The organism is Roseateles hydrophilus (assembly GCF_026712245.1).
In the GTDB taxonomy this organism is placed as follows: Bacteria; Pseudomonadota; Gammaproteobacteria; order Burkholderiales; family Burkholderiaceae_C; genus Pelomonas; species Pelomonas hydrophilus.
Window position 1 is genome coordinate 280457 of record NZ_JAPPUY010000002.1, and the last position, 113414, is coordinate 393870.

General features: G+C 70.3%; 97 protein-coding genes and 1 tRNA gene (2 of these 98 running past the window's edge). 47 read left to right on the forward strand and 51 right to left on the reverse strand.

Features of this window, described 5'->3' with window-relative positions:
* From NYO99_RS08470 to NYO99_RS08500, 7 genes are all read left to right on the forward strand, one after another.
* Positions 1-510, forward strand: partial view of a TorF family putative porin gene (locus tag NYO99_RS08470; protein WP_268166729.1) — the 3' portion only. It extends 210 nt beyond the left edge of the window; 510 of the gene's 720 nt are visible here — the last part of the coding sequence; its start codon lies beyond the left edge, outside the window; it ends in the stop codon at positions 508-510.
* 21 nt (positions 511-531) lie between these two features.
* Positions 532-870, forward strand: a complete 339-nt coding sequence (glnK, locus tag NYO99_RS08475; RefSeq protein WP_268166730.1) for a P-II family nitrogen regulator — start codon at positions 532-534, stop codon at positions 868-870.
* A gap of 35 nt (positions 871-905) precedes the next feature.
* Positions 906-2435 (forward strand): ammonium transporter, encoded by a 1530-nt coding sequence (locus tag NYO99_RS08480; RefSeq protein ID WP_268166731.1) that lies wholly within the window; start codon positions 906-908, stop codon positions 2433-2435.
* 102 nt (positions 2436-2537) lie between these two features.
* Entirely contained in the window at positions 2538-3662 is a 1125-nt protein-coding gene (locus NYO99_RS08485; protein ID WP_268166732.1) for a GGDEF domain-containing protein, read from the forward strand.
* Positions 3663-3715: 53 nt separating this feature from the next.
* Positions 3716-4981 (forward strand): glutamate--cysteine ligase, encoded by a 1266-nt coding sequence (gene gshA / locus NYO99_RS08490; RefSeq protein WP_268166733.1) that lies wholly within the window; start codon positions 3716-3718, stop codon positions 4979-4981.
* Positions 4982-5145: 164 nt separating this feature from the next.
* Positions 5146-8094 carry a TonB-dependent receptor domain-containing protein gene (locus NYO99_RS08495; protein ID WP_268166734.1) on the forward strand — a complete coding sequence of 983 codons (2949 nt, stop codon included), beginning with the start codon at positions 5146-5148 and terminating at the stop codon, positions 8092-8094.
* Between the two features lie 172 nt (positions 8095-8266).
* Positions 8267-10150, forward strand: coding sequence for a potassium transporter Kup (locus NYO99_RS08500; protein ID WP_268166735.1), 1884 nt, complete (start codon positions 8267-8269; stop codon positions 10148-10150).
* Positions 10151-10255: 105 nt separating this feature from the next.
* On the opposite strand, the gene NYO99_RS08505 is transcribed toward NYO99_RS08500, so the two are convergent.
* Positions 10256-10891 (reverse strand): NAD(P)H-dependent oxidoreductase, encoded by a 636-nt coding sequence (locus tag NYO99_RS08505; RefSeq protein WP_268166737.1) that lies wholly within the window; start codon positions 10889-10891, stop codon positions 10256-10258.
* A 101-nt stretch (positions 10892-10992) separates the two neighbouring features.
* Positions 10993-13374, reverse strand: coding sequence for a TonB-dependent receptor plug domain-containing protein (locus NYO99_RS08510; RefSeq protein WP_268166738.1), 2382 nt, complete (start codon positions 13372-13374; stop codon positions 10993-10995).
* Positions 13375-13505: 131 nt separating this feature from the next.
* Here NYO99_RS08510 and NYO99_RS08515 point away from each other — a divergent pair, with 131 nt between their 5' ends.
* The 4 genes from NYO99_RS08515 (at position 13506) to NYO99_RS08530 (ending at position 18740) form a co-directional block, all read left to right on the forward strand.
* On the forward strand, positions 13506-14843 hold the full coding sequence (locus NYO99_RS08515; protein WP_268166739.1) for an APC family permease: 1338 nt from the start codon (positions 13506-13508) through the stop codon (positions 14841-14843).
* A 10-nt stretch (positions 14844-14853) separates the two neighbouring features.
* Entirely contained in the window at positions 14854-16038 is a 1185-nt protein-coding gene (locus NYO99_RS08520; RefSeq protein ID WP_422395485.1) for a benzoate/H(+) symporter BenE family transporter, read from the forward strand.
* Positions 16039-16104: 66 nt separating this feature from the next.
* The gene (gene gshB / locus NYO99_RS08525) at positions 16105-17049 is read left to right on the forward strand and encodes a glutathione synthase (protein ID WP_268166740.1); all 945 of its coding nucleotides are present in this window, start codon (positions 16105-16107) and stop codon (positions 17047-17049) included.
* Positions 17046-18740: a DUF885 domain-containing protein gene (locus NYO99_RS08530; RefSeq protein ID WP_268166741.1), complete on the forward strand. Its 1695-nt coding sequence runs from the start codon at positions 17046-17048 to the stop codon at positions 18738-18740. The genes gshB and NYO99_RS08530 overlap by 4 nt, the downstream gene beginning before the upstream one ends.
* Here NYO99_RS08530 and NYO99_RS08535 read toward each other — a convergent pair whose 3' ends face one another.
* The gene (locus tag NYO99_RS08535; RefSeq protein WP_268166743.1) at positions 18741-19955 is read right to left on the reverse strand and encodes a flavin-dependent oxidoreductase; all 1215 of its coding nucleotides are present in this window, start codon (positions 19953-19955) and stop codon (positions 18741-18743) included. It lies immediately after the preceding gene.
* Positions 19956-20009: 54 nt separating this feature from the next.
* Here NYO99_RS08535 and NYO99_RS08540 point away from each other — a divergent pair, with 54 nt between their 5' ends.
* Both NYO99_RS08540 and NYO99_RS08545 read left to right on the forward strand, forming a co-directional pair.
* Positions 20010-20543 (forward strand): MarR family winged helix-turn-helix transcriptional regulator, encoded by a 534-nt coding sequence (locus NYO99_RS08540; protein WP_268166744.1) that lies wholly within the window; start codon positions 20010-20012, stop codon positions 20541-20543.
* Positions 20543-21502 (forward strand): Bug family tripartite tricarboxylate transporter substrate binding protein, encoded by a 960-nt coding sequence (locus NYO99_RS08545; protein WP_268166745.1) that lies wholly within the window; start codon positions 20543-20545, stop codon positions 21500-21502. The genes NYO99_RS08540 and NYO99_RS08545 overlap by 1 nt, the downstream gene beginning before the upstream one ends.
* 43 nt (positions 21503-21545) lie before the next feature.
* Here the strand turns inward: NYO99_RS08545 and NYO99_RS08550 are convergent, their stop codons facing one another.
* Complete coding sequence (locus tag NYO99_RS08550) at positions 21546-22331, reverse strand: CPBP family intramembrane glutamic endopeptidase (RefSeq protein ID WP_268166746.1); 786 nt, start codon at positions 22329-22331, stop codon at positions 21546-21548.
* A gap of 121 nt (positions 22332-22452) precedes the next feature.
* Here NYO99_RS08550 and NYO99_RS08555 point away from each other — a divergent pair, with 121 nt between their 5' ends.
* The 8 genes from NYO99_RS08555 to NYO99_RS08590 all read left to right on the forward strand — a co-directional run bounded on the left by NYO99_RS08555 (position 22453) and on the right by NYO99_RS08590 (position 33970).
* Positions 22453-24864, forward strand: a complete 2412-nt coding sequence (locus tag NYO99_RS08555; protein WP_268166747.1) for a tetratricopeptide repeat protein — start codon at positions 22453-22455, stop codon at positions 24862-24864.
* The gene (locus NYO99_RS08560) at positions 24861-26969 is read left to right on the forward strand and encodes an FUSC family protein (protein WP_268166748.1); all 2109 of its coding nucleotides are present in this window, start codon (positions 24861-24863) and stop codon (positions 26967-26969) included. The genes NYO99_RS08555 and NYO99_RS08560 overlap by 4 nt, the downstream gene beginning before the upstream one ends.
* An 86-nt stretch (positions 26970-27055) precedes the next feature.
* The gene (locus tag NYO99_RS08565; RefSeq protein WP_268167367.1) at positions 27056-28156 is read left to right on the forward strand and encodes an S-(hydroxymethyl)glutathione dehydrogenase/class III alcohol dehydrogenase; all 1101 of its coding nucleotides are present in this window, start codon (positions 27056-27058) and stop codon (positions 28154-28156) included.
* Position 28157: 1 nt separating this feature from the next.
* Entirely contained in the window at positions 28158-29282 is a 1125-nt protein-coding gene (locus NYO99_RS08570) for a lactonase family protein (protein WP_268166749.1), read from the forward strand.
* A 164-nt stretch (positions 29283-29446) separates the two neighbouring features.
* The gene (locus NYO99_RS08575; protein ID WP_268166750.1) at positions 29447-30781 is read left to right on the forward strand and encodes a dicarboxylate/amino acid:cation symporter; all 1335 of its coding nucleotides are present in this window, start codon (positions 29447-29449) and stop codon (positions 30779-30781) included.
* A 13-nt stretch (positions 30782-30794) separates the two neighbouring features.
* Positions 30795-31619 (forward strand): S-formylglutathione hydrolase, encoded by an 825-nt coding sequence (gene fghA / locus NYO99_RS08580; protein ID WP_268166751.1) that lies wholly within the window; start codon positions 30795-30797, stop codon positions 31617-31619.
* A gap of 102 nt (positions 31620-31721) precedes the next feature.
* On the forward strand, positions 31722-33593 hold the full coding sequence (locus NYO99_RS08585) for an ATP-binding cassette domain-containing protein (RefSeq protein ID WP_268166752.1): 1872 nt from the start codon (positions 31722-31724) through the stop codon (positions 33591-33593).
* Positions 33590-33970, forward strand: coding sequence for a hypothetical protein (locus NYO99_RS08590; protein ID WP_268166753.1), 381 nt, complete (start codon positions 33590-33592; stop codon positions 33968-33970). Before NYO99_RS08585 ends, NYO99_RS08590 begins: the two co-directional genes overlap by 4 nt.
* Here NYO99_RS08590 and NYO99_RS08595 read toward each other — a convergent pair.
* The 9 genes from NYO99_RS08595 to NYO99_RS08635 are packed head-to-tail and all read right to left on the reverse strand — an operon-like array spanning position 33967 to position 43665.
* Positions 33967-36351 (reverse strand): putative bifunctional diguanylate cyclase/phosphodiesterase, encoded by a 2385-nt coding sequence (locus tag NYO99_RS08595; protein ID WP_268166754.1) that lies wholly within the window; start codon positions 36349-36351, stop codon positions 33967-33969. The two genes, NYO99_RS08590 and NYO99_RS08595, sit on opposite strands and share 4 nt — an antisense overlap.
* A 3-nt stretch (positions 36352-36354) precedes the next feature.
* Positions 36355-36942 (reverse strand): methylamine utilization protein, encoded by a 588-nt coding sequence (locus tag NYO99_RS08600; RefSeq protein ID WP_268166755.1) that lies wholly within the window; start codon positions 36940-36942, stop codon positions 36355-36357.
* A gap of 39 nt (positions 36943-36981) precedes the next feature.
* The gene (holA, locus tag NYO99_RS08605; protein ID WP_268166756.1) at positions 36982-38052 is read right to left on the reverse strand and encodes a DNA polymerase III subunit delta; all 1071 of its coding nucleotides are present in this window, start codon (positions 38050-38052) and stop codon (positions 36982-36984) included.
* The gene (locus NYO99_RS08610) at positions 38052-38612 is read right to left on the reverse strand and encodes an LPS-assembly lipoprotein LptE (protein WP_268166757.1); all 561 of its coding nucleotides are present in this window, start codon (positions 38610-38612) and stop codon (positions 38052-38054) included. Before NYO99_RS08610 ends, holA begins: the two co-directional genes overlap by 1 nt.
* Positions 38613-38616: 4 nt before the next feature.
* Positions 38617-41247 carry a leucine--tRNA ligase gene (gene leuS, locus NYO99_RS08615; protein WP_268166758.1) on the reverse strand — a complete coding sequence of 877 codons (2631 nt, stop codon included), beginning with the start codon at positions 41245-41247 and terminating at the stop codon, positions 38617-38619.
* 40 nt (positions 41248-41287) lie between these two features.
* Positions 41288-41713, reverse strand: a complete 426-nt coding sequence (locus NYO99_RS08620; protein ID WP_268166759.1) for an ExbD/TolR family protein — start codon at positions 41711-41713, stop codon at positions 41288-41290.
* A 2-nt stretch (positions 41714-41715) separates the two neighbouring features.
* The gene (locus NYO99_RS08625) at positions 41716-42357 is read right to left on the reverse strand and encodes a MotA/TolQ/ExbB proton channel family protein (protein ID WP_268166760.1); all 642 of its coding nucleotides are present in this window, start codon (positions 42355-42357) and stop codon (positions 41716-41718) included.
* Between the two features lies 1 nt (position 42358).
* Positions 42359-43099: a 4-hydroxy-tetrahydrodipicolinate reductase gene (gene dapB, locus NYO99_RS08630; RefSeq protein ID WP_268166761.1), complete on the reverse strand. Its 741-nt coding sequence runs from the start codon at positions 43097-43099 to the stop codon at positions 42359-42361.
* Positions 43096-43665: an outer membrane protein assembly factor BamE gene (locus NYO99_RS08635; protein ID WP_268166762.1), complete on the reverse strand. Its 570-nt coding sequence runs from the start codon at positions 43663-43665 to the stop codon at positions 43096-43098. Before NYO99_RS08635 ends, dapB begins: the two co-directional genes overlap by 4 nt.
* 100 nt (positions 43666-43765) lie before the next feature.
* Between NYO99_RS08635 and fur the strand changes: the two genes are divergently transcribed.
* On the forward strand, positions 43766-44206 hold the full coding sequence (gene fur / locus NYO99_RS08640; protein ID WP_268166763.1) for a ferric iron uptake transcriptional regulator: 441 nt from the start codon (positions 43766-43768) through the stop codon (positions 44204-44206).
* A 16-nt stretch (positions 44207-44222) separates the two neighbouring features.
* On the opposite strand, the gene hprK is transcribed toward fur, so the two are convergent.
* The 3 genes from hprK to hpf all read right to left on the reverse strand — a co-directional run bounded on the left by hprK (position 44223) and on the right by hpf (position 46319).
* Positions 44223-45179 carry an HPr(Ser) kinase/phosphatase gene (hprK, locus tag NYO99_RS08645; RefSeq protein WP_268166765.1) on the reverse strand — a complete coding sequence of 319 codons (957 nt, stop codon included), beginning with the start codon at positions 45177-45179 and terminating at the stop codon, positions 44223-44225.
* Between the two features lie 73 nt (positions 45180-45252).
* Positions 45253-45723 carry a PTS IIA-like nitrogen regulatory protein PtsN gene (gene ptsN / locus NYO99_RS08650; RefSeq protein WP_268166767.1) on the reverse strand — a complete coding sequence of 157 codons (471 nt, stop codon included), beginning with the start codon at positions 45721-45723 and terminating at the stop codon, positions 45253-45255.
* Positions 45724-45977: 254 nt separating this feature from the next.
* Positions 45978-46319: a ribosome hibernation-promoting factor, HPF/YfiA family gene (gene hpf / locus NYO99_RS08655; protein WP_268166768.1), complete on the reverse strand. Its 342-nt coding sequence runs from the start codon at positions 46317-46319 to the stop codon at positions 45978-45980.
* A gap of 403 nt (positions 46320-46722) precedes the next feature.
* Between hpf and corA the strand changes: the two genes are divergently transcribed.
* Together corA and NYO99_RS08665 are read left to right on the forward strand one after the other, a co-directional pair.
* Positions 46723-47715, forward strand: a complete 993-nt coding sequence (corA, locus tag NYO99_RS08660; RefSeq protein WP_268166769.1) for a magnesium/cobalt transporter CorA — start codon at positions 46723-46725, stop codon at positions 47713-47715.
* Between the two features lie 414 nt (positions 47716-48129).
* A complete protein-coding gene (locus tag NYO99_RS08665) occupies positions 48130-49002 on the forward strand; it encodes a ferritin family protein (RefSeq protein ID WP_268166770.1) in 873 nt (290 codons plus the stop codon).
* Between the two features lie 70 nt (positions 49003-49072).
* On the opposite strand, the gene NYO99_RS08670 is transcribed toward NYO99_RS08665, so the two are convergent.
* The 8 genes from NYO99_RS08670 to rsmB form a co-directional block, all read right to left on the reverse strand.
* On the reverse strand, positions 49073-49951 hold the full coding sequence (locus tag NYO99_RS08670; RefSeq protein ID WP_268166771.1) for a hypothetical protein: 879 nt from the start codon (positions 49949-49951) through the stop codon (positions 49073-49075).
* A 17-nt stretch (positions 49952-49968) separates the two neighbouring features.
* Positions 49969-50838 (reverse strand): ABC transporter ATP-binding protein, encoded by an 870-nt coding sequence (locus tag NYO99_RS08675; protein ID WP_268166772.1) that lies wholly within the window; start codon positions 50836-50838, stop codon positions 49969-49971.
* Positions 50835-51188 (reverse strand): GntR family transcriptional regulator, encoded by a 354-nt coding sequence (locus NYO99_RS08680; RefSeq protein ID WP_268166774.1) that lies wholly within the window; start codon positions 51186-51188, stop codon positions 50835-50837. Before NYO99_RS08680 ends, NYO99_RS08675 begins: the two co-directional genes overlap by 4 nt.
* 239 nt (positions 51189-51427) lie before the next feature.
* A tRNA-Phe gene (locus NYO99_RS08685) sits at positions 51428-51503 on the reverse strand.
* Between the two features lie 70 nt (positions 51504-51573).
* On the reverse strand, positions 51574-52305 hold the full coding sequence (locus NYO99_RS08690) for a response regulator (protein ID WP_268166775.1): 732 nt from the start codon (positions 52303-52305) through the stop codon (positions 51574-51576).
* 6 nt (positions 52306-52311) lie between these two features.
* Positions 52312-54600: a sensor histidine kinase gene (locus NYO99_RS08695; protein WP_268166776.1), complete on the reverse strand. Its 2289-nt coding sequence runs from the start codon at positions 54598-54600 to the stop codon at positions 52312-52314.
* A gap of 43 nt (positions 54601-54643) precedes the next feature.
* The gene (locus NYO99_RS08700; protein ID WP_268166777.1) at positions 54644-55204 is read right to left on the reverse strand and encodes a DUF4390 domain-containing protein; all 561 of its coding nucleotides are present in this window, start codon (positions 55202-55204) and stop codon (positions 54644-54646) included.
* A 1-nt stretch (position 55205) separates the two neighbouring features.
* On the reverse strand, positions 55206-56558 hold the full coding sequence (gene rsmB, locus NYO99_RS08705) for a 16S rRNA (cytosine(967)-C(5))-methyltransferase RsmB (RefSeq protein WP_268166778.1): 1353 nt from the start codon (positions 56556-56558) through the stop codon (positions 55206-55208).
* Between the two features lie 42 nt (positions 56559-56600).
* Between rsmB and folE the strand changes: the two genes are divergently transcribed.
* Entirely contained in the window at positions 56601-57293 is a 693-nt protein-coding gene (gene folE / locus NYO99_RS08710) for a GTP cyclohydrolase I (protein ID WP_268166779.1), read from the forward strand.
* 3 nt (positions 57294-57296) lie between these two features.
* Positions 57297-57719 carry a BLUF domain-containing protein gene (locus tag NYO99_RS08715; RefSeq protein WP_268166780.1) on the forward strand — a complete coding sequence of 141 codons (423 nt, stop codon included), beginning with the start codon at positions 57297-57299 and terminating at the stop codon, positions 57717-57719.
* A 21-nt stretch (positions 57720-57740) separates the two neighbouring features.
* On the opposite strand, the gene NYO99_RS08720 is transcribed toward NYO99_RS08715, so the two are convergent.
* A complete protein-coding gene (locus NYO99_RS08720; RefSeq protein WP_268166781.1) occupies positions 57741-58286 on the reverse strand; it encodes a LemA family protein in 546 nt (181 codons plus the stop codon).
* Positions 58283-58987 carry a 7-cyano-7-deazaguanine synthase QueC gene (queC, locus tag NYO99_RS08725; protein ID WP_268166782.1) on the reverse strand — a complete coding sequence of 235 codons (705 nt, stop codon included), beginning with the start codon at positions 58985-58987 and terminating at the stop codon, positions 58283-58285. The genes NYO99_RS08720 and queC overlap by 4 nt, the downstream gene beginning before the upstream one ends.
* A 47-nt stretch (positions 58988-59034) precedes the next feature.
* On the opposite strand from queC, the gene NYO99_RS08730 reads away from it, so the two are divergent.
* A complete protein-coding gene (locus NYO99_RS08730; protein WP_268166783.1) occupies positions 59035-60609 on the forward strand; it encodes a DUF4139 domain-containing protein in 1575 nt (524 codons plus the stop codon).
* 1163 nt (positions 60610-61772) lie between these two features.
* On the opposite strand, the gene NYO99_RS08735 is transcribed toward NYO99_RS08730, so the two are convergent.
* The 3 genes from NYO99_RS08735 to NYO99_RS08745 all read right to left on the reverse strand — a co-directional run bounded on the left by NYO99_RS08735 (position 61773) and on the right by NYO99_RS08745 (position 65179).
* Positions 61773-63023, reverse strand: a complete 1251-nt coding sequence (locus tag NYO99_RS08735; protein WP_268166784.1) for a glutamate-5-semialdehyde dehydrogenase — start codon at positions 63021-63023, stop codon at positions 61773-61775.
* A gap of 79 nt (positions 63024-63102) precedes the next feature.
* The gene (locus NYO99_RS08740) at positions 63103-63930 is read right to left on the reverse strand and encodes a type 2 periplasmic-binding domain-containing protein (protein WP_268166785.1); all 828 of its coding nucleotides are present in this window, start codon (positions 63928-63930) and stop codon (positions 63103-63105) included.
* Between the two features lie 55 nt (positions 63931-63985).
* Positions 63986-65179 carry an FAD-dependent monooxygenase gene (locus tag NYO99_RS08745; RefSeq protein ID WP_268166786.1) on the reverse strand — a complete coding sequence of 398 codons (1194 nt, stop codon included), beginning with the start codon at positions 65177-65179 and terminating at the stop codon, positions 63986-63988.
* A gap of 185 nt (positions 65180-65364) precedes the next feature.
* On the opposite strand from NYO99_RS08745, the gene NYO99_RS08750 reads away from it, so the two are divergent.
* From NYO99_RS08750 to NYO99_RS08760, 3 genes are all read left to right on the forward strand, one after another.
* The gene (locus NYO99_RS08750) at positions 65365-67578 is read left to right on the forward strand and encodes a PhoX family protein (protein ID WP_268166787.1); all 2214 of its coding nucleotides are present in this window, start codon (positions 65365-65367) and stop codon (positions 67576-67578) included.
* Positions 67579-67605: 27 nt separating this feature from the next.
* Positions 67606-68292 carry a PEP-CTERM sorting domain-containing protein gene (locus NYO99_RS08755; RefSeq protein WP_268166788.1) on the forward strand — a complete coding sequence of 229 codons (687 nt, stop codon included), beginning with the start codon at positions 67606-67608 and terminating at the stop codon, positions 68290-68292.
* Positions 68293-68369: 77 nt separating this feature from the next.
* Positions 68370-69353: a potassium channel beta subunit family protein gene (locus tag NYO99_RS08760; RefSeq protein ID WP_268166789.1), complete on the forward strand. Its 984-nt coding sequence runs from the start codon at positions 68370-68372 to the stop codon at positions 69351-69353.
* 3 nt (positions 69354-69356) lie between these two features.
* On the opposite strand, the gene NYO99_RS08765 is transcribed toward NYO99_RS08760, so the two are convergent.
* From NYO99_RS08765 to nosR, 3 genes are read right to left on the reverse strand one after another with little or no spacing between them, the layout of a single operon-like run.
* Entirely contained in the window at positions 69357-71486 is a 2130-nt protein-coding gene (locus NYO99_RS08765; protein ID WP_268166790.1) for an ATP-binding protein, read from the reverse strand.
* A 2-nt stretch (positions 71487-71488) separates the two neighbouring features.
* The gene (locus tag NYO99_RS08770) at positions 71489-72073 is read right to left on the reverse strand and encodes a response regulator (protein ID WP_268166791.1); all 585 of its coding nucleotides are present in this window, start codon (positions 72071-72073) and stop codon (positions 71489-71491) included.
* Positions 72074-72092: 19 nt separating this feature from the next.
* Positions 72093-73427: a response regulator c-di-GMP phosphodiesterase, NosR family gene (gene nosR, locus NYO99_RS08775; RefSeq protein ID WP_268166792.1), complete on the reverse strand. Its 1335-nt coding sequence runs from the start codon at positions 73425-73427 to the stop codon at positions 72093-72095.
* 242 nt (positions 73428-73669) lie between these two features.
* On the opposite strand from nosR, the gene NYO99_RS08780 reads away from it, so the two are divergent.
* Positions 73670-76762: a ligand-binding sensor domain-containing diguanylate cyclase gene (locus tag NYO99_RS08780; RefSeq protein WP_268166793.1), complete on the forward strand. Its 3093-nt coding sequence runs from the start codon at positions 73670-73672 to the stop codon at positions 76760-76762.
* A gap of 30 nt (positions 76763-76792) precedes the next feature.
* On the opposite strand, the gene NYO99_RS08785 is transcribed toward NYO99_RS08780, so the two are convergent.
* The gene (locus NYO99_RS08785; protein WP_268166794.1) at positions 76793-77401 is read right to left on the reverse strand and encodes a hemerythrin domain-containing protein; all 609 of its coding nucleotides are present in this window, start codon (positions 77399-77401) and stop codon (positions 76793-76795) included.
* Between the two features lie 145 nt (positions 77402-77546).
* On the opposite strand from NYO99_RS08785, the gene tkt reads away from it, so the two are divergent.
* On the forward strand, positions 77547-79532 hold the full coding sequence (gene tkt / locus NYO99_RS08790) for a transketolase (RefSeq protein WP_268166795.1): 1986 nt from the start codon (positions 77547-77549) through the stop codon (positions 79530-79532).
* A gap of 143 nt (positions 79533-79675) precedes the next feature.
* Positions 79676-80674: a type I glyceraldehyde-3-phosphate dehydrogenase gene (gap, locus tag NYO99_RS08795; protein WP_268166796.1), complete on the forward strand. Its 999-nt coding sequence runs from the start codon at positions 79676-79678 to the stop codon at positions 80672-80674.
* A 249-nt stretch (positions 80675-80923) separates the two neighbouring features.
* Here gap and NYO99_RS08800 read toward each other — a convergent pair whose 3' ends face one another.
* Positions 80924-82297: a cation:proton antiporter gene (locus NYO99_RS08800; RefSeq protein ID WP_268166797.1), complete on the reverse strand. Its 1374-nt coding sequence runs from the start codon at positions 82295-82297 to the stop codon at positions 80924-80926.
* Between the two features lie 172 nt (positions 82298-82469).
* Here NYO99_RS08800 and NYO99_RS08805 point away from each other — a divergent pair, with 172 nt between their 5' ends.
* The 5 genes from NYO99_RS08805 to NYO99_RS08825 all read left to right on the forward strand — a co-directional run bounded on the left by NYO99_RS08805 (position 82470) and on the right by NYO99_RS08825 (position 86642).
* Entirely contained in the window at positions 82470-82733 is a 264-nt protein-coding gene (locus tag NYO99_RS08805) for a type II toxin-antitoxin system Phd/YefM family antitoxin (RefSeq protein WP_268166798.1), read from the forward strand.
* Positions 82733-83230 carry a PIN domain-containing protein gene (locus tag NYO99_RS08810; RefSeq protein ID WP_268166799.1) on the forward strand — a complete coding sequence of 166 codons (498 nt, stop codon included), beginning with the start codon at positions 82733-82735 and terminating at the stop codon, positions 83228-83230. Before NYO99_RS08805 ends, NYO99_RS08810 begins: the two co-directional genes overlap by 1 nt.
* A 135-nt stretch (positions 83231-83365) precedes the next feature.
* On the forward strand, positions 83366-84901 hold the full coding sequence (locus tag NYO99_RS08815; protein ID WP_268166800.1) for a tryptophan halogenase family protein: 1536 nt from the start codon (positions 83366-83368) through the stop codon (positions 84899-84901).
* Positions 84902-84918: 17 nt separating this feature from the next.
* Positions 84919-85860 (forward strand): diacylglycerol/lipid kinase family protein, encoded by a 942-nt coding sequence (locus tag NYO99_RS08820; protein ID WP_268166801.1) that lies wholly within the window; start codon positions 84919-84921, stop codon positions 85858-85860.
* Positions 85857-86642, forward strand: coding sequence for a metallophosphoesterase family protein (locus NYO99_RS08825; protein ID WP_268166802.1), 786 nt, complete (start codon positions 85857-85859; stop codon positions 86640-86642). The genes NYO99_RS08820 and NYO99_RS08825 overlap by 4 nt, the downstream gene beginning before the upstream one ends.
* A 7-nt stretch (positions 86643-86649) precedes the next feature.
* On the opposite strand, the gene epsC is transcribed toward NYO99_RS08825, so the two are convergent.
* Complete coding sequence (gene epsC / locus NYO99_RS08830; RefSeq protein WP_268166803.1) at positions 86650-87570, reverse strand: serine O-acetyltransferase EpsC; 921 nt, start codon at positions 87568-87570, stop codon at positions 86650-86652.
* Positions 87571-87665: 95 nt separating this feature from the next.
* Here epsC and NYO99_RS08835 point away from each other — a divergent pair, with 95 nt between their 5' ends.
* A complete protein-coding gene (locus tag NYO99_RS08835) occupies positions 87666-88607 on the forward strand; it encodes a PEP-CTERM sorting domain-containing protein (RefSeq protein WP_268166804.1) in 942 nt (313 codons plus the stop codon).
* Here NYO99_RS08835 and NYO99_RS08840 read toward each other — a convergent pair.
* From NYO99_RS08840 to NYO99_RS08880, 9 genes are all read right to left on the reverse strand, one after another.
* Positions 88567-89709, reverse strand: a complete 1143-nt coding sequence (locus NYO99_RS08840) for an MFS transporter (RefSeq protein ID WP_268166806.1) — start codon at positions 89707-89709, stop codon at positions 88567-88569. The two genes, NYO99_RS08835 and NYO99_RS08840, sit on opposite strands and share 41 nt — an antisense overlap.
* A 166-nt stretch (positions 89710-89875) precedes the next feature.
* Positions 89876-90838, reverse strand: coding sequence for an extracellular catalytic domain type 1 short-chain-length polyhydroxyalkanoate depolymerase (locus tag NYO99_RS08845; protein ID WP_268166807.1), 963 nt, complete (start codon positions 90836-90838; stop codon positions 89876-89878).
* Positions 90839-90850: 12 nt separating this feature from the next.
* Positions 90851-92086 (reverse strand): multifunctional CCA addition/repair protein, encoded by a 1236-nt coding sequence (locus NYO99_RS08850; RefSeq protein ID WP_268166808.1) that lies wholly within the window; start codon positions 92084-92086, stop codon positions 90851-90853.
* Positions 92087-92109: 23 nt separating this feature from the next.
* Complete coding sequence (locus tag NYO99_RS08855) at positions 92110-92685, reverse strand: hypothetical protein (protein ID WP_268166809.1); 576 nt, start codon at positions 92683-92685, stop codon at positions 92110-92112.
* Positions 92686-92695: 10 nt separating this feature from the next.
* Positions 92696-93256 (reverse strand): glutathione S-transferase family protein, encoded by a 561-nt coding sequence (locus NYO99_RS08860; RefSeq protein WP_326494826.1) that lies wholly within the window; start codon positions 93254-93256, stop codon positions 92696-92698.
* Between the two features lie 95 nt (positions 93257-93351).
* Complete coding sequence (locus tag NYO99_RS08865) at positions 93352-93660, reverse strand: DUF1272 domain-containing protein (protein ID WP_268166810.1); 309 nt, start codon at positions 93658-93660, stop codon at positions 93352-93354.
* A gap of 1 nt (position 93661) precedes the next feature.
* Positions 93662-94342, reverse strand: coding sequence for a glutathione S-transferase family protein (locus NYO99_RS08870; RefSeq protein WP_268166811.1), 681 nt, complete (start codon positions 94340-94342; stop codon positions 93662-93664).
* Between the two features lie 72 nt (positions 94343-94414).
* Positions 94415-95368, reverse strand: coding sequence for a complex I NDUFA9 subunit family protein (locus NYO99_RS08875; protein WP_268166813.1), 954 nt, complete (start codon positions 95366-95368; stop codon positions 94415-94417).
* Positions 95365-97305, reverse strand: coding sequence for a lytic transglycosylase domain-containing protein (locus NYO99_RS08880; RefSeq protein ID WP_268166814.1), 1941 nt, complete (start codon positions 97303-97305; stop codon positions 95365-95367). The genes NYO99_RS08875 and NYO99_RS08880 overlap by 4 nt, the downstream gene beginning before the upstream one ends.
* A gap of 73 nt (positions 97306-97378) precedes the next feature.
* Between NYO99_RS08880 and NYO99_RS08885 the strand changes: the two genes are divergently transcribed.
* Both NYO99_RS08885 and NYO99_RS08890 read left to right on the forward strand, forming a co-directional pair.
* Positions 97379-97927, forward strand: a complete 549-nt coding sequence (locus NYO99_RS08885) for a 5-formyltetrahydrofolate cyclo-ligase (protein WP_268166815.1) — start codon at positions 97379-97381, stop codon at positions 97925-97927.
* A 22-nt stretch (positions 97928-97949) separates the two neighbouring features.
* Positions 97950-99641 carry a cation:proton antiporter gene (locus NYO99_RS08890; protein ID WP_268166816.1) on the forward strand — a complete coding sequence of 564 codons (1692 nt, stop codon included), beginning with the start codon at positions 97950-97952 and terminating at the stop codon, positions 99639-99641.
* Positions 99642-99650: 9 nt separating this feature from the next.
* Here the strand turns inward: NYO99_RS08890 and NYO99_RS08895 are convergent, their stop codons facing one another.
* Positions 99651-100610, reverse strand: coding sequence for a LysR substrate-binding domain-containing protein (locus tag NYO99_RS08895; protein ID WP_268166817.1), 960 nt, complete (start codon positions 100608-100610; stop codon positions 99651-99653).
* A 90-nt stretch (positions 100611-100700) separates the two neighbouring features.
* Between NYO99_RS08895 and NYO99_RS08900 the strand changes: the two genes are divergently transcribed.
* Positions 100701-101000 (forward strand): DUF2917 domain-containing protein, encoded by a 300-nt coding sequence (locus NYO99_RS08900; RefSeq protein ID WP_268166818.1) that lies wholly within the window; start codon positions 100701-100703, stop codon positions 100998-101000.
* Here the strand turns inward: NYO99_RS08900 and NYO99_RS08905 are convergent.
* Complete coding sequence (locus tag NYO99_RS08905) at positions 100947-101342, reverse strand: TfoX/Sxy family protein (protein WP_268166819.1); 396 nt, start codon at positions 101340-101342, stop codon at positions 100947-100949. The genes NYO99_RS08900 and NYO99_RS08905 overlap by 54 nt on opposite strands.
* 25 nt (positions 101343-101367) lie before the next feature.
* Here NYO99_RS08905 and NYO99_RS08910 point away from each other — a divergent pair, with 25 nt between their 5' ends.
* The 4 genes from NYO99_RS08910 (at position 101368) to NYO99_RS08925 (ending at position 104705) form a co-directional block, all read left to right on the forward strand.
* Positions 101368-101937: a 5-formyltetrahydrofolate cyclo-ligase gene (locus NYO99_RS08910; protein ID WP_268166820.1), complete on the forward strand. Its 570-nt coding sequence runs from the start codon at positions 101368-101370 to the stop codon at positions 101935-101937.
* A gap of 78 nt (positions 101938-102015) precedes the next feature.
* Entirely contained in the window at positions 102016-102264 is a 249-nt protein-coding gene (locus NYO99_RS08915) for a DUF1161 domain-containing protein (RefSeq protein WP_268166821.1), read from the forward strand.
* Between the two features lie 10 nt (positions 102265-102274).
* On the forward strand, positions 102275-103597 hold the full coding sequence (gene pepQ, locus NYO99_RS08920) for a Xaa-Pro dipeptidase (protein WP_268166822.1): 1323 nt from the start codon (positions 102275-102277) through the stop codon (positions 103595-103597).
* 559 nt (positions 103598-104156) lie between these two features.
* Entirely contained in the window at positions 104157-104705 is a 549-nt protein-coding gene (locus NYO99_RS08925; RefSeq protein WP_268166823.1) for a GNAT family N-acetyltransferase, read from the forward strand.
* 239 nt (positions 104706-104944) lie between these two features.
* Here the strand turns inward: NYO99_RS08925 and NYO99_RS08930 are convergent, their stop codons facing one another.
* Positions 104945-107260 carry a WD40/YVTN/BNR-like repeat-containing protein gene (locus NYO99_RS08930; protein WP_268166824.1) on the reverse strand — a complete coding sequence of 772 codons (2316 nt, stop codon included), beginning with the start codon at positions 107258-107260 and terminating at the stop codon, positions 104945-104947.
* A gap of 211 nt (positions 107261-107471) precedes the next feature.
* Here NYO99_RS08930 and NYO99_RS08935 point away from each other — a divergent pair, with 211 nt between their 5' ends.
* Positions 107472-108986, forward strand: coding sequence for an MFS transporter (locus NYO99_RS08935; protein WP_268166825.1), 1515 nt, complete (start codon positions 107472-107474; stop codon positions 108984-108986).
* Between the two features lie 18 nt (positions 108987-109004).
* Here NYO99_RS08935 and NYO99_RS08940 read toward each other — a convergent pair whose 3' ends face one another.
* From NYO99_RS08940 to NYO99_RS08955, 4 genes are all read right to left on the reverse strand, one after another.
* Positions 109005-109475, reverse strand: a complete 471-nt coding sequence (locus NYO99_RS08940; protein ID WP_268166826.1) for a low molecular weight protein-tyrosine-phosphatase — start codon at positions 109473-109475, stop codon at positions 109005-109007.
* A gap of 8 nt (positions 109476-109483) precedes the next feature.
* Entirely contained in the window at positions 109484-110740 is a 1257-nt protein-coding gene (locus tag NYO99_RS08945; RefSeq protein WP_268166827.1) for a putative Na+/H+ antiporter, read from the reverse strand.
* A gap of 131 nt (positions 110741-110871) precedes the next feature.
* On the reverse strand, positions 110872-113193 hold the full coding sequence (locus NYO99_RS08950) for a TonB-dependent receptor plug domain-containing protein (RefSeq protein WP_268166828.1): 2322 nt from the start codon (positions 113191-113193) through the stop codon (positions 110872-110874).
* Positions 113194-113318: 125 nt separating this feature from the next.
* Positions 113319-113414 carry the end of an OmpW/AlkL family protein gene (locus NYO99_RS08955; RefSeq protein WP_268166829.1) on the reverse strand. Its footprint extends 519 nt past the window's final position, so only the last 96 of its 615 coding nucleotides appear in the window; its start codon lies beyond the right edge, outside the window; the stop codon is at positions 113319-113321.

The window sequence follows — 113414 nt, forward strand, 5'->3', positions numbered from 1 at the left end:
ATCAAGTGGATCAAGGACTTCGGTGGCAAGTCCGACGTCGAGATCGACGTCTACGGCGGCTGGAAGGGCGAGGTCGCCCCGGGCCTGACGCTGGACGTCGGCGGCCTGCAGTACTACTACCCCAGCAACAACCTGAACCCCAGCGCCAACACCTTCGAGCTGTATGGCGCGCTGAGCTACGGCCCGGTCACGGTGAAGTACTCGCACGCGCTGACCGACACCTTCGGCAACGCCGACAGCAAGGGCAGCGGCTACCTGGACGTGTCGGCCAGCTTTGAAGTGACGGACGGCTGGATGCTGGCGCCGCACGTCGGCCACCAGAAGATCAAGGGCCCGCTGAGCGGCGCCGCCACCTACACGGACTACTCGCTGACGCTGTCCAAGTCCTTCGGCGCCCTGACGCCCAGCATCGCCGTCGTCGGCACCGACGCGGACAAGGGCTTCTACACCGTCAAGGACAAGTTCCTGGGCAAGACCTCGGTCGTCGTCGGCCTGAAGTACGCCTTCTGATTTCCCGCGCTGGAGAACCGCATGAAACTGATCACTGCCGTCATCAAGCCGTTCAAGCTCGACGAGGTGCGTGAGGCCCTGAGCGCCATCGGCGTGCAGGGGCTGACGGTCACCGAGGTCAAGGGCTTCGGCCGCCAGAAGGGCCACACGGAGCTGTACCGCGGCGCCGAGTATGTCGTCGACTTCCTGCCCAAGGTCAAGATCGAAGCGGCCGTCAACGAGGACGTCGTCGAGCGCGTCATCGAGGCCATCGAGTCTGCTGCCCGCACCGGCAAGATCGGCGACGGCAAGATTTTCGTGTCGCCGCTGGACCAGGTCGTCCGCATCCGCACCGGCGAGACCGGCAACGACGCGCTCTGAGGCGCCGTCACTCACAACGTCTGGAGAAACCTCACATGAAGAAACTCCTCGCCGGCCTCGCGCTTGCCGCCGGCCTGCTCGCGCCGGCCGCCTGGGCCCAGGACGCCGCCTCGGCGCCTGCTGCCGTGGCCGCTTCGGCTGCTCCTGCCGCTGATGCGGCCTCCGCGGCCGCGCCGGCTGCACCCGCGGTCGCTGCGGAAGCCGCGTCCGCCGCAGCCGCGCCCGCCCCGGTGCCCAACAAGGGCGACACCGCCTGGATGATGGTCTCGACGCTGCTCGTCATCCTGATGACGCTGCCGGGCCTGGCCCTGTTCTACGGCGGCCTGGTGCGCAGCAAGAACATGCTGTCGGTGCTGATGCAGGTGATGGTCGGCTTCTCGCTGATCGTCGTGCTGTGGTTCCTGTACGGCTACAGCTTCGCGTTCACCGAGGGCAACAAGTTCATCGGGGGCACGGATCGCCTGTTCATGAAGGGCATCTGGGACAACGCTGCGGGCACCTTCGCGAACGCCGCCACCTTCTCCAAGGGTGTGGTGATTCCCGAGATCGTGTTCGCGGCCTTCCAGGCCACCTTCGCCGGCATCACCGCCTGCCTGATCATTGGCGCCTTTGCCGAGCGCATCAAGTTCGCCGCCGTGCTGGCCTTCCTGGTGCTGTGGTTCACGTTCAGCTACCTGCCCATCGCGCACATGGTCTGGTACTGGATGGGCCCGGATGCCTACACCTCGGCCGCTGTGGCTGAAGAGATGACCGCCAAGGCGGGTCTGATCTGGCAGTGGGGCGCGCTGGACTTCGCCGGCGGCACCGTGGTGCACATCAACGCCGCTGTGGCGGGCCTGGTGGGTGCCTACATGGTGGGCAAGCGCGTGGGCTACGGCCGTGAGGCGTTCACGCCGCACAGCCTGACGCTGACCATGGTGGGCGCTTCGCTGCTGTGGGTGGGCTGGTTCGGCTTCAACGCCGGCTCTGCGCTGGAAGCCAACGGCTTCGCCGCGCTGGCCTTCATCAACACCTTCGCTGCAACGGCCGCTGCCGTGCTGGCCTGGTGCGTGGGTGAGGCGCTGCTCAAGGGCAAGGCCTCCATGCTGGGTGCCGCCTCGGGTGCTGTCGCCGGCCTCGTGGCCATCACGCCGGCCGCCGGCAACGTCGGCATCGGCGGTGCGCTGGTCATCGGTGTGGTCGCGGGCTTCGCCTGCCTGTGGGGTGTGTCCGGCCTGAAGAAGCTGCTGGGCGCGGATGACTCGCTGGACGTCTTCGGCGTCCACGGCGTGGGCGGCATCGTCGGTGCCATCCTGACCGGCGTGTTCAACAGCCCCAGCCTGGGCGGCCCCAGCGCCGTCGGCGACTGGGTCACCGTTGCGATGATCGCGCCGGATGCCTACTCCATCGCCACCCAGGTCTGGACGCAGACCAAGGCCGTGCTGCTGACCCTGGTGTGGTCGGGCGTGGTCTCGGTCATCGCCTTCAAGCTGGTCGATCTGACCATCGGCCTGCGCGTGACCGAAGAGGAAGAGCGCGAAGGTCTGGACATCTCGTCCCACGGCGAGACCGCGTACCACAAGTGATGCGCCGGCCGGCCTCGCGCCGGCCTCCCGCTCGCGAGCAAGCCGCCCTTCACGGGCGGCTTTTTTCATGGGCGCACCCAGGGCGCCGGTATGCTGGGCCGCATGGATGTCATCACCCTGTTGGTGGCCGTGCTGGTCAATGCGCTGCTGATGAGCCTGGCGCTGGTGGTCTGTGTGGGCATGCGCGTGCGCAGCGGCTTGCAGGCCTGGCAGTTCATGCTGCTGGGGCAGGCCGTGGGCTTCGGGCTGCTCATCGTCTCGACGCGCGCGGCGCCCGGTCTGCTGTCCACGCTGGGCGTCATGGTGCTGAGTGCCTCGGCCTCGGCCATGGTGGTGGCGGTATGCCGCTTTCTGGGCACCACGGTGCCGCCGCTGTGGCTGCTGGTGCCACCGCTGGTACTGGGCGCGGTGCACGCATTTGTGTATGACAAGCAGGTGCTGGCGACCGGCGCCACCAATGTCGTCATCGGCCTGCAGATCCTGTGGGGCAGCGCGCTGCTGTTGCGCGGTGCGCGCCGCGTGCGCTGGCGCTGGCTGTGCGGCATGGCCGGCGTGGCCAACGGCGTGCTGACGCTCGCGCGGGCGCTGCTCGTGCTGGGCTGGCCCGAGGTGTACCCGCGCTTCATCGCGCCCCACCCGCTGAACTTCGCCTCGCTGATGGTGCTGAACGCCACGATGGTGCTGGGCACCATGGGCTTTCTGCTGGCGCACCGCGACGAGGCGGAGCAGGCGCTCGTGAAGCTGGCCTCGCTGGACATGCTGACCGGCCTGCTCAACCGCCGCGAATGGATGCAGCGCGCGGGCCGGGCGCTGGGGCAGGCCGACGGCAGCGCGGTGTTGCTGATGCTGGATCTGGATCATTTCAAGCGCATCAACGACGAGCGTGGGCACCCGGTGGGTGATGAGGTGCTGCGCCTGACTGGCGAGGTGCTGCGCGGCGAACTGCGCGCGCGTGACCTCGTGGGCCGCTACGGCGGCGAGGAGTTCTGCCTTCTGCTGCGGCATTGCGAGCCCGAGGCCTTCGGTCGGCTCGACGCCCGGTTGCACCAGGCGCTGAGGCGCCGCTGCGAGACCAGCCTGGGGTTCCCGGTCGACTTCAGCGGCGGCGCCGTGCGCGTGCTGCCGGGCGAGACGCTGGCCACCGCCATCCAGCGCGCCGACGACGAGCTCTACCGCGCCAAGGACGCCGGCCGAGGCTGCACGCTGTGCGCAGACGGCGTCTTGTGAATTGCGCTGGCGCCCACAGATGGTGCCGGCTGCGCATCTGAGATCATTCCGCCATGGTTCCCCATCTGATCACCGCCCTGAACGGCCCCATCAACGAGTTGGAGGCCCGCGTCCTGGAGTCCATGCCGGCCACCGAGCGATGGTTTCGGCTGGAATGGATGGAGCACACGCCCACCTTCTATGCGTCGGTGGACCTGCGCAATGCCGGCTTCAAGCTGGCGCCGGTGGACACCAACCTCTTCCCCAGCGGGTTCAATCACCTCACGCCGCAGATGCTGCCGCAGGCCGTGCAGGCGGCCATGGCAGCCATCGAGAAGATCTGCCCTGAAGCGCGCAACCTGCTGCTCATCCCCGAGCCTGGCGCGCGTTGCAGTTTCTACCTGGACCATCTCGCCACGCTGGTGCGCGTGTTCACGCAGGCTGGCCTGAACGTACGTCTGGGCGCGCTGGACCCGGCGCAGACCGCGCCCGAGGAACTGCCGCTGGCCAGCGGCGGCAGCCTCGTCATCGAGCCCGTGGTGCGCAAGCGCGGCCGGCTGATGATCAAGGGCTTCGACCCCTGCACCATCCTGCTCAACAGCGACCTGGCCGCCGGCACGCCGCCGCAGCTGATGGGCCTGCACGAGCAATACCTGCTGCCGCCGCTGCATGCCGGTTGGGGCGTGCGGCGCAAGAGCCGCCACTTCGAGGCCTACGACGAGGTGGCCAAGCGCTTCGGCAAGCTGTTGGGCATGGACCCCTGGCTCATCACGCCCATGTTCCAGAGCGTGGACATGCGCGGCAAGAAGGGCGTGGAGGCGCTGCAGACGGCCGCTGACGCACAACTCACCAAGGTGCGCCGCAAGTACAAGGAATACGGCATCAACGAGAAGCCCTTCGTCATCATCAAGAGCGACGTGGGCAGCAACGGCCGCAGCATCATGACCGTGCGCGACGCGCGCGACATCGAGGCCCTGGCCCAGGGCCTGCCCGACAGCCTGGGGGCCGAGGTCATCGTGCAGGAGGGGGTGCCCACGCACGAGCGCGTGCACCAGGCCGTGGCCGAGCCGGTGGTCTACATGATGGACCGCTACGTGGTGGGCGGCTTCTACCGCGTGCATGCCGACCGCGGCATCGACGAGAACCTCAACGCCCCCGGCGCCAGCTACGTGCCGCTGGCCTTTGCCGACTCACCGGTGCTGCCGCGCCTGGGCGAGAAGCCCGGCGCCAGCGCGCCCAACCGCTTCTACATGTACGGCGTCATCGCGCGCCTGGCCATGCTGGCGGCCAGCTACGAGCTGGAGGCCACCGACCCGCAGGCAGAAGTCGAGGCGGCCTGACGCCTGAACCCGCTCCCCTCGGAGCGGGAAATGTTGCTTTTTTGTTTCTGGACGCTCAGGGTAAACGCGGCTTTTGATGTCTGACCTTCGGCGGCCGGCGGGTGCGCCAGTAGGGTGGTGGCTTCGTTGTTTCTCAGCCTACCGGCTGTTCTCGGAGCTCCACCATGCCACGAATCCGCCCGATGCGACCGCATTGGTTTGCCGCCGCCTTCGCCCTGCTTGCCGCCCAGGCGCAGGCCCAGACCGCCACCGAGCCGGTCAACAAAATTGAGCGCGTTGAAGTCACCGGCTCGCTGATCAAGCGCATCGACCGCGCGACGCCGTCGGTGGTGCAGTCCATCACCCGCGAAGACATCCGCAGCTCCGGCTACGCGACCATCGACGAGATGCTGCGCGCCAACAGCGCGGTGGACGCCAGCTCCATCCAGGACGGCGCGGCCACCGGCTTCGTGGGCGGCCTGTCCACCATCTCGCTGCGCGGCTTCGGCTCACAAGGCACGCTGGTGCTGATCAACGGCCGGCGCATCGCCCCGGTCGGCGCCGTCGACATCAACTTCGGCCGCGGCTCGCTGATCAACACCAACACCATCCCCAAGGGCGCGATCGATCGCATCGACATCCTGAAGGACGGCGCGTCCGCGCTGTACGGCTCCGACGCCATGGCCGGCGTCGTCAACTACGTGCTGCGCAAGGACTTCCAGGGCGTGGAAGGCAATGTGGCCTACAGCGCCAACGACCAGGGCGTGGGCGTGCAGAAGACCGGCGGTCTGACCTTCGGCTTCGGCAACATCGACACGCAGCGCTTCAACGTCTTCGGCGGCATTGACGTCGCCAAGCGTGACTCGGTCATGCACTCGGAGCTGAAGGACCGCGGCGATCAGGCGGCCTATGACCGCTACCTCAACGCCACCGCGTCGGGCACCACCAACGGCCTGACCCGCTTCACGCCGGACTCGGTCGCCTCGATGTACAGCAGCTACTACCGCGTGCCGACCAGCACCGCGGGCAGCTCCACGGTCAACGGCGCCTCGGTGGCCAACAACAGCCCCTTCGGCGCCAACTACCTGGGCACGCTGCCCGGCTGCCCGGCGGAGCTCACCGTCGGCAAGGGCGTGCCGCTGCGCCCGGTGGGCCTGGGCCCGACCGGCCCCAGCCTGCGCGACGGCCAGTGCCGCTTCAACCTGGACAACGCCGATGAGGCCATCTCCGCCCAGGAGCGCGTCAGCGGCATGCTGCACGGCACCTTCGCGCTGAGCAACGACCTGACGGTCTACGCCGACGTCATGGTCTCCAAGACCAAGACCACCGAGCGCGGCGTGCCGCGTGTGCTGACCACTGGCATCTTCAGCGCGGCCACCGCACCGACCGCCGTGACCTGGCCCAAGCTGGATGGCACCTTCCTGCGCCAGAGCGCCATCGTGCTGCCCGTCGGCCACCCGGACAACCCGACCAACGGCACTGCCAACGCGCAACCCGTGCAGCTGATCCACCGCTTCGAGGATGTGCCGGCGAACGACATCTCCACGCTGCAGTCCGGCCGCTTCCTGCTCGGCATCGAGGGCGTCATCGCCGGCTGGGACGTCGATGCCGCTGTCATGCACAGCAAGCAGGAGAACGAGCGCGTGCAGCAGAACCGCCTGCGCTCTTCCAAGCTGACCGCCTCCATCGCGTCGGGCACCTACCGTTTCGGCAAGGTCAACACGCCTGAAGCCATCGCCAGCATCGGCTCCGACGCCATCAACACCGGTGACTCCACGATCACCAGCGTTGACGCCCGCGCCAGCCGCGAGCTGTTCAGCCTGCCTGGCGGCCGTGCCGCCATTGCGCTGGGCGCCGAGTACCGCCAGGAAGAGCTGAACTCCACACCCGACGCCAACTACCTGGCTGGCGACTACATCGGCCTGGTGGCCAACGGTGCCAGCGGCAAGCGCAAGGCCAGCGCCGCCTTCAGCGAGCTGAGCCTGCCGGTGCTAAAGGACCTGGAGCTGCAAGCCGCACTGCGCTTTGAGCACTACAGCGACTTCGGCAACTCCACCACCGGCAAGCTGGGCTTCAAGTGGGCGGCCATCCCGTCCATGCTGGCCGTGCGCGGCACCGCCGCCACCGGCTTCCGTGCGCCGTCGATCTCGCAGATCGGCGACTCCTACCTCGCGTCCTTCCACAGCTTCCAGGACTACGCGGTCGTCGACAACCTGCGCTGCAACAACGGCGTCAGCCGTGCCGACCCGCCGGTGCTGCGCGACTGCAACGTGCTGGGCCGCACGACCACCAACGCCGCCGGCAGCATCCCGACCGTCGTCAGCGCCAACCGCAACCTCAAGCCCGAGGAGTCCAAGTCCTTCACCTTCGGCGTGCTGATCTCGCCGAGCAAGGAGATCGACCTGAGCCTGGACGCCTGGTACTTCCGCCGCAACCAGGAAATCCGCGTGCAGCGCGGTGTGGACCTGATGGAGCGCTTCAACGCCGATCCGGTGGCCAACGCCGCCAGCGTCATCCGCGATCCCAACCCGGCAACCTGGCTGCCGGGCGTGCAGAACAGCGGCCCCATCCTGGCGCTGATCCGCCAGTACGGCAACTTCCAGTACACCAAGACCGCGGGCCTGGACTACGAGCTCAACGTGCGCCTGCCGGCCGGCAACTGGGGCAAGTTCGGCGGCAAGCTCAGCGGCACCTACACCCAGCGCTTTGACCAGCTGGTGCTCGCGGGCGGCACCGTCGACCGCCTGGCCGGCACGGCCACGGCCGACTTGCCCAAGACCAAGGCGACGCTGGAGGTGAACTGGAAGGGCGAAACGCTGTCCGCCTGGACGCGCTACAACCACCAGGACGCCCTGTGGCGCACCACCACGGCCGGTTGCCTGAGCTCCACGACGGCCGCCAACGTGCTGCTTCAGCAGGACAACGGCTGCTTCGTCGGCCGTGAGGGCACGCTGGACTTCGGCGGCGCCTACCGTGGCATCAAGGACCTGGTCATCTCGGCCAGCCTGCTCAACGTCACCAACAGCTACCGCCGCGCCATCAACATCCCGTCGGCCTTCACCTTCTGGGATGCGGGCACCACCGCCCAGCTGGGCCGCCGGTTCAACGTGTCGGTGGACTACGTGTTCAAGTGATCTGCCACCGCCGGGCCACCCGGCGGGCGGCCTGCCAGCGGCGCCTTCGGGCGCCGTTTTTCGTTGTCAAGGGTGGACGCCCGAAGATTGTTGCGCTGCACAAATCCCCAAAACCGGGCGCAGAATCGCGGCTTTCGAACAAACGCCACCCCAAGCCGGTGGCTTCCGCGACGTGAGTTCTTCCCACGCGGCCCGCAGCCCCTCGGCAACAGCAGGCCTGACCCTTGGCGCCCTGGGCGTCGTCTACGGCGACATCGGCACCAGCCCGCTCTATGCGCTGAAAGAGGTGTTCCACGGCGGCCATGTGGCCACCACCCCGGACAACATCCTCGGCGTGCTCTCCCTGCTGTTCTGGACGATGACCGTCGTCGTCTCGTTCAAGTACGTGCTGCTCATCCTGCGCGCCGACAACAACGGCGAGGGCGGCCTGATCGCCATGCTGGCGCTGGCCACCAACGCCGTGAACGACAAGCCGCCGCTGCGCCGCGTGCTGATGCTGGTGGGCCTGTTCGGCACGGCCATCTTCTTCGGCGACGCCGTCATCACACCGGCCATGACGGTGCTGGGCGCCATCGAGGGCATCGAGGTCTACGCGCCGCAGTACCACGACGCCGTGCTGCCCGTCACGCTGCTGGTGCTGGCCGGGCTGTTCGCGGTGCAGCGCTTCGGCACCGGCGGCATCGGCAAGGCCTTCGGGCCCGTGATGCTGGCCTGGTTCGTGAGCCTGGCGGCGCTGGGCCTGCCCTACATCCTCGACAACCCGCGCGTGCTCGCGGCCGTCAACCCGGTCTATGCGCTGAACTTCTGCCTGGAATACCGCTGGGTGGCCTTCGTCGCCCTGGGCGCCGTGGTGCTGGTGGTCACCGGCGGCGAGGCGCTCTACGCCGACCTGGGCCACTTCGGCAAGAAGCCCATCCGCATTGCCTGGTACGGCATCGTCATGCCCGCGCTGGTCATCAACTACTTCGGCCAGGGCGCCATGCTGCTGAACAACCCGGAGGCCATCAAGAACCCGTTCTACCTGCTGGCGCCGGACTGGGCCGAGATCCCGCTGTTCCTGCTCGCCATGGCGGCTGCCACGGTGGCCTCGCAGGCGCTGATCACGGCGGCCTTCTCGGTCACCAAGCAGGCCATCCAGCTGGGCATCATGCCGCGCCTGCGCATCCTGCACACCAGCGTGCGCGACACCGGCCAGATCTACGTGCCCTTCATCAACTGGAGCCTGTTCGCGCTGGTGGTGGTGGCCGTGGTGTTCTTCGGCTCGTCCAGCAAGCTGGCCGGGGCCTACGGCGTGGCGGTCACCATCGACATGACCATCACCACCGTGATGACCTTCTTCGTCATCCGCTACGGCTGGAAGTACCCGCTGGCGCTGTGCATCGCCGCCACGGGCATCTTCTTCGTCATCGACGTCACCTTCCTCGCCTCCAACCTGCTCAAGCTGGGCCACGGCGGCTGGTTCCCGCTGCTGATCGGCGTCTGCGTGTTCACGCTGATGCTGACCTGGAAGCAGGGCCGGCGCCTGCTGTCCGACAAGCTGCGCCAGGACGCCATCGAGCTGCCCGCCTTCCTGGAGGCCGTGTTCATCAACCCGCCCACGCGTGTGTCGGGCACGGCGGTGTTCCTGTCGGCCGAGCGCGGCAGCACGCCCAACGCGCTGCTGCACAACCTCAAGCACAACAAGGTGCTGCACGAGCAGAACATCTTCGTCACCGTGAAGCACCACGAGGTGCCCTTCATCGGCTTCGAGAAGCGCTGCGAGGTCGAATCGCTGGGCAACAAGTGTTGGCAGGTGTCGCTGCACTTCGGCTTCAAGAACGAGCCCGACGTGCCCGAGGCGCTGGCGCTGCTGAAGACGCATGGCGTGCAGCTGGACGACATGGAGACCAGCTACTTCCTGAGCCGCGACATCATCATCCCGACCATCGGCTCGGGCATGTCGCTGTGGCGCGAGAAGCTGTTCGCCAGCATGCACCGCAACGCGTCGGCGGCGGCGGACTTCCTGCACCTGCCGACCAACCGCATCGTGGAGCTGGGCAGCAAGGTCGAGATCTGAGCCTGTGCCCTGCGAAATCGCCGCAGCCGAGAGCGGCTTCGGGTCGACAGCAGGCCACCAACAGAAAACGGCCCCTCGGGGCCGTTGTTCATGCAGCGCTGAAGTTCAGATCGTCGAGACGAACTGGTCCTTCGCGCGGCGCACCTTCTTCAGGTTCACCAGCCAGTCGCCGTCCGCCTGGCGGTAGCCCAGGGGCAGCAGCAGCACGGAGCGCAGGCCGCGGGCCTGGAGGCCCAGGATCTCGTCGACCTGGGCGGGGTCGAAGCCTTCCATCGGCGTGGCGTCGACCTGCTCTTCAGCCGCGGCGATCAGCGCCGTGCCCAGGCCGATGTAGGCCTGGCGGGCGGCGTGCTGGAAGTTCTCTTCGGCGCTGCGGTTCGGGTAGACCGACAGCAGCTTCTGGCGGTAGGCCTCCCAGCCGTCGTTCTTGAAGCCGCGCACCTCGTTCGTCAGGTCGAACATCTGGTTGATGCGCTCGGCCGTGTAGTTGTCCCAGGCGGCGAACACCAGCAGGTGCGACGCATCGGTGACCTGGGCCTGGTTCCACGCGTGCTCGCGGATGCGGGCGCGCAGCGCCGGGTCCTGGACGATCAGCACTTCATAAGGCTGCAGGCCGCTGGAGGTGGCGGTCAGGCGCACGGCTTCCAGGATGCGGTCCAGCTTGTCCTGCGGCAGGGGCAGGGCGGGGTTCATCTTCTTGGTGGCGTAGCGCCACTGGAGCTTGTCGATCAGGGTGGTCATGGGAGGGGCAAACAACGCAAGGGGCGGCATGGTGCCAAGGCCGGCCTGCGGCTGCAGCGGGCCGCCGGCTTGGCCTTGGCGCGGCCCGGGATTGAGGGACGTCAGAAGTTCAGGCGGGCGCGGGCGTAGTAATACGCGCCGTTGAAGCCCACCGGCGACAGCACGTCGTACGGGAAGTTGCCGAAGTAGCTGATGTCGGCGATGGAGCGCGTCGGGTATTTGTCCGTCGCGTTGATGGCGCCCAGGCTCAGCGCCAGCGTCTTCGTGACCTGCACCTGGGCTTCCAGATCCAGCTGCCAGACAGCCGCGTAGGTCTGCGTCGGCACGAAGCCGTCGCCGAAGTCGAACACCCGCGTCGTGCTGCCGTGGCGCGTGGCGCGCGCCTGCAGGCCCCAGAGGCCGCCCTGCCAGTTGGCGCTGAGGATGTGGCGCTGGCGCGGCGACGCGTCGGTCAGCGTGTTGATCTCCTCCAGCCCGACGCTGCCGCCGCCGCGCACCGTGGTGCGGTTGACGGAGGCCGTCCAGCCCAGGCTCAGCTCGCCGCCCAGCGCGGCGCCGCGCCACTGCGTGACGAGGTCGGCGCCGCGGGTGCGGGTGTCCAGCGCATTGGTGAAGAAGTTGACGCCGTCGATGCCGCTCGCGCCGAACTTCGCGGCCAGCTCGCCGGCCAGGCCGTCGCGGCTGATGCGCTGCGACAGCGTGATGCGGTTCTTCACGCGGATCGCGTACGCGTCCAGCGTGGTGGACCACGCCTTGCCCGGCTGCCAGGAGACGCCCACGCTCGCGTTGCGCGAGGTCTCGGCCTTCAGGTCCTGCGCGCCGAGGTAGCGGGCGATCGGATGGTCCACCGGCAGCGTGCGCACCTGGCTCAGCGTGCCGCCGTCGCCGCGGTCGGTCACCGTGAACGCGAAGCCCTGCTGCGCGAGCGACGGCGCGCGGAAGTTGCTCGATACGGCGCCGCGCAGCGCCAGCGTGCGGTCCAGCGCCAGGCGCGTGGACAGCTTGGCGGTCGTCGCGCCGCCGAAGTCGCTGTAGTGGTCGTGCCGCAGCGCGAGGTTGGCCTGCCAGTCGCGCGTCAGGTCGGCGCTGAGGTCCAGGTACGCGCCGGCCACGCTGCGGTGGCGCGTCGTCGCGTCGCCCGCCTGCAGGCCCGGGCCGGCCTGCGCGCCGGCCGGCGCGTCGAAGGTGCCGACCGCGTACGACGCCGCGTCGCCCGCGCCGGTCACGAAGCCGTCGCGGCGCAGGTCCAGCCCCGCGGCCAGTGTCAGCGGCCGTGCGATGCCGGCGACGTTGATCTCATGGCTCAGGTCCAGTGTGACGCCGGTGAGCCGGCTGCCGAAGTCGGCCAGGTGGAACTCGCGCGGGCTGGTGGCGCCCAGCGACGCGTTGATCGTGCGGCGCACGCCGTAGTCGAAGTCGTTGCGACCGTGGTTCAGCGCCACGTCCACGTCCCAGTCGGCCCAGCTCGTCTTCAGGCCGGCCACCAGCTGCAGGTCGCGGTTGTCGCCGGTGGTCTGCGGGCGGTAGCCGTCGGGGTAGACAGCCTTCACGTTGGCCCCGCTGTCCGGGTAGCGGAAATAGGCCGCGCCCAGCGAGCGGCGCTGCTGCCAGGTGCCGAAGGCATAGGCGCGCGTGCCGGGCGCCACGTCCGCCGCGCCGTTGAACCAGGCCTGCCACTGGTGGGTTTGCGGCTCGCCCGGCGCGTAGTTGCGCTGGCCGATGGTGGCGAGGTTGGCGGCGCTCTGGTCTTCCCACGGCGGCAGCTCGTCCAGGCCGGCGCGGTTGGTGGCGTTGCGGTGCAGGCCTTCCAGGCCAGCGCGCAGGAAGCCGTTGCCGCCCAGCGCCCAGCCCTGCGTGACGCGGGCGGATTGCGTCTGCCCGTCGGTCAGCGTGCGGCCGATGGGCTCGAACTTCGTGTGGAAGGCGCCGAGCTCGGTGGTCAGCTCGCCGCCCGCCTTGCGCTCGTCCAGGATGATGTTGACGACACCGGCGATCGCGTCCGAGCCGTACTGCGCGCCGGCGCCATCGCGCAGCACCTCGATGCGGGCCACGGCCGACAGCGGGAGGGTGTTGAAGTCCACCGGGTTGGTGCCCTTGCCGGTCTTGGACTCCAGGTTCACGACGGCCGACGTGTGGCGGCGCTTGCCGTTGACGAGCACCAGCACCTGGTCGGGCGACAGGCCGCGCAGCTGCGCGGCGCGCACGTGGTCGCCGCCGCCGGAGTTGGACTGGCGCGGGAAGTTGAACGACGGCAGCAGCGCCTGCAGCGCGGCGGCGAGGTTGCCGTCGGCACCGGCGGCGCGCAGCACATCGTCGCGGCTCAGCACGTCCACCGGCACGGCGGTGTCGGCCAGCGTGCGGTCCTTGGCGCGGGTGCCGGTCACGACGACGGCGTCCAGCGCGGTGGGCGAGGCCTGGGCGAAGGCGGCGCTGGCAAGCAGGGCCTGCGAGGCGGCGAGGGCGATGTGGCGGAGGGTGGGCATGCGGGGCAGCGGTACAGCGGAAAGGGCCGAGAGCCTAGGGCCTGTTGGCCCCTTCGCTTCAGACAAGTTGCGCATATGCACATGCCAGGTCGCGTGCCGCTAGCATCGCGCCCTTTGCCCCGCGCTCCTTCATGACCGCCACATCCTCCGCCCAGCCCGAACGCCGCCTCGACGTGCAGCATGCCGGCGCGCTGTGCGTGGGCATGGTCATCGGCGCCGGCATCTTCAAGACCTCACCCATGGCCGCGCAGGCGCTGGGCGACCCGACGCAGCTGCTGCTGGCCTGGGCGCTGGGCGGCGTGCTGTCGCTCATCGGCGGCCTGTGCTTTGCCGAGCTGGCGGCGGCTTTCCCCGACACCGGCGGCGACTACCACTTCCTGCGCCGCGCCTATGGCCACCGGCTGGGCTTCCTGTTCGCGTGGTCGCGCTTCGCCGTCATCCACACGGGCTCGATGGCGCTGCTGGGCTTCGTCTTCGGCGACTACCTCGCGCAGGTGGTGGACCTGACGCCCTGGCTGGGCCCGCATGCCAGCGCGCTGATGGCGGCCGGGCTCATCGTGGGCCTCACGGCGCTGAACCTGCTGGGTGTGCGCGTGGGCCTGGGCACGCAGCTGGGCCTGAGTGCGGCCGTGCTGCTGGGCCTGCTGCTGCTGGGCCTGGGCGCGGGCGCACAGGTGCTGGCCGGCCACGCGCCCGCCACGCCGCCGCCGGCCGTGCCGGGCACGGACTGGGGGCTGGCGCTGGTGTTCGTGTTCCTGGCCTACGGCGGCTGGAGCGACGCGGCCACGCTGTCTGCCGAAATGCGCGACCCGCAGCGCGGCATCCCGCGCGCGCTGCTGCTGGGCCTGGGCCTGGTGATGGGCCTGTACCTGCTGGCCAACTGGGCCTACCTGCGCGTGCTGGGCGTGGCCGGCCTGGCCGCCAGCGACGCCCCGGCGGCCGACCTGATGCGCATCGCCTTCGGCCGCGGCGCCGAGCTGCTGATGGTCGGCGTCGTCACGCTGACCGCGCTGTCGGTGATGAACGCGCTGCTGATTGCCGGCCCGCGCACCACCTACGCCGCCGCGCGCGACCTGGCCACCGAATGGCACCTCGCCCGCTGGAACCATGCCCGCGGCACGCCCACCGGTGCCGTGCTGGCCACGGCCGGCGTGGCGCTGGCGCTGGTGGCCTTCGGCGCGTTCACGCGTGGCGGCTTCTCGACCATGGTGGACTACCTGTCGCCGGTGTACTGGTTCTTCATGACGCTGAGCGCGCTGGCCGTCATCGTGCTGCGCCGCCGCGAGCCGGAGGTGCCGCGGCCGGTGCGCGTGCCGCTGTACCCGTGGCTGCCGCTGCTGTTCGCGGGCAGCAGTGCTTACGTGCTGTGGTCCAGCGTCGTCTACGTGAAGGCCGGCGCCGTCGTCGGCGTGGTGGTGCTGGCCGTGGGTGCGCTGCTGCTGTGGGGGCACGGCCGGCGCTCGCGCTGACCCCGCCGCTATGCTGGGCCGCATGCGCCCGTTGCTGAAAGACTTTTCCCCCGCCACCGTCGTCGCCGGCTTCGTCGCCGTGCTGGTGGGCTACACCAGCTCGGTGGCCATCATCTTCCAGGCTACGGTGGCATTAGGGGCGACACCTGCGCAGACCGCTTCTTGGTTGTGGGCACTGGGCCTGGGCATGGGGCTGACCAGCCTGGCCCTGAGCCTGTGGACGCGCCAGCCGGTGCTCACCGCCTGGTCCACGCCCGGCGCGGCGCTGCTGGCGTCCACGTCCGGCGTAGCCATGCCCGAGGCCATCGGGGCCTTCATCGTCTGCGGCCTGCTCATCGTGGCGGCCGGCGCCAGCGGCGGGTTCGAAAAGCTGATGGACCGCATCCCGGTGGCGATTGCGTCCGCGCTGCTGGCCGGCGTGCTGGCGCGCTTCGGGCTGGACGCCGTGGCCAGCGTGAAGACCGACCCCGGCCTCGTGCTCGCGATGGCTGCGGCCTACTTGGCCGGCCGCCGCTGGTGGGCGCGCTATGCCGTGCCCGGCGTGCTGGCGGTCGGCATCGCCTACGCGCTGGGCGAGGGGCGTCTGAGCTTCGCCGGGCTGGACACGTCGCAGCTGTGGGCGCTGCCGGTGTGGACCTCGCCCACGTTCACGTGGCATGCCGCCATCGGCATCGCGCTGCCGCTGTTCATCGTCACGATGGCCTCGCAGAACCTGCCCGGCGTGGCGGCCCAGCGGGCCAATGGCTACCAGACGCCGGTGTCGGCCTCCATCACCGTCACCGGCGCCGCCACCACGCTGCTGGCGCCCTTTGGCGGCTATGCGTTCAACCTGGCGGCCATCACGGCGGCCATCTGCATGGGCCGCGAGGCGCATGAAGACCCGGCCCGGCGCTACACGGCGTCCATCGCCGCCGGCCTGTTCTACGTGCTGCTGGGCCTGGCCGGCGGCGCCGTGGCGCTGCTGCTGGGCGCCTTCCCGCGCGAGTTGGTGGTCGCCATCGCGGGCCTGGCCCTGCTGGGCACCATCGCCGGGGCGCTGGGCACGGCACTGAAGGACGAGGCCCACCGCGATGCTGCCATCCTGACCTTCCTGGTGTGCCTGTCGGGCGTCAGCGCCTTCGGCATCGGCGCGGCCTTCTGGGGCGTGGTGGCCGGTGGCGTCGCCACGGCGGTGGCCGCGTGGCGGCGGCCCTAGCTGGGCAGGGCTGAGGGCCCTGTGCAACACTGGCCGGACTGCACTGCGCTCACTGCACCGCCGACCATGAAGCTGCTTTTCGTTGCCGACCCGCTCGCCACCTTCAAGACCTACAAGGACTCCACCTTCGCGATGATGCGCGAGGCCGCCAAGCGCGGGCACACGCTGCTGGCCTGCGAGCCGCAGCAGCTGGTGTGGCTGCGCGGCGGCCGCGTGACGGCGCGGGCTGCCGTCGAGATTGCGCTGACCGGGGATGCCGACAACTGGTACACCGTGACCGCCACGGCCGACGTGGCGCTGGCCGACGTCGACGCGGTGCTGATGCGCAAGGACCCGCCCTTCGACCCCGAGTTCTTCTACGCCACCCACCTGCTCAGCCAGGCCGAGCGGGAGGGCGCGCGTGTGTTCAACAAGGCTGCCGCGCTGCGCGAGCATCCGGAGAAGCTCGCGATCATGGAGTTCCCCGAGTTCATCGCGCCGACGCTGATCACGCGCGACGCGGCCGAGATCCGCGCCTTCCACGCCGAGCACCGCGACATCATCCTGAAGCCGCTGGACGGCATGGGCGGCATGGGCATCTTCCGCGTCAAGGACGACGGCCTGAACCTCGGCGCCATCATCGAGACGCTGAACAAGGACGGCGCGCAGACGGTGATGGTGCAGCGCTTCATCCCGGCGATTGCCGAGGGCGACAAGCGCATCCTCATCATCGGCGGCAAGCCGGTGCCGCACTGCCTGGCGCGCATCCCGCAGGGCGGCGAGGTGCGTGGCAACCTGGCGGCCGGCGGCAAGGGCGTGGCCCGGCCGCTGACTGCGCGGGACCGCGAGATTGCCGAGTACCTGGGCCCCATCCTGGCCGCGCGCGGCCTGCTGCTGGTGGGCCTGGACGTCATCGGCGAGAACGTCACCGAGATCAACGTGACCAGCCCGACCTGCTTCCAGGAGATCACCGACCAGACCGGCTTCGACGTGGCCCAGATGTTCGTCGATGCGCTGGAGGCCGCGCTGTGAAGCGGCGTGAGTTTGTCGCGCTGGGTGTGGCCAGCGCCGCTCTGCCGGCATGGGCAAAGACCGCCGGGTTCGATGCCCAGGCCGAGGCCTTCCTCGAAGCCCTGTGGCAGCAGGATGCGGACGCCGCCGTCATGTCCGGCCGCTTCGAGTTTGCCGGGCGCATCCGCCTGCCCGGTGCCGCGCAGCGGGCCGCGATGCGCGGTTTCCTGGCCGGCTGGCGCCAGCGCTTCCAGGCCGTGCCCGAGGCCAGCCTGTCCACCGCCCAGCGCATGGACCGCGCGATGCTGCTCGCCAAGATCGAGAGCGATCTGTGGCGGCTGGACACCTTGCGCGAATGGGCCTGGAACCCCGCTGAGCACAACCCCGCCGCGCCCATCGACCTGACGCTGAACACCGACTGGGCCCCCGTGCAGCAGCGCGTCAAGGCGCTGCATGCGCGCATCCGGCAACTGCCGGCCTTCTACGCCGAGGCGCGCAAGAGCCTGGCCGGCGTCACGCGCGAGCACACCGAGCTGGCGCTGCAGCAGGCGCCGGGCGTGCTGGCGGTGCTGGAGGACCTGGAGTCCCACGCCCAGCAGGTGGGCCTGGGCGCGCTGATGCAGCCCGACCTCGACAAAGCGCGCCGTGCCGTGGCGGGCTACCAGGCACACCTGAACACGCTGCTGCCCGGGGCCAAGCGCAGCTTCCGCCTCGGCGCGGCGCTGTACGAACCCAAGTTCCGGCACGACATCCAGTCCGCCCGCACGGCGCGCGACACCTACGAGGCCGCGCTGGCCCGCCGCGAGGCCGTGCTGGCCAGCATGCAGACGCAGGCCACGGCGCTGTGGCCCCGCGTGATCGGCAGCGAGCCGCTGCCGGCCGACCGTTTCGCGCTGATCGGCCGCGTCATCGACAAGCTCAGCGTGCGGCACGTGGCGCGCGAGAAGTTCGTCGACGAGATCCGTGCGCAGATCCCGCAGCTGGAGGCCTGGATACGCCAGCACGACCTGCTGACGCTGGACCCCGCCAAGCCGCTGGTGGTGCGCGAGACCCCGGTCTACCAGCGCGGCATTGCCGGCGCCAGCATCGAGGCGCCCGGCCCCTACCGTCCGCAGGACAGCACGTACTACAACGTCACGCCGCTGGACGACCTGACGCCCGAGCAGGCCGAGAGCACGCTGCGCGAGTACAACCACTGGATCCTGCAGATCCTCAACATCCACGAGGCCATCCCGGGCCACTACACGCAGCTGGTCTATGCCAACCAGGCGCCCAGCAAGGTCAAGGCCTTGTTCGGCAGCGGCTCCATGGTGGAGGGCTGGGCCGTCTACGGTGAGCTGATGATGCTGGAGAGCGGCTATGGCGCCTCACCGGAGATGACGCTGATGTGGGGCAAGTGGCACCTGCGCTCGGTCACCAACACCATCCTCGACTACAGCGTGCACGTGCTGGGCATGAGCGAAGCGGACGCGCTGGACCTGCTGACCCGACAGGCCTTCCAGACCGAGCGCGAAGCCAAGGAAAAGTGGCGTCGCGTGCAGCTCACCTCGGTGCAGCTGACGAGCTATTTCAGCGGCTTCAGCGAGATCCACGCGCTGCGTGAGCAGCTGAAGGCCCAGCCGGGCTTCCAGCTCAAGGCCTTCCATGAGAAGTTCCTGAGCTACGGCAGCGCGCCGGTGCGCTTGATTGCGGCGGAGATGGGCAAGGCCTGATCAGGCCCGCTGCACCTGGTGCCCGGCAGCGGCCTTGTAGGCGTTGACCTCGGCCGCCACCTCGGCCGGGCTGATCACGTCAGCCAGCCGGGCGAAGCCTTCGGGGGCCAGCGCCTCCACTCGGTCCAGGATGGCGTCCAGCCCCTCGAGGCGGTTCATCTCGACGATGCGGGCGCACAGCGGCCGGCGCTCGTTTTCGTAGGTGGCCAGCGCCGCAGCCAGCTCGGTGTGGCGCGTCAACGCGTCGGCCAGTGCCTGCGCATCCATGATGGCCTGCGTGGCCCCGTTGGAGCCGATGGGGTACATCGGATGCGCCGCATCGCCCAGCAGCGTGGTGGGGCCCAGGCGCCAACGCGGCAGCGGGTCGCGGTCCACCATGGGCCATTCCAGCATCTGCTCGGCGCGGGTGATGAGGCCGGGCACGTCCAGCCAGTCGAAGCGCCAGGTGCCGAAGGTCGGCAGCAGGTCGTCCAGCTGACCCGGGCGGCTCCAGTCGGCGCGGTCGGGTGCGGTGAGGCCGGGCACCGGCTCGCGCACGCGGCGGTCGGCAATCCAGTTGATGAGCTGCAGCCCGTCGGCGCGCGGCGCGCTGAGCGGGTAGACAACGAACTTGGCCTGGCTGTGGCCGGCCTGCACCATGGTGCGGCCGTCAAGGAAGGGCGGCGCCCAGGTCGTGCCGCGCCACATCATGACGCCGCGCCAGCAGGGCGTGCCCTCGTCGGGCGCGAGTCGCTTGCGCAGCGCGGAGTGGATGCCGTCGGCGCCGACGATGAGGTCGGCCGCCTGCTCGCGCGGGCCGTCGGTGGTCTCGATCAGGGCCACGTGGCCGTCGCGCACGCCCACCACGCGCTGGCCGCTCAGCACCGTCAGCCGGGCGCAGGCCTCGCGCCACAGCAGCATCTGCAGCTCGCCGCGGTGGACGCTGAACTGCGGGTGGCTGTAGCCGCCATACACGCCGCGTGCATCGCGGTGGATGGTCTGGCCGTGCTTGTTGGCGAACACCAGGGCCGAGGTTTCCACCGCCATGGCGCGCAGCGCCGGCAGCAGGCCCAGGCCCTCCAGCACGCCCACCGCATGCGGCAGCAGGTTGATGCCCACGCCCAGCGGCCGCGGCTCGCGCACGGCCTCCAGCACCGTGACGGCATGGCCGCGTTGGTGCAGCGCCAGCGCCGCCGTCAGCCCGCCGATGCCGCCGCCCGCGATCAGGATGTTCATGGATTCAGGGTAAGCGAGATAGTTGCGCTACGCAACAAAAACTACCCTGAGTGCATGAGCAAGACCGACAGCGCTGCGGCGCCTGCGCCCGAGGGGCTGATGCTGCCCGTGCCCGGCGTGGACTATGGGCTGCTGGACGGTCTGCTGGGCTATGCGCTGCGCCGCGCGCAGAACGCGCTGTACCTGGACTTCCACCGTGCCACGGCCGCCTGGGACGTCAGCCCGCAGCGCTTTGCGGCGCTGGTGCTCATCGCCCGCAACCCGGGCATGCGGCAGGGGCTGTTGGGCCAGGCCATGGGCCTGCATCGCAGCGGCGCGCTGCGCCTGACCGATTGGCTCACCGCGCAAGGCTGGGCCGAGCGCCGCGACGCGCCCGACGACGCCCGGGCCTGGGGCCTGCACCTCACCGCCGCCGGCAAGCGGCGCCTGGCGCAGCTGGAAGCCGCCGTCGCCGCGCATGACCGCACACTGTTGGCCGGCCTCGGCGAGCAGGGGCCCGCATTGAAGGCGGCACTCGACCGCCTGGCCTGGGTGGCCACCGCCCAGAGCACGACACCGCAGAACAAACCCAGGAGACAGACACCATGATGGATCGCCGCCACGTTCTTGCCTCACTCGCGGCGCTGCCGCTGGCCGCCCGCGCACAGGGCCAGCCGCCGCGCCTCCTCGTCGGCTTCCCGGCCGGCGGTTCGGTGGACGCCACCGCGCGCCGGCTGGCCGAGTTCGCGCGCGGCAAGCTGGCCGACAGCGTGCTCGTGGAGCAGCGCGTGGGAGCCGGTGGCCGCATCGCCATTGCGGCACTGAAGGATGCCGCGCCCGACGGCCAGACGCTGCTCGTCAGCCCGTCGTCCATGTTCACCATCTACCCGCACGCCTACCGCAAGCTGGCCTACCACCCGGCCAACGACGTCATCGCCGTCGCGCCGCTGGCGCTGTCCACCTGCGGCTTCGGCGTCGGGCCCATGGTGCCGGCCACGGTCAGGACGCTGGCCCAGTTCGCCGACTGGGCCAAGGCCAACCCCGACAAGGCCGCCTACGCGTCGCCTGCGGCCGGCGCCATGCCGCACTTTCTGGGCAACCAGTTCGAGCGCGCCGCCGGCCTGGCCCTCACGCATGCACCCTACCGCGGCGCCGCGCCGGGCATGCAGGACCTGATGGGCGGCCAGATCGCGTCGGGCTGCTTCTCGGTGGGCGACTTCCTGCCCCACCTTGCCGCCGGCCGCGTGCGCCTGCTGGGCGTGACGGACAAGGCCCGCTCGCGCTTCGCGCCCGATGTGCCCACCTTCGAGGAGCAGGGCTTCAAGGGCATCGTGGGCGTGGAGACCTACGGCCTGTTCGTGCCCGCCCGCACGCCGCAGGCCGTGGTGGACAAGCTGTCCGACGTGGCCCGCGCTGCGGTGCGCGAGCCGGCCGTGGTGGAGGCGCTGGCCAAGCTGGGCTTCGAGCCGCTGAGCCAGGCGCCGGCCGACTACGCCCGCCGCCTGGCCGCCGAGCGCGACTACTGGGGCCCGGTGGTCAAGGCCTCGGGCTTCTCGTCGGACGACTGAGCGGGCGCTGCCGACAAGCGCTTGCTCCGCTGCTGACGCGCGCTCAGGCCGACGCCGCCAGGCGGGCGCCCAGCAGGCCCAGGCCGAACAGCAGCCAGTCGTTGAGGATGTGGGCGCCGGTGGACACCCAGATGTTCTTGGTCAGCAGCCAGGGCAGCGTGAGCACCAGGCGCGCCGAGCCGATGATGACGATGCACTGCACGAGGTTCCAGCCGTAGGTGGGCAGGTGGATGAGCCCGAACAGCAGCGACGACACGCCCCAGGCCAGCAGCACGGCCTGTCGGCGCCCCAGCCCGAAGCGCTGTGTCAGCAGCGCCATCAGGGCCAGGAAGGGCAGCAGCGTGATCAGTTCCTCGCCCAGCAGCTGCGGCAAGGTCTTCGCAAAGAACGTGAGGCGCTCGGTCGTGTCCATGGCGAGCAGCTGGCCGGCGGCGGCGTTGTTCGTCACGTCGCTGAAGCTGCGCACCAGGCTGCCGATGCTCATGCTGATGACCACATTGAGCAGCGCAAAGCCCACCATCAGGCGCAACTCGCGCGCGCCGACTCGCCCGAACACGGTCCGCCAGTGGTGCGGCGCAACGCGGGCCAGCGCGGCCAGCGGCAGCGCGACGAACAGCACCGCCGGTGCCAGCGTGCCGGCCACGCCGGCCGGCCAGGGCAGGGGCGCGATCAGCGCCGCAAAGCCGGCCACCACGCCAGCCATGACGAGCAGCCATTGGGCGGCGGACAGCGCCACCGGCCGGCCGTTGTAGAACGGAAAGTCGCCGCTCCTGCCTTCCAGCCGCAGGCGTTGTGAGGGCGGGAGGGGGTGAGGGGCGTGCTGGGTCACGGGGGCCTTTGTGGCAGAGGGGGGCGGGGCGCAACGGGCCCGCATGATGGCCCGGCCGCGTCGCGGCAGGCAAGCCTGCCGGCAGGGCTAGCATGCGCCCCTCATCAATGGAGTTGATCTCATGCCCTGGCGCCGCCTGGCCGTTGGCCTCGCAGTCTGTCTCTCGCTGCACACCGCCGCGCTGGCGGCCACCGACACCGCCCGGCTGCACACGCTGCTGACCGCGCAGCGCTATGCGCAAGCCCGGCCCGCGCTGGACGCGCTGCTGCGCGTGCGCCAGCCCGACGCCGCCGAGCGCGCCGTGCTCTACCAATGGCTGTTCGCGCGGGATGACACCGCTGCGGTCGCACGTCGCACCCGCCAGGTGCTGACCGACGCGCGGGCCGAGGCCGTGGACCTGCTGGCCGCCGGGCGGCTGGCGCTGTCGCTGCAGGACCATGAGCGCGCGCGCCAGTGCTTCGAGCGCGCGCTGCGCCAGGCCACGCGCCCGGCCGAGCGGGCCGAGGCGCTGCGCGGCCTGGGCCAGCGGCACTACCAGCTGCGCGAGTTCGACGCCTCGCTCGCGCAACTGGAGCAGGGCCTGGCCGCCGAGCGCACGGCCGACGGCCTGAGCGCGCTGGCTGACACGCTGATCCGCCTGGGCCGTACCGAGGACGCCATCGCCGCCGCCGAGGCTGCCGTGGCGCTCAACCCGCATCACGAAGCCGCCCACTACCTGCTGGGCAACGGCTATGTGCGCGAGAACTACACGCAGCTCGCCGCGCGGCTGGGCGGCGAGCTGGCGCCGCTGCTGGCCGAGGTGCGGCGTGCGTCCGACGCCTTCGAGCAGGGCCGTTTCGACGAGGCGCTCGCGCTCAGCCTGGCCGTGCTGCAGCGCTGCCCGCAGCTGGGCCGCGCGCATGCCATCGCGGCCAAGGCGCTGGAGTCGCAGCGCTTTGCCATCGACGTGCGCCGCGCCGACTACGAGCGCCGCTTTGCCGCCACGCCCATGCCGGTCATCCCCGGCATCGAGCGCTATGTGCTGAACTGGCAAGACCTGTCCCCGCGCCACCGCAAGCGCGTGGCGCTGTCGGTCGCGCCGTGGAAGGCCTTCATCCCGGTGCTGGTGGAGGGCGGGGCGACGCACTTCATCAAGCCGATGTGGATGCGCCTGTCCGAGACGCCGCAGGCGCAGGCGCTGAAGGACGCGCGCATCGACTACGACTCGCGCCTGTGGGACGACGTGCGCGGCATGGGCGGCCACTTCACCGTCACCGGCATCGAGGACGTGGAGCGCAGCATCTTCGACAAGTACAACACCGTGCTGCACGAGCTGACGCACCAGGTGCACGGCGTGCTGACGGCCGACCAGGCGCGCGAGATCCAGGCGCTGTACGCCCGCGCCAAGGCCCGCGACGCGAAGACGCGCCAGGCCTTCCTGTCGCGCTATGCGGGCGGCTCGGTGTGGGAGTACTTCGCCGAGGGGGCCAACGCCGAGATGTCGCCGCGCCGTGACGCCTTCGACGGCCGCGAGATCGTGCGCGAGCGCCTCGTCGCGACCGACCCGGCCCTGCGCGCGCTGGTGCGCCGGCTGTTCGCGCTGCGCGACACGCGGGCCAGCCTGCCGGTGGCGCTGGTCAAGGCCGGCCAGCAGAAGCTGGAGGACGGCAAGCTGGCCGAGGCCACGCCGCTGTTCGAGCGCGCGCTGGCGCTGGCCCCGGCCGACGAGGACGCGCTCGGCGCCCGGCTCTACGCGCTGGCGCTGGCCGGCGAGGGCGACGCGGCCCGCGCGCTGGCGGGCCGCGCGCTGGCCCGCCACCCGCGCAGCGGTGCGCTGCATGTCACGGCGGCCGATGCGCTGTGGCATGGCGGCGCCTCGCTCGCGGCCGACGTGGTGCCGGCGCTGGCCCGCGCCGCCGCCGGGCTGCAGGGCGAGGACGCCTTCCGCGTGAACCTCGCGCTGGCCGACCACCACCGCCGCCTGGGCCAGGTGGCGCCCGCGCTGGCCGCCTACCAGGCCGTGCTGGCCTACCAGGGCGACCAGCCCGAGGCGCTATGGGGCCGCGCCGCCACGCTGGCGCTGGACGGCCGCTGGGACGCCGCCTTTGCGCAGTACGAGGCCGTGCTGCGGCTGCGCACGGGCCTGGTGCCGCTGCGCCGTGACTACGCGCTGGACCTGCTGCGCGCCGGCCGCGTGGACGCTGCCCGCGTGCAGCTGCGCGAGGCCCTGCTGCTGGACCCGCGCGACCCCGACACGCTGGCGCTGCAGGGCTGGCTGGCGCTGCAGGCGGGCGACGCGCCCGGCGCTCAGCGCATTGCCGAGCAGGCGCTGGCGCTGGGCGGCTGGAGCGACCTCGCCCGCATCGTGCAGGCCGGCGCGCTGCAGGCCCAGGGCCAACAGGACGCTGCGCAGCAGGCCATTGCGCCGCTGCGCCAGCGCATGGCTGACGGCAGCGCGCCACGCTACGTCTACCGCGCCGACAAGTCCGCCTGGTTCTCGGTGCATGAGCTGCCGGCCAGCGAGCGCCGCGTGCTGGCGCTGCTGGTGAAGTGAAGGCCTTCTTCCAGCGCCTGGAGGCGGCGCACCTCAACGGCCTGAGCGTCGCGCTCGGCGTGGCGGTGGTGCACCTGGGCGTGGACGCCGTGTTCGGCGACACCGCCGGCCTGGCCGCCGTGGGCGGCGCCGTCTGCGCCAGCCTGACCGATGTGCCCAACCCGCCGCAGCGGGTGCTGCCGCGCGTGCTGCCGGCAGCGTTCGCGGCCGGGCTGGTCACGCTGGGCGTGGGGCTGGCGCACGGCTCGCTGCCGCTGACGCTGGCCCTGGTGGCGGTGGTGGCCTTCCTGTCGCTGATGACGCTTGCCTGGGGGCTGCGCGCCGGGCCGCTGTCGTTCTCGCCAGTGCTGGCGCTGGTGTTCGCGATGGCCTGGGACCGCACCGCCGGCGCGGCCTCGCCGGTCGAGCATGCGCTGTGGGTGGCGGTGGGCGGCTTTCTGTACGCCGGCTGGGCGCGTGGCGCGGCCGTGCTGCTGCGCCACCGGCTGCGCGAGCTGGCGCTGGTGCAGGCGCTGCGCGCCACCGAGCAGCGCATGCGCTCGCGGGCCCAGCGCATTGCGCTGGCGGTGGGCGCCGAGGAGGCGCGAATCCGCGCCTCCATCGCCGACGACGTGGCGCTGGCCGACGCGCTGCAGGCCGCGCGCGACCAGGTGTTTGCCGCCCGGCGCTCGCCGCGCAGCCGCAAGCAGACCGACCTGGTGCTGGGCCTGATCGAGGTGCGCGACCTGCTGCTGGCCAGCCGGCTGGACACCGAGCTGCTGGGCCAGGACTTCCCCGGCCGCCAGTGGCGCGCGGCACTGGCCGACACACTGCGCCACCTGGCCGATGCGCTGGCCGCGCTGGCCGACACGCTGGCCTCGGGCGCGCCGCTGCCCGAGGTGTCGGCCGAGGCCTGGCGCGCGCAGCTGGCGGCGCGGCTGGCCGACGTCAGCGCGCCCGCCGGTGACTCGCGCGGCCACCTGGTGTCGGCGCTGCAGTCGCGGCTGGGTCACATGATCGACGACGTCTGCGCCATGGTGGCCCGCCAGGCCCGCACGGACGACCCGCCCAGCCCCTGGACGCCCGAGCGGCTGGCGCCCTTCCTGTCGCCCGAGGGCTGGCCGCTGGCCGCGCTGCGGCCGCACCTGACGCTGCAGTCCAGCGTCATGCGCCATGCGCTGCGCTCGGCCATGGCGCTCACGCTGGCCTACGGCCTGGGTGCCGCGCTGCCCTGGGCGGCGCACCCGTTCTGGCTGCTCATCAGCGTGGCCGTGGTGCTGCGCGGCAACCTGGAGCAGACGCTGTCGCGCCGCAACGACCGCATCGCCGGCACGATGCTGGGCTGCCTGTTCGTGATGCTGCTGTCGCATGTGAGCTGGGTGCCGCTGCTGAGCCTGTGCTTCGTGGCGGCCGTGGGCACGGCGCATGCCTACGTGAACCGCCGCTACCGCGTGGCCGCCACGGCCGCCACGCTGATGGCGCTGCTGCAGCCGCTGATGCTGGACCCGAGCAGCGACCCCGCCATCGTCGAGCGCATCGCCGACACCTTCATCGGCGCCGGCCTGGCCTGGCTGTTCAGCTTCGTGCTGCCCAGCTGGGAGCGCGCCGCCGTGCCGCGGCTGGGCGCGCAGCTGCGCGGCGCGCTGGCGCGCCACGCCGGCAACATGCTGCAGTGGCGGCCCAGCGCCGAGGCGCAGCTGGCGCAGCGCGTGTCGCGCCAGCAGGCCTACACGGCGCTGGCCGGCCTGGCCGCGGCCGCGCAGCGCACGCGCGTGGAGCCCGAGAGCGTGCGCCTGCCGGAGGCCGACATCGAGGCCGCGCTCAGCCACGGCTACCGGCTGATGGCGCTGCTGGGCGCCGTGCAGCAGCTGACGCAGCGCCGCAGCGACCGGCTGGACGAGGCCCGCGCCCAGGCCGCACTGCCGCTGGCCCGCACCGCGTGCATGGACGTGCTGGGCGGCGCGCCCATGACAGGCACCGCCCCGGCCGACACGCCCGACGGCGATGCCGGCGCCTGGCCCGAGCACCTGGGCCAGCACGACCTGACCCCGTGGCTGCTGCGGCGGCTGCGGCTGTGCCGCCACGAGGCGCGCGAGTTCGTGGCGGCGCTGGAGCGGCTGCCGTAACCCCGCCGCTGCACGCAGCAGCCGCCACGCGGTGTAATGCGGCAGGAATCAATGCGCCTGGCGCGCCAAGGAGTCACCCCATGCCCATCCAAACCCGTGCTGCCGTCGCCTGGAAGGCCGCCGCCCCGCTGACCATCGAGACGCTGGACCTGCAAGGTCCGCAGGACGGCGAAGTCCTCGTCGAGGTCAAGGCCACCGGCATCTGCCACACCGACGACTTCACGCTGTCCGGCGCCGACCCGGAAGGCCTGTTCCCCGCCGTGCTGGGCCATGAGGGCGCGGGCGTGGTGCTGGAGAGCAAGGTGCCGTGGCTCAAGCCCGGCGACCACGTCATCCCGCTCTACACGCCGGAATGCCGTGAGTGCAAGTTCTGCCTGAGCCGCAAGACCAACCTGTGCCAGTCCATCCGCGCCACGCAGGGCAAGGGCCTGATGCCCAACGGCACGTCGCGCTTCAGCCTGAACGGCGAGCCCATCTTCCACTACATGGGCACCAGCACCTTCTCCAACCACATCGTCGTGCCCGGCATCGCGCTGGCCAAGATCCGCCCCGACGCGCCCTTCGACAAGGTCTGCTACATCGGCTGCGGCGTGACCACCGGCGTGGGCGCCGTGCTGTTCACGGCCAAGGTGGAGGCGGGCGCCAATGTCGTCGTGTTCGGCCTGGGCGGCATCGGCCTGAACGTCATCCAGGGCGCCAAGATGGTGGGCGCCAACAAGATCATCGGCGTGGACATCAACCCGGCCCGTGAGGCGATGGCGCGCAAGTTCGGCATGACCGACTTCGTGAACCCCAAGGATGTGCCCAACCTCGTCGACCACCTCGTGCAGCTGACCGATGGCGGCGCTGACTATTCCTTCGAGTGCGTCGGCAATGTGCAGCTGATGCGCCAGGCGCTGGAGTGCACGCACAAGGGCTGGGGCCGCAGCATCATCATCGGCGTCGCGCCGGCGGGCGCGGAGATCAGCACGCGGCCGTTCCAGCTGGTCACTGGCCGGCACTGGGAAGGCTCGGCCTTCGGCGGTGCCCGTGGCCGCACTGACGTGCCCAAGATCGTCGACTGGTACATGGACGGCAAGCTCAACATCGACGAGCTGATCACGCACAAGCTGAAGCTGGAAGACATCAACGAGGGCTTCGAGCTGATGCGCCGCGGCGAGAGCATCCGCTCGGTCGTCGAGTTCTGACGTGGTGCGGGCGCTGGCGCTGCTGGCTGCCTGGCTGCCGCTGGCCGTGATGGCCGAGACGCGGGTCTACATCGGCACCGACACCGGCGGCGACAGCCAGGGCATCTACGTCGCCACGCTGGACGAGGCCAGCGGCACGCTGTCGCCGCCCCGGCTGGCGGCGGCCGTCGGCAACCCGGGCTTCCTGGCGCTGCATCCGTCCCGGCCGTTCGTCTACGCGGTGAGCGCCAGCCGCGCGGCGGACGGCGCGTGGCGGGAGGAGGTCGCCGCGTTCGCGATGCAGCCGGACGGCCGCCTGGCGCTGATCAACACACAGCCGTCGCAGGGCAGCGGCCCCTGCCACCTGGCGCTGGACGCGAGCGGGCGTGTGCTGCTGCTGGCCAACTACAACGGTGGCAATGTCGTGTCCTACCCGGTGCGCGACGACGGCAGCCTGGGGCCGGCGGCGTCCACGCTGCAGCACGAGGGCGCCAGCGTCCACCCGCAGCGCCAGACGCGGCCGCACCCGCACGGCATCTACCCCGGCCCGACGCAGGCGCTGGCCTATGTGCCCGACCTGGGGCTGGACCAGGTGCTGATCTATCGGCTGGACGCCGGCACGGCCCGGCTGGCGCCGTCGGCCGCCGGGCGTGCGGCCACCGAGCCTGGCGGCGGGCCGCGCCACCTGGCCTTTGCGCCCGATGGCCGCCATGTCTATGTGGCGCTGGAGCTCAGCTCGCGCGTGGCGGCCTATCGCGTGGATGCCGTGAGCGGCGCGTTGCATCCGGTGCAGGCGCTGTCCAGCCTGCCGCCGGGCGCCGCGGCCGAGGGCAACACGGCGGCCGAGATCCTCGTGCACGAGAGCGGCCGCTTCCTCTACGTCTCCAACCGCGGGCATGACAGCCTGTCGGTGTTCGCGATCGACCCGCAGGACGGCACGCTGCGCTTCGTCGACAGCACACCCAGCGGCGGCCGCACGCCGCGCAGCTTCGGCCTCGTGCCGGGCGGGCGCTGGCTGGTGGTGGCCAACCAGGGCGGTGGCAGCGTCGCCGTGCTGCGCATCGACCCGGACCGCGGCACGCTGACGCGCACCGGCAGCGAACTGCGCATCGACAGGCCCAAGCACGTGCGCATCCTGCGCCGCTGAGCGACGCGACGCTTTGCCGTGCGAGAACCGCGGCTTCGCGGCCCGCCGCCTTGCACGGCCGCGGCGCGGTTCGGATGTGGGAACACACAATCGCCACCGCCGGCCCCGGCCCCTAAGCTGACGGTTACAGCCAGTTCCAACCGCAGGACTGGACGGAGCCGTTCATGCATCACACCCCCACATCCAGGCAGCCGCTGTACAAGTCGCTGTACGTCCAGGTCATCACCGCCATCGTCATCGGCGTGCTGGTGGGCCACTTCTTTCCGCACACCGGCGAGGCGCTCAAGCCGCTGGGTGACGGCTTCATCAAGCTGATCAAGATGATCATCGCGCCCATCATCTTCTGCACGGTGGTGGTGGGCATCGCCGGCATGGAGGACATGAAGCGCGTGGGCAAGACCGGCGGCTACGCGCTGCTGTACTTCGAGATCGTGTCCACCATCGCGCTGGTGGTGGGCCTGGTGGTGGTGAATGTGCTGCAGCCGGGCGCCGGCATGCACGTGGACCCCGCCACGCTGGACACCAAGAGCATTGCCGCCTACACCGCGCCGGGCAAGATGCAGGGCACGGTGGACTTCCTGCTGGCCATCATCCCCACCACGGTGGTGGACGCCTTCGCCAAGGGCGAGATGCTGCAGGTGCTGCTGTTCTCGCTGATGTTCGGCTTTGCGCTGCACCGCTTCGGCGGCCGCGGCACGCTGATCTTCGACGGCATCGAGAAGACCTCGCACGTGCTGTTCGCCATCGTCGGCATGATCATGAAGCTGGCTCCCATCGGCGCGTTCGGCGCGATGGCCTTCACCATCGGCAAGTACGGCGTGGGCTCGCTGCTGTCGCTGGCCAAGCTGATGGGCGCGTTCTACGCCACCTGCTTCTTCTTCGTGTTCATCGTGCTGGGCTTCATCACCCGTGTGCACGGCTTCTCGGTCTGGAAGTTCATCAAGTACATCAAGGAAGAGCTGTTCATCGTGCTGGGCACCTCGTCCAGCGAATCGGTGCTGCCGCGGATGATGGCCAAGCTGGAGAACCTGGGCGTGCGCAAGTCCACGGTGGGCCTGGTCATCCCGACCGGCTACTCGTTCAACCTGGACGGCACGTCCATCTACCTGACCATGGCCGCCGTCTTCATCGCGCAGGCCACCGACACGCCCATGACGCTGACGCAGCAGCTCACGCTGCTGGCCGTGCTGCTGCTGACGAGCAAGGGCGCGGCCGGCGTGACGGGCAGCGGCTTCATCGTCCTGGCGGCCACGCTGTCGGCCGTGGGCGAGGTGCCGGTGGCGGGCCTGGCCCTGATCCTGGGCATCGACCGCTTCATGTCCGAGGCGCGCGCGCTGACCAACCTCGTCGGCAACGGCGTGGCCACGGTGGTGGTGGGCAAGTGGACCGGCGACCTCGACACCGAGCGCCTGCAGGCCGTGCTGAACGAAGAAACCCCGGCGCAGGCCGACGAGCCCGAGGCCGTTCTCGATACAGTGGACCAACGCATGGCCACTTGAGGGAAGGTTGAGGATGGAACTGTTGTCTGAACACGGCTGCTTTGGCGGCACCCAGCGGTTCCACCGCCACGCCTCGGCCGAGATCGGCCTGCCCATGCGCTTCGCGCTGTACCTGCCGCCGGCGCCCAAGGCGCTGCTGGTGTTCCTGGCCGGGCTGACCTGCACCGAGGAGACCTTCACCATGAAGGCCGGTGCCCAGCGCCTGGCCTCGCAGCTGGGCCTGGCGCTGCTGATGCCCGACACCAGCCCGCGCGGGGCGAACGTGCCCGGCGAGGCCGAAGCCTGGGACTTCGGCGTCGGCGCGGGCTTCTACCTCGACGCCACACAAGCACCATGGGCCCGGCACTGGCGTACGGAGAGCTACCTGTTGAACGAGCTGATCCCGCTGGTGCAGCGCGAGACCGGCCTCACCAAGACCGGCCTGTTCGGCCACTCCATGGGCGGCCACGGCGCGCTGACGTTGGCGCTGCGCCACCCGGGGCGCTTCCAGTCGCTGTCGGCCTTGGCGCCCATCGCGGCGCCTGCGCAATGCCCGTGGGGCCACAAGGCGTTTGCCGGTTATCTGGGTGACGACAAGGCCGCCTGGGCGGCGCACGACGCGAGCTTGCTGATGCGGGCGCAAGCGGCTGCGCCGTACCCGCAGGGCATCCTTATCGACCAGGGCCTGGCCGACAAGTTCCTGGCCGAGCAGCTGCACCCCGAGGCCTTCGAGGCCGCCTGCGCCGCCGCCGGCCAGCCGCTGACCTTGCGCCGCCACGCCGGGTACGACCACGGCTACTACTTCATCGCCAGCGTCGTCGACGACCACCTGCGCCACCACGCCGAACGGCTGATCTGATCTGACAAAACCGCGGGTCGGTGCCGGGCCGTCCCCTCGGGGACCGGCTGGGCGAGCTGCGTCCAGCGGCGCTCGACCGGACGAGGGGCCGACAATACGGGTATGGCTGTCCTCTCCCTCACCAATGCCCATCTCGCGTTCGGGCACGTCGCGCTGCTTGATGGCGCGGGCTTTTCCCTCGAAATCGGCGAGCGCGTCGGCCTCATCGGCCGCAACGGCACTGGCAAGTCGTCGCTGCTGAAGATCCTCGCCGGCATCGAGAAGCTCGACGACGGCCTGCTGCAGCAGCAGCAAGGCCTGACCAACGTCTACGTGCCGCAGGAGCCTGAGCTGCGCGGCGACGCAACCATCTTCGACGTCGTCAGCGAGGGCGTGGCCGAGGCCAAGGCGCTGCGCGAGCGCTACGAGCGCCATGACGAGAACGACGACCTCGCGTGGGTGCAGGAGCGCATCGAGCACATCGGCGCGTGGAACTGGGAGCAACGCGTTGACGAGACGCTGCACCGCCTGGGGCTGGACGGCTCGCGCCTGGTGGGCAGCCTCTCCGGCGGCCTGAAGAAGCGCGTGGCGCTGGGCCGTGCGCTGGTGGCCCAGCCCGACGTGCTGCTGCTGGACGAGCCCACCAACCACCTGGACCTGGACGCCATCGCCTGGCTGGAAGGCCTGCTGAACGACTTCAAGGGCTCGCTGCTGCTGATCACCCACGACCGGCAGTTCCTGGACAACGTGGCCAACCGCATCGTCGAGCTGGACCGTGGCCAGCTGCGCGGCTACCCCGGCAACTACGCCGCCTTCCAGGCTGCCAAGGCCTACGAGCTGGAGAACGAGGCGCTGGCCAATGCCCGCTTCGACAAGCTGCTGGCGCAGGAAGAGGTGTGGATTCGCAAGGGCGTGGAGGCGCGGCGCACGCGCTCCGTGGCCCGCGTGCAGCGGCTGCAGGAGATGCGGCTGCAGCATGCCGCGCGCCGCGATGTGCAGGGCAAGGTGCGGCTGGACATCGACACCGGAGCGAGCAGCGGCAAGATCGTCGCGGAGCTGGAGGATGTGTCCAAGAGCTGGGGCGAGCGCGCAGTCGTGCGCGGCTTCACCAGCACCATCCTGCGTGGCGACAAGGTGGGCCTCATCGGCCCCAACGGTGCCGGCAAGACGACGCTCTTGAAGATGATCCTCGGCGAGCTGCCGCCCGACAGCGGCACGGTGCGCCAGGGCTCGCGGCTGACGGTGGCCTACTTCGACCAGATGCGCGACACGCTGAACCTGGACGCCACGCTGGCCGACACCATCAGCCCCGGCTCGGAGTGGATCGAGATCGGCACGCAGAAGAAACACGTCAAGAGCTACCTCGGCGACTTCCTGTTCTCACCGGCGCGGGCCAACTCGCCGGTGCGCACGCTGTCGGGTGGCGAGCGCAACCGCCTGCTGCTGGCGCGCCTGTTCGCGCGGCCGGCCAATGTGCTGGTGCTGGACGAGCCCACCAACGACCTCGACATCGAAACCCTGGAGCTGCTGGAAGAACTGCTGGCCGAGTACGACGGCACGGTCTTCCTCGTCAGCCACGACCGCCGCTTTCTGGACAACGTGGTCACCTCCACCATCGTCTACGAGGGTGACGCCCGCTGGCGCGAGTACGAAGGCAGCGTGCAGGACTGGCTGACCCAGTCCAAGCGCGCCGCGGCGCTGCAGGCACACGCCGCGCCCAAGGCCGCGGCGCCGACGCCGCCTGCGCCGGAGCCGGCCCCGGTCGTCGCCACCAAGCGCAAGCTCAGCTACAAGGAACAGCGCGAGCTGGACGAGATCCCCAAGCAGATCGCCGCGCTGGAGGCCGAGCAGACGCAGCTGAATGCGCTGCTCAACGGCACCGAGCTGTACACGCAGGGCGCCAAGCGCATCGCCGAAGTGACCGAGCGCGCTGGCGAGATTGACGGCGAGCTGCTGGCGCTGATGGAGCGCTGGGAAGTGCTGGAAGCCAAGTGAACGCGTTGCACCACGAATGGCTGGCGCTGCAAGGCCAGCATGAACGCTACGAGGCGTTGGCGCTGGGCGTGAAGCTGGTGGCGTTTGCCGCCTGCGCGCTGGTGGCGCAGCCCGCGTTGGCCGTGCCGTTGCTGGCGCTGCTGTGGCTGCAGGAAGCGGTGCTCAAGACCTTCCAGTCCCGGCTGGGTGAGCGCCTGCTGGCCGTGGAGCGGGGCCTGACGGCCGGCGACGCGGTGGCGATGCAACTGCACAGCGACTGGCTGGCCAGCCGGCCGCGTGGCGCCGGCCTGGTGGCGGCCTACCTGAAGAGCGCGCTGCGCCCGACGGTGGCGCTGCCCTATCCGCTGCTGATGCTGCTGGTGGTGGCGGTGGCTTAGCCCAGCCGCGCGAGCGTGCTCTCGGCCGTGGCCGACACATCCGGCGGCTGCCAGGTCTTGGCCCAGGTGACGAACTGCTCCTGCGGCATGGGCTTGCAGATGAAGTAGCCCTGGCCCTCGTCGCAGCCCAGCTGCGCCAGCATGGCCCAGGCCTTGGCCGTCTCCAGCCCCTCGGCCACGACGCTGAGGCCCAGGTTGTGCGCCAGCTCGATGGTGGAGCGCACGATGCGCGCATCGTCCAGGTCGCGCTCCATGGCCATGACGAAGCTCTTGTCGATCTTGAGCTCGTCCACCGGCAGGCGCTTCAGGTAGGCCAGCGACGAGTAGCCGGTGCCGAAGTCGTCGATGGACAGCTTGAAGCCCATCGCGTGCAGGTGCTCCAGCGTGGACAAGGCCCGTTCGGGGTCGTCCATGATGGCGCTCTCGGTGATCTCCAGGCACAGCGAGCCGGGCGCAACCTCCAGCGGCGCGAGCATGGCCTCGATCTTGGCGGGCAGTTCCTGGTCCATCAGGTCGCGCGTGGACAGGTTGACCGACAGCCGCAGCGTGAGGCCCGCATCGCGCGCCTCGCGCGCGAACCTGGCCGAGCCGGCCAGCACCCAGGCGCTGAGCACGCGGATGAAGCCGGTCTGCTCGGCAAACGGGATGAACTGCATGGGCGGCACGAGGCCGCGCACCGGGTGCTGCCAGCGCACCAGCGCCTCGGCGCCGATGACCTTGCCGCGCTGCAGGTCGATCTTGGGCTGCAGGTACAGCCGCAGCTCGTTGTTCTCGACCGCGCGGCGCAGCTCCGACAGCAGCGACAGCGACTCCTGGCTGCCGGCATCCAGCTGCGCGTGGTACAGCAGGCTGCCGCACTGGCGCGTCTTGGCGGCGTACATGGCCAGCTCGGCGCGGCCCAGCAGCAGGTTGACGTCCAGACCATGCTCGCCGAGCAAGGCGATGCCGATGCCAGCGCCCAGGTCGATGGTCTCGTCGTCGATCTGCAGCGGTTGCTCGAAGTCCTTCAGGATGGCCAGTGCCACCTCGCTGGCCTCGCGCGCGTCGGCATGCGGCAGCAGCAGTGCGAACTCGTCGCCCGACAGCCGCGCCAGGATGGCCTGAAGCGGCTGGCACAGCGCCTGCAACCGCAGCGCCACGCTCTGCAGCAGGCGGTCGCCGAAGTCGTGGCCCAGCACGTCGTTGACGTGCTTGAAGCGGTCCAGGTCCAGCATCAGCACGGCGCCGTGCGTGTGGCCCAGGTCGAGGTGGAACTGCAGCACCTGCGCGAAGCGGGCACGGTTGGGCAGCTGGGTGAGGCCGTCCACGTAGGCCAGCTCGTTGACCAGCTCGTCGCGCCGGCGGATGCCCTCGCGCATGCTCTCCAGCGCCAGTGCGAGCTTGCGCACCTCAATCAGCGGGGACGTGGCCGGCACCGGCGTCTCGTAGTCGCCACGCTCCAGCCGCAGCGCGGCGCCGGACAGGGCCTTGATCGGGTTGCTGATGCCGCGCGCCAGCAGCACGCTGACCAGCGCGAACACCGCCACGCCCAGCAGCGTGATGCCCACCAGCGTCAGCTGCAGCTGGCGGTAGGGCGCGAGCGCGGCGTCCAGCGAGCGCAGCAGCAGCACGCCCAGCTGCTGCTCGCCCAGCAGCAGCGGCACGAAGCGCGCCCGCTGGCGCTCGCCGGCCAGCGTCAACACCCCTTCGGTCGGCTGCTGCGGGCCCAGCTGTTGCGCCAGAGCCTCGGCTGCGAGCGGTGGAAGATGGGCCACCGTGCCCTGCCAGCGCTGGCCGGCAGGCTGCAGCAGCAGCGCGCTGTCCAGCCCGGACAGCGCCTGCAGGTCGTCCAGCACCTCGCGGTCCAGCCGGAAGGCCATCAGCACCCAGCCCACCGGCGCCGGTGTGCGCACCTGCACGGCGACAACCTGGAACACGTCGGTGCCGCGCACCGCGAGCGCGTTGCCATCGGGCTGGTCGACCAGCTGCTGCAGCGTGCTGCCGAACGAGGCCGCGCCGTCGCGCGTGGCCGCCACCAGCTGCAGCTGCCCGTCGAAATAGGCCACCATGGACGCCCCGACACGCTCGCCCTGGTTGGCCAGCGCGTCCTTGATGGTCTCCAGCGTGCCTTCCTCGGCCAGCGACAGGCCGATGGTGGTGCGAAAGCCGTAGTCCTTGGCCAGCAGTTCGGCCGCGTCGCGCAGCTTGCCGGCGCGCTGCTCCAGCAGGCGGCGCAGCACCAGCTCGCCGGTCTGCAGCTCGGCGCCCAGCGAGGCCTCGGCGTTGCGTGTGATGCCGGTGTGGATGGTGGTGAAGCTGAGCAGCTGCACCACCAGCAGCAGCGCCAGGAACAGGCCGACGATGCGGCCCTCCAGACGGCGGAGATTGAGCCAGGCGGGCATGGGTCAGTCGGCCAGCGTCAGCGTGGCGTTGCCGCCGGCCGCGGGCACGCTCAGGCGCAGGCTCTGCAGCGTGGGTGATTTCTGCGCCGCGTGCCAGGCCTTGACGCTGTGTTCGCCGGGCGGCAGGTCCAGCGTGAGCTTGCCCTTGTCATCGGTGCGGCCGAACAGCGCCGTGTCGACGACGATGACGTGGGCGCTCATCTTGTCGTGGATGTTGCAGCCCAGCGCCGCGACGCCCGGCTTGTCGAACACCACCGGCTCGGTCGGCGTGCCGGAGTACAGCTTGATGTCCATGACCTTGATCGGCGAGATCGAGTAGACGTGGTGTCGCACGGTGTCGAAGTTCGGGAAGTTCACGGCCGTGCCGGTCTGCACGATGAGCACCTGCGGCGTGAACTGGCGGTCGCGCTGGCCGATCTCGGCCTTGGCGGTGCTCGTCTTGGCCGGCCGCCCCTTGACTTCGACGGCGAGCGCCGCTCCGGCCAGCGGCTGGCCGCCCGGCCCGCGCAGTTGCACGGTCAGGGGCACAGCCTGTGCAGCGAGCGGGCACAGCGTGAGGGTCAGCAGGGCGAGGCAGCGGGCGATGGTCATGGCAGCGTGATTCCGCTCCGCACGATAGCCCAAGCGCGCTCAGCGGACCGTGAGAACTGCCCCGGTTTTGCCGCTTGCGGTTTCTGCCAGCATCAGGGCGAGGCGGCGCAGCGCGGCCCAGGGGTCGCCGGGCCAGTCGGGGTGGCGCAGGCCCTTGACGAGGCCATCGCACACCTGCGCGGCCTGCACCAGCGCGCCGGCCTTGGCCGAGTCCAGCCGCGGCGCGATGCGCTCGATGAGCCGCTCCTTGGCGCCCCACACGCGCGCTTCGCGCATGGCCATGGGCAGCGGCCGGCCGGCGTCCAGCGCGGCGCGCACGCGGGCCAGCGCGCGGGCGTCCTCGGCCAGGTTCCAGTGCACCAGCACGGCGGCCTCGCCCTCGGCCTCCAGGCCGTCCAGCATGCGCAGCAGGCGCGGCACGTTGCCGGACAGCACGGCCTCGCTGAGCTTGAACACGTCGAAGCGCGCCACGTCCAGCACGGCGGCCTCGATCTGCGCCAGCGTCAGTTCGCCCTTGGGGTGCAGCAGCGCGAGCTTCTGCAGCTCCTGGTGGGCGGCCAGCAGGTTGCCCTCCACGCGATCGGCAAAAAAGCTCAGCGCGCGCTGGCCGTCCTCGCCCTCGGGCACGGACTGGCCCTGCGCCTTCAGCCGCTGTGCCAGCCAGGCCGGCAGCAACCGGCGCTCGACCGGCTCCACGCGCAGGGACACGCCGTGGCCGTCCAGCGCCGTGAACCAGGCGCTGTTGAGCTGCGTCTTGTCCAGGCGCGGCAGCGTCACCAGCGTCAGCACGTCGTCGGGCGCGGCCTCGGCGTAACGCTGCAGCGCCTCGGAGCCATCCTTACCAGGCTTGCCGCCCGGGATGCGGATCTCGATGAACTGGCGCTCGGCGAACAGGCTCATGGCCTGGGCCGCGGCCAGCACGGGTGCCCAGTCGAAGTAGGCGCCCGAGACGGTGAAGATCTGCCGCTCGCCGAAGCCCTGCGCGCGCGCGGCGGCGCGGATCTGGTCGGCCGCCTCCTGCGCGAGCAGCGGCTCGTCGCCGTGCACGGTGTAGATGCGGGCCAGGCCCTTGCTCAGGTGGGCGGCGAGGCCCTCGGCGCGCAGCTGCATCAGCCGGGCAACCTGATGGCCGCGAGCCGCCGCATCACCTGGGCGATGGCGTCGGAATGCATCGCGCTGTAGAGGTTGGCGGCCTCCTGCTCCTTGGCCAGCGCGGCGGTCTCGGTGTAGTTCATGTCGCGCACGAGGCGCAGCTCGACCTTGGGCACCAGCAGCTCGCCCTCGGCCGTGCGCACCAGGTAGTCGAAGCGCAGCCGCAGCTGGAATTCGCGCACTTGCCCGACGCTGGTGGAGGCCACCACCGAGCGGTCGCGCTGCTCGTCCAGCGCCTCCAGCACGACCTGCGCACGCGCCGGGTCGTCCAGCACCTGCACCGGCGTGCGCTTGATCTGGCGCTTCAGGCCGAGCGCCAGCGGCGAGTCGGCGCCAAAGCCGGTCAGCGCCAGCGTCTTGAACGGCAGCTCGGGCTCGCGGCGCAGCGCAAAGCCGCAGCCGGTGAGGGCTGCAAGGCCGATGAGCGCGAGGCGGCGGTCCAAGACGCCGCCGGGCCGTCCCAAGGCGTCTTGCGCCCCCTCGGGGGGCAGCGAGCGCGAGCGAGCGTGGGGGCGCATGTGCTTAGACGACGATGTTGACCAAACGGCCCGGCACGATGACGACCTTCTTCGGCGCCTTGCCTTCGCTGAACTTGGCGAACTCGGGGTTGGCCAGCGCGGCGGCCTCGATGGCGGCCTTGTCGGCGCTTGCCGGCACCTTCACCGAGCCGCGCAGCTTGCCGTTGACCTGCAGCATCAGTTCGATCTCGTCCTGCACCAGCGCGGCCTCGTCGACCGTGGGCCACGGGGCGTCGAGCAGATCGCCCAGTTCGGCCGCGAAGCCGAGGTCTTGCCACAGCGTGTGGCTCAGGTGCGGCGTGGCCGGGTAAAGCACGCGCAGCAGCACCGAGAAGCCGTCGCGCACGGCCGCAGCCTGGCCTTCGGCCTTGAAGCCTTCCAGCGCGTTCAGCAGCTTCATCGCGCCGGAGACGACGGTGTTGTACTGCATGCGCTCGTAGTCGTAGCTGACCTGCTTGAGCACGTTGTGCACCTCGCGGCGCAGCGCCTTGCCGTCGCCGTTCAGCGCAGCGAAGTCGTTGCCACCGGCCTTGATGGCCTCGGCGTTGCGCACGCCGAAGTTCCACACGCGCTTCAGGAAGCGGTGCGCGCCTTCGACGGCGGCGTCGTTCCACTCCAGCGTCTGCTCCGGGGGGCTGGCGAACATCACGAACAGGCGGGCCGTGTCGGCGCCGTACTGGTCGATCAGGGCCTGCGGGTCCACGCCGTTGTTCTTCGACTTGGACATGGTCGTCATCTCGTACTCGAGACGCGTGCCGTCCTTCTTCAGCGTCGCGCCGGCGATGCCGCCCTTGTCGTCGTGGATGACGTCGATCTCATGGTCCCAGTAGTAGTCCTTGCCACCGCCCTCGGGCTTGTGGAAGAACGCGCCCTTGAGCACCATGCCCTGCGTCAGCAGCTTCTGGAAGGGCTCGGACACGTCCACGAGCTTGAGGTCGCGCATGACCTTGGTCCAGAAGCGCGCGTACAGCAGGTGCAGGATGGCGTGCTCGATGCCGCCGATGTACTGGTTCATCGGCATCCAGTACTTGGTGCCGGCGCCGACCATCGCGTCATCGTTGGTCGGGTCGCAGTAGCGCATGAAGTACCACGACGAGTCCACGAAGGTGTCCATCGTGTCCGTCTCGCGCTTGGCGGGCTTGCCGCATTTCGGGCAGCCGACGTTCAGGAAGCCGGCGTGCTTGTTCAGCGGGTTGCCGCTGCCATCCGGGATCAGGTCCTCGGGCAGCGTGACGGGCAGGTCCTTCTCCGGCACCGGCACGACGCCGCAGTCATCGCAATGGATGATGGGGATGGGCGTGCCCCAGTAGCGCTGGCGGCTGATGCCCCAGTCGCGCAGGCGCCAGGTGGTCTTCTTCTCGCCGATGCCCTTCGCGGCCAGCAGCTCGGCCACCTTGTCGACGGCGGCCTTGTGGCCGAGGTCGTCCAGCACGCCGGAGTTGACGCACACACCGCGGGTCTTGTCGCCATACCACTCGGCCCAGGCGTCGGTCGTGAAGGCCTCGCCGTCGACGGTCACGACCTGCTTGATCTCGATGCCGTACTTCTTCGCGAACGCGAAGTCGCGCTCGTCATGCGCCGGCACGCCCATCACGGCGCCGTCGCCGTAGCTCATCAGCACGTAGTTGCCGACCCACACCGGCACCTGCGCGCCGGTCAGCGGGTGCGTGACGAACAGGCCCGTGGGCACGCCCTTCTTGTCCTGCGTGGCCAACTCGGCCTCGGTCGTGCCGCCGGCCTTGCATTCCTCAATGAACGCGGCGACTTCGGGCTTGTCTTTCGCAGCGATCGTCGCCAGCGGATGCTCCGGCGCCACGGCGCAGAAGGTCACGCCCATGATGGTGTCGGCACGGGTGGTGAACACCCAGAGCTTGTCGCCGCCGCCTTCGATGCTGTGCGGGAACGCGAAGCGCACGCCCTGGCTCTTGCCGATCCAGTTCTCCTGCATCAGCCGCACGCGCTCGGGCCAGCCGGACAGGTAGTTCGGATCTTCCGGGTTGGCCACGGCCGACAGCAGCTCCTCGGCGTACTGCGTGATCTTCAGGTAGTAGCCTGGGATCTCGCGCTTCTCGACCAGCGCGCCCGAGCGCCAGCCGCGGCCGTCGATGACCTGCTCATTGGCCAGCACGGTCTGGTCCACCGGGTCCCAGTTGACGACCTGCGTGCGGCGCTCGGCGATGCCGGCTTCCAGCATCTTCAGGAACAGCCACTGGTTCCACTTGTAGTAGCTGGGCTGGCAGGTCGCGACCTCGCGGCTCCAGTCGATGGCCAGGCCCATGGCCTGCATCTGGCCCTTCATGTAGGCGATGTTGGCGTACGTCCACTGGGCAGGCGGCACCTTGCCCTTCATCGCGGCGTTCTCGGCCGGCAGGCCGAAGGCGTCCCAACCCATGGGCATGAGGACGTTGTAGCCCTTCATGCGCAGCTGGCGGGCCAGCATGTCGTTGATCGTGTAGTTGCGCACATGGCCCATGTGCAGCTTGCCCGAGGGGTAGGGCAGCATGGAGCAGGCGTAGAAGTGCGGCTTGCTCGCGTCTTCCGTGACGCGGTAGGCGTCGCGCTCGGCCCAGTAGGCTCGGGCGGCGGCTTCGATCTCGTTGGGGTTGTAGCTGGGCGCTTCGGTCTTGGCGTTCATGCGCCAAATTGTAGGTGCCACCCTCCCGGTGGCCCTTCGCTCAAGGGGCCGACGCGGCCGCCTGCGCGACGAAGGCGATGCGGTTCAGCCCGGCGGCCTGCACCCAACCAATCAGCTCAGCCACCTGGCCGTAGGGCACGGCGCGGTCGGCGCGCAGTTGCACTTCCAGCTGCGGGTTGGCGCGACCCAGATCCGCAATGCGCTGCTGGAAGGCCTTCGCATCCAGCGCTTCGTCGTCCAGGTGCAGCTGGCCATCGGGTGTGATGGCCACGGCAATGAAGCTGGGCGCGTCACTGGGCGTGGCAGCCTCGCTCTTGGGCAGGTCCAGCCGCAGCGAGGCGGTCATCAAAGGCGCAGTGATCATGAAGATCACCAGCAGCACCAGCATGACGTCGATGAGCGGCGTCATGTTGATGTCGCTCATGGGGCGAGCGGTGTCGGGGCGTTCAAGCCGACCGAAGGCCATGGTCAGGCGTCGTTGTCCAGGAGCTCGCGCAGGTCGTGCGCGAAGCCTTCCAGGTCGGCCTCGCAGGCCGCCACCAGCTTGCCGAAGATGTTGTAGGCCAGCACTGCCGGAATGGCCACGGCCAGTCCCGCGGCCGTCATGATCAGTGCCTCACCCACGGGCCCCGAGATCTTTTCGATGGTGATGTTGCCGGCGGCCGAGATGCTGACCAGCGCGTGGTAGATGCCCCAGACGGTGCCGAACAGGCCCACGAAGGGGGCCGTGGCGCCGATGGAGGCCAGCATCACCTGGCCGAACTGCAGCTTGGCCAGCACCGCGTGCAGCGCGTCGCGCAGGCGGCGCGTCAGGCGCGATTCACGCTTGGCCGAGGCGTCCAGCGTGGCGGTGCGCGTTTCGGCCGTGGCGGCGTCCAGCAGCGGCAGCAGCAGGCGTTCGGTGTCGAAGTTTTGCAGGGCCGTGCGGCCCTCATTCACGCCGGCTGCCGACCAGAACGCCGGCACGGCGCGCTGCAGCCCTTTGCGGGCGCGGCGCAGCAGCCAGGTCTTCCAGAGGATGAGCGCCCAGGCGCTGACCGACATGGCCAGCATGAGCAAGGCCACGCCGCGGCCAATCGCATCGCTCTGGGCCCAGAAGGTCGTGAACATGTCAGCGGCTGAAGCCCAGCACGTCGTTCATGCCGAACAGTCCGGTCGTCTTGCCGCCGGCCAAGAAGCGCGCACAGCGCAGGCTGCCCTGGGCGTAGATGCTGCGGTTGGTGGCCTTGTGGCTGACCTCGATGCGCTCACCGATGCCGGCAAACAGCACGGTGTGGTCGCCGATGATGTCGCCGCCACGCACGGTGGCGAAGCCGATGGTCGACGGATCGCGCGCGCCGGTGACGCCTTCGCGGCCGTAGACGGCGCATGCCTTCAGGTCACGCCCCACGGCGTCGGCGACGACCTGGCCCATCTGCAGCGCAGTGCCGCTGGGCGCATCGACCTTCATCCGGTGGTGGGCTTCGACGATCTCGATGTCGTAACCCTCGGCCAGCGCGCGGGCGGCCATGTCCAGCAGTTTGAGCACGACGTTGACACCCACGCTCATGTTGGGCGCGAAGACGATGGCCGTGCGCTCGGCGAGCTGGGCGAGCTGGGCCTTCTGGGCGTCGTCGAAGCCGGTGGTGCCCACGACGGCCTTCACGCCCAGGTCGGCGCAGATGGCCAGGTGTTCCAGCGTCGCCTCGGGGCGGGTGAAGTCGATCAGGACATCGGCACCGGCCAGGCCGGCGCGCACGTCATCGCCCTTGTCCAGCGTGACGTGCAGCGTGCAGTCGTCGGCGGCCTGGACGGCCTCGATGAGCATCTTGCCCATGCGGCCCGAGGCCCCGGTGATGGCAACCTTGATCACGAGCCGGCTCCCGTCTTGGCATCCAGCGGCGGATAGACGCGGCCGGGCGCCGGGCCTTCGGCGGCAGCGGTGGGGGCCGGCTCGGCGCTCTTCTTGGGCGGCGGCAGCGCGGCGCGCTCGGCGTCGCTCAGGGCCAGCTTGGGCTGCTTGCTGCCAGGCTTGAAGGTGTTGATGGCGGAGACGAACTCGTTCTCCGTCGGCAGGTCGTCGGGCACCGTCAGCGCCTTGAGCTTGTCGCCGTCGAACTCGGCGACCACCAGGCGGTGCTGCTCTGGCGCGCCTTGGCGGCGGATCGTGAACGGGTAGTCCCAGCGCGACTCGTGAAAGATGTCGGTCAGCAGCGGCGACCCGAGCAGGTCGCGCACCTGCGCCTTGGGCATGCCCGGCTTGACGCGAGCCACCATTTCCTTGGTCAGCACATTGCCCTGCACGACCTCGACCCGGTAGGGCGTCAGCACGCCCAGCACCTTGTCGCCGGTGATGGTGGGCAGCGAGTCCCATGTGGGCAGGTAGGAGCAGCCGCCAAGCAGCGCGAGCAGCGGGAGAGAGGCAAGCAGGGGACGCATGGGCGGCTGAAGATGGGACGGAGAACGCCCGCCGAGGGCTCGGCTGGCTATGATCGCGCGGATTCTAGCGGGGGCCCTGTCGGGCTCCGGCCCACGCGCCATGCCCACTTCTGCCAAGACCCAAACCAGCGACATCAAGAACAGCGGCCTCAAGGCAACGCTGCCGCGCATCAAGATCCTGGAGATCTTCCAGCGCGCCCAGCAGCGCCACATGACGGCCGAGGATGTCTACAAGGCCCTGCTCGGCGACGGCGCTGACATCGGTTTGGCGACGGTGTACCGGGTGTTGCAACAGTTCGAGCAGGCGGGCCTGCTCAGCCGCAACCATTTCGAGACCGGCAAGGCCGTTTACGAGCTCAACGAGGGGCACCACCACGACCACCTCGTCTGCCTGAACTGCGGCAAGGTCGAGGAGTTCTACGACGCTGGCATCGAGTCGCGCCAGAACGCCATCGCCACCGAGCGCGGCTTCCAGCTGCAGGAGCATTCGCTGGCGCTGTACGCCACCTGCATCAAGGCCGACTGCCCGAACAAGGGCTGAGCCGCGTCGCTGCGGGTCAGTCCAGCGACCCGCTGTCGATGGCGCGCTGATGGCGCTCGACGAATTCCTTGTAGGTGTCGATGCCGCGCAGCTGCAGGATGGTGTTGCGCACGGCAGCCTCCACCAGCACGGCCAGGTTGCGGCCGGCGTCCACGGCGATGACGACCTTGCGCACGGGCATGCCCAGCACGTCCTCGTACAGTGGCTCGTAGGGCAGGCGCTCGAAGTCGCGCTCCATCGTCTCCTTGCGCACCAGGTGCACGATGAGCTTGAGCCGCATCTTGCGGCGCACCGCCGTCTCGCCAAAGATGGCCTTGATGTCCAGCAGGCCGATGCCGCGCACCTCCAGCAGGTTCAGCAGCAGCGCCGGGCAGCGGCCTTCGATGGCGGTCTGCGCGATGCGGAAGAAGTCCACGGCGTCGTCGGCCACCAGTCCATGGCCGCGCGAGATCAACTCCAGGCCGAGTTCGCTCTTGCCCAGGCCCGACTCGCCGGTCAGCAGCACACCCAGGCCCAGGATGTCCATGAACACGCCGTGGCGCGTCGTGCGGTTGGCGAACAGCTGTGACAGGTAGCCGCGCACCAGGTCGATGACGTGACCGGCAGACTCGTTGGTGCGGAACAGCGGGATCTCGGCGCGGTCGCACATGGCCACCAGGCGCGGAGGCGGCACCGAGTCGTCCGCGATGATGATGACCGGCGGCTCCAGCGTGACGATGCGCGAGATGCGCCTGTCCTGGATTTCGGTGCTTTCCTGGCTCAGGTACGCCACCTCACGGCGGCCGACGATCTGCACCCGGTACGGGTGGATGTAGTTCAGGTAGCCGACCAAGTCGGCGGCGCTTTGCGCGTCGCGCACGGCGGCTTCGTCGAAGCGGCGCTCAGGGTGGGCGTGGCCGGCAATCCACTCCCAACGCAGCGCCTCGCGGTGCTCTTCAAACAGCCGCTCGGCACTGATGGAGGTGGGTTTCATAGAGCCGCCAGACGGGCTTGGGCGCCAGGACCGCCCCCGGCGCGTGGTTGTTCAGGGGTTGCGCGAGGCGTTTTCAGGCGACGGACTTCAGCGGCTCCCAAGCCGCGATCAGCTTGTGCAGCGTCTGCGCTTCCGGCTCGCTCTTGAGTTGTTCGCGCAGTTCGCGATCCGACAGCATTTCGGCGATTTCGGACAAGATTTCCAGGTGCCGCTGCGTGGCAGCCTCGGGCACGAGCAAGAAGATCAGCAGCCCCACCGGTTCGTCGTCAGGCGCATCGAATGCGATCGGCTGCTGCAGGCGCAGCACAGCAGCCAGCGGGTTTTTCAGCCCTTTGACGCGGCCGTGCGGGATGGCCACGCCGTGACCCAGACCGGTGGATCCCAGGCGTTCGCGAGCGAACAGGTTGTCGGTGACCAGCGCGCGAGCCATCTGGTGATGGTTCTCGAACAGCAGGCCCGCGTGTTCGAAGGCGCGCTTCTTGCTGGACGCATCCACGTTCACCAACACGTTGTCGGCGGGCAGGATGGCGGCGAGACGGTTCATGGGCAGATACCTGGCGTCGGGGGCGCCTGGTGGGCGCGGCCGCAGCCGGGTTGTGGGTCAATCAGAGGTACGGATTATGGAACTGCGCGTCGTTTTCAGGAGGGCGCGTGGCCTTGCTGGCGTTGAAAACGTCCTTCGTCACCCCTGAATGCGGGCTTTTGCGGCACTGCAGCAACAGCCGTCGAAGCGCGCGTAGCGTGACGCGCAAATGACAAAGCGGCCGAGCGGCCGCTTTGACGGTGCGAGGGCGCGGGTCAGCGCGCTGGCAGTTCAAGGCGCTTGGCCGAGGCGTGGTGGTGGTCTTGCACCTTGTCCTTGTGGCGGCACACCTGGCGATCCAGTTTGTCCATCAGTTGATCGATGGCGGCGTACATGTCTTCGTGGGCCTGTTCGACAAAGATGTCGCGGCCCTTCACGTGCAGCGTGACTTCAGCGCGCTGGCGTCGTTCCTTCTCCTTTTGCTTCTCTACGGTCAGCAGGACGTTGATATCAACAACCTGGTCGAAGTGGCGAGTCACACGATCCAGCTTGGTGAGCACGTATTCGCGCAGCGCCGGGGTGACTTCGAGATGATGGCCACTGATCGTCAGATTCATAAAGCCTCCTTTCAGAGGAATGGGTCGAGAAAAACGGAACCAAAAACTGGGGAAGGGGGGAGGTAGGAGGAGGGGTCTTTCGAGTAGCGGAGGTGGGTGGGAGTGGGGAATCGACGAGCCCAGTCTGCGCGCAAAGTGACTGCGTGACAAGGGGATGACAGCCAGCTTTTGCTTCCGCCGACGCCTCGCTTTTGCGTCTTCTTTCACGGCTTGCGTGGGTGCAATAATCTGCGGCTATTTCCGCTACGGAGTTCTACTTGGACAGCGATCACCCTCGGTGACCGTCCACTCCCGCCGGCGGCCTGCAACAGGCCGCGCCCGCCCGGAGTGAGACGGTTGACTGACCCCGCCACCCCGGACGGCGCCCGGCGTCGTCCTTTGCCAGCGCTGCTGGAGACGATGCATGCTGAATGTGTTCACGCTGGACAATGGCCGCTTGAAGGGCGGGTTGTTCCAGGAAGAAATCGAGACCGCGGAAGACCTGGCGCTGTCACGCCCGATCTGGGTGGATCTGGAGAGTCCCAGCGCCGAGGAGAAGGGCTGGATCCGCGATCGCTTCGGGCTGACCATCCCTGAAGACATCGTCGACGAGGACTTGGAGGAGTCGGCGCGCTTCTACGAGGAAGACAACGGCGAACTGCACATCCGTTCCGACTTCCTCATCGAGGGCGGCGAGGACGCTGACGGTGGCAAGCCGGCGCGCAATGTGCGCGTGGCGTTCATCCTGTTCAACAACGTGCTGTTCTCGGTGCATAACGAGGATCTGCCCGTGTTCCGCTTGCTGCGGCTGCGAGCGCGCCGCATTCCGGCGTTGATCGAGGATGCCAAGGACGTGCTGCTGAAGCTCTACGACGCCGACGCCGAGTATTCAGCTGACGTGCTGGAGGGCATCTACGACAAGCTGGAAGCCGTCAGCGCCCGCGTGCTGAAGAGCGACGTGACCGACGCCGAGGCCGGCGAGGTGCTGTCAGCGATCGCCCGTGAGGAAGACTTGAACGGCCGTATCCGCCGCAACGTGATGGACACGCGCCGCGCGGTCAGTTTCATGATGCGCAGCCGCATGCTGAATGCCGAGCAATTCGAGGAGTCGCGGCAGATCCTGCGTGACATCGACTCGCTGGACTCGCACACAGCCTTCCTGTTCGACAAGATCAACTTCCTGATGGATGCCACGGTCGGCTTCATCAACATCAACCAGAACAAGATCATCAAGATCTTCTCGGTGGCCAGCGTCGCGCTGCTGCCGCCCACGCTGATCGCGTCCATCTACGGCATGAACTTTCAGCACATGCCGGAGCTGCAGTCCGAATGGGGCTATCCCTTCGCGCTGACGCTGATGCTGCTGTCTGTGGCCGCGCCCTTCATCTACTTCCGCCGCAAGGGCTGGCTGAAATGACGAGGGCCCGTGTCGTGCGACACGGGCCCGGGTTGTAAAAGCGGCCGCGGAACGCCTCGAAGCCAATGAGGGAGGGAGGAGGAGAAGGGCTCCGAGATTGCAGCTCTGTACTCAGAGAGGTTGGGCGGCCTAATTCCTGCAGACGAGCCCGCGGTCGGCGGGCTGAATTCGGGTTTGTGCGGTGTGTAGCCGGCATGGGCGGTTGACGGTGCGCGAGCTGTCTCGTTGTCACTGCTTCTGGTGACGATTGTTGCCCGGTGCGGCAGGAGCCAGGCGCATGTCCGCGTGCATGAGATGTGGCCTGCAAACAGTGCCTGCACGGGGCTTTCCGACGGGTTGACCTTGGCCCTGTGAGGTCAGAACTCGGCGCGCCGCCTGAACTTTTAGAATCCGGGCTCTAAACGAGGATTCACCATGCTTTACCCCGAACTGTTCAAGCAACTTGAGGCCGTGCGCTGGAACATGGACAGCGACATTCCCTGGGACAAGTTCGACGCCAGCCTGCTCACCGACGAGCAGGCCCAGACGATCAAGATGAACGCCATCACCGAGTGGTCGGCGTTGCCCGCCACGGAGATGTTCCTGCGCGACAACCGCGAGGACAGCGACTTCTCGGCCTTCATGTCGGTCTGGTTCTTCGAGGAGCAGAAGCACAGCCTGGTGCTGATGGAGTACCTGAAGCGCTTCCGCCCCGACCTCGTGCCCACCGAACAGGAGTTGCATGAGGTGCGCTTCGACTTCGACCCGGCGCCAGCGCTGGAAACGCTGATGCTGCACTTCTGCGGCGAGATCCGCCTGAACCACTGGTACCGCCGTGCCGCCGAGTGGCACACCGAGCCGGTCATCAAGGCCATCTACGAAACCCTGTCGCGCGACGAGGCCCGCCACGGTGGCGCCTACCTGCGCTACATGAAGCGCGCCATGGCCAAGTTCGGCGACGAGGCGCGCGCCGCCTTCGCCAAGGTCGGCGTGCTGATGGCCAGCGCCCGCCGCACGGCCCAGGCGCTGCACCCCACCAATCTGCACGTGAACGCCAAGCTGTTCCCGCGCGACACCATCCAGAGCCGCCTGCCCGACCCCGAGTGGCTGGAGCGCTGGCTGGACACACAGATCCAATTCGACAGCGTGTGGGAAAACAAGGTCGTCGAGCGCATCCTGCACAACATGAGCCTGCTGATGGACCGCAGCTTCGCCAGCGTGCAGGAGCTCAACCGCTTCCGCAAGGAGATGGCGGCTCGCCTCGTCAGCCCTGCCAAGGACGACGGGCTGGCCGGCGCGTCGGCCTGAGCCGGCGGCGCAGCCACCAACTGAAACCGGGGCCAGAGGCCCCGGTTTTCTTTTGCGCGTGCCCGCGGCGTCAGCCCGCGCGCTGCCGCTTCAGCGCCACCAGCGCAAAGCCTGCGGCCGCCACGGCCGCCCAGCCGATGAACTCCAGCGAGGCCAACTGGCTCACGGCCTGGCCGAGGTCCAGCACGGCCCATTGCCAGATGGCGCCCGTGTCGCCGGCCTTCAGCGCTTCGCCCAGCACCATTTCACTGCCGAAGAGCGCGTGGCCCGCCTGCTGCACCAGGCTCTGCAGGGCCTGCAACGGCCATTCGATGTCGTAGGCCTTCTTAAGCACTGCCACGGCAACGCCGCCGCCCACCAGCACCACCGGCACGCCCAGGCGCTTCAGCCAGGCCGAAGCCGCCATCAGCGTGAAGATGGCCGGTGCCAGCCACAGCAGCAGCAATGCCGTGCCGGCGATGGCGCGGAGCAGCATGGGGGCGATCAGGGCCAGTATCTCGCCCCAGGGCAGCGTACCGACGGCGGCCAGGCCCTCCTGCTTGGCGACCACCGCCGCCGCGATCGGCGCGCCCAACAGGGCGCCGACCAGCAGGCCGCCCAGCGGTGCCAGCCAGGCATGGGCCAGCACGGTGGCTGCGATGCTTTCGCTCGGTCGCCCCGGCAGTGACAGCCAGAACTCGATGGAGCGGTCCTGCACATCGCGGCGCGCCAGGCCCGGCAGTTGGAACAGCGCGATCAGCAGGCAGATGCCGTAGACCGACATCGTGCTGACCGCGAGCACCATGGTGGCGGTCAGTGGCAGCTTGTCGCCCGGCAGCCCCTGGACCGTGGCCGACGGGATCAACAAGATGCAGAGGAACAGCAGCGGCGGCGCGAATGCCGCCGTCAGCCAGCCGCGCTTGTGCTGCATCCATTCGCGCAGCAGCAGGGTGGGAATGTGGGTGTTCATGGCAAATCCTCCGAGGTTCAGGCCTGGGCCTTGTTCAGCGCCGGGTTGCGGGTCAGCGCCATGAAGAGATCGACGAGACTGGGACGCACGCGCTGCCCCAGGCTGGTCAGGTGTTCGGGCGGGGCGCCGTCGAACAGCGAGGTCGTGCGACCCTGCTCGCGGTAGCGCAGTAGCGGGTGGGCGGCCGCCATCGCGTCAGCGGCGGCCGGGTCGTGGTTCAGCGCGACGAAGCGGCGGTCGATGTCCTCCAGGCTGATGGCCAGCGCCACGCGGCCCTCGTCCAGCATGATCACGTCGGAGAGCAGCGCCTCCACCTCCTCCACCTGGTGCGTCGAGATCAGCACGCTGCGCTCACCGTCGCACCACTCGTCGATGAGCATCTCGTAGAAGCTCTTGCGCGACACCACGTCCAGCCCCAGCGTCGGCTCGTCCAGCACCATCAGCTTCGCGTCGATGGCGGCGATCAGCGCCAGGTGCGTCTGCGCCACCATGCCCTTGGACAGGCTTTTCACCTTGTCGTTTTCGCTGACACTGGTGCGCTTGAGCAATGCCCGGGCCCGGTCGGCCGAGAACTTGGGCTGCAGCCGGCTCATCAGCGTGATCAGCTCATGCACGCGAGCCCAGCGCGGCAGCACAGCCACATCGGGGATGTAGCTCAGCTGCTCCAGCAACTTCTGGCGGTTCTGCGACGGGTTGAGGCCCAGCACCGTCACCTCGCCCTGCATCTGCTGAAGGCCGACCAACGCCTTCATCAGCGAGGTCTTGCCGGCGCCGTTGTGGCCCAGCAGGCCGACGACGCGGCCGGCCGGCACGGCGATGGAGACATCGTTGAGCGCCGTCTTCTTGCCGTAGCGCAGGGTGGCGTTCTTGACTTCGATGAGGTTCATGTCGACTCCCAGTTCAGATCCTTGGCGGACAGGCCCAGCCGCTTGAGCTTGGCGCGCAGCGCGGGCCAGTCTTTCTGCAGAAACTGCTCGCGTTCCTGGCGCAGCAACCGTTCCCGCGCGCCGGCCGTGACGAACATGCCCAGGCCGCGGCGCGGCTCCACCAAGCCGTGCTCGGCCAGCGCCTGCAGCGCCCGCGTGACGGTCAGCGGATTGATGACGTACTGGCTGGCGAGTGCGCGCACCGAAGGCAGGGCTTCGCCTTCCGGGGGGCTGCCGTCCAGCAACTGCACGGCCAGTCGGTCGGCCAGCTGCTGGTAGATCGGCGCCTGGTCTGTCCAGGTGGGAGTCATGGGAGCTCCGTGGTGTGTTGCTGATGTAGCACACCATATCGGCCCAGGGGGCTGCGACCTAGCGTGGCGCGACAGACTGCAGATTCGAGGGGATGAGCGACATGGGCTCGACGGATCATCGACGCGACGTGCGCATGTGGCCGGGGTCTGGGGCGCTTCCTCTCCGACGGCCGCGCTCGGAAACAAAAAAGCCCAGCGGGTGAACGCTGGGCTTTTGTCTGAGCGGGCTCAGGAATGATTGGTGGCCAAGGGCGGAATCGAACCACCGACACGCGGATTTTCAATCCGCTGCTCTACCAACTGAGCTACTTGGCCTTGTTTCCGTGCTGTGCGGCATTTGCCGTTCAGCGAAGTCCGCGACTGTAGCACAGACTTTTGCGTGTTGTCAGCCCCCGGCGCCGCGTTTGTTGCGGCTGAGGTCCACGCCCAGCTGCTTGAGCTTGCGGTACAGGTGGGTGCGCTCCAGGCCGGTCTTCTCGGCCACGCGGGTCATGGAGCCGTTCTCCTTGGCCAGGTGGAACTCGAAGTAGCTTTTCTCGAAGGCGTCGCGTGCCTCCCGCAGCGGGCGGTCGAGCTCGAAGGTTTGCTCGGAGGTCAGCGCGCTGCTGTGGTGGCTGGCGGGCAGATGGCTGGTGAGGCTGGCGGCGCTGTGTGCGGGGGCCACGGCAGACATGCCAAGGCCCAGGCCGGATGCGGGCTCCGTGCGCGCATAGCTGGTGAGGCCAGCTGCAGCCGGTGCCGGCCGTGGCGGTGCGGTCTTGACGAGGGCCTGCTCGACGGCACGCAGCAGCTTTTGCAACGTGATGGGCTTTTCAAGGAAGGCGATGGCGCCGAACTTGGTGGCCTCCACGGCGGTGTCGATGGTGCCGTGGCCGCTCATCATAATGACGGGCATCGTCAGCAGGCCGGCGCCGCCCCATTCCTTCAGCAGGGTGACGCCGTCGACGTCGGGCATCCAGATGTCGAGCAGCACGAGATCGGGGCGCGAGCGCTCGCGCGCGGCCCGGGCCTGCGCGGCGTTCTCTGCGAGCTCGATGGTGTGCCCCTCGTCGCTGAGGATTTCAGAGAGCAGGGCGCGGATGCCCAGCTCATCGTCGACAACAAGAATGGTGGCCATGAATCCTTAGGTCTTGGTGCCTGCGCCACCGGGCTCGGTGGCAGGCGCCAGATTCGAAAATGATAGCGAAACTTGTGCGCCGATCACGGCGCCCTCCGGCGCGTCATCAGCGGGAGAACCCGCATCGGAAGCGGCGTGCAGGTTGCGCAGCGTGATGCGTGCGCCATGCTCGTCGGCGATCTTCTTGACCACGGCGAGCCCGAGGCCCGTGCCCTTGGTCTTGGTGGTGACGTAGGGCTCGAAGGCGCGCTTGAGCACCTTCTCGGCAAAGCCGGGGCCGTTGTCGAGGATGTGCAGCCGCACGGAGCGGGGCTTGCCGTCCTCGGTGAGCGACAGCGAGGAGCGCACCACCACATGACCTTCGGGCCGGTCGTACACGGCGTCCAGCGCGTTCTGCACGAGGTTGTGGATGACCTGGCGCAGCTGGCTGACGTCGCCCTTGATGGGGGGCAGGTCTCGCGCCAGCTGCGTGGCGAGCCGGCCGGTCTCCTGGGCCTCGGCGTACAGGCTGAGCACCTCGTGGATCAGCGCGTTGAGGTCCAGCGCCTTGAGCTGGGCCGAGGGCAGGCGGGCGTAGTCGCGGAACTCGTTGACCAACTGCTTCATCGCCTGCACCTGGTTGACGATGGTGGCCACGGAGCGCACCAGCATGGCCTGGTCGGGGCCTTCGAGCTTGGCTTCGAGCTTGTGCTGCAGGCGCTCAGCCGACAGCTGGATGGGCGTCAGCGGGTTCTTGATCTCGTGCGCCAGGCGGCGCGCCACCTCGCTCCATGCGGCCGAGCGTTGGGCAGAGACGACTTCGGAGATGTCGTCGAACACCACCAGCCGCGCGCCGTAGGGCAGCGGCGCGCCGCGCACCAGCAGGGTCAGCGGATCCTGCTTGGGGTCCAGCTGCAGTTCGAAGGACTCCTGCCAGAGCTCGCGGTCCATGTCGCGCTCGGTGGGGTCGGGGCCGAGGTGTTGGTCGAAGCGCTGGGCGAGTGCGGCTGCGAAGTCGGCAAGACCTGGCACGTCGGCCAGCGGCCGGCCGATGTACGCGGACAGCGGCAGCTTCAGGATGCGCGTGGCGCCGGGGTTCACGGTCTCGACGAGGCCGGCGGGGTCGAAGACGAGGACGCCGGCGGTCAGGTTGTCGAGGATGGTCTGCAGGTGGGTTCGGGCGGCGTCCAGCTCGGCCACGGTGCGGGAGACCTGCGCGCGGGCATCGGCGAGCTGGCCGGTCATGTCGGCGAACGAGCGGGTCAGGCCGCCCAGTTCGTCGCGCGAGGCGAGCACGGGCCGCACGGACAGGTCGCCGCGCGCCACCAGCCGCATGCCGTCGGCCAGCAGCAGCAGCGGCCGCGCGAGCTGGTTGCCCAACGTGACGGCCAGCAGCAGCGCGCCGAACACGGCCAGGATGAGCACCAGCGTCAGCGTGCCCAGGTACATGCGGCGCAGCCCGACGCGCTCAAGCGCCCGCTGCTGGTACTCGCTGTTGGCCGTTTGCACGGCGAGCGCGTTGCTGAGCATGCTGGCCGGCACGCGCTCGATCACCATCAGGTAGCGCTCGCCCAGGCCCAGGCGGAGCTCGGTATTGGGCAGCAGCGCCAGCGCGCGGATCTGGGCGCCGTGCTGCAGCGCGGCGGCCTCGTCCTCCAGGCCTTCGAGCTGACTGGCCGGCGTGCCGCCGCGGGCGCGGCTGAGCATGGTGTCGCTGGGCCGGTCGGGGGTGAGCTGGCTAGTGTCGCCGCCGCTTTCCAGCAGGATCTGGCCGCGCCCGCCCACCAGCGCCACGGTGCGGGCGCCGAGCTTGTCGCGCAGGCGCTCCAGCGCCAGCAGCTGGGGCGTGCCGCCATCGGCCAGTTGCTGGGCGGCGTCGCGGGTCTTGACGCCGAGGTCGTGAACCATGGCGTCCAGCGTGCCGCGGCCGAGGTTGAGGCCGGCCTCCAGCGCACTGGCCAGCCGCACGTCGAACCAGGTTTCGATGCTGCGGTTCAGGAACTGGTACGAGACGGCGTAGATCATCGCGCCGGGCACCACGCCCACCAGCGCAAAGATGCTGGCCAGCTTGAGCAGCAGCCGGCTGCCGAAGCGCCCGCGCCGCACGCGCACCACCAACTGCACGGCGGCCGTCAGGATGACCAGCGTCAGCACCGCCGCCACCGCCACGTTGACCCAGTACAGCCAGTGGTAGTGGCGCTCGAAGAAGCCGCGTTCGCTGGTGGTGCCGATGGTCAGCACGAAGGCCAGCACGCCGGCCACGCCGGTCAGCGTGACCAGCGTGACGATCCATCCCCAGCGCGCGGTCTTGGTCATGCGGAGGGCTCCGCTGCCACCATGTCGGGCCGGGGGAGGCGCCTCATTTCAGCGAGAAATCGGGCGCGAGGTTGCGCTTTTGCTCCACGCTCAGCGCGAAGCCGGATTGCAGCCCGATCTGCATCGGGCGGGGCAGCTGAGTCACGTCCAGCCGGTAGCTGAACTCCAGGTAGTGGCTGCCGCTGTCCTCGATGTCGCGCGGCTCGGCGATCCGCCAGGCGCTGAGGCCGCGCAGCACGTTGAGGGCCTCGTCCAGCGTGGCAAAGCTCTGGTGCAGGCCGCCGGTGGAGATGCGGTACTGGCGGGTCAGCGACTGCCATGCCAGCCGCCACGTGCGTTCGGCATGGGCGGCGCGGGCGTCGCGCCAGTACCAGCGGTTGCGCAGCACCGTGGCCTCGGCCACGAAGTACAGCGGCACGCCCTTGTGCAGCGCGTCCTCGGCCGCGCGGCTGAGCTCGAAGCGGGTGGCGAAGCTCAGCTCCAGGCCGTCGTCGGACTTGCGGGTGGCCAGTTGCGCCAGCTCAATGCCGTCGGCGCGCACACCGCCCGGCAGCAGCGCGAGCAGCAGGGCGATGAAAGCAGCAATGGCGATGCGGGCGAGCAAATCAGGGCTTGGTGATCAACGCGTAGAAGAAGCCGTCCAGGGCCGGGGGCTGCGAGCCAGCATTCTCAGCGACGGGGAGCAGGTGGCCGGTGAAGCCGGTCACGTCGTGGGACTTGGCGTCGGGCTGGCGTTGCAAAAACGCGTCGAGCTGCGCCTGGCCCTCGGCGCGGAACACCGAGCAGGTGGCGTAGACCAGTCGCCCGCCCGGCGCCAGCAGCGGCCACAGTGCATCGAGCAGCTCGGCCTGGATCTGCGCCAGCGCGCCGATGTCGCCGGGCCGGCGCAGCCAGCGCACATCGGGGTGGCGGCGCACGATGCCCGAGGCGCTGCAGGGCGCGTCCAGCAGGATGGCGTCGAAGGGCTGGCCGTCCCACCAGCTGGCGGTCTGGCGGGCGTCGGCGGCCTTCAGCGTTGCGTGCTGTTGCAAGCGTTTCAGGTTGTCCTGCACGCGGGCCAGGCGCTGGGCGTCGGCGTCCAGCGCGGTGAGCTGCAGGTCGGGCTGCAGCTCCAGCAGGTGGGCCGTCTTGCCGCCGGGGGCGGCGCAGGCGTCCAGTACGCGGGCGCCGGGCCTCAGCGGCCGCTCCGTGCCCATGCCGACAACCAGCGGCGCGGCCAGCTGTGCGGCGGCGTCCTGCACGGACACCAGGCCGTCGGCAAAGCCGGGCAGCGCCGCCACCGGCACCGGCTTCTCCAGCACCACCGCCTGCGGCGTGGGCGCGCCCAGCGTGCGGGCCGCGATGCCCAGCGTGGCCAGGCGCTCGACGTAGTCGGCCGCCGTGCCCCGCTGGGCATGCACGCGCAGCGTCATCGGCGGCGGGCGGTTGTTGGCCGCCAGGATGGCCTGCCACTGGGCGGGCCAGTCGGCCTTGAGCTTCTCCACCCACCAGTCCGGGTGGTTGAAGGCGCCCAGCGGGCTGCGCTGGGCGGCGGCCAGAAGCGCGTCGCGCTCGCGCAGGAAGCGGCGCAGCACGGCGTTGACGAAGTTGGCGCTGGCCGGCGCGCGCTGCTTGGCGGCGTGGACGGCCTGATCCACCAGCGTGTGGTCGGCATACATGGGCGCGGCCTGGGCGTCGGGGTCGGGCCACAGCAGGGCCAGCGCCGTCACCAGCAGTGCGTCCACGCGCGGCGGCGGCGCCTTCGGGGCGAGCTGCTGGCGCACGGCCTGCGCGCTGCCCAGGCGGCGCAGCACGGCGAAGGCCAGGGCCTGCGTGCCGGGGCGCAGGTCGCCCGGCACCTTGGCCAGCAGGTCGGTCAGCGAGCGGCCGTCGCGCACGCCCTGCACGGCGTCAGCCGCCTGGGACAGCAGCCGGTGCAGCGGGGCGGAAGGGGGGCCGGAGGAAGGGCTTTGGGACATGGGGGCAGTGTAGAAGTGGGCTTTGGCCCCAGAATCGTTGCCATGAATGCCCCCGCCCCCGACGCGCCCGTCTCCGAGCGCATCCGCTACCGCCTCGTGTCGGCCGGCTGCCGCCACCATGCCAACGACAACATCGCTGCTTTCATCGAGCCCGGCGAGCTGGACGCGCTGCAGGCCGAGGTGCAGGCCAAGATGCAGGCCGTGCTGCAAAGCCTGGTGATCGACACCGACAGCGACCACAACACGCAGGAGACGGCCAAGCGCGTCGCCAAGATGTTTGTGCGCGAGGTGTTCGCCGGGCGCTACGCGCAGGCGCCTTCGGTCACCGAGTTCCCCAACTTCAGCCGTCTCAATGAGCTGATGATCGTGGGCCCCATCACCGTGCGCAGCGCCTGCTCGCACCACCTGTGCCCCATCATGGGCAAGGTCTGGATCGGCCTGCTGCCCAACGAGCACTCCAACCTGATCGGCCTGTCCAAGTACGCGCGGCTGTGCGACTGGATCATGAGCCGGCCGCAGATCCAGGAAGAGGCCGTCACCATGCTCGCCAACGAGCTGCAGGAGCGGGTGCAGCCCGACGGCCTGGCGCTGGTGATGGAGGCTGACCACTTCTGCATGCACTGGCGCGGCGTCAAGGACAGCGAGTCCAAGATGACCAACAGCGTGATGCGGGGCGCGTTCATGAAGGACGCCAACCTGCGCCGCGAGTTCCTGTCACTGATTGCCAAGGGCTGAACCATGCTCGTCCGCCTGATGTACGCCAGCCGCGCCACCGCGGCCTTCTCCGAGGCCGACCTGGCCCAGATCCTCAAGACCTCGCGCGAGCACAACCCGGCCGAGGGCATCACCGGCCTGCTGTGCTACAGCGACGGCATGTTCGTGCAGGTGCTGGAGGGCGGCCGCGAGGCGGTCAACGCGCGCTACAAGCACATCGTGCTCGACAAGCGGCATCGCGATGTCGTGCTGCTGGGGTACGAGGAGATCGTCGAGCGCGGCTTTCCTGGCTGGAACATGGGCCAGGTCAACCTGCACCGCCTCAACCCGGCGCTGGTGCTGAAGTACTCCGAGACCGGCAGGCTCGACCCCTACGCGATGAGCGGTGGTGCGATGGCCGCGCTGTTCCGCGAGATGTGCGCCTCGGGCGCGATCGCGGTCAGCTGAGGCCGCACCGCGGCGCGCCGCTCACAGCGAGCGCGCTTCCTTGAAGCCGTAGAGATTGGCCAGCACCCGCGTCGGGAACTGGTTCATCGCCTCGTTGTACTGCGCCACCGCCTGGTTGAAGACCTGGCGCGTGAAGGCGCGCTGTCGTTCGATCAGCTTGAGCTCGCTGACCAGCGCGTCGATCTCGGTCTCGCTGCGCAACTCGGGCTGGTGGTCCAGCAGCGACAGCAGCCGGGTGAGCGCCGCCGCATGCAGCGCGCCGGCCACGGCCAGGCTGCCGGCGGGGTCGGGCGCCCAGGGCTTGCCGCGCGCGGCCTGGGCGGCGGCCTGCGACTCGGCCTGCGCGCTGGCCAGCGCGTCAAACGTGGCCTGCTCGCTGGGCAGGCGTGGGCCCACGGTGGCCAGCAGCCGGTCGCAGACCTCGCCGCGCTCCTTGAGGTGCGCATCCAACTGCGTGAAAGCGTCGCCGATGGCGTTGCGCAGCGCCATCAGCCGGTTGTAGGCACCCACGCCCCAGAAGAAGAGCAGCGCCGCGCCGGCAACGCCCACCCACTGCCAGGCGGTCATGTGCCGTTCCGGTAGCCGGCAAAGCCCTTGGCCCGCAGCTCGCAGGCCGGGCAGTGGCCGCAACCATGGCCCCAGTCGTGCAACGCGCCGCGCTCGCCGAGGTAGCAGGTGTGCGTCTCTTCGACGATGAGCTTCACGAGCGCGTCGCCACCGAGCGATTCGGCCAGGCGCCAGGTGGCGGCCTTGTCGATGAACATCAGCGGCGTCTCCAGCGTCATGGGCGCGTCCAGACCCAGGCTGAGCGCCACCTGCAGCGCCTTCATCGTGTTGTCGCGGCAGTCGGGGTAGCCGGAGAAGTCGGTCTCGCACATGCCGCCCACCAGCACCGACGCGCCACGGCGGTAGGCCAGCGTCGCGGCGAAGGTCAGGAACAGCAGGTTCCGGCCCGGCACGAAGGTGTTGGGCAGACCGTTGGCCTGCAGCTCGATGGCGCGCTCGCTGGTCAGCGCCGTGTCGCTGATCTGGCCCAGCAGCGACAGGTCCAGCAGGTGATCAGCGCCCAGCTTGCCGGCCCAGGCCGGGAACTGCGCGGCGATCTGCGCGCGCACGGTGTTGCGGCAGTCCAGCTCGATGCGATGGCGTTGGCCGTAGTCGAAGGCCAGCGTCTCGACCTCGGCGTAGCGGTCCAGGGCCCAGGCCAGGCAGGTGGTGGAGTCCTGGCCACCGGAAAAAAGCACGAGGGCTTTGCGGGTGTCTTGCATGGGCGGGATGCTACCGTTGTCGCCCCTTTGCATCCCGGGAAACCCGCATGCGCACCTTGCCCTTCCTGCTCGTCAGCCTTGCCCTCGGCGCCCAGGCGCAATCCCGCATCGACGAGGTGCTGGTCTACCCCGGCGGCGCCCAGGTCACGCGGCTGGCTCCGGTGGCGGCCGGCGCGAAGGAGCTGGTGCTGCACTGCCTGACGGCCCGCTTCGACCCCGACTCGCTGCAGATCACGGCGCCGGCCGGTGTCCATCTCGGGCCGGTGCAGATCGAGACCCTGCCGCGCGAGCGCGTGCCGGACTGCGGCAAGGGCCCGCTGGACGAGGACATCCGCAAGCTCGAAGCGCGGCGCGATGCCATCACCGCCGAGCTGGGCGCGCTGGACACCGGCCTGGGCTACCTGAGAGCGCTGGGCTCCGGCGAGGCGCGCGGCACGCCGGCTGCCGGCATTGCCGGCACGGCCGACAGCATCCGCAAGACCGCGCAGGACGCGCTGACCCGCCAGGCCCAGCTGCGCCGCCAGCAGGAGGAGCTGGACAAGCAACTGGCCCCGCTGCAGGGCGAGCGCGACCGGCTGGCCAGCGCCAATCCGCAATGGCGCAGCCTGCGCGTGCGGCTGTCCACCGCCAAGGACGTCGAGCTGAAGCTCAGCTACCGCATCGCCCAGGCCGGCTGGGCGCCCAGCTACCGTGCGCTGCTGGACAGCGCCAGCGGCGCCGTCAGCCTGGAGCGGCTGGCTCAGGTGTCGCAGCAGAGCGGCGAGGACTGGCAGGACGTGAAGCTGCGCCTGTCCACCGCACAGACCACCCCGCGCGTGGCCATCGGCCTGCCGCGCCCCTGGCAGCTCGACATCTACAAGCCGCAGCCGCCGCTGGCCGAGATGCGGGCCATGCCCGCGCCGGCGCCGATGGCGGCCAAGGCCCAGTCGCTGGAGAACGTCATGGTGACGGGATCGCGCGTGACCGAGCCGGAGCGCTTCGACCTCAGCGTGTTCCAGGGTGCGCATGCCACCGAGTTCACGCTGCCGCTGCGCGTCAACATCGCCAGCGGCACGCAGCGCGCCAGCCTGACGCTGGGCAGCGAGAGGCTGCAAGCCAAGCTCATCGCCCGCGTGCAGCCGCAGGCCGAGGCGGCGGCCTATCTGGTGGCCGACCTGGCCCGGCCCGCAGGCAGCTGGCCGCGCGGCCCGGTGCAGTTGCTGCGCGACGGTGCGCTGGTGGGCAACAGCACGCTCAACGTCGCCGGCAGCGAGGAGTGCCTGGAGCTGCCCTTCGGCCGCGACGACGGCCTGCGCGTGCAGGTCGAGCCCGAGCAGAAGAACGCAGGCAACACCGGCTTCATCGGCGTGCGCGCCGAGCACCGCTACGCGCGCGGCTACGTGATCGAGAACCGCCATGCGAACGCGGTGACGCTGCAACTGGTGGAAGCTGCACCGGTGTCGCAGCACGAGGACATCAAGGTGCAGGCGCAGTTCACGCCGACGCCGACGACGCAGGCCTGGAAGAAGCAGCCTGGGCTGGTGCTGTGGGAGCTGCCGCTGGCGGCGGGGCAGAGCCAGCGGTTCACGGCGGAGTATGTGATCAGTGCGCCGAAGGAGGCGGTGGTGACGGGGTTGAGGTGATGGCGTGACGTCCGGTTTGGGATGTCTTCACGACGAATCTTCTGACCCGCTGCATTGCGCCGGGATTTCGCCCCGGCGGGCGACCTACTTTCTTGTGTCGACAAGAAAGTAGGCAAAGAAGCGACCCCCGATCCGCCCGCCCTTCGCTGCGCTTCGGGTCCCCTGCGGTACTCAGGCCTTGAGGCCTCGCGCGGAACTCGCTTCGCTACGCTGCGCTCAGACAACCGCGCGAAGTCAGTTCACGAGGTGCGCTGCGCGCACGGCCTCAAGCCCTTCCGTTCCTCGGCGGGCTCAGAGGGGGGGGAAGACAAATACCTCGGGGCGGACGGCTGGTGGGCTTGGTTTTTGGCTGTTGGGGTGTTGGCTGTTCCTTCACTCCCCTTTGGAGGAGCCGAGCATCGCAGGCGGCCGGGGCGCGAGCGCAGCGAGCTTCGTCATCTGACTTCGCGCCCCTTTGTCTGAGCGTAGTGAGCGCAGTGAACGAAGCGAGTTGGGCGCGGCCCCGGCCGCCGAGAAGCGCAGGGGACCCCGTAGCGCAGCGAAGGGGCGACGGAACAGGGGCGACTTTTTGCCTACTTTTTGGTCGGCCAAAAAGTAGGTCGCCCGCCGGGGCGAATTCCCGGCTGGGCCTCACGCAGCAAGCCAACAGCCACGAAGGCAATCCACGGCCAGCATGTCGCTGGGGTTCATTGCATTCACTCCAGCCTACCCAGCTCAGCAACCACATGAGACGGCCACACAAAAAATGACAGGCACGTCCAACAGATAAGCCGCCAACAACGGGCCCAAGAAGCAAGCGACGGCCACGAGGGCAAATCCACAGCCATCCAATCGAGCGCGTAACCCTGATCTGACTCTGGTTCTCGACCAAACCCATGCCCCAGGGAACGGGGATTGGCCCGACCGCAAAGTCAGCAAAGCAGCGCGGGAGACGGCCAGCCCTGCCAGCCAAAACAGTCCCACAAAGGCCAGAACGATGCCCCGAAGCCAAGGGAGCGATTCACAGACGGGCAAGGCTCTCACGTAGCCCATGAAGGGCTGCCACCAAATGTCCACAGCGACAGACACGGCAAGTCCTGCGATTGCGCAAACGCCGAGCTTCAATCGACCGGCAGCCGTAGGCTCGATGAACCGATCGTCCATGTGTCAGCCAGGGGCAGGCATCAGCCCCTCACCTCCCCCTGCCCCAACACCACCCACTTCATCGAAGTGAGCCCCTCCAGCCCCACGGGCCCCCGCGCATGGAACTTGTCGGTTGAGATGCCGATCTCGGCCCCCAGCCCGTACTCGAAGCCATCGGCAAACCGCGTGCTTGCATTGACCATCACGCTGGCTGAATCGACTTCGCGCAGAAAGCGCATCGCCGACACATGATTCGTCGTCAGGATCGCATCCGTGTGATGCGAGCCGTAGCGGTTGATGTGCGCAATCGCCTCGTCGAGTGAATCGACGACCTTGATGCTGATGATGGGCGCCAGGTACTCCGTGGACCAGTCTTCCTCAGAAGCCGCCACCGCGCCGGGCACCAGGGCCAGCGTGCGCAGGCAGCCGCGCATCTCCACGCCCTTGGCCTTGAACACGGCCGCGATGCGCGGCAGGAAGGCCGCCGCCTGCGCCGCATGCACCAGCAGCGACTCGGTCGCGTTGCAGGGGCTGTACTTCTGCGTCTTGGCGTTGTCCACCACCTTGACGGCCAGGTCCAGGTCGACGAACTCGTCCACGTAGCTGTGGCAGTTGCCGTCCAGGTGCTTGATGACTGGCACGCGCGCCTCGGCGCTGATGCGCTCGATCAGCCCCTTGCCGCCACGCGGGATGATGACGTCCACCCACTGCGGCTGCGAGATCAGCAGGCCCACGGCGGCGCGGTCCGTCGTGTTGACGAGCTGCACGGCGGCGCGCGGCAGGCCGGCTTCCTCCAGCGACGCGGCCACCAGCTCGGCCAGCGCGAGGTTGGAGTGGATGGCCTCGGAGCCGCCGCGCAGGATGCAGGCGTTGCCGCTCTTGATGGCCAGCGACGCCGCCTCGATGGTCACGTTCGGGCGGCTCTCGTAGATCATGCCGAACACGCCCAGCGGCACGCGCATCTGGCCCACGCTGATGCCTGTGGGGCGGCGCTTCACGCCGGTGATCTCGCCGATGGGGTCGGGCATGGCGGCGATCTGCTCGCAGCCTTCGGCCACCGTCGCCAGCGTCTTCGCGTCGAGCTTGAGGCGGTCGCGCAGCGGGCCGCTGAGTTCGGCGGCGCCGGCCAGGTCGCGCGCGTTGGCGTCGGCCAGCGCCGGGCCGGCTTCACGCAGGCGGCGGGCCAGCGCCAGCAGCGCGGTGTTCTTGGCGGCCGTGGAGGCGGCGGCCATCGTCGTGGCGGCAGCGCGGGCGGCGCGGCCGAGGTCGTCCATGTAGGCGTTCAGAGACATGGCCCGATTGTCGCGGGCCGTGCCGCCTGGCGGCAGCGCAGAGCCTTCGTCGCTCGGACAGGCGGCCGGCGTGGCGCGCTCAGCCGTCGCGGCGGTTGTGCAGTGTGATGCTGCGCCGGCCCGCTAGCCCCAGGGGGCGCAGCACCGGGTCGAACGCGGCGTCGAACAGCCGCTTCATCTCGCCGCTGCGGGCCAGCTGGGCAAGCTGCTCTTCTAGCGCATCCACCTGCGGCTGGGGGTGGCGGCCGGCGAAGATGTGGTTGCCGGCCGGGTAGCGGAGCATCAGGCCCGGGGCGATCGTGAGGTCGGGGCTGTCCAGCGTTTCCAGCTCTTCCAGCACCTCCAGCGCCGAGCGCGGGAAGTAGTCGATGTGCCCGCGTTGCAGCATTTCGTACAGCGCCAGCGTGCCACCGGCGGTGTCCACACGAAAGCCGTTGTCGCGCAGGATGTCGACGTCCGGCCAGTGCAGGCCCTGGCCCGCGCGGCGCGCCTGCAGCACGCGGGTGGCCAGCGACGCGGGCCAGCGGGCGAGGTCGTCCACTCGCACCACCAGCAGGCGGCAGCCGATCAGGCCTTCGTCCAGCCGCGGTTCCAGGCAGCGCAGTTCGCTGCGCCGCTGGGCGTTGGACATGCCCCACATCAGGTCGGCCACGCCACCGCGGCGGCTGACCTCCAGCTCCAGGCGGCGCTGGGTGATCTGCATGGGCGGCACGGCCTGGAAGCGCAGGCCGCGCCGCTGCCGCACACGCTCCAGCAGGGCCAGCACGTAGCTGCCGAAGCGGTCGCCGGTGCCGGGCGCGATGTAGCGCAGCGGCGGCGCATCGTCGGCGTGGCTGCTGCCCGCCGCGCCGGCCAGCGTTGCCAGGGCACACAGCGCGTGGCGACGGTCGCCGCGGAAGCCGCTCATCGCGCGCGACCCCGCGGCCACCCGCCGGCCAGCCCCCAGGCGCTGCCGGTCATGCTCAGCCTCCGAACATCATGCGGCGCGCCAATGCGGTCTTCACCGGGCCGGCCAGTTCCAGCCCGGCCAGGGCCACGCCGCGCAGCGCGGGCAGCCCGGGCAGGCGCCAGGCGAAGCTGCGGGCCAGGAAGTCGGTCGCGGCGATCATGGGCCAGCGGTCGGGCGCGCGCTGCCAGTCCACGCGGGCCAGCGTGGCGTCCAGGCTGAGGCCGGTTGCGCCGGTCACCTCCGTCCACTCCCGCAGCGCATCCACCAGCGCCTGCGCGTCGCGCAGGCCCAGGTTCAGGCCCTGGCCGGCCACCGGGTGCAGCGTCTGGGCGGCGTTGCCGATGCGCAGCGCGCGGCCGTGCAGCAGCCGGGTCTCGGCGTTCAGGCCCAGCGGGAAGCATTTCAGCGCCGAGATGCCGGTGAGCCGGCCGGCGGCGGCTGGCAGCTGCTGCTGGATGACGGTCAGGCGCTGCGCGTCGGTCAGCGTGGCGATGTCGTCCTCGGCCTGCGGCAGGCACCACACCAGCGCCGCGCGCGGCCCCTGGGCGTCGTCGGGCAGCGGCAGCAGCGCCAGCGGGCCGTTGCGCGTGAAGCGCTCCACCGCCAGGCCCTGCAGACCGGGCGACGCCAGCCGCACGGTGCCGACCCAGGCGTTCTGGTGGTAGTCGCTGCGGATGCGCTTGCGGGCCTGCTCGGCGAACACGCCACCTTCGGCGACGACGGCGAGGTCGAAGCGCTCCACCAGCGGGCCGTCGCCGCTGTCCAGCTCGACGCCGTCGGTCTGCGTGCGGATGGCGTGCACCGCGGTGCCGAAGCGCGTGAACAGCCGCTGCGGCGCGGCAGCGGCCAGCGCCAGCCAGCGCTGCTGCAGCGGCGCCACCAGCGCGCCATAGCGCAGCACGGCGCCCAGCTGCGGCACGCCCAGGTCGGCCGCACGCAGCCACACCTCGCCGGCCACCGGGGCCGGCGGCGCCTGGCTGACGTGCACGCGCTGGATGGCCTGGGCCGCCTCGGGCTGCCAGGCCTGCAGGCGCTGCAGCAGGCGCACGCTGCCCAGGTTGAGCGCCAGCGTGCGCGCGTCGCCGCTGACGTCCTGCGTCAGCGGGCGGGTGTCGAACAGGTGGATCTCGGTCTGGGGCAGGCGTTCGGCGGCCAGCAGCGCAAGCGCCAGACCGGCCGGGCCGGCGCCGATGACGGCGAGTTTCATGGGGCAGGAACGATGGGACGAAGGCCGCAACGATACCCGGCTCCCGCCAAACCCCCCGGTGTTGCGGGGCAGCCCGTAGTCCGAACAGCAGGGGGCAAGACATGAGGCCACAACGGGCGGCAAGCACAGTGCTCCAGCCTGCCGCCGCCCTGGCGCACTGTCCGCTCAATCCCTCAGGAGTTCCCATGAAAGGCAAGTCCCATCCGACCAACGATCAGTCGTTGAACCCGTCCGGCAATGCCAGCATCCGTGACGTCATCGACCAGGTGGACAGCGCCCGCCGCCGCTTCGTGCAGGGCTCGGTGGGCTCCGCGGCGCTGGCGGCTGCCGGCGGTCTGAGCCTGGGCGGCCTGGTGAACACCGTGCAGGCGGCCCCGGTGGCGGCAGGCCCGGGCTTCCCCGGCATCGGCTTCGAGAGCATCCCGGCCGAGACGCGCGCCCGCAACGTGGCCGTGCATGGCGGCTCCGCGACCGCCGTCGTCGACCGCGTGACGGTGCCGGCCGGCTACACGGCCGAGCTGTTCGTAGCCTGGGGTGACCCCATCATGCCCGGCGGCCTGCCCTTCAGCGGCACGGCCAGCGAGACCGCTGCCGAGCAAGCCAAGCAGTACGGCATGCACACCGACGGCATGCACTTCTTCCCGTTCAACGGCACCGACGGCAAGCCCTCGTCCGAGCGCGGCCTGCTGGTGGCCAACAACGAGTACACGCACGAGGACATCCTGTTCACCGACGGCCAGGTCGGCGCCGGCTACACGCTGGCCAAGACGCGCAAGTCGCAGGCTGCACATGGCGTGTCCGTGGTGGAAGCCCGTCGCGTGGGCGGCAAGTGGCGCGTGGCCAAGACCTCGCTGTACGGCCGCCGCATCACCTCCAACACGCCCATGCGCATCGCCGGCCCGGCCGCGGGTCATGCGCTGATGCGCACGCGCGAGTTCGTCATCACCGACGCCGCCAGCATCGCCACCGGCAACATGACCGACGGCACGACCTGCTTCGGCACGGTCAACAACTGCGCCCACGGCATCACGCCCTGGGGCACCTACCTGGCCTGCGAAGAAAACTGGAACGGCAACTTCGGCGGCACCGGCGCTGTCGACACCTCGGCCACGACCGAGATCGGCAAGCTCAACCTGCGCTACGGCGTCAGCGCCGGCGGCTTCGGCTACCGCTGGCACACCACGGACGCGCGCTGGGACGTGACGACCAACCCCAACGAGCCGCACCTGTTCGGCTGGGTGGTGGAGATCGACCCGTTCGACCCCAAGTCGGTGCCCGTCAAGCGCACGGCGCTGGGCCGCTTCAAGCACGAGAGCGCGCAGTACGTCGTCGACAAGAACGGCGATGTCGCGTTCTACATGGGTGACGACGAGCGCAACGAGTACATCTACAAGTTCGTCTGCGCGGGCAAGTTCAACCCGACGAACAAGGCCGCCAACCGCAACCTGCTGGACAGCGGCACGCTGTACGTCGCGCGCTTCGACGGCAGCCTGGTGGGCGAGTGGCTGGCGCTGGTGCCGGGCACCGTCGGCAAGGACGGTGTCGCGCTGCGCAACAACCCGAACTTTGCGGGCGCCAACGACGCCGAGGTGCAGGCCAAGATCCTGATCAAGACCCGCATGGCGGCCGATGCCGTGGGCGCCACGATGATGGACCGCCCCGAGTGGACGGGCGCCCGCCCGCGCATCGGCGGCTTCAGCGAGATCGAGGTCTACTGCACGCTGACCAACAACAACCGCCGCGGCACCAACACGCCCTCCGTCAACCAGATCGACGGCAGTACCGGGGCCGGCGCCGCCCGCCCGCCGGTGGATGCGGCCAACCCCCGGGCCGACAACGTCTACGGCCACATCATCCGTTGGCGCGAATCTGGCCAGTCGGTGCGCGCGACGAGCTTCGCGTGGGACATCTTTGCGCAGGCCGGCGACACCGCCACGGCCAAGACGGCCCGGCCCACCAATGACTACAAGGGCAACATCGTCGACGTGCCCGCCGGCAGCGCCGACTTCGGCGCCCCGGACGGCCTGTGGTTCGACTACTTCGGCCGCCTGTGGGTGCAGACCGACCAGGTGGGCGACGGCTCGGGTGACTGGATCAACATCGGCGCCAACTGCATGGTCTGCGCCGACCCCAACACCGGCGAGATGCGCCGCTTCCTGACCGGCCCGAACAAGTGCGAAGTCACCGGCGTGACCATGACGCCGGACGGCAAGACCCTGTTCGTCGGCGTGCAGCACCCGGGCGAAGACGCGGTTGCCGCCAACCCGACGCAGTTCTCCAACTGGCCGCAAGGGCAGTGGAGCGTGGCTTCCGACGGCGTGACGCCGCTGGCCGCCGGCCGGCCGCGTTCCGGCGTCGTCGTCATCACCAAGAACGACGGCGGCGTCATCGGCAGCTGACCTCATCCTCCATTCAGGAACCTCATCATGAAGACCTCTTTCGCCTCCCTGGCCCTGGTGGCCGCGCTCAGCGCCGCGGGCGTGGCCCACGCGTCGAGCATCGTGTCGACCACGGCCAGCTTCGCGCCGGTCAGCGTCGTCAACTTCGACGGCTACGACGGCCTGGCTGTCGACGCGTCCAAGCGCGTCTGGCTGGACAGCGACACGCTGTACGTCTCTGACGCTGCCTCGCTGCTCGGCGCCAACAACCAGGACCTCGCCGGCAACGGCCTGTGGGGCGCGCGCGTGGGCGAGACAACGCCCACCGGCAGCGGCCATTTCCTGGCCGCCACCGGCCCGGTGCTGTTCAGCTTCTTCGGCGGCGCGCAGGCCCAGGTCGGCGCCTACTTCAACCTGAGCCAGCCGCTAGACGGCCTGAAGACGGCCACGCTGACGCTGACGGCCTACACCGCCGCCAACCAGGTGCTGGAGTCCTTCACCTACAAGGTCGACACCAGCTGGGACAGCTACAACGAGGGCATGTTCCTCGGCTTCTCGCGCGCCCAGGCCGACATCTACGGCTTCGGCATCACGGTCAGCGGCGGCCAGTCCCTGGTGCTGGACGACCTGCAGCTGAGCGCCGCACCGGTGCCCGAGCCGGCCAGCATCGCGCTGCTGGCCGCCGGCCTGGGTGTGGTGGGCGCCGCCGCCCGCCGCCGCGCACGCCGCGGCTGATCGATCGACCCCTCTCCTGCATGCCGACGGGGCCGCGCGTAAGCTGCGGCCCCGTTTTCACTCATCACCGCACCACCATGCAATACCGCCGTCTCGGCCGCGCCGGCCTCCAGGTCTCGGAACTGTCGCTGGGCTCCTGGGTCACGTACCACAACCAGGTCGACACCAAGGCCGCCACCGAGATGCTGGCCGCGGCGTTTGATGCCGGCATCAACTTCTTCGACAACGCCGAGGTCTACGCCCAGGGCGAGAGCGAGGTCGTGATGGGCCAGGCCTTCAAGGCGCTGGGCTGGAACCGCCTCGACTACATCGTCTCCAGCAAGTACTTCTGGGGCTTGAGCCGCGATGGCGTGACCACCACCAACCGCAAGGACACGCTGAACCGCAAGTACCTGATGCAGGCCGTGGACGGCTCGCTCAAGCGCCTGCAGCTGGACCACATCGACCTGATCTACTGCCACCGGCCCGACCCGCACACGCCCATCGAGGAGACCGTGTGGGCCATGAGCGACCTGATCCGCCAGGGCAAGGCGCTGTACTGGGGCACGAGCGAGTGGAGCGCCGCCGACATCCGCGCGGCCTGGGACATCGCCGAGCGCCACCACCTGCACAAACCGGTCGTCGAGCAGCCGCAGTACCACCTGTTCCACCGCAAGCGCGTGGAGCAGGAGTACGCGCGGCTGTACGAGGACATCGGCCTGGGCCTCACCACCTGGAGCCCGCTGGCCTCCGGCCTGCTGACGGGCAAGTACCGCGGCGGCATCCCCGACGGCAGCCGCGGCGCGCTGGAGAGCATGGGTTGGATGCGTGAGCAGCTGCAGGACCCGGCGCGCAACGCGGCGGTGGGCCAGCTGGCCGACATCGCGGCGGAACTCGGCTGCAACACGGCGCAGCTGGCGATTGCGTGGGTCAACCGCAACCCGCGCGTGTCCACCGTCATCCTGGGGGCCAGCCGCATCGAGCAGCTGCGCGACAACCTCGGCGCCCTGGCCGTGACGCCCCAGCTCACGCCGGACATCGTGGCCCGCATCGAGGCCGTCACGGCGCCGCTGGCGCGCTGAGGCTCAGCCTGGGCCGGCCGGGCCCGTCACCGGCACCCACACGCGAAACCGCGTGCCTTCGCCCGGGGCTGACTGCACCTCGATGCGGCCGCCGTGCTTCTGCACGATGGAGAAGGACATCGACAGCCCCAGCCCCGTGCCCTGGCCGACCGGCTTGGTGGTGAAGAAGGGTTCGAAGATGCGGCGCTGGACTTCCTGCGACATGCCGCAGCCATCGTCGGCCACCTCGACGCAGGCCCAGTCGCGGCCATCGACGCTGTGCAGCGCGCTGGCCAGCGTGATGTTGCCGCGCCGCTCCGTGGGCATCGCGTGCGCAGCGTTGACGATGAGGTTCATGAACACCTGGTTGAGCTGGCCGGCCAGGCAGCGCACCGGCGGCAGCGTGCCGTACTGGCGGTGCACGTCGGCGCGGTACTTGACCTCGTTCATGACGACGTTGAGCGTGGACTCCAGGCCTTGATTGAGGTCGGCGTCCTGCCAGTCGGCGTGGTCCACGCGTGAGAAGTCCTTCAGGTCCTGCACGATCTTGCGCACGCGGGACAGGCCGTCCTCGCTGTCGTCCAGCAGGCAGGGCAGGTCTTCGGCAATGAATTCCAGGTCGGCAGCCTGCTTCAACGCCGCCAGTTCCGCATCGAGCGGCTCGTGCTCGCGGCTGACGTAGGCCTGGGTCAATGCCATCAGCTGCTCGACGTAGCGACGCAGCGTTCCCAGGTTGGAGTTGACGAAGCCGATGGGGTTGTTGATCTCGTGGGCAACGCCGGCCGCAAGCTGGCCGATGGAGGCCATCTTCTCGCTCTGCAGCAGCTGGTTCTGCGCTTCTTCGAGCCGCGCGTTGGTTTCCTGGATGTTGCGGTAGTTCTGCACCAGCTCTTCCTGGGCGCGCAGCACCTCGGTGCGGTCTTGCAGCAGCCACCACATGCCGGGCGAGCTGCCCGCCGGGTTGGACGCGTAGCCGATCAGCTGCACCCAGATGCGCCGGCCCGTCCAGGTTTGCAGCCACATCTCGTGCACCAGCGATGTGCCGGCGCGCAGCGCGCTGTTGGCCAGCCGGCCGAGGTCGTGGAAGTCGTTGTCATCGAGGAAGAAGCGCCGCATGGGCATCTCGGCGACGCTGATGTCGTCGGGCAGCTCCAGGATCTGCGCGAACTTCTTGTTGCTGCGCGCGACCTGCAGCTGGCGTGTGGCGGCGATGCCCACCGACGCGTTCTCCAGGAAGGCTTCGAGCTCCTGGTGCGTCAGGCGCAGCTCGGCGGTGCGTTGCGCAACGATGGACTCCAGTTCGGCGTGGTGGCGCCGCAGCTGTTCCTCGACCTCGTGGCGTGCCGTGACGTCCTGCAGCGTCTCGATGGCGCCCATCAGCTGCCCGCCAATGCCACGCAGCGGCGCGGCCGTCACGTACAGCCACCGCCCGCTCGGGCCCAGCTGAGGGAAGAAGCCTTCGTAGGCGTAGCTGTCGGGCAGCAGCGGCGACTGGTTCAGCGCCAGGCCGTAGTGCAGCGGGCCCTCGGTCTCGACGCAGCCGTCCACGATGAGCTCCGCGAGCATGGGCCGCTGCTCGGCGTAGAACGCGCGCCAGGTGTCGTCCTCGCCCAGCATCTGGCTGGAGCTGCGGCCGGTCAGCTGCGCACAGGCCGCGTTCCAGTGCGTGACGCGATGGTTGCTGTCGATCACGTAGCTGGCCACCGGGCCGTTCTCGACGATCTGATACATCACGCGGCCGACTTCGAGCAGGCTGTTCTGCACGTGCCGCATGTCGCTGAGGTCTTGGCAGGTCAGCAGCGCCAGCGGCGCGCCGTTGTCGGCGTACAGGCGCCGTGCGGTGATCTCCAGATGGCGGCTGCTGCCGCTGGCGCTGACGGCCTCGACCTCCATGGTCGGCAGGGCGCCTTCGCAGTCCAGGCAGCGCTGGCCGTAGTCCCGCAGCGCGGCTTGCTGGTCGGGCGCGGCCCAGGCCTCGGGCGCGAGTTGCTGCAGTTCGGCCTGGTTGCGCCCCAGCAGGCGCAGCATGGCGTCGTTGGCGAACGTGATGTGCTGCCCGTTGTGAACCAGCAGCGGCGCGCTGACAGCCTCCAACCCCGCCTGCAGTGCAGCAGGCAAGAGCTGGACGGGCGCGAGGGGCAGGGCGGCGTTCATGGTCAGAGCGCCGAGGCGCCGGTGGGGTCGAGCACGTAGGCACCGTCACTGGTCCACTGCACGCGCGTGATGCCGGGTTCCATGCGCTCCAGGCGGCGCCGTTCGGCCTCCTGCGGGCTCAGCGAGCCCAGTGCCAGCAGCTGGCGTTCGGCCAACAGGCCCAGCTCGACGCGGCGGCGGTACTCGTCGAGCTGTTCGCGCACCGCGTTCTTGAGCTCCGCTTCGTTCCACGGCTTGGACAGGAACAGCGCGATGCGGGCCAGGTTGATCGCGTCGGTGAGCCCGTCGAAGTCCGCGTGGGCGGAGAGCATCAGGCGGCTGCAGTCCGGCTGCAGGGTGCGCAGCGCGGCGAGGAACTGCGCGCCGTTCATCGCCGGCATGCGGAAGTCGCTGATGCACAGGGCAAAGGACTGCTCGCGGGCGCGCGCGAGCGCCAGGGCCGGCTCGGTGAAGGTCTCGACGTGCAGTGGCGCCCACAGGCCGTCCGCCGTGCCGCTGCGCAGCGTGCGCAGCAAGGCCTGCAGGATGGCCGGCTCGTCATCAACGAGCATCACGTGGTGAGACGGGGGGCGGGGGGTGGCAGGCATTGCAGACCTCTTCAGGCAGTCATGACGGCACCGCAGCAGTTGCCGCAGGGGGGACGCGGATCTGGAACGCGATGTCCAGGCCTTCGCGCCGCACCAGGTCACGGATGGTGTTGATCACGCCGGGCTCGAACACAAAGCCTGACGCCAGCAGCAGCGTGCCTTGCGGGCTGAGCAGGTCCTGCGCCATCACCATGCCGGGCTTCAGGTCGGCGGCGCTGACCTGGATCTGGCTGGGGGCGGGCGCTGGCGCGGTGCTCATCAACTGCTCGAAGGCGTCGATGACGATGGGCGCGAAGCGTGTGCCCGACAGCCCGCGCAGCACGGCGCGAGCGCTGTCGGCGTCGTGACGGCGCTCGCTGAGACGGCCTGCCTGCAGGCCCTCGAAGGCCGCTGCCAGCCCGACCGCCTGCGCCGCCAGTGACAGTTCCTCGCCGCGCAGCCCATCCGGGAAGCCCATGCCGTCGACGCGCTCCTGGTGCGAGCGCACCAGGCGCGCGGCGCCGCGCAGGCCGGTCAGCGGCATCAGCGCCGCCTCGCCGAGCAGGGTGTAGCGACGGTAGAGCACCAGGTCGTCGCCGCGCATCAGCGAGACCGGCTTGCGCAGCAGTGCGTCGGGCAGGCCGATCTTGCCCACCTCGTGCAACAGGCCAGCGGCGTAGCAGTCGTCCTGCTCTGCAGCGGGCAGATTCAGCGCCACGGCCAGGCGCCGGGCCAGCTGGCCGACGCGTTCGGTGTAGCCCGCCCGGCCGGCCTCGCGCAGCTCCATCAGGCCGGCGAACACCTTGATCGACAGCAGGAAGTTCTCGCGCAGGTCGCCGAAGGCGCGCTCCAGCATGTCGTTCACCTGCGACAACTCTGCCGTGCGCGCCGCCACGCGGCGCTCCAGCTCCTGGTTGTGCGCCTGCGTCAGGGCCTGGAGGCGGCGATTCTCCTCACGCAGCCGGGCCCGCTCCAGACCTTCGCGAACGGCCAGCAGCAGCTCCTGGTCGTCCCACGGCTTGGAGATGTAGCGCTGGATCTCGCCCTGGTTGATGGCCGCAATCGTGGAGCCGATGTCGGCATAGCCCGTCAGCAGCAGCCGTGCGACGTCGGGCCAGCGCTGGCACACCGACTGCAGCAACTGCGCGCCATTCATGCCGGGCATGCGCATGTCCGACAGCACCAGGTCCACCTTCTCGTGCTCCAGCATCTGAAGCGCGGCCTCGCCGCTTTCGGCCAGCAGGATGCGGTGGCCCAGCGGGCGGAACAGCCGCCGCAGGGCGCTGAGGATGCCGGGCTCGTCGTCCACGAACAGCAGCGTGCACGGTGCTGACGTGGCGGAGGACGGGGCGGCGGGTGCGAGGGGGGAATCCATGAGGAACTCCGTGTGCCCCGGAGTGAAGGAACAGGCTGAGCCGGGGCGTGGCCACAGTGTCCAGCAAATTGATAGAAGTGATGCTTCGCGAATTGATAAAAGCGAGGGCGAGCATCGACTAGTTCACACCTTGCGCCGCCGCGGGCGTTGCGTGGCAGAGAGGGGGGAGTTTTCCCGTGCGGGCTTGTGCCGTCCCGGGCTGTCGGTGGCGTCACGGAGAATGCTGCGCCATGAGGGCGTCCATGAAAAGAGGCAGTGCGGCCTTGCTGTTGCTGCTCGTGTTGGCCACAGCCAAGGCGGTGGTGCCGCGGTTCGAACCGGTCGGCGAATCGGGAGCCGTGCGGGACAACGTGGTCTCGGCACTGGCGCTGGATGCGCGCGGCCTGCTGTGGGCGGGCTCGCCGGAAGGGCTGATGCGCTTCGACGGCTACACCTTCAAGCACCATGCGTTGTCGGCTCCGGACGGCCAACTGCTGCCCGAGCAGTTCGTGCGCGCCATGCTGCCCGACCCGCGCGGCTGGCTCTGGGTGGCGGCCGGCAACAGCGGCCTGGTGCGGCTGGACCTGACCACCGGCCGCTGGTCGCGCTGGACGCGCGACGGCAACTCCGCCGACGAGACGGCCCCCGCCGCCAACACCGTGCGCAGCTTTGCGCTCGAGAAGGACGGCACGTTGTGGGTGGGCGGCAGCGGCGGGCTGGACCGCTTTGACGTCAAGCGCGACCGCTTCACCCATCACCGCGGCAAGGAAGACGGCCTGCCCGACCCGCGCGTGCAGACGCTGCTGGTCGACAAGCAGGGCACGCTGTGGATAGGCACCTGGCGCGGCCTGGCCCGCAAGGCGCCCGACGGGCCCATCGAGACGCTGGACGTGGGGCTGTCCGACCAGCTCGTCACGCTGCTGGCCGAGACGCTGGACGGCCGCATCATCGTCGGCACGGCCCAGGGCCGGCTGCGTGCGCTGTCCCCGGCCGGCCTGCAGCTGCCGTTCAGCGCTGGCGCGCAGGAAGACGGCAGCGGCAGCGTCTGGCCCATCATGACGATGGCGCAGGCGGACGCCGACGAGCTGTGGTTTGGCGACGCCTCGGGCCTGTCGCGGCGCCGCGCGACCGACGGCGCGCTGATCGAGCGCCTGTCCGCCACCGGCCCGCGCAGCGACGTGCGCGCGCTGCTGCGCGACCCCTCCGGCACCATCTGGGCCGGCAGCTACGGCGGCGGCCTGATGCGCCATGTGCCCTCGCTGCCGGGGCTGTCCATGGTGCGCGAGTCCATGAGCTCGGCGGTGCTGGACGTGCGCAGCATCCTGCACCTGAGCAATGGCGAAATCTGGCTGGGCACGCTGGCCGGCGGCATCGAGCGGCGCGACAGCGCGCTGCAGCCGCTGGCCCACATCGCGCCGGGCAGCGCAGGCCTGCCGGCCGGGCGCATCAATGCGCTGGCGCAGACGCTGGACGGCTCGGTCTGGGTTGCCATCGACACGCAGTTGCTGCGCTTTGACGACCAGGGCCGCTGGAAGGAGACGCTGCGCAGCGGCAACGCCGTGCCGCGGCGCTTTCACGCCAGCAGCGACGGCGCGCTGTGGATCGCCACGCTCGACGGCCTGCTGCGCTGGACGCCCGCGCAGCCGCAGATGCGCCCCGTGCCCACGGCCGGCCTGGTGGGCGGCACCGGCGAGGTCAACGCCTTCGCCCGGCTGCCCGACGGCAGCCTGTGGGCGGGCGGCGCGGCCGGGCTGTTCCGCATCGCCACGCCGGGCGACGCCGAGCCGGTGGCCGAGTGGGTCGAGACCAAGGGCCTGACCGGCCAGACCGTGCTGGGCATGGCCGTGGACCTGGCTGGCCGGCTGTGGGTGGACACCGGCACCGGCCTGCACCGCATGGTCGACAACAAGGGCGCACACGCGCGCTTCGAGGCCGTGGCGGCCTCCGACGTGGGCGGGGCGTTCGGCGCCAACCTGCTGTTCGACAAGCAGGGCCGCATCTGGTCGCAGCGCAACATGTACGACCCGCGCACCGGCGAGCGCCGCGAGCTCAGCGCCGCCGACGGCGCCGACCTGGGCACCGGCTGGTTCCGCGCCTACGAGAAGCTGGCCGACGGCCGCATGCTGTTCGGCGGCGCGCGCGGCCTGCTGGTCATCGACCCCGACCGCTTCACGCCCTGGACCTACCAGCCGCCGCTGGTGGCGTCCGAGTTGCGCGTGGACGGCGACGAGCGGCCGCTGCCGCCGCCCGGCACGCCGCTGGTGCTGGCGCCGGGCGAGACGGCCTTCAGCTTCTCCTTTGCGGCGCTGGACTACACCCAGCCCGGCCGCAACCGCTACCGCTACCGGCTGCAGGGCCTGGATGGCGGCTGGGCCGATGGCACGCTGGGCCGCACGGCCACCTACACCAACCTCGCCCCTGGCCACTACCGGCTCTATGTGCAGGGCAGCAACCGCGACGGTGCCTGGGCGCCCAAGGAGCTGACGCTGGACGTGCATGTGCGCGCCGCCTGGTGGCAGACGCTGTGGGCCCGCGCGCTGGCCGTGCTGGCCGCGCTGGCTGCGGTGGCCGCCATCGTGCGTGTGCGCACCCGCTGGCTGCTGCGCCGCCAGCGCATGCTCGAAGCCCGCGTGCAGGAGCGCACCCAGGCGCTGGAGGCCGCCACCGCCGCGCTGACGGCCAAGTCCGCCGAGCTGGAGGAGGCCAGCCTCACCGACCCGCTGACCGGCCTGCGCAACCGCCGCTTCCTGGACCGCCAGATCCCGGCCGATGCTGCGCTGGCCCAGCGCCACTACGAGCCCATCGCCCACATCCCCAGCCCCGGCGGCAGCGAGCAGGACCTGCTGTTCTTCCTCGTCGACATCGACCACTTCAAGCGCATCAACGACGCCCACGGCCACATGGCCGGCGACGCCGTGCTGACGCAGATGCGCGGCCGGCTGGAGCAGGTGTTCCGCGCGACGGACTACCTGGTGCGCTGGGGCGGCGAGGAGTTCCTCATCGTCGCGCGCGGCACGCCGCGCAGCCGCGCTGCCGAGCTGGCCGAGCGCGCGCGCCAGGCCGTGTCGGCCCAGCCCTTTGCGCTGGATGGCGACCTGCGCCTGTCGCTGACCTGCTCGGTGGGTTTCAGTGCCTTCCCGCTGTGCACGCGCCTGCCCGCCGTGCTGGACTGGCATGCCGCCATCGACCTTGCCGACGCGGCGCTGTACGAAGCCAAGGACACCGGCCGCAATGCCTGGGTGGGCCTGGTGGACGCCGAGGCGGATGACGAGGCAGCGCTGCAGGCCGACGCTCGCAGTGGCCTGGAGGCCTGGGCCGCGACCGGGCGGCTGACGCTGCTGCGCTCGCGCCGCTGAGGCGGCGGGCTGCTGCCCGGCCGCGGCCGCTCAGGCCAGCCCCGGCCCCCAGCCGAACGGCGACGGCAGCGCCGCCAGGATGCGCTCGCGCAGCGGCGCGTAGGCCGTGTCTGCCGCCTGGCCGGGGCGTGGCGCCAGCGGGTCCTGGTGGCTGCCGAAGGCCTCGTCCAGCTCGGCCCAGTCCTGGGGCTTGAAGGCCTCGAGCGCGCGCGGCAGCAACTCGATCTCCTCGCGCTTCATGTGGCGCAGGTAGCGCGCCGCGTACACGCGCAGCTGTTCGGCGAACTTGTCGCGCCGGCACTCGCCCATCTGCTCCCAGGCCAGCAGGCTGTGCTGCAGTTCGCGGATGGCGCGCTCGCCCTGGGCATGGTCGGCCTCCAGCTCGTCGAGCGTGGCGCGCAGCGTTGGCGTCAGCGCGCGCAGCCGCGGGAAGAGCAGCTCGCTTTCCTTTTTGTGATGCAGGCGTTCTGGAAATTCGTCGACGTAGAACAGCATGGCCCGCAGCGCGCCGAAGTCCGGCGCGGCGCCCGCACGCTGTTGCGCCTGCAGCAGCAGCGGCACGGTGCGCAGCATCGCGGCGAGCGCGTCGTGTTCGGCGCGGATGACGCGCACGGTCAGCGGCAGGGTCGAGGCAACCATGGTGCGAAGCGTCGCGCGACGGCGACGTCCCGGCCTTGCGCTGGATCAAGGCCGGCGAGCATCGCTCCGTAGAATCCCGGGTTTTGCTCCACCCCCGAAGAAAGCCCCGGCCATGACTGCAGCATCGACCGCCTCCCCCACCCTCATGGCCCACGCGATCCGCGCGCTGGCGATGGACGCCGTGCAGGCCGCCAACTCCGGCCACCCGGGCGCCCCCATGGGCATGGCCGAGATCGGCGTCGCGCTGTGGGCCCGCCACCTCAAGCACAACCCGGCCAACCCGCACTGGGCCGACCGTGATCGCTTCGTGCTGTCCAACGGCCACGGCTCGATGCTGATCTACGCGCTGCTGCACCTGACGGGCTACGAGCTGCCCATCGAGGAGCTGAAGGCCTTCCGCCAGCTGCACAGCAAGACGCCCGGCCACCCTGAAGTGGGCATCACCGCCGGCGTCGAGACGACCACCGGCCCGCTGGGCCAGGGCATCACCAACGCCGTGGGCCTGGCGCTGGCCGAGAAGCTGCTGGCGCGCGACTTCAACCGCGACGGCCACCAGATCGTCAACCACCACACCTACGCCTTCCTGGGCGACGGCTGCCTGATGGAAGGCATCTCGCACGAAGCCGCCGCGCTGGCCGCCTCGTGGAAGCTGAACAAGCTGATCGCCATCTACGACGACAACGGCATCTCCATCGACGGCCAGGTCGCGCCCTGGTTCGGCGACGACACCGCCAAGCGCTTCCAGGCCTATGGCTGGAACGTCATCGGCCCGGTGGACGGCCATGACGTGGACGCCGTGGATGACGCCATCGGCCGCGCCAAGCAGAGCACCGACAAGCCCACGCTGGTCATCGCCAAGACCCACATCGGCAAGGGCTCGCCCAACCGCGCCAACACCAGCAAGGCCCACGGCGAGCCGCTGGGCGCCGAAGAGATCAAGCTGACCCGCGAGGCCATCGGCTGGACGCACGAGCCCTTCGTCATCCCGGCCGAGGTCTACGCCGCCTGGGATCACAAGTCTGCCGGCGACCGCGTCGAGAGCGAGTGGGACGTGCGCTTCGACGCCTACGCCGAAGCCCACCCCGAGCTGGCCGCCGAGTTCCAGCGCCGCATGGCCGGCGTGCTGCCCTCCGACTTCGCACAGATCGCCGTGGACGCCGTCGTCAAGGCCCACGCCGACGCGGCGACCGTGGCCAGCCGCAAGGCCAGCCAGATCGCGCTGGAAGCCTTCACCGCCAAGCTGCCCGAGATGCTGGGCGGCAGCGCCGACCTGACCGGCTCCAACCTGACCAACACCAGCAGCACGCCCAACCTGCGCTTCGAGGCCGACGGCACCCCCAACAACGGCCGCCACATCAACTACGGCGTGCGCGAGTTCGGCATGGCCGCGATCATGAACGGCGTCGCGCTGCACGGCGGCTTCATCCCCTACGGCGGCACCTTCCTGACCTTCAGCGACTACAGCCGCAACGCCATCCGCATGGCCGCACTGATGAAGCAGCGCGTCATCCACGTGATGACGCACGACTCCATCGGCCTGGGTGAAGACGGCCCGACGCACCAGTCCATCGAGCATGTCGCCAGCCTGCGCCTGATCCCGGGCCTGGACGTCTGGCGCCCGGCCGACACGACCGAAACCGTCGTCGCGTGGACCATGGCCCTGGGCAACGCGCAGCGCCCCAGCCTGCTGGCGCTGTCGCGCCAGAACCTGGCCTACTCGCCCAAGACGAATGTGGACGAGATCGCCAAGGGCGCCTACGTGCTGGCCGAGCCGGCCAAGGGCAAGGCCAAGGCGGTCATCATCGCCACCGGCTCCGAGGTGCAGCTGGCCCTGGCTGCGCAGAAGCTGCTGGCCGACGAAGGCGTGAAGGTGCGCGTGGTCTCCATGCCGTCCACCAACGTGTTCGACCGCCAGGACAAGGACTACAAGAAGAGCGTGCTGCCCAAGGGCCTGCCGCGCGTGGCGGTGGAAATGGGCGTCAGCGACTTCTGGTGGAAGTACGGCGTCGACGCCGTGGTCGGCATCGACACCTTCGGCGAATCGGCGCCGGCGCCGGTGCTGTTCAAGCACTTCGGCTTCACGCCCGAGAACGTGGCCGCGACCGTCAAGGCCGTGCTGAAGAAGAAGTGATGTCCGGGGCCGCGTTTGCGGCCCTGCTTTCTCATGGTGGCGATGATCTGCATCAAGCACTGAAATCGGGCTGAAACCCTCGGCAGGCTTGAATCGCCGAGAATCCCGCCGCACAGAATTTTTATCCTCCTGGAGACTTTTCCATGACCATCAAGATCGGCATCAACGGCTTCGGCCGCATCGGACGCATGGTGTTCCGTGCCGCTGTCGCGAACTTCAAGGACATCGAGGTCGTCGCGATCAACGACCTGCTGGAACCCGACTACCTGGCCTACATGCTCAAGTACGACAGCGTGCACGGCAAGTTCGAGGGTGATGTCGCCGTCGAGGGCAACACGCTGGTCGTGAATGGCAAGTCCATCCGCCTGACCGCGATCAAGGACCCGTCCGAGCTGAAGTGGGCCGAGGCCGGCGCCGACATCGTCATCGAGTCGACGGGCATCTTCCTGGACCAGGCCGGCGGCGAGAAGCACCTGGCCGCGGGCGCCAAGAAGGTCATCTTCTCGGCCCCCAGCAAGGACGAGACGCCGATGTTCGTGTTCGGCGTGAACCACACCAAGTACGCCGGCGAGAAGATCATCTCCAACGCCTCGTGCACGACCAACTGCCTGGCCCCGCTGGCCAAGGTGCTGAACGACAAGTGGGGCATCAAGCGCGGCCTGATGACCACCGTGCACGCCGCCACCGCCACGCAGAAGACCGTGGACGGCCCGAGCAACAAGGACTGGCGCGGCGGCCGCGGCATCCTGGAGAACATCATCCCCAGCAGCACCGGCGCCGCCAAGGCCGTCGGCAAGGTCATCCCTGAGCTGAACAAGAAGCTGACCGGCATGGCCTTCCGCGTGCCCACCAGCGACGTGTCGGTCGTCGACCTGACCGTCGAGCTGAACAACGAAGCCAGCTACGCCGACATCTGCGCCGAGTTCAAGGCTCAGAGCCAGGGCGCGCTGAAGGGCGTGCTGGGCTACACGGAAGACAAGGTCGTCGCGACCGACTTCCGCGGTGACGCCCGCACCTCCATCTTCGATGCCGAAGCCGGCATCGCGCTGGACGGCACCTTCGTGAAGCTGGTGTCCTGGTACGACAACGAGTGGGGCTACTCGAACAAGGTGCTGGAGATGGTGCGCGTCGTCGCCGCCTGATCCGGTTCACCGGTCGGTCACAAGGGGCGCATGGCGCCCCTTTTTTTGTGCCCTGCCCACGCGGCATGCACAGGCCGAAAAAAACCCTTCGGTCGGTGATCCGGGCCGAAGGGTTGAATCCACCGCACGGGGTGGAGGAGACAAACGAAACAGGCCTGAACCTTACCGCGTGTCTGTGCGCCAGACCAATCAACTTCGCGAGCGAACCGCCCGCAAACGGCCATGCGCCACGCGCCGCAGCGCTGAGCTTCAGGCGGCCGGGCTGGAGGGGGTGCCGGGCAGGGCGCCCAGTTCACCGGAGGCACGCGCCTGGCGGCCGTAGACCCACTCGAACACCGGGCTGGCCATCATGGTGGTCACCACCGCCATCAGCACCAGCATCGAGAACAGCGCCGGGCCGATGATGCCTTTCTGCAGGCCGATGTTGATGATGATGAGCTCCATCAGCCCGCGCGAGTTCATCAGCGCGCCGATGCCCAGCGCCGTGCGGTTGTCCTCGCCGGCCAGCCGCGCCGCAACGTAGCAGGCGCCGAACTTGGCCAGCACCGAGGCCGCCAGGATGCCCAGCGCGATCAGCAGCAGCTCCATGGAATTGATCATGTCCAGCCGCGTGTTCAGGCCCGAGTAGGTGAAGAACATGGGCAGCAGCAGGATCACCGTCAGCGGTTCCACCTTGGCTTTCAGCTCGGTGGCGAACAGGCCGCGCGGCATGACTGCGCCGAGGATGAAGCCGCCGAAGATGGCGTGGATGCCCACCGCGTCCATCACGAAGGCCGAGACGCAGAAGGCCACCAGCGTCAGGCCCAGCACGGTGTGGCTCATGTGGCCGTCGCGCTCCACCATGCGGCCCAGCGGCGCCAGCAGCCGGCGGCCGAACAGCAGCACGAAGGCCGCCCAGAGCGCGCCGCCGCCGATGGCCAGCACGGCCACGCCCGCCCCGGCACCAAAGGCCGCCAGCACCAGCGCCAGCACGCACCACGACACCGCGTCATCGAAGGCGCCCGCCGTCAGCGACAGCGTGCCCAGCGAGGTGTTGGCCAGGCCGCGCTCGTTGATGATGCGCGCCAGCATGGGGAAGGCCGTCAGCGCGATGCAGGCGCCCATGAACAGCGTCGCATTGGCCGTGGAGATGCCCTCGGCAAACAGCCCCGGCACCTGCAGCAGCAGGGGCGTGATCAGCACGGCGATCAGGAAGGGCGCCGCGATGCCCGACACCGACACGCTGACCGCGCTGCGCGCCTTGGTGGCGAAGTGGTCCAGCCGCAGCGTCGTGCCCACCAGGAACATGTACAGCCCCACGCCCAGCTGCGCGCCGCAGTACAGGACGTTCTTCATCTCCTTGGGGAAGATGGCCGCCTGCGTCTCGGGCGCCAGCATGCCGAACAGCGACGGGCCGAGGACGACGCCCGCAATCATCTCGCCCACCACCTGCGGCTGGGCCAGGAACTTCTTGCCCAGCCAGCCCACCACGCGGCAGGCCAGGATGATCAACGCCAGCTGCAGGAAGAAGTGCACGCTGAAGTCCGTCGGCGAGTAGGTCTGTGCGGCAGCCGGCGCGGCCGGCCCATGCTTGGCGAAGATGTCCGCCAGCAAGGCCGGGAGGTCGATGTTGCCGAGATCCATGGCGTGTCCTTTGTGGTTCTTGCGGGTGGCAGGCGCCGGTGTGAAAGCGCTGCCAACGTGGCTGGCGACTGTGCCAGCGCGGTTTGCGCTGTCCATCGGGATTGGCCTGTTTGTGCCTACGTACCTACATTGGCATTGAGGCGTCGCAGGCACGTCGCTACGATGCGGCCCCATGAAGCTGCTCACCAGCCGCGAGTTCAACCGCGACGTCAGCCAGGCCAAGCGCGCCGCGCTGCAAGAGCCCGTGCTGGTGACCGACCGGGGCCAGCCCACGCATGTGCTGCTGAGCATCGCCGAGTACCGCCGGCTGACGGGCGAGGGGGAGAGCATCCTGGACCTGCTGGCCATGCCCGAGCCGGTGGTGCTGGATGGGGCCGACGCGTCGGCCGACGGGGCCTGGGACCACCGCGAGCCGCTGGACGGCGGGGGGCGCTGATGTACCTGCTGGACACCGGCATCGTGCTGGCCCTGCGCCAGGCGCGCGCGCTGCAGCCCGACGCCGGCCTGCTGGCCTGGGCCGGCGGCATCCCGCGGCAGCAGCTGTTCATCTCGGCGCTGGTGTTGCTGGAGATCGAGAACGCTGCCGCGCGGCTGGGCCGCAAGGACCGCGCCGCCGGGCTGGCCGTGCGCGACTGGATCGACCATCGCGTGATGCCCGCCTTTGCCGGCCGCGTGCTGCCGGTGGACGCCGCCGTCGTGCGCCGCCGCGCCCAGCTGCCCTATGCCAACACGCGCGACGGCCTGCTGGCCGCTACCGCGCTGGAGCATGGGCTCACCCTGGTCACGCAGCGCGTGCCGGCCTTCCGGGCCGGGCGCGTGAAGCTGCTCAACCCGTCCGGCTACGTCACCCCGCCCGGCGAGGACGACGAAGACTGGAGCCAGGGCACGCAAACCGGTCACCAATGGCTCAAGAACCTCTACACCCGGGCATGAGGCCCCTCGTTCAACGCGTACGTTGGCCGGTCCCCCGAGGGAACGGCGATGTTTGCGGCGTTGAGCCGCAAACACATCGCCCGAGCGGGCCGGCTCGGGGTCGGCCCGGCGCTCGGCCCGCAAGGAACGACTGACATGTCCAGCAAAAGACGCATCCTCATCGTGGGCGGGGGCACCGCCGGCTGGCTCACGGCGGCCTACCTGGCGCGGGCGCTGCGGCTGCCGGAGCGGCCGCAGCTGGAGATCACGCTGCTGGAGTCGCCCGACATCGGCAGCGTCGGCGTGGGCGAGGGCACCTTCCCCACCATCCGCAGCACGCTGCAGTTCCTGGGCATTGCCGAGACCGAGTTCATCCGCGAGACGGGCGCCACGCTGAAGCAGGGCATCCGCTTCGTCGACTGGGCGCAGGCGCCGCAGGCCGGCCAGCGCCACGCCTTCTTCCACCCCTTCGAGGCGCCGTTCTATGCCGAGGAGCTCAACCTCGTGCCCTACTGGCTGCTGCAGGACGAGGCCACGCGGCCGCCGTTCGCGCAGGCGCTGACGCTTCAGCACCGCGTGGCCGAGGCCCAGCGCGCGCCCAAGCGCGTCGGTGAGGCGCCGTTCGCCGGGCCGCTGAGCTACGCCTACCACTTCGACGCCATCCGTTTCGCCCGGCTGCTGGCCGGCCGTGCTCGCCAGCTGGGTGTGCGGCATGTGCAGGGCACGGTCACGCAGGTGGCGCTGGACGAGCGCGGCGGCATCGCCCATGTCGCCACCGCCGAGGGGCGCTTCGAGGCGGAACTGTTCATCGACTGCTCCGGCCTGCGCGCCGAGCTCATCGGCGCCGCGCTGGGCAGCCCCTTCAAGTCGGTCGGCGACCAGCTCTTCGTCGACCGCGCGCTGGCCTGCAAGCTGCCCGCGCCCGAGGCCCCCGACGCGCCGCTGGAAAGCGCCACCATCGCGACGGCGCACGAGGCCGGCTGGCTGTGGGACATCGGCCTGAACGGCGCGCGCGGCGTGGGCTGCGTGTACGCCAGCCGCTACATGAGCGATGCGCATGCGGCCGACGTGCTGCGCAGCTACTGCGGCCCCGGCCATGAGGACGCCGTGCTGCGCAGCATCCCGTTCTCGCCCGGCTACCGCGAGCAGCAGTGGGTGGGCAACTGCGTGGCCGTGGGCCTGTCGGCCGGTTTCCTGGAGCCGCTGGAGGCCACCGGCCTGGTGCTCATCGAGGCCGCCGTCGGTATGGTGGCCGAGATGCTGCCGCACAGCGGCCCCATCGACGCGCCGGCGCGCCGCTTCAACGAGCTGATGCAGGCGCGCTTCGACAACATCGTCGCCTTCCTGAAGCTGCATTACTGCCTCAGCCGACGCACCGAGCCCTTCTGGCGCGACAACGCCGACCCCGCCAGCTGGCCGCCGCGCCTGGCCGAGCTGCTGGCGCAGTGGCGGCTGCGCCCGCCCGGCCGTTTCGACTTCGCGCTGGACACCGAGACCTTCGCGTTCTTCAACTACCAGTACATCCTGTACGGCATGGGCTTCCCCACCGACCTCAGCGCCGGCCGGGCCGACTTCACGCAGCAGGCCCAGGCCGAGCGCCTGTTCGCCAAGATCCAACGCTTCGCCGAGCGCGCCGTGGCCGACCTGCCCAGCCACCGCGACTTCGTGCAGCAGATCAACGCGGCGCGCTGAGCGCCAGCCCCGCCGCGGTGGCCGCCCTGTTCGTTGTGTTCAACCGCGCGTCGGGGCGCGGCGATACCGATGGCTTCGCCCCCGCCGTGCAGGCCGCCTGCGCGGCGGCCGGGCGCGACTGCCATCTGCTGCCCGTGCAGCGGCCGGGCCAGCTGGCCGAGGTGGCCCGCGAGGCCGTGCGGCAGGCGCGCGCGGCCGGCGGCATCGTCGTCGCGGCCGGGGGCGACGGCACGCTCAACGGCGTGGCCCAGGCCGTGCTCGGCAGTGGCTGCCGCTTCGGTGTGCTGCCGCGCGGCACCTTCAACTACTTCGCCCGCACGCATGGCATTCCGCAGGACCTGGACGGCGCGCTGCGCGTGCTGCTGACCGAGGCGGCCCGGCCCGTGCGCGTCGGGCGGCTCAACGGCCGCGTGTTCCTGGTCAACGCCAGCCTGGGCCTGTACCCGCAGCTGCTGGAAGACCGCGAGGCATGGAAGCAGCAGTTCGGCCGCAGCCGGCTGGTGGCGCTGGTGGCGGGCATCCGCACCGTGCTGCAGGGCCACCGCAGCCTGCGCCTCACGGTGGAGCGGGCCGGCCAGCAGCGCCAGCTGCGCACGCTGACGCTGTTCGTCGGCAACAACGCGCTGCAGATGGAGCAGGTGGGGCTGCCGCAGGCGCCGGCCATCGACGCCGGCCGGCTGGCGGGCGTGGCGCTGCAGCCGGTGGGGCGCTGGACGCTGCTGGCCCTGCTGGCGCGCGGCGCCTTCGGCCAGCTCGGCGAGGCCGACCAGGTGCAGCACTTCGCGTTCGATCGCCTGACCGTCAAGGGCCGCAGCTTCGGCGCGCGGCGCATCAAGGTGGCCACCGATGGCGAGGTGTTCTGGCTGCCGCTGCCGCTGCAGTTCGATGTCGCGCCCGAGCCGCTGGCGCTGATCCGGCCGGCCGGGCTGGCGCCGGAGCGGCAGGAGGCGCGCGCATGAGCGTGGTGCTGCAGGTGTCGGATACGCATTTCGGCACGGAGCGCCCGGTCGCGATGGCGGCGCTGCAGGCGCTGTGCGCGCAGCTGCGCCCCGACCTGCTGCTGGCCACCGGCGACATCACGCAGCGCGCCCGCCACGACGAGTTCGCCCGCGCCCGCGCCTTCTTCGACAGTCTCGGCGTGCCCGCGCAACGCGTGCTGCCGGGCAACCACGACATCCCGCTGTTCGACCTGGTCGCGCGCGCGTTCCGGCCGCATGCGCGCTACCTGCAGGCCTTCGGGCCGGCGCTGGAGGGCGAGTTCTCGAACGACGCACTGCTGGTGCTGACGCTGAACACCACGCGGCGCTACCGGCACTCGCGGGGCGAGGTGTCGGCGGCGCAGATCGAGGCCGTGGCGCAGCGCGTCGCCGCGGCGGCGCCGGGTCAGCTGCGCCTGGTGGCCGTGCACCAGCCGGTGGCGGTGACGCTGGCGGCCGACCGCGGCCACCTGCTGCGAGGCCACGAGGCCGCCGTGCGCCGCTGGGCCGAGGCCGGCGTGGACGCCGTGCTGGGCGGCCACATCCACCTGCCCTATGTGCTGCCGCTGCGGCAGCGCTGGCCCGCGCTGCCCCGGCCGGTGTGGGCAGTGCAGGGCGGCACCGCGCTCAGCCACCGGTTGCGCGGCGGGCTGTCCAACTCGGTCAACGTGATCCGCGCGCAGCGCAGCGCCGTGGTGGAGCGCTGGGACCTGGACGAGGCGGCCGGCCAGTTCCGCTGCGTGGCCAGCACCGTGATCCGCTGAGGGTTGGTCAGGGCTGGGCGCCCTCGTGCGACTGCATGTCGGCCTGCGTGACCACGCTGCCCGGCGCGACGCTGCGCGTCAGCCACACATTGCCGCCGATGACGGCGCCGCGCCCGATGGTGACGCGGCCCAGCACGGTGGCGCCGGCGTAGATGACGGCCTCGTCCTCCACGATGGGATGGCGAGGCTGGCCCTTGAGCAGGTTGCCGTCGCCGTCGGTGGGGAAGCTCTTGGCCCCCAGCGTGACGTTCTGGTAGATGCGCACGCGCCGGCCCAGCACGGCCGTCTCGCCGATGACGACGCCCGTGCCGTGGTCGATGAAGCAGCCCGGGCCGATGGTGGCGCCGGGGTGGATGTCGATGCCGGTGTCGGCATGCGCGAGCTCGGCGATGACGCGGGCGATCAGCGGCAGGCCCAGGCGGTAGAGCTCATGCGCCAGCCGGTGGCTGATCAGCGCGCGCAGCCCCGGGTAGCACAGCAGCACCTCGTCCACGCTGCGGGCGGCGGGGTCGCCCTGGTAGGCGGCCAGCACATCGCTGTCCAGCAGTTCGCGCAGCGCGGGCAGCGTCTGCAGGAAGCGCGCGGCCAGCGCGTCGGCGTCCTGCGCGGGCGCGTCATCGCCGCGCTGGCGGGCCTCGTGGCGCAGCTCCAGCGCAGCCTGCTGGCGCAGCGTCACCATCGCCGTGCCCAGCGTGTGGCCGACGTAGAAATCCTCGTCCTCCGGGTGCAGCGTGGGCGGGCCCAGGCGCATGGGGAACAGCGCGCCGGACAGGCTTTGCACCATGGCCGCCAGCAACTCGCGCGACGGCAGCTCGCGGCCGTCGCCCCCGCGGCGGTGGGCGTCGCGCCAACGCTGGCGGGCTTCGCGCAGCGCCGCGACGACGGCGGGCAGGTCATCGGCGGGCGTCGGGCTGGGGTGCTGGGTCATGGTGCGTGCAATGCGTGGCGATGTCCGAGGGGCGCAATATGCCCCAGTCCGGCGCGCCGCGTAGCGTGCCGGACCTGACCGCGATACTGCGCGGCATGACGCGCTCCCGCCTCCTGCTGATTCCCGCGCTGCTCGCCTGTGCCGTGGCGTCGGCCAACCCGGCCTGCGAGCGCACGCCGGTGCCGCCGCCCTCGGCCGGTGCGCCGCAGCGCATCCTGTTCGTCGGCAACAGCTTCCTGCACGGCCATGCGCCGCCGGTGCTGCACTACAACCGGGCGGGCGTGACCGACCTCAACGGCAGCGGCTATGGCGGCGTGCCGGCGGTGTTCCAGCGGCTGGCGGTGGCGGCCGGCCTGCAGGTCGATGTGAGCACCGAGCTGGCCAGCGGCCAGACGCTGCGCTTTCACCTCGCGCAGAAGGCCGCGTTGATCGGCAGTCGGCCGTGGGATGTCGTCGTGCTGCAGGAGTACAGCACGCTGGACCCGCAGCGCCCGGGCGATGCCACGGCCTTCGTTGCGGCGGCGGCGGGGCTGCAGCAGCTGGTGCATGGCGTGAATCCGTCGGCCCGCGTCTACCTGCTGCAGACCTGGGCGCGCGCCGACCAGGTCTACCGCACGCCCGGCGGCCGCTGGGCGGGCCGCACGCTGGAGGACATGCAGGCCGATCTGCGCGCCGCCTACGCGCAGGCGGCGGCAGCAGCGCCCTGCATGGCCGGCGTGCTGCCGGTGGGCGACGCGGCGCTCAGCGCGGTGCAGGCCGGCGTGGCCGACCGCAACCCCTACGACGGCATCGACGCCGGCAAGGCCAGCCTCTGGGCGGCAGATCATTACCACTTCGGCGCTTGGGGCAGCTACCTGGAGGCGCTGGTCATCTTCGGTCGGCTCACTGGCCGCGATCCCGCCAGCGTGGGCCTGGCCGTGGGCCGCGAGCTGGGCCTGAGCGACACGCACATCCAGGCCGCACAGGCCGTGGCGGTGCGTCAGCTCGGTCAGGCCGTCAGCGGCCCCGCATCGCCCGCTGCGCCGACAAGGCCATGAAGCTGGCGAATGCCACCACCACCACCAGCCCCCAGGTCAGCGACGAGTACTCGGCGATCAGCCCGATCAGCGGCGGTCCGGCCATCATGCCCAGGTAGCCCACGCCCGACACGGCCGCGATGCCGTGTGCGGGGCTGACGCCGGGCGTCTGTGATGCGGCGCTGAACAGCACCGGCACGACGTTGGACAGGCCCAGCCCGACGAGCGCAAAGCCCAGCAGCCCCACGGTGGGCGAGGGCACGGCCAGCGCCAGCGCCATGCCTGCCGCGCCCAGCACGCCGCTCAGGCGCATCAGCCGCGTGCCCGACATCCGCGCCCGCACCCAGTCGCCGCCGAAGCGGCCGGCCGCCATCGCGCCGCTGAAGCTGGCGTAGGCCAGCGCCGCCGTGGCGGCCTCGCTGCCGCGCTCCTGCTTCATGAACAGCACGCTCCAGTCGTACATCGCGCCCTCGGCGATCAGGCCCATGGACGCCAGCACGCCCAGCAGCAGCAGCGGGCCGCGCGGCAGGCTCAGCGGGTGTTTCTCCTCGCCGGCCTTCTCGGGCACGGGCAGCATCGCGCGGCTGGCCAGCAGCGCGGCCAGCGCAGCTGCGCCGGTGGCCAGCAGCAGGTGGTGCTGCGCCGCCAGGCCCAGCGGGGGCGCGGCGCTGCCCAGGCCGGCGCCGGCCATGCCGCCCAGGCTGAACATGCCGTGGAAGCCGCTCATCAGCGGCCGGCCGCTCAGCGCCTCGATCTCGCTGGCCTCGGCATTGAGCGCCACGTCGAACAGGCTGCCAAAGCTGCCGAACACCAGCATCACCGCGATCAGCGCAACGTAGTGCGAGGACAGCAGCAGGCTGGCGATGGCCGCACAGCTGACGCAGCCCATCACCGCCGCGATGACGCGCGGCCCGAAGCGGCCGACGATGCGCCCCGCGTAGGCCAGCGCCGCCAGCGCGCCCACGCCGCTGGCCAGCATGGCCAGCGCCAGCGCCTGCTCGCCCAGGCCGTAGTGCGCCTTGACCGTGGGCACATGCACGCCCCAGGTGGCGAACAGCACGCCCATGACGAAGAACTCCGTGCGCAGCGCGAACGCGGCGCGGGTGACGGACGGCGCGCTCATCGCGGGCCTGCCTGCGCGGCGGTGCCGTGAGGGAGCCAGGGGCTCAAGGAGAACAGCGGAACGGCAGGCGTGGCGGGCATGGACAGGGGCGCGGAATCTGAAAGCGTTTTCAGAGTCTAGGGTGAAAAGATTGTTTAGTAAACGATCGGATGCGCGTGCCTGCGGCTCAGGGGCGCGCGGCAGCGGCCTCGAAGAAGCGCCAGAGCGTGTCGTTGGCGTTCAGCGCCTGCGACGCCGCCGGCTTGTTGCGCCGGCCGTGCTCCACGCCGGGCCAGGCATGGCCGCCCGTCTCGGTGACGCACAGCTGCACGCGCACGCCGCCGGCGCAGCCGGTCTGCGTCTCGCACCAGGCGCCCGGCACGCTCAGCGTGCGCTGCGGCGGCGCCGGGCACTGGTTGCGCTGCGCCCAGCGCGCCATGGTCTCGGGCACGGACACAAAGTCCATCACCTTGCTGCGGTCGCGGAAGGCGTCCGGGCCGGCGCCGCCGTTGAACAGCACATGGCTGTCGTCCTGCGCGTGGATGTGCAGCACCGACACCGGCCGCGACGGCGTGCAGCTGCGCGTGGCGTCAGTGCCGGCCACGGCGGCCACGGCGCGGAACACGTCGGCCGCCTCGCAGGCCAGCCGGTGGCTGAGCATGGCGCCGTTGGACATGCCGGTGGCGAACACGCGGCCCGCGTCGATGGCGTACTTGGCCTGCAGGGCCGCCACGACGGCGCGGGCGAAGGCGACGTCGTCCACGCCCTTGTCGCGCGCATCGCCGCAGCAGCCACCGGCATTCCAGGTGGCCAGCTTGCCGCCCGGGAACTTGCTGTCGCCGTTGGGGAAGGCCACGATGAAGCCGGCCTCGTCGGCCTTCTGGCGCAGGCCGTAGTGCTCGGCCATGTGCTCGGCATGGCCGCCGCCGCCGTGGAAGGCCAGCACCAGCGGCGTGGGCCGGTCGGCGCGGTAGCCAGTGGGCAGGTGCACCAGCACCTGGCGGCCCTGCACCTTCAGGTCCTGCAGGCCGCCGGCGGCGTCGGCACGGCGCTGTTCGGCGCGGGCCTTGAGGCGCTCGCGCAGCGTGTCCTGGGCCTGGGCGCCACTGACGAGCAGCGCGGCGGCGAGCGTGAGCAGCAGGGACTTCATGCGGTTCTCTCCTCAGGGGGTTGCGGCTGGCAGCGCCTGCAGCCGGGCGGCCTGCACCGCGCGGCCGATGGCTGGGCCCTGCGCGCCGCGGGCCATGGCGGCAGCGGACACGGCGGCCAGGTCCACCTGCTGTGTGGCGGCCAGGTCGGCCAGGCGCTGGGCGCGTTGGGGGTAGTCGCGGCTCTCCAGGCCGAGGCGGCCGCGCGCATCGCACTCGCAGGCCCACAGCAGCTCGGCAAAGCGCTGCGGCCGGCGCCAGGCGTCGCAGCGCTCCAGCAGGCGCAGCCGCGCCTCGGCGCTGAACGCGGCGCTCTGGTGCACATGCGTGTGCTCGCGCGCCACCAGCGCGGCCAGCTCGCGGCAGTCGGTGGGCACCTTCCAGCGCTCGCTGACGCGGGCCGCCAGCTTCTCGCTGCGCGACTCATGCGCGATGTGGCGCGGCCATTCCTCGCGGCGCGTCGTGCCCTTGCCGAGGTCGTGGCACAGGCAGGCATAGCGCACGGTCAGCGGCGCCTGCAGCCGCGCGCACTGATCCAGCACCATCATCACGTGCAGGCCGGTGTCGATCTCCGGGTGGTGGGCCTCGGGCTGGGGGACGCCGAACAGCGCGTCCACCTCGGGCAGCAGCACGCGCAAGGCGCCCGCCTCGCGCAGCACGGCAAACATGCGCGAGGGCCGCTGCTCCATCAGCCCGCGCGACAGCTCCTGCCACACGCGCTCGGCCACCAGCGCATCCACTTCGCCGGCCGCCACCATGTCGCGCATCAGCGCCACGGTCTCGGGGGCGACCGTGAAGTCGGCAAAGCGCGCGGCGAAACGGGCCAGCCGCAGGATGCGCACCGGGTCTTCCGCGAACGCGGGCGACACGTGGCGCAGCACCTTGTCGGCGAGGTCTCGCTGGCCGCCGTAGGGGTCGACGACCTGGCCGGTGTCGTCCTCGGCCATCGCGTTGATCGTCAGGTCGCGGCGGGCCAGGTCTCGTTCCAACGTGACGTCGGGTGCGGCGTGGAAGGCGAAGCCGTGGTAGCCGGCGGCCGTCTTGCGCTCGGTGCGGGCCAGCGCCACTTCCTCGTGCGTGTCGGGGTGCAGGAAGACCGGGAAGTCCTTGCCCACGGGCTGGTAGCCGGCGGCGAGCAGCGCCTGCGGCGAGGCACCGACGACCACCCAGTCGCGGTCCTGCACGGGCAGGCCCAGCAGGCGGTCGCGGACGGCGCCGCCGACGAGGTAGGTGTTGAAGGAGGAGGACATGGAGGCGACGTGCTCGCGTCGGTTCAAGAGATGCCGGTGAGGAGGGAGAGGAACCAGCGCCCGCCGGGGATGCCGTACGCGCGCGTGGACGTGCCACCCAGGCTGGGCGAACAGCCCATCGACCGTTCGCGGACCGCGATGACACCGGTGGGCGCGTCCGCGCCGCTGGCCTGGACGGCGGCGTGGCCGCGATCGAGCTGAAACGCGATGTAGAACAGCCACTCGTCGGCTCGTCCTCGGCCATCCACGCTGGCGCACGAGTTCAGCGTGGCGCGCGGCGTCACGGACTCAAGCAGACTTCGTGCTCGGCGGGTTGTCCACATCGAGTTGTGGTCGTCGCCGGGGTGCGAAGCGATGAGGCCCCTGGCGTGGGCCTCCGCTAGCGCCTTGTCGAGCAGCACGGTGGCGTGCTGCAGTTGCACGGCGATGCAGGAGGCCGGGCGCTGGGTCGGCGCCGGAATCTGCCTGTTGGTCACCTGGCCGCACTCTGCAGGCGCTGCGAAGCTGGGCGCCAGCAATGCCAGGCAGGCGAGGGGAGTCCGCCGGGCAAGGCGTGTGATCCGGGTGAAGCAAGGCATGGCGCAAGTATCGGCCTCCATGCCGACTCACTCACCAGCGCGGCGGCACCTGCTCGCCGGGCAGCAGCTCGTAGGGTGGCTTCCAGCCCGGCAGCGCCGTCTTCAGCCGCTCGCGCCAGGCGGCGATGGCCGGGTACTGCGTGGCCACATCGATGCCGCTCTCATCGACCGGGAAGAACTGGTAGCCCGCCAGCGACAGGTCGGCGATGGTGGGCGCGCTGCCGACGATGAACTCGCGGCCGGCCAGGTGCTTGTCGACGATGCCGAAGGCGTTGTCGATACGGCCCTTGAACCAGGCCATCAGCGCCGGCTCGGGTGGCGTGCCGGCGAAGGATTTCATGAAGCGGTAGGTCGCGAAGTAGCTGGTGAACTTGTGGTTGTCGAAGAACAGCCAGCGCAGCACGTCCTGCTGCTCGTCGTCGGTCGCGCCGCCGTACCTGCCTTCGCGCCGGGCCAGGTACAGCAGGATGGCGGCCGATTGCGTCAGGCGCTGGCCGTCGATCTCCAGGATGGGCACCTCGCCCATCTCGTTCTCGCCCTGGCGCCACGCGTCGGAGCGCGTCAGGCCGGCGGCGAAGTCGGCCAGCGGCACATGCCGCGCGGTTCAGGGCAGCTGCAGCGCCAGCAGCATCAGCGCGACCTTGTAGGTGTTGCCGGATTGGGAGAAGCCGTGGAGGGCGATCATGGTCAGCGTTGTTCGGGTGGCAGGCCGCCCAGCGCGGCGACGAGGCCGGCGTGAGCGGCCAGGTCCACGGGCCGGTGCTTGGGCTCGGTGCGGGCAGGGTGGGTGCCCAGCGAGTTGCCGCCCTTCCAGTCGCGGGCGGGCCGCACCGGCCGCGGCACGAAGCCTCCGCCGCAGTTGGGGCAGACGTCGCCGAGCAGTCCTTCTGCACAGGCCGCGCAGAAGGTGCACTCGAAGCTGCAGATGCGCGCTTCCAGCGAGTCCGGCGCCAGCGTCGCCGCGCAATGCTCGCAGCAGGGGCGGAGTTCCAGCATGTCAGCGTGAGTTGCGGTAGGGCTCGTCCTCGACGATGAAGTCCTGCTCGCGCAGCGCCTCGGCCACCCAGTCCTCCACGGCCGGGTGGGCCAGCAGTGCATCGCGGTAGGCGGCGGCCGCGTCCGACACCGGTAAGCCGAAGCGGCTCAGCCGCACGGCCACCGGCGCAAAGTAGGCATCAGCCGCGCTGAAGGCGCCGAACAGGAAGGGGCCGCCGCTGCTGGCCAGCGCGTCGCCCCAGGCCTGCTCCAGCCGCGCCACGTCGGCGCGCAAGGCTTCGTCCTCGGCCCACAGCTTCGCGCCGACCTCGGGGAAGAAGGCCTCGATGTTCATCGGGCACAGGCTGCGCAGGCGCGAGAAGCCGGCGTGCATTTCGGCGCACAGGCTGCGCGCGCGGGCCCGGGCCCGCGCGTCGCGCGGCCAGATGGGCAGCTCGGGATGGCGGTCGGCGATGTACTCGGTGATGGCCAGCGTGTCCCACACGGTGAAGCCGTCGTCCTCCACCAGCACCGGCACGCGCTTGGTGGGCGTGATGGCGGCGATGGTGCGCGTCCACGGCGAGTCGGGCGAGAAATCAAAGCGCAGCTTGACCTCCTCGAACGGAATGCCGAACGCGGCCAGCAGCACGCCGCTGCGCATGGACCAGGACGAGTAGTTCTTGTTGCCGATGTAGAGCTTCACGGGGCCTCCTGAATGGGATGGCGCCAGCTTAGGCGGCGCGCGGCCCGCGTGTGATGAGCAATGCGCAAGAGATCAATGCCGCGCGCGCCACGCGTTCAGCCGTGCGACGCCGCAGCCCGGGGCCAGGTAGGTGGGCAACACCGCCTCCAGCGACGCCGGCTGCAGGCCCAGCGCCGCCAGGCCGGGCAGGTGGCCGCTGGCCACGTTGGGCACGCTCAGCGAGGCCAGGTTGTCGCGCGACAGCAGCGGCTCGCCCGGCAGGCATTCCATGGCCAGCGCCTGCAGCGTGGCCAGCGGGCCGGGCAGCGGCAGCATGGGGCGGGCATGCCCGGCCACGCGGCCCGCCACTTGCACCAGCTCGCCCAGCGTCAGCACGCGCGGGCCGGCGATCTCGTAGGTCTGGCCCACGGCCTCGCTGCGCAGCAGCACCTCCACCAAGGCCCGTGCCAGGTCTTGCACCCACACCGGCTGCAGCTGCGCACCGGCGCCGGCCAGCGGCATCAGCGGGAACAGGCGCTGCAGCCCGGCAAAGAGGTTGACGCTGGCATCACCCGCGCCGAACACCAGCGAGGGCCGCACCAGCGTCAGGTCCAGCGTGCCGGCCTGTACGGCGGCCTGCAGTGCGGCCTCGCCCGCGGCCTTGCTGCGCAGGTAGCGCGAGGGCGCGTCCGCCGCCACGCCCAGCGCGCTGACATGCACCAGCCGGCGCACGCCCGCCGTGGCCATGGCGGCGGCGATGTGCCGGGGCAGGGCTGCGTGCACGCGCTCGAAGGCGTCCGCGCTGCCCTGCAGGATGGCGATCAGGTTGACCACCGCATGCTGCCCGGCCAGCAGCGCCGGCAGCTCGCGGAACACATCGGCCTGCACGACGGTGACGCCCGGCAGGCTCTGCACCGCCTGCGCATGGCGCAGCCGCCGCGTGGGCACGGTGATGCGCACGTCGGCGCCGAGGCGGCGCGTCAGCTGCTCGCACAGCGCGCGGCCCACAAAGCCGCTGCCGCCCAGCACAAGAAGGTTCAGGCTCATGGCAGGTCGTCCTCGTTGCGTTGCTTGGCCGGGCCGACGTTGCCGCCCAGCCGCTCGCGCAGCTGCGTGGCCGGCAGGCCCAGCAGCTGTGCATAGATGGCGCCGCCCAGCAGCACCTTGCGCACATAGTCGCGCGTCTCGTTGAAGGGGATGTTCTCGGCCCAGATGGCCGCATCCAGCACCGGGCCTTCGCGCCAGCGCGCCGGGCGGCCGGGGCCGGCGTTGTAGGCCGCGGCGGCCAGGGCCTGGGCGCCGTCGAAGCGGTCCAGCACCAGCTTCAGGTAGTGCGTGCCGATGCGCAGGTTGAAGTCGCGGTCGTGCAGCCGCTCGGGGCTGTAGGGCAGGCCGACCTTCTTGGCCGTCCACTTGGCCGTGGCAGGCATCACCTGCATCAGGCCGGCGGCGCCGACGTGGGAGCGCGCATCCAGCACGAAGCGCGACTCCTGGCGCACCAGCCCGAACACGTAGGCCGGGTCCAGCGCCGCGGCGCGGGCCTCGCGCAGCAACTCCTCGCGGTGCGGCGTGGGGAAGCGCTGCGCCATGTCGATCTCGGTCTTGGTGCGCTCGCTGGTGTTGATGCAGCGGTCCCAGACCTGGCGGTCGCAGGCCTCCTGCGCGGCGGCCAGCAGCTGGCGGTCGTCCATGCCGCGCAGCGAGAAGTTCCACTCCCGCACGCCCTCGCTGCGCAGGCCCAGCTCGATGAGGCGCAGCCCGCGCGCGAGGCCGGCGTGGCTGCGCGCGGCGCGGCGCTCGTCGGCCGTCAGCGGCGCGGGCGCGGGCGGCAGCGGCGTGGGCTGGCCGAGGTCTTCGGCGGCGAGGCGGCCGAAATAGTTCAGCGGCGCGGCCTGCGTGGCCGTGGCGAGCGCCTGCAGCTGCGCGCGTGCGCCGGCCGCGTCGCCCTGCATGCGCGTGGCGCGGGCGCGCCAGTAGGCCCAGCCGGGATCGCGCTGCTCGTGGGCGCTCATCTGGTCGATGGCGCGCAGCGCCACGGCCGGCGAACGGGCGCGCAGCGCGGCCCGGGCCCACCAGGCCAGCGCGTCTTCGCTCCAGGCCTGCTGCGGCGCGAGCTGGTGCGCGCGCTCGAAGGCGGCCAGCGCGTCGTCCTGCAGCCGCAGCGCCGAGTGGCGGGCTATCTGCGTCCACAGCCAGGCCCGCAGATCCTGGGGCAGCTTGGCCCACTTGGCGGTGAGCACGGCGCCGGCCTGGTCGGGGTCGTTGGCAGCCACGCGGGCCAGGGCCAGCGCGGTGAGTTCGGCCTCGGCGCGCGGTGTGGTGCGGGCCTTGCGGGTCAGGTAGCGGCCGGCGTTGTCCTGCAGCTCGGCCAGCTTCTGGCTCAGCGCCTTGTTGTCCAGCAGCGCGACGGCCTGGCGCACGGCCGTGGCGCGGCCCTGCTCCTGGGCCTGGCGGGCACGGGCCCACAGCGTGTCAGGCTTGAACGTGCCGGCCTCCACCATCGCCGCCGCGAGTGCGCGGCAGCCCTCGTCGGCATCCTTCTGGGCGAACCAGGCGCCACGGGCGGCGTCGAGGGTCAGGCGCGCGCCGGCCGCGTGCTCGGCCAGCAGCGCGTAGCAGACGACCTCGCGGTCGTCGCGCATCTGGTAGGCCGCGTGGTCACGGCGGAAGTTGGCCCAGTCGCGGCGCCGGCCCAGCTCCAGCAGCCAGTCATTGCGCAGCCGGTCTTCCACGTAGCTGCCGGGGTAGCGGGCGTAGAAGGCGTCCATCTCGGGCTGGCGCACCTGGGCCAGCCGGGCGTTGAGCTCGAAGTACGCCACCCAGCCCGCCAGCGGATGGGCCTGCGCCTGGGCGGCTTCGGCCAGCATGGCCAGGCGTGAGCGGTCGCGCTTCGCCCAGGCCTCGCGGGCCTGGACGGCCAGGTCGTCGGCCGGCTGCGCGGGGCTGGCGGCCGGCGCGAGCGCCGCGGCCATCGTCAGCAGCATGGCCAGCTGCCGCGCCGGGGCGCGCAGCCCGTCCAAAATTGCCCACTTCCTACGCACCACCGCTCTCCTGTCCATGACCAGCTCCCGCCCCGACCCTGCCGACCGTGCTGCGCTGCGCCGCGAGCTGATCGCCGCGCGCCGCGCCTTTGCCGACACGCCCGCCTTTGCGGCCGCCCAGGCCGCGCTGGCAGCGCCGCTGCGCGAGTTGCTGGCTCAGCTGGAACCGGAACTGCTGGGGGTCTACTGGCCGTTGCCGGGGGAATTTAACCCAGGGCCGCTGCCCTTCGCGCAGGCCTTGCCATTCGCGAAGCGCGAGCCGGCAACGATGGCCTTCCGGCGCTGGGACGGCCAGCCGCCCACGCTGCGCGACGAATGCGGCATCGCCACGGCCAGCGGCGCGGTGGCCGTGCCGGACGTGGTGCTGGTGCCTTGTGTGGGCTTCACGCGCGAAGGCTACCGGCTGGGCTATGGTGGGGGCTACTTCGACCGCTTCCTGGCCGCCCACCCGGGGGTCACCACCATCGGGTTGGCCTGGAGCGGCGGCGAGCGGCGTTTTGACGTGCAGCCGCACGACCAGCCCCTCACCCTCCTCCTCACCGAGCGCGAGCTGATCGCGCCCTGAACGACAGAAAGGCTCCCGCACGATGCATGACGGCATGACCCTGATCTCCACGCTGGCCGCGGCCTTCGGTCTGGCCCTGGTGCTGGGGCTGCTCGCGCAATGGGCGCGGCTGCCGGCGCTGGTGGGCTACCTGCTGGCGGGTGTGCTGATCGGGCCGCACACGCCGGGTTTTGTGGGGGACGTGCATCTGGCGCAGCAGCTGTCCGAGGTGGGCGTGATGCTGCTGATGTTCGGCGTGGGCCTGCACTTCTCGGTGGCCGACCTGATGTCGGTGAAGGGCATCGCGTTGCCCGGCGCGCTGGTGCAGATGGCGGCTGCGACGGCCATGGGGGCAGGTCTTGCGTACGGGTGGTGGGGCTGGGATCTGGGCGCGGCGCTGATCTTCGGCCTGGCGCTGTCGGTGGCCAGCACGGTGGTGCTGCTGCGGGCGCTGGAGTCGCGCGAGCTGCTGCACAGTGGCAACGGCCGCATCGCCGTGGGCTGGCTGGTGGTGGAAGACCTGGCCATGGTGCTGGCGCTGGTGCTGATTCCGGTGCTGGGCGGGCCGGCCGAGGGCGAAGGCGGCGGCAACCTGGCCCTCACCATCGTCACCACGCTGCTGGCGGTGGCGGCGTTTGTGGCCGTGATGTTGATTGCTGGGCGGCGGCTGCTGCCCTGGCTGCTGTGGCAGGTCAACCGCACGGGTTCGCGCGAGCTGTTCACGCTGGCCACCGTGGCGGCGGCCGTGGGGCTGGCGGTGGGGGCGGCGGCGCTGTTCGGTGTCAGCGTCGCGCTGGGCGCGTTCTTCGCGGGCCTGGTGCTGCGGGAGTCGGCCTTCAGCGAGCGCGCGGCGCACGAGAGCCTGCCGCTGCGCGATGCCTTCGCCGTGCTGTTCTTTGTGGCCGTGGGCATGCTGTTCGACCCCATGGTGCTGGTGAAGCAGCCGCTGGCCGTGCTGGCCACGGTGGCCGTCATCCTGGTCGGCAAGACGGTTGCAGCCGCGGCGCTGGTGCTGCTGCTGAAGTACCCGCTGTCCACCGCGCTGACGGTGGCCGTGAGCCTGGCGCAGATCGGCGAGTTCAGCTTCATCCTGCTGGGCCTGGGCCAGAGCCTGAAGCTGGTGCCGCCCGAGGCCACCAGCCTGGTGGTGGCGGGCGCCATCGTGTCCATCGCGCTGAACCCGCTGCTGTTCGCCGGCGTGGAGCCGCTGCGCCGCTGGGTGCTGAACCGCTCGGCCTGGGCGCGCCGGCTGGAGGCGCGCGACGACCCGCTGGCCGAGCTGCCGGCCGACACGCCCGGCACCGCCCTGGCCGGGCAGATCGTGCTGGTGGGTCATGGCACGCTGGGCACGGCGCTGCACGCCTTGCTGGGCGAGCGCCCCGTGGTGGTGATCGATCGCGACCGCGAGGTGGTGGAGCAGCTGCGTGCCGAGGGCCAGGCGGCCGTGCTGGGTGATGCGTCCGAGGCCATGACGCTGGTGCAGGCCCACATCGCGCAGGCGGCCTGGCTGGTGGTGGCGCTGGCCGATGTGCGCGGCGTGCCGGCGCTGCTGGACCTGGCGCGGCAGCTCAACCCCGGGTTGCGTTGCGCAGTGCTGGCCCACACGGACGAGGAGGAGCAATGGCTGGGCGAGGCCGGCGTCAGCCATGTGCTGCGCTCGCAGCGGGCGCTGGCGGAGGCGCTGGCGCGGGTGGTCAGCGAGCCGGCTCCGGCCGCCGCCGCGCCCGCACATTGAGCGCGCTGCTCACACCTGGGCGAGCTGCTGCCGCGTGAGGGCCGCCTGCGCGCGCACCCAGTCGGCAAAGGCCTGCACCTCGGGCCGGGCCGACGCGGCCGGTGACGTCACCAGCCAGTAGGCATAGGGGCTGGTCAGGCGGCCGGCCGGGCCGAAGGGCTCCAGCAGCTCGGCGCGCTGCAGGTGCTCGTGCACCAGTGGCAGCCGCGCCAGCGCCACGCCCTGGCCCGCCAGCGCGGCCTGGATCTGCTGGTAGGTGAAGTTGAAGTACATCCAGCGCAGCGGCTGCAGGTCGGGCTCGCGCTGGCGCGTCAGCCAGTGCCGCCAGGACAGGAACTCGGCACTGGGGCGCGGGTCGTCCTCCTCGGTCAGCGCGTGGGCGGCCAGGTCGCCCGCGCGGCGCAGCGGCGGCAGCCGGCCGTTGCGTGTGGACTCGGCGTACCAGGGGCTGACGACCGGGGACACCGTCTCCTCGAACATCAGCTCGCCCGGCGCGCCCGTGCCCGGGCCGGCGATGTAGCGCAGGGCCAGGTCGTGCTCGCCGTCGTCCAGGTCGATGAGGCTGTCCAGCGCGGAGACGCGGATGTCGATGTCCGGGTGGTGCTTCTGGAACTCGCACAGCCGCGGGATCAGCCACAGCGACGCGAAGGACGCGAAGGTCGTCACGTTGACGACGCGCCGGCCGCGGGTGCGGCGGATCTGGCGCACCGCCTGGTCCAGCCGCGAGAGCACGGCCACGGCGGTGGGCAGCAGCTGCGCGCCGTCCACCGACAGCTCCACCTTGCGCGTGCCGCGCAGGAACAGCGTGCAGCCGATCTCGTCCTCCAGCGACTGGATCTGCCGGCTGATGGCCGACTGCGTGAGGCTCAGCTCCTCGGCCGCCGCGCGGAAGGACAGCAGCCGCGCCACGGCCTCGAAAGCCCGCAGCGGGCCGACGGACAGCGGCCTCTGGCGTATCGGCTGATTCATGCGCGGATGGTATCAATCGGCGCGGCGGAGTCATTGGACTGCCCCAGCGTGCCTTCGCAGAATCAGCGCCATCAACGCAGGAGCAGGATCATGAGTGATGCGCAATCCACATGGCATCTGGACGGCGGCCGGGCCTTGACGCTGGCCGGCAGCGCTGAGGCGCGGCGCCTGGCGGTGGCGCGCGGCCGGGTGTGGTTGACGCTGTCCGGGACGGCGGCCGAGCCGGCGCAGGACCACTGGCTGGAGGCCGGCCAGGCCATCGCGCTGGCACCCGGCCAGGCGGCGGTGCTGGAAGGCTGGCCCGCGGCGGATTTCGAAGTGCTGGTGCCGCCGCAGTCAGCCGCGCCCGGGCGCCGGTTTGCGGGCCGCCGTCTTCTTGGCCGGCGCTGAGCGCGGCGCCGCCTTCGCGTTGGCCGCCCGCAGCGCGGCCTCCATGGCCAGGCGTGCCCAGGGCAGCATCAGCGGCGCAGACTCCAGCGCCTCTTCGGGCGGTCGGTAGTAGCCGTGCATCACGCGCTCGCCGTCCCGGGTGGCGTAGCGAAAGGGCGGGCAGCCCGCGTCGACGAAGTGCGCACGCGTCTGCGCATCGGCCTTCAGGTAGAACTGGCCGTCGGCGATCAGCGCCATGAACAGCCCGTCCACGTAGAAGCCCCGGCCGCCGAACATGGGCCGGGTGCGCACCGGCCCCAGTGGGGCCAGCAGTTCCGCGCAAAGTTCGCTCAACGCATCCATGCGGGCGAATGTAAGCTCCGCCGCCATGGATGCGAACGACCGCGCCGCGCTCCGGCACAAGTTGATTGAGCAACGCCTGGCCCTGCCTGACCGGCTGGCGCGCGCCGCTGACCTGCAGGAGGTGCTGCGCGTGTGGCTGCTGCGGCGGCGCGAGACGACCATCGGCGCCTACTGGCCCATCAAGGGCGAGTTCGACCCGCTGCCCGCGCTGTACCGCTGGGGCGAGGACCACCCCGAACGCCGCATCGGCCTGCCCGTGGTGGACAAAGCGCACCGCACGCTGCGCTTTCACGTCTGGTATCCCGGCTGCCCGATGGAGGAAGACGCCTTCCACATCCCCAAGCCCAAGGGCACCGAGGAGTTCCAGCCGCAGCTGATGCTGGTGCCCTGCCTGGGCTTCGGCCCCTGCGGCCTGCGGCTGGGCTATGGCGGCGGCTTCATGGACAAGACGCTGGCCGAGATGCAGCCCCGCCCGGCCGCCGTGGGCATCGGCTATGCGCAGGGCTTTCTGCCGCTGCTCAAACCCAGCGCGCTGGACGTGCCGCTGGACGCGATGCTGACGGAGGAAGGCGTGGTGTGGGACCGCGAGGGCTGAGCGCCGCCTGCTTGCGAGCAGCCGCGCGCTGCGCCGATGGACAATCCCTAGCCCCGATTGCCACAAGCAAGTCCCGTCATGTCCACCAAGCCCACCCTGCTGATCCTCGCTGCCACCGCCATCCTGCTGACCCAGGTCGTCCAGGCCGCGCCCAAGCCCTGCGATGAACTGAAGGCCGAGATCGCTGCCAAGCTGGACGAGAAGGGCGTGAAGGGCTACGAGATCACGGCCGTGGAGAACGACAAGGTCGCGGCCCTGGGCGAGAAGGCCAAGGTCATCGGCAGCTGCGACGGCGGCAGCAAGAAGCTGACCTACGTGCGCCAGTGAGGCCATCGGCATGAGCCTCTACCTCGACCACCTCGCCACGCTGCAGCAGCAGGCCGAACGCGCGCTCGCGCGCTGCGGGCATGACGCCCTCGTCATCGCCGCCGGCATCGAGAAGTACGCCTTCCTTGATGACCGGCCCTACCTGTTCCAGCCCAACCCGCACTTCAAGCACTGGCTGCCGCTGACCAATCACCCGCACTCGTGGATCGCCGTGCGGCCGGGCCGCCGGCCGCGTGTCGTCTACTACCAGCCGCACGACTACTGGCATGTGCCGCCCGAGGCGCCAAGTGGCGAGTGGGTGGCAGCGGTGGAGCTGGTCGTCATCCGCGAGCCCGAGCAGGCGGCCGCCGCGCTGGCCGATGTGGTCACGCCGCACACGGCCATCCTGGGCGAGGCCGATGCGGCGCTGCCGGGGCTGGTGCCCAACAACCCCGAGCGGCTGCTGAACCTGCTGCACTGGGCGCGCGGCATCAAGACGCCCTACGAGCTGGCCCAGATGCGCGCCGCCCAGCGCCGCGCCGTGCCTGGCCACCTGGCCGCGCGCGCGGCCTTCCTCGGGGGCGAGAGCGAGGCCGGCATCCACCGCGCCTACCTGCGGGCCACCGGCCACACCGACCGCGACCTGCCCTACACCAACATCATCGGCCTGAACGAGCATGCCGCGGTGCTGCACTACCAGTACCAGGACGAGCGCGCACCGGCCGAGGCCCGCAGCTTCCTCATCGACGCAGGCGCGCAGGTCAACGGTTATGCCAGCGACATCACACGCACCTGGGTGGCCGACGGCCACGACGAGTTCGCCGCGCTGATCGCGGCGATGGAGCGCGAGCAGCTGGCGCTGGTGGACGAGGTGCGCGAGGGCGTGGACTACCGCGACATCCACCTCAGCACCCACCGCCGCGTGGCCCGCGTGCTGCGCGAGGCCGGCCTCGTGCGCATGAGCGACGAGGCCATGGTGGCCGAGGGCGTCACCAAGCCCTTCTTCCCGCACGGCATCGGCCACCTGCTGGGCCTGCAGGTGCACGACGTGGGCGGCTTCATGGCCGGCGAGGACGGCGGCGTGGCTGACAAGCCCGAAGGCCACCGCTACCTGCGCCTGACCCGCCCGCTGCAGGCCGGCATGGTGGTCACCATCGAGCCGGGCCTGTACTTCATCCCCCTGCTGCTGGACGAACTGCGCGCCACCCCGCATGCGGCCCAGGTGGACTGGGCGGCGGTCGAGCGCCTGTCGCGCTATGGCGGCATCCGCATCGAGGACGACGTGGCCTGCCGCGCGGGCGGCGAGGCGCCGGTGAACCTGACGCGCGAGGCGTTCGCGGCCGCGGCCGCCTGACGCCCTGGCCCTCGCGGGCGAGGGTTGGCGGTGTTGCACGGGCTGCGCGGTGCCAGCCCGCAGGGATCGCCGCCCCGTGCTTCCCGGCTCGCATGCGGGGCGTGGGCTGCCGGCCGTGCGGCCTCAACCGCTGCATGCGAGCTTGTGTGAGCCGCTGCCAAGCCGCGGTGGTCGGATAACAGGCACATGCGCCCAAATGCGGGTTTCGGCCAGGAGCAGCCGTCGACGACTGGCTGCTTCATGGCGACCATGGTGTGGGGCCTGCGCTCAAGCGTTGAGTCGGCGTCGCCACTGCCGGAGCCGCCCCAACGCGTCGGCCTCGAGCCAGGGTTCTCCGCACGATGCTCGGACTGCTGGCAATGGCAACATCCAGGCGCCCTCGATAGGTTTGTAACCGGCGCGGCATTTGCCCGGAAAAATAGCACCCGATCAGTAGCGCAGCACAGTGGAGGGAACTCATATGCAACAAGCACTTAGCCCAGCTCCGGGCGGCCCGTTACTGCGCGGACTGCCGTGATAGACCGCACTGGCCTGCGGGCTACAACACGTTAGGTGCAGCATGCATTTTCGCTCACTCCCAATTGTCGAGCACGACTCCGTGTATGTCCGGCCATTAAGTGTCTCGGATATGTCGGCATGGGCCAGCTATCTGAACAACCCGGCTGTGTATGAACATACGAGCTGGAATCATCCGACCATCGAAGATCTGAGCAGGTATCTGGGTAACGAAACGAGTGATGAACCTGATTCCCGCCTTCGCCTGGCAATCGCTTCAAAAGACGGCGATGAACTGGTTGGCACCATCGGGTTCCATAGCGTCGCCCCAGTCAATAAGTCTGCTGAACTTGCCTACGATCTAAACCCGGAGTTTTGGGGCAAGGGAATCGCCACCGCCGTCGGTAACGTACTCGTGGGCTGGGCTCATCAACATGTCGGCCTCGTCCGAGTACAGGCTACGGTTCTGGAGTCCAATCTCCGCTCTATCCGCACCATCGAGCGCATGGGGTTCGCTCAAGAAGGTCTGCTCAAAAGCTACCGGCATGTACGCGGCACACCCCGCAACTTTTTCATGTACGCACGGTTGGCTGGCAGTGGAAATTGCACCTAACCTTTCGGTCAACGTGACGTCCCAAAGCTGCGCTTTGGGTTCCCTTCACGCCTGCGGCGTTCCGGCCGCACGTTACCTCCAACGTTGAGCGGCAGCTTTCCCGAAGCTTGGTAGGTCGGTTCCGACGCCCGCTTCGGGTCGATCGCTGGCGATCGCCAAGTCAGGTGGGTGCGGCTGCGGCCGGTTGCGATCAGCGCTCGCCAGGCATCGCCGTCAGCGACGCGCAGGCGATTCGTCGATCAAGGCCGGCTTGGGCGGCCGGTGACGTCAGCCGCTGAGTGCGACGGCGCGTCGCCATACAGCACGCCCCGCCCGTGCGTGCCCACATAGACGCGGCCGAAGACCTTGGGGTCGCCGGTGATGTGCAGGATCAGGCCCCACTGGTGGGCGTCGTCGTTGATGCGTTGCCAGTGGGCGGCGGCGTCGGTGGAGCGGAACAGGCCGTAGCGGCCTGACACGGTGCCGACGAGGTAGAGGGCCGGGTTGGCCGCGCCCGGCGCCGCGCGGCCGAAGCCGAAGGCGTGGATCTCGCTGACGCCGGGCAGGCGCTCGAAGCGCTGGCTGTCGCCCGCGCGCTGGCGGTACAGGCCGTGGAAGGCCGCCAGCCACAGCTCGCCTTCGCGGCCGGGCGCGGCGTAGAGGCGGTCCTGGCCGCCGCGGTCATCGCCGCGGCTGCTGTGGTTGTGACTGCCAGCGGCACTGCGCGTGACGGGGCCGTCAGGCAGCGTGAGCGGGCGGGCGCTGAAGCTCAGGCCGGCGTCGGTGCTGGCGAACAGCTGGCCGTCGAACAGCGCCATCGCGTGGAAGCGCGCGGGGTTCACGGGGTCGGCCACGACGCGGGTGCCGGCGGGCAGGCCCTGGACGGGCTGCCAGGTGTCACCGCGGTCGTGGGTGACGTGCGGCACGTGGCCCTTGGGCGTCCACACCCAGGCGCGGCCGTCGGCCGACACGGCGATGAAGCCGTCGCCCGGCAGTTGGCCCGGCGGCAGGCTGGCGGGCTCGCGCCAGGTGGCGCCGCCGTCCAGCGAGTAGCCAAGGTTCTTCTTGCCGCCGTCGCGTGCGTGGCCGATGCGCACGATGACCTCGGGCGCCAGCGCCGCGCCCGTGACGTCGTGCGTGTTGCCGAAGAAGGGCGGCTTGGGGTTGCCGGCGGCAGGGCGGTCGAGGTCGGTGTGGACGAAGCCAGAGTAGTCGCCGATGGCGGTCACCAGCGGCACGCCCTGCGTGGGGCTGTGCAGGGCCAGGGCCACGGTTTCCTCGATGCCGCGGCTCATGACGCGCCAGGTGGTGGGCTGGCCGCGGTCGGCGGCGCGCAGGTCGCGCGTCTCCCAGCCGCCGTAGCCGGTGGTGAAGATCGCGTGGTCGGGGTCGGCGGAGTTGATCTTGACGTCGTACAGCCAGTGCAGGTGGGTGTCGGCCACGTAGGGCGCGGCCGAGGCGTCGAAGCGGGCGGTGGTGAACAGGGGCTGCCAGGTGGCGCCGCCGTCGGTGCTGCGGAAGAGCTCGTCGCCACGGCCGCGCCCGGCGGTGCTGGCCAGCAGGCGCTGCGGGTGGCCGGGGTCCACGGCGACGGTGGCGTAGCCGAAGGGGTCGGTCGCGGCGGGGCGGGCGGGCGTGATGTCGGCCCAGGTGGCGGTGTGCGGGTCCAGCCGCCAGACGCTGCCGTCCTTCATGCGGTGCGGGCCGGGCTCGCTGGCGTAGGCGATGTAGAGCCGGCCGTCGCTGGCCAGCGCCGCGCGCATGGGGCGGTGGGTGGCCGGGCCGCCGGGCAGGGGCTGCCATGTTGCGCCGGCGTCCTGGCTGCGCCACAGGCTGGGCCGGCCGATGACGGAGACGCCCGCGTAGATGGTGCGGCTGGGCTGGCCGCGGGTGCCGCTGCGCGGGTCGAACAGCAGGAAGTTGATCGTGGCCTTGCCGTCGCTGCCGCCCCAGCTGGGTGGCGGGCCGTCGCTGGCGTCGCGGCGCCAGGCGGCGTCGGGGAAGCTGTCCACGCGCTGCCAGCTGGCGGCGCGGTCAGTGCTGCGCCACAGGCCGGCGAAGCGGCTGCCGAGGTAGAGCACGCGGCCGTCGTTGGGGTCGACGGCCAGGCGTTCGCCGTTGCCGCGCCCGCCTTCGTTGCCGCCGAGCTTGAAGGGCAGGTCGGTGCGCTGCCAGCTGCGGCCGCGGTCGCGCGAGCGCAGCACGGCGCCGTTGGGCTCGGTGGGTGCGGTGTAGGTGCCGCAGGCGAGGTAGACGGCGTCGGGGTCGTGAGGGTCGACGGCCAGGCTCTCGACGCCCATGAGGTTCACGTCGGCCAGGGGCAGGTGGTCCAGCAGCGGCTGCCAGGGACTGGTGGCGCTGTCGCGGCGGTAGGCGCCGCCCATGTCGGTGCGGGCATAGGCCAGGCCCGGCACGCCGGGGTGGAAGGCGATGCCGTCCACGAAGCCGCCGCCAACGATGGCGACGGGCTTCCAGGTGTAGGCCGCGTCGTCGGCGCGAACGGGCGCCGCGGCGGCAGCGGCCAGCGTCAACTGGGCGCCGAGCAGGGCGCCCAGCCAGGGCTTGAGGGAGGTCATGTCGGGCGGTGTTCAGGGAAGCGCATGCCGGCATCGTCCATTTGTTTGCCTGTCGAACAAATACGGCTTACCCGCGGAAACCTGGCGTGGCGGCGCGGCGCCGGGCCCTCCGGGTTCCCGGCAGGTGCCGCAGAAGCCGGACATGGGATACTTGCCGGAACAAGAGGCCGCAAAAAATGGAACGACAGTCCATTTCAGCAGGAGACAGCGCATGACAGGCAGAACCATCTCGTTGAAGCACACGCTGAGCTACGGCAGTGCGAACCTGCTGGGCAGCGGGGCCTTGGCCATCGCGTCGGCCTGGCTGCTGTATTTCTACACCACCTTCTGCGGCCTGACGGTGGTGGAGGCGGCCACGATCTTTGCCGTCGCGAACATCGTCGATGCGCTCAGCAATCCGGTCATCGGCTACATCAGCGACAACTTCTACAACACCCGGCTGGGGCGCCGGTTCGGGCGGCGGCGGTTTTTCATTCTGCTCGGCATTCCGGCGGTGTTGCTGTATCCGCTGATGTGGCTGGAGGGTTTCGGCTTCTGGTATTACCTGAGCATGTACATCCTGTTTGAGCTGGTGTACACGATGATCATGGTGCCGTACGAAACCCTGGCCACCGAGATGACGGACGATTTCGCCGTGCGCACCAAGCTGACGGGTTCCAAGGCCATGTTCGGCAAGGCGGCCAACTTCCTGGCGGCGTTCATTCCGGCGCAGCTGTTCCTGATCTACAGCAAGGAATCGGCCACGCCCTTCCTGCTGACCGGCATCATCTACGCGTTCATCATGTGCGGTGCGATGGTGGCGCTGTACCTCACGTCCTGGGAGCGCGCGCCGCACGAGGTGGTCCAGGAGCGTGCCGGCAGCCTGTTTAAGGCGCTCAAGAAACTGTGCCTGGACATGCTGTCCACCTTCCACCTGAAGATTTTCCGCAAGCACCTGGGTATGTATCTGCTCGGGTTTGGCGCGGAATGGCTGTTTGCCTCGATCTTCACCTACTTCATTATTTTCGGCCTGGGGCATGACAAGGCGACGGTGGGGTATCTGAACAGTTTCAGCTCGGTGATGCAGCTGATCTCGACGATGCTGTTCATCGGTTTTTGCATCAAGTTTGGTTTTGCGCGGCCCTACCGGCTGGCGCTGCTGGTGGTGCTGGGCAGCGTGCTGGCCTACACGGCCTTGTTCTACCTGGGCTGGTCCAAGGAGACCACGGTGATCGCGCTGTTCGCCATCACGGCGGTGTTCGGCCTGGGCACGGGTGGCGTGTACTACATCCCCTGGACGGTCTACACCTTCCTGGCCGATGTGGATGAGGTGCTGACGGGCCGCCGCCGCGAGGGCATCTATGCCGGCGCGATGACCTTTGCCGGCAAGATCACCCGCTCGGCCGTGGTGTTCGCGATGGGCTGGGTCCTGGGCGAGTTTGGCTTCCAGTCCGGCCAGGCTGCGCAGCCGGAGAGCGCCGTCAACGCCATCGTGGGCGTGTTCTCGCTGGGCGTCATTGCGCTGGGCCTGGGCGGCATCTACTACACCTACCAGATGAAGCTGGACCGCCAGAACCACGCGGTGCTGCTCAAGGAAATCGCCCGCATCAAGGCCGGCGGCCGCATTGCCGATGCGCCGCCCGAGGCGCGTGCCGTGGCGGAAGAGCTGACCGGCTGGAAGTACGAGCAGTGCTGGGGCAACAACAAGCTCGCGCCCAAGGACAGCCCGGTGGAGGCGCGCGCCTGATGGCGCCACGCGGCGGGCTCAGCGGCGGCGCAGTTCGGCCGCGATGAGGCCGTCGCAGGCAGCTTCCACCAGGTCCAGCACGGCCTCGAAGCCAGCGTCGCCGCCGTAGTACGGGTCGGGCACCTCGCGCTGGCCCAGCTGCGGCGCGTAGTCCAGCAGCAGCTTCAGCCTGTCGCGCTGGCCCGGTGGGCACAGGCGTTCGGCGTGGGCGAGGTTGTCGTCGTCCATGGCGAGCACGAGGTCGAAGCGCTCGAAGTCTTCGGCCACCAACTGGCGGGCCCGCAGGCCGCTGAGGTCGTAGCCGCGCCGGCGTGCGTGCGCCTGGCTGCGCGCATCGGGCGGGGCGCCAGCGTGCCAGCCGTGCGTGCCGGCCGAGTCCACCTCGGCGTGCAGGCCGGCGGCCTGCAGCTTGGCGCGCATGACGCCGTCCGCCGTCGGGCTGCGGCAGATGTTGCCCATGCAGAAGAACAGGATGCGCGGCGCCGGCATGGCGGCGCTCACAGCAGCAGGAATGCGGCGGCTGCCAGCACCGTGGGCAGCAGCGCGCCCAGCAGCAGGCCGCCGGCGCCGATGGACTCGTCCTCGAAGCCGCGCTTGAGCAGCGCGACGCCGGCCGGGTTGGGCGCGTTGGCAATCACCGTCAAGCCGCCGCCGGCCACGGCGCCGGCCACGAGCATGTACTTGGCGTCATCGGAGATGCCAGCGATCAGCGAGCCGAGGTAGGTCAGTGCCGCGTTGTCGGTGACGGCCGTGAGGCCCAGCGCGCCGAAGAACAGCGCCAGCGGCTCCAGGCTGGAGACGATGGGCTGCAGCCACCAGGCCTGCATGCCGCCCAGCACCACGAGGCCGGCCAGGAAGAAGCCCACCAGCAGCGCTTCCTTCAGGATCAGCGGGCTCTGGTGGCGCTCGTAGGCCTGCGTGAAGCCGAGGAAGAGCAGGAACAGCCCCAGGAAGGCCACCGGGTGGTGGGCCAGCAGCACGACGCCGGCCAGCAGCGCCAGGTGAACCAGCACCACGGGCAGCGGCACCGGCGCCTCCTTGGCCGCGGCGTCGGCGCTGCTGCCGTGCAGGTGCTTGCGCAGCAGCACCGTGGCCAGCGTGGCGTTGGCCAGCACGGCCACGGCCGCTTTCCAGCCGAAGTGGCTGAACATGAAGGCGCTGTCCCACTGCCAGGTGGCGGCCACCATCAGCACCGGCGGCGCGGCATAGGAGGTCAGCGTGCCGCCGATGGAGATGTTGACGAACAGCACGCCCAGCGCGAAGTACTTGATGCGCTCGGGCACGTCGGGGCGGAACACCTGCGGCGCCAGCATCAGCGCGGCGATGGTCATGGCGGCGGGCTCGGTGATGACCGAGCCCAGCAGCGGCACGGCCGCCAGGCCCAGCCAGGCGCTGGCCAGCGCATTGGGCATCGGCAGCAGGCGGGCGGTGGTGTCCACGGCCCACACCACCGTGCGCAGCACCGGCCGCGAGGCGGCCACCACCATGACGACGAAGACGAACAGCGGCTCGGTGTAGTTGCGTGACTCGGCATAGGCCAGCGCCTGCGCGCCGCCCTGGCCCAACGCCATGGTCAGGATGAGCACGATGGCCCAGAAACCGAACACCACCTCCACCTCGCCCAGCAGATGGAACAGGCCCGCATGGCGCGGGAAGCGGTGGGACAGGCGCTCGAACTGCTTGGCCGCGAAGGTGTGGGCCAGGGCCAGCGCGAAGAGTGCGAGGGCGGTGTACTGCAGGGCGGTGTCGGACATGGCAGCCTTATCTGCGGGGCCGGTGTGCGGCCCACGGGTCACATGCGAGGCGGCCCGACCATCGCAGAAGTCCTGCCGCCCCGACGTGGCGAGGCGGCACCCGGCGCGCAGTGTAGCGAGCCGGCCGCCGCCTAGAAGCGCATGTCGGCGCGCAGCGAGACGACGCGGAAGGTCTTGTTGCGCGACCAGCTCTCGGTCAGGTACTCACGCTGCGTCACGCTGTTCAGGCTGGTGCCCTCGGAGCTGTCCTCGGCGTCGCGCGGCAGCAGGTTGGCCATGGACAGCCGCCAGTTGATGCCGTCGCGCACGGCGCCGCTGCTCCAGGACAGGTAGGCATCGAACTGGCGGCGCGCCGTGATGTCACGGCGCAGCGTTTCGGTCACCTGTTCGCGTGTGGCGGGCACGTAGTTGGCGTTGAAGCCGCTGCCGAAGTTCAGCCCCCAGGCCTTCCAGCGGTGGTCGATGCCGACGTTGAAGCTGCCGCGCGGCTGCTGGTCGATGCGGTTGCTGTTGCCGGGCAGGCCCTTGACCTGGTTCTTGAACACGGCGGCGTTGAAGCGCAGCAGCATCATCTGCAGCTCGGCCGGGGCGTCTTCCCACAGCTCGTCCATGCGGGCCTTGAACTCGAACTCCAGCCCCATGCGTCGCGCGCTGCCCATGTTGCGCGGGCGGCTGACCCAGCGCTGGGCGGTGTCCCAGCTCACGGTCTCCAGCTGCACCTGGCTGCGGATCAGCTGCTTGATGTCGCGCAGGAAGGCGCTGCCCGAGATGATGCCGCCGGTGGGCAGCCAGTGCTCCAGGCTGAGGTCGGCGCCGGTGGCCAGCTCGGGCTTGAGGTCGGGGTTGCCGGCGCGGTCGGCGTGGGTCTGGTAGTTGGGGCCGTCGGGGTAGGTGGTGTTGATGGTGGGGCGGGCGGCCAGGTCGTTCAGGTTGGGCGCGCGGTAGCTGCGCGTGAGCGCCAGGCGCACCTGGTCCTTGGGGAAGGCGGCGGGCCGCCACAGGATGTGGAACAGCGGCGACGTGACCTGCGAGACGTTGCGCGTCTCGGGCAGCGCGCCCGCGGCGGCCGCCGTGGTCTCGATGCGCTCATAGCGCAGGCCGGCGTAGAACGCCCACTGCCGGCTGGGGCTCCACTCGTCCTGCGTGAAGGCGGCGAAGCGCTGGTTGCGCGTGGCCAGCGTGTTGCCGAAGCGCACCAGGCCCGGCAGCGGCGCGCCGTTGACCAGCGTGTCGACCACCTGCGTGCGCTGGCTGCGCTCGGCTTCGGCGCCGGTGACCCACTGGTGCTCCTGCGCGGTCTTGAGGCTCCAGCGGCCGTTCAGGCTGGTTTGGTCTTCGTCCACCGTGCTGCGGTCGACCTGGGTGCGGTCGGTGCTGGTGCCGCCAAAGGTCTGCTGGTCGCGGCGTTCGCTGTGACGGGTGTTGCGGGAGGTGCCGGTGCCCAGGCGCAGGCTGAAACTCTCGCCCGCCTGCGGGCGGTAATCGGCCGACAGGTTCAGTCGCAGGTTGTGGTTCTTGGCGTCGTTGTCGCTGTGGACATCGCGAACGCGCGTGCCCGCGGAGTTGTACTGGCTGCTGCCTTCGTTCTGCGACAGGAAGAACGACGGCGTGATGTTCAGGTTCAGCGTGTCGCTGTATTTCCAGCGCAGCCGGGCGTTGCCGTTGAGGCTGGTGTTTTGGCTCTCGCTGGTGCCGATCTGGGTGTTCTGCTCGATGACCTCGCCGGTCAGCGTGTCGGTGCGGCGGTTGCCCGAGTCGACGTTGTTGTAGAAGCGCCGGATGGCGCCGTTGGTGGAGATGGCGCCGACGAACTCATCGCCATTCGGGCCGCCCCACTTCAGGTTGCGCGTCCAGCTGGCATCGGCCTGGGGCTCGTTGCGGTCCCAGCCCAGGCCCATGCGTACCTCGTGGTTGGACTTCTGCAGCGGCTCGCGCAGCACGATGTTGATGGTGCCGGCGATGGCCCGCGTGCCGGTGGCTGCGGTGGGGGCGCGGTAGATCTCGATGCGCTCGATCTGGTCGGGCGGCAGGTCTTCCACGGCGAAGCCCGGCGGCGGGCGTTCCTCGTCGATGAGGATCTGCGTGGCGCCGCCGCCCATGCCGCGCATGCGGATGTCGCCGCCGCGGCCCGGCCGGCCGCCCAGCGTCACGCCCGGCAGGCGGCGCAGCACGTCGCCCAGCACGACGTCGCCGTACTTCTCCAGGTCCTCGCGCTCGATGACGATCTTGCTGGCCGTGCTGTTGCGGCGGCGGCTGTTGGCCGTGGGGCCGCTGCTGACCTCCACGCGCTCCAGCTTGTTGTCCTTGCTCTCGGCGGCCGGTGCAGCCGCTGGCGGCGCGGCAGGCGCCTTGGCGGCGGGCGCAGGGGGCGTGGCAGGTGGCGTCTGCGCCAGGGCCTGTGCGCTGACGGCACAGATGCACGGCGCGGTCAGCGCAAGGAGGAGGCGGCTCATGGCCGCGCATTCTGGAGGGCGGCCGTGAGTGTGGCTCACGTAAAGCGCTCATTTACATGAGCGCCGGTTGAGCGGTGCTGCGCGGCTCGCCGCCGCACCGCTCGTCATCCCCCGCGAGGGATGCCTCAGAAGCGCCAGCCCAGGCCCACGCTGGCCAGCGTCGGGTTGACCTTGAACTTGCCGGCCGAGGCGCCGTTGGAGTACACGGTCGTGCCCAGGTT

Coding starts and splice junctions, on each gene's coding strand:
- NYO99_RS08895 (WP_268166817.1), bottom strand. CDS start 100,610: ATGAATCAGCCGATACGCCAGAGGCCGCTGTCCGTCGGCCCGCTGCGG.
- NYO99_RS08865 (WP_268166810.1), bottom strand. CDS start 93,660: ATGCTGGAACTCCGCCCCTGCTGCGAGCATTGCGCGGCGACGCTGGCG.
- NYO99_RS08595 (WP_268166754.1), bottom strand. CDS start 36,351: ATGCCCGCCTGGCTCAATCTCCGCCGTCTGGAGGGCCGCATCGTCGGC.
- NYO99_RS08495 (WP_268166734.1), top strand. CDS start 5,146: ATGCCACGAATCCGCCCGATGCGACCGCATTGGTTTGCCGCCGCCTTC.
- NYO99_RS08890 (WP_268166816.1), top strand. CDS start 97,950: ATGCATGACGGCATGACCCTGATCTCCACGCTGGCCGCGGCCTTCGGT.
- ptsN (WP_268166767.1), bottom strand. CDS start 45,723: ATGAACCGTCTCGCCGCCATCCTGCCCGCCGACAACGTGTTGGTGAAC.
- tkt (WP_268166795.1), top strand. CDS start 77,547: ATGGCCCACGCGATCCGCGCGCTGGCGATGGACGCCGTGCAGGCCGCC.
- fur (WP_268166763.1), top strand. CDS start 43,766: ATGCCCACTTCTGCCAAGACCCAAACCAGCGACATCAAGAACAGCGGC.
- gshB (WP_268166740.1), top strand. CDS start 16,105: ATGAAGCTGCTTTTCGTTGCCGACCCGCTCGCCACCTTCAAGACCTAC.
- hpf (WP_268166768.1), bottom strand. CDS start 46,319: ATGAATCTGACGATCAGTGGCCATCATCTCGAAGTCACCCCGGCGCTG.
- NYO99_RS08950 (WP_268166828.1), bottom strand. CDS start 113,193: ATGAGCCGCCTCCTCCTTGCGCTGACCGCGCCGTGCATCTGTGCCGTC.
- NYO99_RS08540 (WP_268166744.1), top strand. CDS start 20,010: ATGAGCAAGACCGACAGCGCTGCGGCGCCTGCGCCCGAGGGGCTGATG.
- epsC (WP_268166803.1), bottom strand. CDS start 87,570: ATGACCCAGCACCCCAGCCCGACGCCCGCCGATGACCTGCCCGCCGTC.
- NYO99_RS08875 (WP_268166813.1), bottom strand. CDS start 95,368: ATGAGCCTGAACCTTCTTGTGCTGGGCGGCAGCGGCTTTGTGGGCCGC.
- glnK (WP_268166730.1), top strand. CDS start 532: ATGAAACTGATCACTGCCGTCATCAAGCCGTTCAAGCTCGACGAGGTG.
- NYO99_RS08545 (WP_268166745.1), top strand. CDS start 20,543: ATGGATCGCCGCCACGTTCTTGCCTCACTCGCGGCGCTGCCGCTGGCC.
- NYO99_RS08825 (WP_268166802.1), top strand. CDS start 85,857: ATGAGCGTGGTGCTGCAGGTGTCGGATACGCATTTCGGCACGGAGCGC.
- NYO99_RS08850 (WP_268166808.1), bottom strand. CDS start 92,086: ATGTCCTCCTCCTTCAACACCTACCTCGTCGGCGGCGCCGTCCGCGAC.
- NYO99_RS08625 (WP_268166760.1), bottom strand. CDS start 42,357: ATGTTCACGACCTTCTGGGCCCAGAGCGATGCGATTGGCCGCGGCGTG.
- NYO99_RS08900 (WP_268166818.1), top strand. CDS start 100,701: ATGAGTGATGCGCAATCCACATGGCATCTGGACGGCGGCCGGGCCTTG.
- NYO99_RS08520 (WP_422395485.1), top strand. CDS start 14,854: ATGCTGGGCCGCATGCGCCCGTTGCTGAAAGACTTTTCCCCCGCCACC.
- NYO99_RS08480 (WP_268166731.1), top strand. CDS start 906: ATGAAGAAACTCCTCGCCGGCCTCGCGCTTGCCGCCGGCCTGCTCGCG.
- corA (WP_268166769.1), top strand. CDS start 46,723: ATGCTGAATGTGTTCACGCTGGACAATGGCCGCTTGAAGGGCGGGTTG.
- NYO99_RS08750 (WP_268166787.1), top strand. CDS start 65,365: ATGAAAGGCAAGTCCCATCCGACCAACGATCAGTCGTTGAACCCGTCC.
- hprK (WP_268166765.1), bottom strand. CDS start 45,179: ATGAAACCCACCTCCATCAGTGCCGAGCGGCTGTTTGAAGAGCACCGC.
- NYO99_RS08670 (WP_268166771.1), bottom strand. CDS start 49,951: ATGAACACCCACATTCCCACCCTGCTGCTGCGCGAATGGATGCAGCAC.
- NYO99_RS08745 (WP_268166786.1), bottom strand. CDS start 65,179: ATGAAACTCGCCGTCATCGGCGCCGGCCCGGCCGGTCTGGCGCTTGCG.
- NYO99_RS08515 (WP_268166739.1), top strand. CDS start 13,506: ATGACCGCCACATCCTCCGCCCAGCCCGAACGCCGCCTCGACGTGCAG.
- NYO99_RS08780 (WP_268166793.1), top strand. CDS start 73,670: ATGAAAAGAGGCAGTGCGGCCTTGCTGTTGCTGCTCGTGTTGGCCACA.
- NYO99_RS08575 (WP_268166750.1), top strand. CDS start 29,447: ATGCATCACACCCCCACATCCAGGCAGCCGCTGTACAAGTCGCTGTAC.
- NYO99_RS08800 (WP_268166797.1), bottom strand. CDS start 82,297: ATGGATCTCGGCAACATCGACCTCCCGGCCTTGCTGGCGGACATCTTC.
- NYO99_RS08810 (WP_268166799.1), top strand. CDS start 82,733: ATGTACCTGCTGGACACCGGCATCGTGCTGGCCCTGCGCCAGGCGCGC.
- fghA (WP_268166751.1), top strand. CDS start 30,795: ATGGAACTGTTGTCTGAACACGGCTGCTTTGGCGGCACCCAGCGGTTC.
- NYO99_RS08505 (WP_268166737.1), bottom strand. CDS start 10,891: ATGACCACCCTGATCGACAAGCTCCAGTGGCGCTACGCCACCAAGAAG.
- NYO99_RS08730 (WP_268166783.1), top strand. CDS start 59,035: ATGCGCACCTTGCCCTTCCTGCTCGTCAGCCTTGCCCTCGGCGCCCAG.
- gap (WP_268166796.1), top strand. CDS start 79,676: ATGACCATCAAGATCGGCATCAACGGCTTCGGCCGCATCGGACGCATG.
- gshA (WP_268166733.1), top strand. CDS start 3,716: ATGGTTCCCCATCTGATCACCGCCCTGAACGGCCCCATCAACGAGTTG.
- NYO99_RS08600 (WP_268166755.1), bottom strand. CDS start 36,942: ATGACCATCGCCCGCTGCCTCGCCCTGCTGACCCTCACGCTGTGCCCG.
- NYO99_RS08635 (WP_268166762.1), bottom strand. CDS start 43,665: ATGCGTCCCCTGCTTGCCTCTCTCCCGCTGCTCGCGCTGCTTGGCGGC.
- nosR (WP_268166792.1), bottom strand. CDS start 73,427: ATGGATTCCCCCCTCGCACCCGCCGCCCCGTCCTCCGCCACGTCAGCA.
- NYO99_RS08770 (WP_268166791.1), bottom strand. CDS start 72,073: ATGCCTGCCACCCCCCGCCCCCCGTCTCACCACGTGATGCTCGTTGAT.
- NYO99_RS08620 (WP_268166759.1), bottom strand. CDS start 41,713: ATGGCCTTCGGTCGGCTTGAACGCCCCGACACCGCTCGCCCCATGAGC.
- NYO99_RS08720 (WP_268166781.1), bottom strand. CDS start 58,286: ATGACCGCCTGGCAGTGGGTGGGCGTTGCCGGCGCGGCGCTGCTCTTC.
- NYO99_RS08785 (WP_268166794.1), bottom strand. CDS start 77,401: ATGGTTGCCTCGACCCTGCCGCTGACCGTGCGCGTCATCCGCGCCGAA.
- NYO99_RS08755 (WP_268166788.1), top strand. CDS start 67,606: ATGAAGACCTCTTTCGCCTCCCTGGCCCTGGTGGCCGCGCTCAGCGCC.
- NYO99_RS08845 (WP_268166807.1), bottom strand. CDS start 90,838: ATGAAGTCCCTGCTGCTCACGCTCGCCGCCGCGCTGCTCGTCAGTGGC.
- NYO99_RS08675 (WP_268166772.1), bottom strand. CDS start 50,838: ATGAACCTCATCGAAGTCAAGAACGCCACCCTGCGCTACGGCAAGAAG.
- NYO99_RS08945 (WP_268166827.1), bottom strand. CDS start 110,740: ATGTCCGACACCGCCCTGCAGTACACCGCCCTCGCACTCTTCGCGCTG.
- folE (WP_268166779.1), top strand. CDS start 56,601: ATGAATGCCCCCGCCCCCGACGCGCCCGTCTCCGAGCGCATCCGCTAC.
- NYO99_RS08735 (WP_268166784.1), bottom strand. CDS start 63,023: ATGTCTCTGAACGCCTACATGGACGACCTCGGCCGCGCCGCCCGCGCT.
- NYO99_RS08880 (WP_268166814.1), bottom strand. CDS start 97,305: ATGCTGCTGACGATGGCCGCGGCGCTCGCGCCGGCCGCCAGCCCCGCG.
- NYO99_RS08855 (WP_268166809.1), bottom strand. CDS start 92,685: ATGGAGGCCGATACTTGCGCCATGCCTTGCTTCACCCGGATCACACGC.
- NYO99_RS08930 (WP_268166824.1), bottom strand. CDS start 107,260: ATGACCTCCCTCAAGCCCTGGCTGGGCGCCCTGCTCGGCGCCCAGTTG.
- NYO99_RS08840 (WP_268166806.1), bottom strand. CDS start 89,709: ATGAGCGCGCCGTCCGTCACCCGCGCCGCGTTCGCGCTGCGCACGGAG.
- NYO99_RS08910 (WP_268166820.1), top strand. CDS start 101,368: ATGGATGCGAACGACCGCGCCGCGCTCCGGCACAAGTTGATTGAGCAA.
- holA (WP_268166756.1), bottom strand. CDS start 38,052: ATGCAGCTGCGCGCCGAGGGCCTCGCCGCCCACCTGAGCAAGGGCCTG.
- leuS (WP_268166758.1), bottom strand. CDS start 41,247: ATGAACGCCAAGACCGAAGCGCCCAGCTACAACCCCAACGAGATCGAA.
- pepQ (WP_268166822.1), top strand. CDS start 102,275: ATGAGCCTCTACCTCGACCACCTCGCCACGCTGCAGCAGCAGGCCGAA.
- NYO99_RS08805 (WP_268166798.1), top strand. CDS start 82,470: ATGAAGCTGCTCACCAGCCGCGAGTTCAACCGCGACGTCAGCCAGGCC.
- NYO99_RS08715 (WP_268166780.1), top strand. CDS start 57,297: ATGCTCGTCCGCCTGATGTACGCCAGCCGCGCCACCGCGGCCTTCTCC.
- NYO99_RS08740 (WP_268166785.1), bottom strand. CDS start 63,930: ATGAGCGGCTTCCGCGGCGACCGTCGCCACGCGCTGTGTGCCCTGGCA.
- NYO99_RS08510 (WP_268166738.1), bottom strand. CDS start 13,374: ATGCCCACCCTCCGCCACATCGCCCTCGCCGCCTCGCAGGCCCTGCTT.
- NYO99_RS08915 (WP_268166821.1), top strand. CDS start 102,016: ATGTCCACCAAGCCCACCCTGCTGATCCTCGCTGCCACCGCCATCCTG.
- NYO99_RS08485 (WP_268166732.1), top strand. CDS start 2,538: ATGGATGTCATCACCCTGTTGGTGGCCGTGCTGGTCAATGCGCTGCTG.
- NYO99_RS08680 (WP_268166774.1), bottom strand. CDS start 51,188: ATGACTCCCACCTGGACAGACCAGGCGCCGATCTACCAGCAGCTGGCC.
- NYO99_RS08610 (WP_268166757.1), bottom strand. CDS start 38,612: ATGCGCCCCCACGCTCGCTCGCGCTCGCTGCCCCCCGAGGGGGCGCAA.
- NYO99_RS08760 (WP_268166789.1), top strand. CDS start 68,370: ATGCAATACCGCCGTCTCGGCCGCGCCGGCCTCCAGGTCTCGGAACTG.
- NYO99_RS08555 (WP_268166747.1), top strand. CDS start 22,453: ATGCCCTGGCGCCGCCTGGCCGTTGGCCTCGCAGTCTGTCTCTCGCTG.
- NYO99_RS08935 (WP_268166825.1), top strand. CDS start 107,472: ATGACAGGCAGAACCATCTCGTTGAAGCACACGCTGAGCTACGGCAGT.
- NYO99_RS08885 (WP_268166815.1), top strand. CDS start 97,379: ATGACCAGCTCCCGCCCCGACCCTGCCGACCGTGCTGCGCTGCGCCGC.
- NYO99_RS08835 (WP_268166804.1), top strand. CDS start 87,666: ATGACGCGCTCCCGCCTCCTGCTGATTCCCGCGCTGCTCGCCTGTGCC.
- NYO99_RS08690 (WP_268166775.1), bottom strand. CDS start 52,305: ATGGCCACCATTCTTGTTGTCGACGATGAGCTGGGCATCCGCGCCCTG.
- NYO99_RS08665 (WP_268166770.1), top strand. CDS start 48,130: ATGCTTTACCCCGAACTGTTCAAGCAACTTGAGGCCGTGCGCTGGAAC.
- NYO99_RS08815 (WP_268166800.1), top strand. CDS start 83,366: ATGTCCAGCAAAAGACGCATCCTCATCGTGGGCGGGGGCACCGCCGGC.
- queC (WP_268166782.1), bottom strand. CDS start 58,987: ATGCAAGACACCCGCAAAGCCCTCGTGCTTTTTTCCGGTGGCCAGGAC.
- NYO99_RS08535 (WP_268166743.1), bottom strand. CDS start 19,955: ATGAACATCCTGATCGCGGGCGGCGGCATCGGCGGGCTGACGGCGGCG.
- NYO99_RS08585 (WP_268166752.1), top strand. CDS start 31,722: ATGGCTGTCCTCTCCCTCACCAATGCCCATCTCGCGTTCGGGCACGTC.
- NYO99_RS08765 (WP_268166790.1), bottom strand. CDS start 71,486: ATGAACGCCGCCCTGCCCCTCGCGCCCGTCCAGCTCTTGCCTGCTGCA.
- rsmB (WP_268166778.1), bottom strand. CDS start 56,558: ATGTCCCAAAGCCCTTCCTCCGGCCCCCCTTCCGCCCCGCTGCACCGG.
- NYO99_RS08695 (WP_268166776.1), bottom strand. CDS start 54,600: ATGACCAAGACCGCGCGCTGGGGATGGATCGTCACGCTGGTCACGCTG.
- NYO99_RS08940 (WP_268166826.1), bottom strand. CDS start 109,475: ATGCCGGCGCCGCGCATCCTGTTCTTCTGCATGGGCAACATCTGCCGC.
- NYO99_RS08925 (WP_268166823.1), top strand. CDS start 104,157: ATGCATTTTCGCTCACTCCCAATTGTCGAGCACGACTCCGTGTATGTC.
- NYO99_RS08905 (WP_268166819.1), bottom strand. CDS start 101,342: ATGGATGCGTTGAGCGAACTTTGCGCGGAACTGCTGGCCCCACTGGGG.